104 protein-coding genes, 2 tRNA genes, 1 pseudogene and 2 riboswitches (1 of these 109 cut by a window edge) are annotated in these 114,871 nt (G+C 58.5%); of the genes and pseudogenes, 49 read left to right on the top strand and 58 right to left on the bottom strand.

Annotated features, from left to right (window positions below; genetic code table 11):
• Positions 1-1,913, top strand: the 3' portion of a protein-coding gene (locus tag I9185_RS16955) for a hypothetical protein (protein ID WP_210093648.1). It extends 223 nt beyond the left edge of the window; 1,913 of the gene's 2,136 nt are visible here — the last part of the coding sequence; its start codon lies beyond the left edge, outside the window; the stop codon is at positions 1,911-1,913.
• Positions 1,914-2,508: 595 nt separating this feature from the next.
• Here I9185_RS16955 and betB read toward each other — a convergent pair.
• A complete protein-coding gene (gene betB, locus I9185_RS16950; RefSeq protein ID WP_210093647.1) occupies positions 2,509-3,963 on the bottom strand; it encodes a betaine-aldehyde dehydrogenase in 1,455 nt (484 codons plus the stop codon).
• Between the two features lie 187 nt (positions 3,964-4,150).
• On the opposite strand from betB, the gene I9185_RS16945 reads away from it, so the two are divergent.
• A complete protein-coding gene (locus tag I9185_RS16945; protein ID WP_152459432.1) occupies positions 4,151-4,480 on the top strand; it encodes a hypothetical protein in 330 nt (109 codons plus the stop codon).
• A 7-nt stretch (positions 4,481-4,487) separates the two neighbouring features.
• On the opposite strand, the gene I9185_RS16940 is transcribed toward I9185_RS16945, so the two are convergent.
• Positions 4,488-4,997 (bottom strand): potassium channel family protein, encoded by a 510-nt coding sequence (locus I9185_RS16940; protein ID WP_171637370.1) that lies wholly within the window; start codon positions 4,995-4,997, stop codon positions 4,488-4,490.
• Between the two features lie 65 nt (positions 4,998-5,062).
• Complete coding sequence (locus tag I9185_RS16935; RefSeq protein ID WP_171637372.1) at positions 5,063-5,968, bottom strand: rhodanese-related sulfurtransferase; 906 nt, start codon at positions 5,966-5,968, stop codon at positions 5,063-5,065.
• A 96-nt stretch (positions 5,969-6,064) separates the two neighbouring features.
• Between I9185_RS16935 and pncA the strand changes: the two genes are divergently transcribed.
• On the top strand, positions 6,065-6,658 hold the full coding sequence (pncA, locus tag I9185_RS16930) for a bifunctional nicotinamidase/pyrazinamidase (RefSeq protein WP_210093646.1): 594 nt from the start codon (positions 6,065-6,067) through the stop codon (positions 6,656-6,658).
• Here the strand turns inward: pncA and I9185_RS16925 are convergent.
• The gene (locus I9185_RS16925; protein ID WP_171637376.1) at positions 6,655-7,185 is read right to left on the bottom strand and encodes a hypothetical protein; all 531 of its coding nucleotides are present in this window, start codon (positions 7,183-7,185) and stop codon (positions 6,655-6,657) included. The genes pncA and I9185_RS16925 overlap by 4 nt on opposite strands.
• A gap of 164 nt (positions 7,186-7,349) precedes the next feature.
• Here I9185_RS16925 and pncB point away from each other — a divergent pair, with 164 nt between their 5' ends.
• Together pncB and I9185_RS16915 are read left to right on the top strand one after the other, a co-directional pair.
• Positions 7,350-8,642, top strand: coding sequence for a nicotinate phosphoribosyltransferase (gene pncB / locus I9185_RS16920; protein WP_209835191.1), 1,293 nt, complete (start codon positions 7,350-7,352; stop codon positions 8,640-8,642).
• 87 nt (positions 8,643-8,729) lie between these two features.
• A complete protein-coding gene (locus tag I9185_RS16915) occupies positions 8,730-9,890 on the top strand; it encodes a hypothetical protein (RefSeq protein ID WP_209835190.1) in 1,161 nt (386 codons plus the stop codon).
• A 16-nt stretch (positions 9,891-9,906) separates the two neighbouring features.
• On the opposite strand, the gene I9185_RS16910 is transcribed toward I9185_RS16915, so the two are convergent.
• The 6 genes from I9185_RS16910 to I9185_RS16885 all read right to left on the bottom strand — a co-directional run bounded on the left by I9185_RS16910 (position 9,907) and on the right by I9185_RS16885 (position 17,407).
• Positions 9,907-11,358 (bottom strand): aldehyde dehydrogenase family protein, encoded by a 1,452-nt coding sequence (locus I9185_RS16910; RefSeq protein WP_210093645.1) that lies wholly within the window; start codon positions 11,356-11,358, stop codon positions 9,907-9,909.
• Positions 11,359-11,391: 33 nt separating this feature from the next.
• Positions 11,392-12,990: a dipeptide ABC transporter ATP-binding protein gene (locus I9185_RS16905; RefSeq protein WP_210093644.1), complete on the bottom strand. Its 1,599-nt coding sequence runs from the start codon at positions 12,988-12,990 to the stop codon at positions 11,392-11,394.
• Entirely contained in the window at positions 12,987-13,802 is an 816-nt protein-coding gene (locus tag I9185_RS16900) for an ABC transporter permease (RefSeq protein ID WP_171206687.1), read from the bottom strand. The genes I9185_RS16905 and I9185_RS16900 overlap by 4 nt, the downstream gene beginning before the upstream one ends.
• Entirely contained in the window at positions 13,799-14,746 is a 948-nt protein-coding gene (locus tag I9185_RS16895) for an ABC transporter permease (protein ID WP_210093643.1), read from the bottom strand. The genes I9185_RS16900 and I9185_RS16895 overlap by 4 nt, the downstream gene beginning before the upstream one ends.
• A gap of 40 nt (positions 14,747-14,786) precedes the next feature.
• On the bottom strand, positions 14,787-15,758 hold the full coding sequence (locus I9185_RS16890; RefSeq protein WP_245223616.1) for a hypothetical protein: 972 nt from the start codon (positions 15,756-15,758) through the stop codon (positions 14,787-14,789).
• 161 nt (positions 15,759-15,919) lie between these two features.
• Positions 15,920-17,407: an ABC transporter substrate-binding protein gene (locus I9185_RS16885; protein ID WP_210093642.1), complete on the bottom strand. Its 1,488-nt coding sequence runs from the start codon at positions 17,405-17,407 to the stop codon at positions 15,920-15,922.
• A gap of 169 nt (positions 17,408-17,576) precedes the next feature.
• On the opposite strand from I9185_RS16885, the gene panB reads away from it, so the two are divergent.
• The 3 genes from panB (at position 17,577) to glpK (ending at position 20,812) form a co-directional block, all read left to right on the top strand.
• Positions 17,577-18,416, top strand: a complete 840-nt coding sequence (panB, locus tag I9185_RS16880; protein WP_171637391.1) for a 3-methyl-2-oxobutanoate hydroxymethyltransferase — start codon at positions 17,577-17,579, stop codon at positions 18,414-18,416.
• Entirely contained in the window at positions 18,413-19,264 is an 852-nt protein-coding gene (panC, locus tag I9185_RS16875; protein WP_210093641.1) for a pantoate--beta-alanine ligase, read from the top strand. Before panB ends, panC begins: the two co-directional genes overlap by 4 nt.
• A gap of 69 nt (positions 19,265-19,333) precedes the next feature.
• Complete coding sequence (gene glpK, locus I9185_RS16870) at positions 19,334-20,812, top strand: glycerol kinase GlpK (RefSeq protein ID WP_171637396.1); 1,479 nt, start codon at positions 19,334-19,336, stop codon at positions 20,810-20,812.
• On the opposite strand, the gene smpB is transcribed toward glpK, so the two are convergent.
• From smpB to I9185_RS16820, 10 genes are all read right to left on the bottom strand, one after another.
• Entirely contained in the window at positions 20,809-21,285 is a 477-nt protein-coding gene (gene smpB / locus I9185_RS16865) for an SsrA-binding protein SmpB (RefSeq protein WP_171637398.1), read from the bottom strand. The two genes, glpK and smpB, sit on opposite strands and share 4 nt — an antisense overlap.
• A 58-nt stretch (positions 21,286-21,343) precedes the next feature.
• Positions 21,344-21,886, bottom strand: coding sequence for an isopentenyl-diphosphate Delta-isomerase (gene idi, locus I9185_RS16860; RefSeq protein ID WP_171724719.1), 543 nt, complete (start codon positions 21,884-21,886; stop codon positions 21,344-21,346).
• Positions 21,887-22,087: 201 nt separating this feature from the next.
• On the bottom strand, positions 22,088-22,501 hold the full coding sequence (locus I9185_RS16855) for a cytochrome C (protein ID WP_171637401.1): 414 nt from the start codon (positions 22,499-22,501) through the stop codon (positions 22,088-22,090).
• 113 nt (positions 22,502-22,614) lie between these two features.
• Positions 22,615-23,631: a P1 family peptidase gene (locus I9185_RS16850; protein WP_171724720.1), complete on the bottom strand. Its 1,017-nt coding sequence runs from the start codon at positions 23,629-23,631 to the stop codon at positions 22,615-22,617.
• An 82-nt stretch (positions 23,632-23,713) separates the two neighbouring features.
• Positions 23,714-24,460 carry an SDR family oxidoreductase gene (locus I9185_RS16845; protein WP_171637403.1) on the bottom strand — a complete coding sequence of 249 codons (747 nt, stop codon included), beginning with the start codon at positions 24,458-24,460 and terminating at the stop codon, positions 23,714-23,716.
• A 60-nt stretch (positions 24,461-24,520) separates the two neighbouring features.
• Positions 24,521-24,940 (bottom strand): alternative ribosome rescue aminoacyl-tRNA hydrolase ArfB, encoded by a 420-nt coding sequence (arfB, locus tag I9185_RS16840; RefSeq protein ID WP_171229972.1) that lies wholly within the window; start codon positions 24,938-24,940, stop codon positions 24,521-24,523.
• A 263-nt stretch (positions 24,941-25,203) separates the two neighbouring features.
• The gene (locus I9185_RS16835; protein ID WP_210093640.1) at positions 25,204-25,851 is read right to left on the bottom strand and encodes a queuosine precursor transporter; all 648 of its coding nucleotides are present in this window, start codon (positions 25,849-25,851) and stop codon (positions 25,204-25,206) included.
• A gap of 91 nt (positions 25,852-25,942) precedes the next feature.
• Positions 25,943-26,764: an esterase-like activity of phytase family protein gene (locus I9185_RS16830; RefSeq protein ID WP_348539749.1), complete on the bottom strand. Its 822-nt coding sequence runs from the start codon at positions 26,762-26,764 to the stop codon at positions 25,943-25,945.
• 35 nt (positions 26,765-26,799) lie between these two features.
• A complete protein-coding gene (mepA, locus tag I9185_RS16825; protein WP_171637407.1) occupies positions 26,800-27,663 on the bottom strand; it encodes a penicillin-insensitive murein endopeptidase in 864 nt (287 codons plus the stop codon).
• The gene (locus I9185_RS16820) at positions 27,660-29,027 is read right to left on the bottom strand and encodes an MFS transporter (RefSeq protein ID WP_210093638.1); all 1,368 of its coding nucleotides are present in this window, start codon (positions 29,025-29,027) and stop codon (positions 27,660-27,662) included. Before I9185_RS16820 ends, mepA begins: the two co-directional genes overlap by 4 nt.
• Before the next feature lie 128 nt (positions 29,028-29,155).
• On the opposite strand from I9185_RS16820, the gene I9185_RS16815 reads away from it, so the two are divergent.
• The 3 genes from I9185_RS16815 (at position 29,156) to yaaA (ending at position 32,363) form a co-directional block, all read left to right on the top strand.
• Complete coding sequence (locus tag I9185_RS16815; protein ID WP_005980077.1) at positions 29,156-29,443, top strand: YggT family protein; 288 nt, start codon at positions 29,156-29,158, stop codon at positions 29,441-29,443.
• A 76-nt stretch (positions 29,444-29,519) separates the two neighbouring features.
• Positions 29,520-31,559, top strand: coding sequence for a DNA helicase RecQ (gene recQ / locus I9185_RS16810; RefSeq protein ID WP_210093637.1), 2,040 nt, complete (start codon positions 29,520-29,522; stop codon positions 31,557-31,559).
• A 33-nt stretch (positions 31,560-31,592) separates the two neighbouring features.
• Entirely contained in the window at positions 31,593-32,363 is a 771-nt protein-coding gene (gene yaaA, locus I9185_RS16805) for a peroxide stress protein YaaA (protein ID WP_209835175.1), read from the top strand.
• Positions 32,364-32,453: 90 nt separating this feature from the next.
• Here the strand turns inward: yaaA and I9185_RS16800 are convergent, their stop codons facing one another.
• Complete coding sequence (locus I9185_RS16800; RefSeq protein WP_210093636.1) at positions 32,454-34,712, bottom strand: response regulator; 2,259 nt, start codon at positions 34,710-34,712, stop codon at positions 32,454-32,456.
• A gap of 116 nt (positions 34,713-34,828) precedes the next feature.
• Between I9185_RS16800 and I9185_RS16795 the strand changes: the two genes are divergently transcribed.
• Positions 34,829-40,255 (top strand): alpha-2-macroglobulin family protein, encoded by a 5,427-nt coding sequence (locus I9185_RS16795; protein ID WP_210093635.1) that lies wholly within the window; start codon positions 34,829-34,831, stop codon positions 40,253-40,255.
• 36 nt (positions 40,256-40,291) lie between these two features.
• Positions 40,292-42,328: a penicillin-binding protein 1C gene (gene pbpC, locus I9185_RS16790; RefSeq protein WP_210093634.1), complete on the top strand. Its 2,037-nt coding sequence runs from the start codon at positions 40,292-40,294 to the stop codon at positions 42,326-42,328.
• Here pbpC and I9185_RS16785 read toward each other — a convergent pair.
• The 4 genes from I9185_RS16785 to I9185_RS16770 are packed head-to-tail and all read right to left on the bottom strand — an operon-like array spanning position 42,325 to position 49,002.
• On the bottom strand, positions 42,325-44,367 hold the full coding sequence (locus I9185_RS16785) for a hypothetical protein (RefSeq protein ID WP_210093633.1): 2,043 nt from the start codon (positions 44,365-44,367) through the stop codon (positions 42,325-42,327). The genes pbpC and I9185_RS16785 overlap by 4 nt on opposite strands.
• Entirely contained in the window at positions 44,364-47,126 is a 2,763-nt protein-coding gene (locus tag I9185_RS16780; protein WP_210093695.1) for a DUF4159 domain-containing protein, read from the bottom strand. Before I9185_RS16780 ends, I9185_RS16785 begins: the two co-directional genes overlap by 4 nt.
• The gene (locus I9185_RS16775; protein WP_210093632.1) at positions 47,123-47,998 is read right to left on the bottom strand and encodes a DUF58 domain-containing protein; all 876 of its coding nucleotides are present in this window, start codon (positions 47,996-47,998) and stop codon (positions 47,123-47,125) included. Before I9185_RS16775 ends, I9185_RS16780 begins: the two co-directional genes overlap by 4 nt.
• Positions 47,995-49,002 (bottom strand): MoxR family ATPase, encoded by a 1,008-nt coding sequence (locus I9185_RS16770; protein ID WP_210093631.1) that lies wholly within the window; start codon positions 49,000-49,002, stop codon positions 47,995-47,997. Before I9185_RS16770 ends, I9185_RS16775 begins: the two co-directional genes overlap by 4 nt.
• A gap of 64 nt (positions 49,003-49,066) precedes the next feature.
• Here I9185_RS16770 and I9185_RS16765 point away from each other — a divergent pair, with 64 nt between their 5' ends.
• Positions 49,067-49,642, top strand: coding sequence for a DUF1285 domain-containing protein (locus I9185_RS16765; protein ID WP_209835170.1), 576 nt, complete (start codon positions 49,067-49,069; stop codon positions 49,640-49,642).
• On the opposite strand, the gene I9185_RS16760 is transcribed toward I9185_RS16765, so the two are convergent.
• On the bottom strand, positions 49,625-50,593 hold the full coding sequence (locus I9185_RS16760; protein ID WP_210093630.1) for a DMT family transporter: 969 nt from the start codon (positions 50,591-50,593) through the stop codon (positions 49,625-49,627). The two genes, I9185_RS16765 and I9185_RS16760, sit on opposite strands and share 18 nt — an antisense overlap.
• Before the next feature lie 158 nt (positions 50,594-50,751).
• Between I9185_RS16760 and I9185_RS16755 the strand changes: the two genes are divergently transcribed.
• Both I9185_RS16755 and I9185_RS16750 read left to right on the top strand, forming a co-directional pair.
• Positions 50,752-51,507 (top strand): TIM barrel protein, encoded by a 756-nt coding sequence (locus tag I9185_RS16755; RefSeq protein WP_210093629.1) that lies wholly within the window; start codon positions 50,752-50,754, stop codon positions 51,505-51,507.
• 74 nt (positions 51,508-51,581) lie between these two features.
• Positions 51,582-51,812, top strand: coding sequence for a DUF2798 domain-containing protein (locus tag I9185_RS16750; RefSeq protein WP_171117031.1), 231 nt, complete (start codon positions 51,582-51,584; stop codon positions 51,810-51,812).
• Positions 51,813-51,832: 20 nt separating this feature from the next.
• Here I9185_RS16750 and polA read toward each other — a convergent pair whose 3' ends face one another.
• The 3 genes from polA to I9185_RS16735 form a co-directional block, all read right to left on the bottom strand.
• Positions 51,833-54,631: a DNA polymerase I gene (polA, locus tag I9185_RS16745; RefSeq protein WP_210093628.1), complete on the bottom strand. Its 2,799-nt coding sequence runs from the start codon at positions 54,629-54,631 to the stop codon at positions 51,833-51,835.
• Positions 54,632-54,701: 70 nt separating this feature from the next.
• Positions 54,702-55,172 carry a hypothetical protein gene (locus I9185_RS16740; protein ID WP_210093627.1) on the bottom strand — a complete coding sequence of 157 codons (471 nt, stop codon included), beginning with the start codon at positions 55,170-55,172 and terminating at the stop codon, positions 54,702-54,704.
• 82 nt (positions 55,173-55,254) lie between these two features.
• Entirely contained in the window at positions 55,255-55,431 is a 177-nt protein-coding gene (locus I9185_RS16735; protein WP_170346779.1) for a zinc-finger domain-containing protein, read from the bottom strand.
• 87 nt (positions 55,432-55,518) lie between these two features.
• Here I9185_RS16735 and I9185_RS16730 point away from each other — a divergent pair, with 87 nt between their 5' ends.
• Positions 55,519-56,511, top strand: a complete 993-nt coding sequence (locus I9185_RS16730; RefSeq protein WP_210093694.1) for an ABC transporter ATP-binding protein — start codon at positions 55,519-55,521, stop codon at positions 56,509-56,511.
• Here the strand turns inward: I9185_RS16730 and I9185_RS16725 are convergent.
• Positions 56,508-56,972: a DUF1203 domain-containing protein gene (locus I9185_RS16725; protein ID WP_210093626.1), complete on the bottom strand. Its 465-nt coding sequence runs from the start codon at positions 56,970-56,972 to the stop codon at positions 56,508-56,510. The genes I9185_RS16730 and I9185_RS16725 overlap by 4 nt on opposite strands.
• A gap of 110 nt (positions 56,973-57,082) precedes the next feature.
• Between I9185_RS16725 and I9185_RS16720 the strand changes: the two genes are divergently transcribed.
• The 3 genes from I9185_RS16720 (at position 57,083) to I9185_RS16710 (ending at position 61,537) form a co-directional block, all read left to right on the top strand.
• Positions 57,083-60,001 (top strand): error-prone DNA polymerase, encoded by a 2,919-nt coding sequence (locus I9185_RS16720; protein WP_210093625.1) that lies wholly within the window; start codon positions 57,083-57,085, stop codon positions 59,999-60,001.
• A gap of 48 nt (positions 60,002-60,049) precedes the next feature.
• Positions 60,050-60,463 (top strand): group III truncated hemoglobin, encoded by a 414-nt coding sequence (locus I9185_RS16715; RefSeq protein WP_209835165.1) that lies wholly within the window; start codon positions 60,050-60,052, stop codon positions 60,461-60,463.
• A 135-nt stretch (positions 60,464-60,598) separates the two neighbouring features.
• Entirely contained in the window at positions 60,599-61,537 is a 939-nt protein-coding gene (locus tag I9185_RS16710; RefSeq protein WP_210093624.1) for a DMT family transporter, read from the top strand.
• Here the strand turns inward: I9185_RS16710 and I9185_RS16705 are convergent.
• Positions 61,532-62,110 (bottom strand): hypothetical protein, encoded by a 579-nt coding sequence (locus I9185_RS16705; RefSeq protein ID WP_210093623.1) that lies wholly within the window; start codon positions 62,108-62,110, stop codon positions 61,532-61,534. The two genes, I9185_RS16710 and I9185_RS16705, sit on opposite strands and share 6 nt — an antisense overlap.
• The gene (locus I9185_RS16700) at positions 62,110-63,222 is read right to left on the bottom strand and encodes an S-(hydroxymethyl)glutathione dehydrogenase/class III alcohol dehydrogenase (RefSeq protein WP_210093622.1); all 1,113 of its coding nucleotides are present in this window, start codon (positions 63,220-63,222) and stop codon (positions 62,110-62,112) included. The genes I9185_RS16705 and I9185_RS16700 overlap by 1 nt, the downstream gene beginning before the upstream one ends.
• Before the next feature lie 130 nt (positions 63,223-63,352).
• On the opposite strand from I9185_RS16700, the gene I9185_RS16695 reads away from it, so the two are divergent.
• Positions 63,353-63,640, top strand: a complete 288-nt coding sequence (locus I9185_RS16695; protein WP_171637451.1) for an I78 family peptidase inhibitor — start codon at positions 63,353-63,355, stop codon at positions 63,638-63,640.
• 62 nt (positions 63,641-63,702) lie between these two features.
• Positions 63,703-65,355 carry a DUF6504 family protein gene (locus I9185_RS16690; protein WP_210093621.1) on the top strand — a complete coding sequence of 551 codons (1,653 nt, stop codon included), beginning with the start codon at positions 63,703-63,705 and terminating at the stop codon, positions 65,353-65,355.
• A gap of 3 nt (positions 65,356-65,358) precedes the next feature.
• Here I9185_RS16690 and I9185_RS16685 read toward each other — a convergent pair whose 3' ends face one another.
• Positions 65,359-66,084 carry an SDR family NAD(P)-dependent oxidoreductase gene (locus I9185_RS16685; protein WP_210093620.1) on the bottom strand — a complete coding sequence of 242 codons (726 nt, stop codon included), beginning with the start codon at positions 66,082-66,084 and terminating at the stop codon, positions 65,359-65,361.
• Positions 66,085-66,277: 193 nt separating this feature from the next.
• Between I9185_RS16685 and I9185_RS16680 the strand changes: the two genes are divergently transcribed.
• From I9185_RS16680 to I9185_RS16660, 5 genes are read left to right on the top strand one after another with little or no spacing between them, the layout of a single operon-like run.
• Positions 66,278-67,609, top strand: a complete 1,332-nt coding sequence (locus I9185_RS16680; protein ID WP_210093619.1) for an FAD-dependent oxidoreductase — start codon at positions 66,278-66,280, stop codon at positions 67,607-67,609.
• A complete protein-coding gene (locus I9185_RS16675) occupies positions 67,563-68,108 on the top strand; it encodes a hypothetical protein (RefSeq protein ID WP_210093618.1) in 546 nt (181 codons plus the stop codon). The genes I9185_RS16680 and I9185_RS16675 overlap by 47 nt, the downstream gene beginning before the upstream one ends.
• The gene (locus I9185_RS16670) at positions 68,108-69,331 is read left to right on the top strand and encodes an MFS transporter (protein ID WP_210093617.1); all 1,224 of its coding nucleotides are present in this window, start codon (positions 68,108-68,110) and stop codon (positions 69,329-69,331) included. The genes I9185_RS16675 and I9185_RS16670 overlap by 1 nt, the downstream gene beginning before the upstream one ends.
• Positions 69,328-69,945 (top strand): DUF3833 domain-containing protein, encoded by a 618-nt coding sequence (locus tag I9185_RS16665; protein ID WP_171724744.1) that lies wholly within the window; start codon positions 69,328-69,330, stop codon positions 69,943-69,945. Before I9185_RS16670 ends, I9185_RS16665 begins: the two co-directional genes overlap by 4 nt.
• A complete protein-coding gene (locus tag I9185_RS16660) occupies positions 69,942-70,484 on the top strand; it encodes a DUF3833 family protein (RefSeq protein WP_171724745.1) in 543 nt (180 codons plus the stop codon). Before I9185_RS16665 ends, I9185_RS16660 begins: the two co-directional genes overlap by 4 nt.
• Before the next feature lie 29 nt (positions 70,485-70,513).
• On the opposite strand, the gene I9185_RS16655 is transcribed toward I9185_RS16660, so the two are convergent.
• Both I9185_RS16655 and I9185_RS16650 read right to left on the bottom strand, forming a co-directional pair.
• Positions 70,514-70,738, bottom strand: a complete 225-nt coding sequence (locus tag I9185_RS16655; protein WP_152459486.1) for a hypothetical protein — start codon at positions 70,736-70,738, stop codon at positions 70,514-70,516.
• Positions 70,739-71,039: 301 nt separating this feature from the next.
• Positions 71,040-71,192, bottom strand: a pseudogene (locus tag I9185_RS16650) (IS5/IS1182 family transposase); the annotation flags it as partial.
• A 73-nt stretch (positions 71,193-71,265) separates the two neighbouring features.
• Positions 71,266-71,470: riboswitch (cobalamin riboswitch) on the top strand.
• A gap of 81 nt (positions 71,471-71,551) precedes the next feature.
• Between I9185_RS16650 and I9185_RS16645 the strand changes: the two are divergent.
• Both I9185_RS16645 and I9185_RS16640 read left to right on the top strand, forming a co-directional pair.
• Positions 71,552-72,805, top strand: a complete 1,254-nt coding sequence (locus tag I9185_RS16645; RefSeq protein WP_210093616.1) for an aromatic ring-hydroxylating dioxygenase subunit alpha — start codon at positions 71,552-71,554, stop codon at positions 72,803-72,805.
• Between the two features lie 5 nt (positions 72,806-72,810).
• The gene (locus I9185_RS16640) at positions 72,811-73,893 is read left to right on the top strand and encodes a hybrid-cluster NAD(P)-dependent oxidoreductase (RefSeq protein WP_210093615.1); all 1,083 of its coding nucleotides are present in this window, start codon (positions 72,811-72,813) and stop codon (positions 73,891-73,893) included.
• 16 nt (positions 73,894-73,909) lie between these two features.
• Here the strand turns inward: I9185_RS16640 and I9185_RS16635 are convergent, their stop codons facing one another.
• Positions 73,910-74,185 carry a hypothetical protein gene (locus tag I9185_RS16635; RefSeq protein WP_209835156.1) on the bottom strand — a complete coding sequence of 92 codons (276 nt, stop codon included), beginning with the start codon at positions 74,183-74,185 and terminating at the stop codon, positions 73,910-73,912.
• 309 nt (positions 74,186-74,494) lie between these two features.
• Between I9185_RS16635 and I9185_RS16630 the strand changes: the two genes are divergently transcribed.
• The 7 genes from I9185_RS16630 to I9185_RS16600 all read left to right on the top strand — a co-directional run bounded on the left by I9185_RS16630 (position 74,495) and on the right by I9185_RS16600 (position 80,177).
• Positions 74,495-75,679: a site-specific integrase gene (locus I9185_RS16630; RefSeq protein ID WP_210093614.1), complete on the top strand. Its 1,185-nt coding sequence runs from the start codon at positions 74,495-74,497 to the stop codon at positions 75,677-75,679.
• Between the two features lie 108 nt (positions 75,680-75,787).
• The gene (locus tag I9185_RS16625; protein ID WP_210093613.1) at positions 75,788-76,456 is read left to right on the top strand and encodes a hypothetical protein; all 669 of its coding nucleotides are present in this window, start codon (positions 75,788-75,790) and stop codon (positions 76,454-76,456) included.
• A gap of 103 nt (positions 76,457-76,559) precedes the next feature.
• Positions 76,560-76,784, top strand: a complete 225-nt coding sequence (locus I9185_RS16620; protein WP_171638472.1) for a helix-turn-helix domain-containing protein — start codon at positions 76,560-76,562, stop codon at positions 76,782-76,784.
• A gap of 132 nt (positions 76,785-76,916) precedes the next feature.
• The gene (locus I9185_RS16615; protein WP_170326242.1) at positions 76,917-77,141 is read left to right on the top strand and encodes a hypothetical protein; all 225 of its coding nucleotides are present in this window, start codon (positions 76,917-76,919) and stop codon (positions 77,139-77,141) included.
• Positions 77,142-77,322: 181 nt separating this feature from the next.
• A complete protein-coding gene (locus tag I9185_RS16610; protein ID WP_210093612.1) occupies positions 77,323-78,474 on the top strand; it encodes a hypothetical protein in 1,152 nt (383 codons plus the stop codon).
• Between the two features lie 255 nt (positions 78,475-78,729).
• Positions 78,730-79,281 carry a lysozyme inhibitor LprI family protein gene (locus tag I9185_RS16605; RefSeq protein WP_210093611.1) on the top strand — a complete coding sequence of 184 codons (552 nt, stop codon included), beginning with the start codon at positions 78,730-78,732 and terminating at the stop codon, positions 79,279-79,281.
• Positions 79,282-79,583: 302 nt separating this feature from the next.
• Complete coding sequence (locus tag I9185_RS16600) at positions 79,584-80,177, top strand: hypothetical protein (protein ID WP_210093610.1); 594 nt, start codon at positions 79,584-79,586, stop codon at positions 80,175-80,177.
• A gap of 52 nt (positions 80,178-80,229) precedes the next feature.
• On the opposite strand, the gene I9185_RS16595 is transcribed toward I9185_RS16600, so the two are convergent.
• Positions 80,230-81,402: an ATP-binding protein gene (locus I9185_RS16595; RefSeq protein ID WP_210093609.1), complete on the bottom strand. Its 1,173-nt coding sequence runs from the start codon at positions 81,400-81,402 to the stop codon at positions 80,230-80,232.
• A gap of 410 nt (positions 81,403-81,812) precedes the next feature.
• Positions 81,813-81,888, bottom strand: a tRNA-Lys gene (locus tag I9185_RS16590).
• A gap of 210 nt (positions 81,889-82,098) precedes the next feature.
• Between I9185_RS16590 and dapF the strand changes: the two genes are divergently transcribed.
• The gene (gene dapF, locus I9185_RS16585; protein WP_210093608.1) at positions 82,099-82,941 is read left to right on the top strand and encodes a diaminopimelate epimerase; all 843 of its coding nucleotides are present in this window, start codon (positions 82,099-82,101) and stop codon (positions 82,939-82,941) included.
• Positions 82,938-84,194 carry a tRNA (N(6)-L-threonylcarbamoyladenosine(37)-C(2))-methylthiotransferase MtaB gene (gene mtaB / locus I9185_RS16580; protein WP_209835146.1) on the top strand — a complete coding sequence of 419 codons (1,257 nt, stop codon included), beginning with the start codon at positions 82,938-82,940 and terminating at the stop codon, positions 84,192-84,194. Before dapF ends, mtaB begins: the two co-directional genes overlap by 4 nt.
• 22 nt (positions 84,195-84,216) lie before the next feature.
• Here mtaB and I9185_RS16575 read toward each other — a convergent pair whose 3' ends face one another.
• From I9185_RS16575 to petA, 4 genes are all read right to left on the bottom strand, one after another.
• Positions 84,217-84,633 carry a nuclear transport factor 2 family protein gene (locus tag I9185_RS16575; protein ID WP_171724761.1) on the bottom strand — a complete coding sequence of 139 codons (417 nt, stop codon included), beginning with the start codon at positions 84,631-84,633 and terminating at the stop codon, positions 84,217-84,219.
• A gap of 150 nt (positions 84,634-84,783) precedes the next feature.
• Positions 84,784-85,569 (bottom strand): cytochrome c1, encoded by a 786-nt coding sequence (locus tag I9185_RS16570; RefSeq protein ID WP_171724762.1) that lies wholly within the window; start codon positions 85,567-85,569, stop codon positions 84,784-84,786.
• A gap of 17 nt (positions 85,570-85,586) precedes the next feature.
• Positions 85,587-86,918, bottom strand: coding sequence for a cytochrome b (petB, locus tag I9185_RS16565; RefSeq protein ID WP_171638457.1), 1,332 nt, complete (start codon positions 86,916-86,918; stop codon positions 85,587-85,589).
• A gap of 15 nt (positions 86,919-86,933) precedes the next feature.
• Positions 86,934-87,518, bottom strand: a complete 585-nt coding sequence (gene petA, locus I9185_RS16560; protein WP_152459513.1) for a ubiquinol-cytochrome c reductase iron-sulfur subunit — start codon at positions 87,516-87,518, stop codon at positions 86,934-86,936.
• Positions 87,519-87,979: 461 nt separating this feature from the next.
• Between petA and I9185_RS16555 the strand changes: the two genes are divergently transcribed.
• The gene (locus I9185_RS16555) at positions 87,980-88,426 is read left to right on the top strand and encodes a cytochrome C (protein WP_210093607.1); all 447 of its coding nucleotides are present in this window, start codon (positions 87,980-87,982) and stop codon (positions 88,424-88,426) included.
• A 19-nt stretch (positions 88,427-88,445) separates the two neighbouring features.
• On the opposite strand, the gene I9185_RS16550 is transcribed toward I9185_RS16555, so the two are convergent.
• Entirely contained in the window at positions 88,446-89,057 is a 612-nt protein-coding gene (locus I9185_RS16550; RefSeq protein WP_210093606.1) for an FMN-binding negative transcriptional regulator, read from the bottom strand.
• Between the two features lie 54 nt (positions 89,058-89,111).
• Positions 89,112-89,311, top strand: a riboswitch (FMN riboswitch).
• Between the two features lie 119 nt (positions 89,312-89,430).
• Here I9185_RS16550 and I9185_RS16545 point away from each other — a divergent pair.
• From I9185_RS16545 to cobO, 5 genes are all read left to right on the top strand, one after another.
• Entirely contained in the window at positions 89,431-89,871 is a 441-nt protein-coding gene (locus I9185_RS16545) for a 6,7-dimethyl-8-ribityllumazine synthase (protein WP_210093605.1), read from the top strand.
• A 118-nt stretch (positions 89,872-89,989) separates the two neighbouring features.
• Complete coding sequence (aroC, locus tag I9185_RS16540; protein ID WP_209835144.1) at positions 89,990-91,090, top strand: chorismate synthase; 1,101 nt, start codon at positions 89,990-89,992, stop codon at positions 91,088-91,090.
• Entirely contained in the window at positions 91,074-91,736 is a 663-nt protein-coding gene (locus I9185_RS16535; protein WP_210093604.1) for an HD domain-containing protein, read from the top strand. The genes aroC and I9185_RS16535 overlap by 17 nt, the downstream gene beginning before the upstream one ends.
• 45 nt (positions 91,737-91,781) lie before the next feature.
• Positions 91,782-92,717: a DMT family transporter gene (locus I9185_RS16530; RefSeq protein ID WP_210093603.1), complete on the top strand. Its 936-nt coding sequence runs from the start codon at positions 91,782-91,784 to the stop codon at positions 92,715-92,717.
• Positions 92,718-92,773: 56 nt separating this feature from the next.
• Complete coding sequence (cobO, locus tag I9185_RS16525; RefSeq protein WP_171638445.1) at positions 92,774-93,373, top strand: cob(I)yrinic acid a,c-diamide adenosyltransferase; 600 nt, start codon at positions 92,774-92,776, stop codon at positions 93,371-93,373.
• Positions 93,374-93,447: 74 nt separating this feature from the next.
• Here cobO and arsB read toward each other — a convergent pair whose 3' ends face one another.
• Genes arsB through I9185_RS16505 form a run of 4 tightly spaced genes read right to left on the bottom strand, consistent with a single transcriptional unit; the run spans position 93,448 to position 97,548 of the window.
• Positions 93,448-94,467 (bottom strand): ACR3 family arsenite efflux transporter, encoded by a 1,020-nt coding sequence (gene arsB, locus I9185_RS16520; protein WP_210093602.1) that lies wholly within the window; start codon positions 94,465-94,467, stop codon positions 93,448-93,450.
• Positions 94,464-95,729: an organoarsenical effux MFS transporter ArsJ gene (gene arsJ, locus I9185_RS16515; RefSeq protein ID WP_210093601.1), complete on the bottom strand. Its 1,266-nt coding sequence runs from the start codon at positions 95,727-95,729 to the stop codon at positions 94,464-94,466. Before arsJ ends, arsB begins: the two co-directional genes overlap by 4 nt.
• A complete protein-coding gene (locus I9185_RS16510; protein ID WP_171726000.1) occupies positions 95,726-96,724 on the bottom strand; it encodes an ArsJ-associated glyceraldehyde-3-phosphate dehydrogenase in 999 nt (332 codons plus the stop codon). Before I9185_RS16510 ends, arsJ begins: the two co-directional genes overlap by 4 nt.
• A complete protein-coding gene (locus I9185_RS16505; protein ID WP_210093600.1) occupies positions 96,721-97,548 on the bottom strand; it encodes a helix-turn-helix domain-containing protein in 828 nt (275 codons plus the stop codon). Before I9185_RS16505 ends, I9185_RS16510 begins: the two co-directional genes overlap by 4 nt.
• 235 nt (positions 97,549-97,783) lie before the next feature.
• Here I9185_RS16505 and I9185_RS16500 point away from each other — a divergent pair.
• Positions 97,784-97,859 (top strand) — tRNA-Thr (locus I9185_RS16500).
• Positions 97,860-97,921: 62 nt separating this feature from the next.
• Here I9185_RS16500 and dxs read toward each other — a convergent pair.
• From dxs to I9185_RS16470, 6 genes are all read right to left on the bottom strand, one after another.
• A complete protein-coding gene (dxs, locus tag I9185_RS16495; protein WP_210093599.1) occupies positions 97,922-99,850 on the bottom strand; it encodes a 1-deoxy-D-xylulose-5-phosphate synthase in 1,929 nt (642 codons plus the stop codon).
• Between the two features lie 16 nt (positions 99,851-99,866).
• Positions 99,867-100,733 (bottom strand): polyprenyl synthetase family protein, encoded by an 867-nt coding sequence (locus tag I9185_RS16490; protein WP_210093598.1) that lies wholly within the window; start codon positions 100,731-100,733, stop codon positions 99,867-99,869.
• Complete coding sequence (locus tag I9185_RS16485; RefSeq protein WP_152459693.1) at positions 100,734-100,976, bottom strand: exodeoxyribonuclease VII small subunit; 243 nt, start codon at positions 100,974-100,976, stop codon at positions 100,734-100,736. It abuts the gene before it with no gap.
• Positions 100,973-101,899 (bottom strand): histone deacetylase family protein, encoded by a 927-nt coding sequence (locus I9185_RS16480; protein ID WP_210093597.1) that lies wholly within the window; start codon positions 101,897-101,899, stop codon positions 100,973-100,975. Before I9185_RS16480 ends, I9185_RS16485 begins: the two co-directional genes overlap by 4 nt.
• 68 nt (positions 101,900-101,967) lie before the next feature.
• Entirely contained in the window at positions 101,968-102,669 is a 702-nt protein-coding gene (locus I9185_RS16475) for a response regulator (protein ID WP_210093596.1), read from the bottom strand.
• Positions 102,666-103,178, bottom strand: a complete 513-nt coding sequence (locus tag I9185_RS16470) for a MarR family winged helix-turn-helix transcriptional regulator (protein WP_152459690.1) — start codon at positions 103,176-103,178, stop codon at positions 102,666-102,668. The genes I9185_RS16475 and I9185_RS16470 overlap by 4 nt, the downstream gene beginning before the upstream one ends.
• 161 nt (positions 103,179-103,339) lie before the next feature.
• Between I9185_RS16470 and I9185_RS16465 the strand changes: the two genes are divergently transcribed.
• The 3 genes from I9185_RS16465 (at position 103,340) to I9185_RS16455 (ending at position 105,741) form a co-directional block, all read left to right on the top strand.
• Complete coding sequence (locus tag I9185_RS16465) at positions 103,340-104,206, top strand: branched-chain amino acid aminotransferase (protein WP_210093595.1); 867 nt, start codon at positions 103,340-103,342, stop codon at positions 104,204-104,206.
• 107 nt (positions 104,207-104,313) lie between these two features.
• A complete protein-coding gene (locus I9185_RS16460) occupies positions 104,314-105,264 on the top strand; it encodes an AraC family transcriptional regulator (protein WP_171724774.1) in 951 nt (316 codons plus the stop codon).
• Between the two features lie 111 nt (positions 105,265-105,375).
• Positions 105,376-105,741: a hypothetical protein gene (locus I9185_RS16455; protein WP_152459687.1), complete on the top strand. Its 366-nt coding sequence runs from the start codon at positions 105,376-105,378 to the stop codon at positions 105,739-105,741.
• Between the two features lie 257 nt (positions 105,742-105,998).
• Here the strand turns inward: I9185_RS16455 and I9185_RS16450 are convergent, their stop codons facing one another.
• From I9185_RS16450 to I9185_RS16430, 5 genes are all read right to left on the bottom strand, one after another.
• Positions 105,999-107,300 carry an adenylate/guanylate cyclase domain-containing protein gene (locus I9185_RS16450; protein ID WP_171638420.1) on the bottom strand — a complete coding sequence of 434 codons (1,302 nt, stop codon included), beginning with the start codon at positions 107,298-107,300 and terminating at the stop codon, positions 105,999-106,001.
• 178 nt (positions 107,301-107,478) lie between these two features.
• Positions 107,479-108,669 (bottom strand): acyl-CoA dehydratase activase-related protein, encoded by a 1,191-nt coding sequence (locus tag I9185_RS16445; protein ID WP_171638418.1) that lies wholly within the window; start codon positions 108,667-108,669, stop codon positions 107,479-107,481.
• Positions 108,620-110,755, bottom strand: a complete 2,136-nt coding sequence (locus I9185_RS20620) for a BadF/BadG/BcrA/BcrD ATPase family protein (protein WP_210093594.1) — start codon at positions 110,753-110,755, stop codon at positions 108,620-108,622. The genes I9185_RS16445 and I9185_RS20620 overlap by 50 nt, the downstream gene beginning before the upstream one ends.
• Complete coding sequence (locus tag I9185_RS16435; RefSeq protein WP_210093593.1) at positions 110,752-112,263, bottom strand: hypothetical protein; 1,512 nt, start codon at positions 112,261-112,263, stop codon at positions 110,752-110,754. Before I9185_RS16435 ends, I9185_RS20620 begins: the two co-directional genes overlap by 4 nt.
• A gap of 152 nt (positions 112,264-112,415) precedes the next feature.
• Positions 112,416-114,083, bottom strand: coding sequence for a hypothetical protein (locus I9185_RS16430; protein ID WP_210093592.1), 1,668 nt, complete (start codon positions 114,081-114,083; stop codon positions 112,416-112,418).
• Positions 114,084-114,394: 311 nt separating this feature from the next.
• On the opposite strand from I9185_RS16430, the gene I9185_RS16425 reads away from it, so the two are divergent.
• Positions 114,395-114,688, top strand: coding sequence for a hypothetical protein (locus I9185_RS16425; RefSeq protein WP_171724779.1), 294 nt, complete (start codon positions 114,395-114,397; stop codon positions 114,686-114,688).
• Positions 114,689-114,871: the final 183 nt, after the last annotated feature.

Raw genomic sequence — 114,871 nt, 5'->3', positions numbered from 1 at the left:
TGACCACGAACCGACTGGCCTCATTGTCGCAGGAAAACCCCGGCAGCGCGTTGGAGCTGGAGTTCGGGTGCGACTGCGTGGCGTCGGCGTTTCTGTACAGAAACTCGATGATCGTATTGGACATCGCACCAGGGGAATTGTTGCCGCCGCTTCTTGAGAATGTACCGCCACCCTTGATCGGAAAAACGGCCAAAGGCAAACCGCCCTCGGTGGAGACAGGGTTGCACCTGCCGCTTCTCACCATGACTGAGCAGTGGATAAAAGACCAGCTGTCCACTCGTCTTCTGCAAGGGACCGATCGCAAGCTGCTGGACTTGGAGCTTGCTCCTGTCGGGCCACGCAACACCGCTCCGTCCGGTACACGCGTTGTGCCGCCCCAATTGAGTTCGAACCTACGTCTGACCACGGTTCTGGACGATTTGCAGAATGTTTTGAACGCAGAACTGCAACCAATTGACCAAAGACCGGCCTGCATCTCGACTGCTGAGCTGAATTTTGCGTCCTGGTCAGGGAACACGCCTTTTCCGGATCAGGTGTCAGCTCTCCGCTCTGGGCTGTACAAAGAGTTTGACAAACTTGACGGCGAAAAGGTCATGACCCTGGCCAGACTCTACGCCTCTTTCAGTTTCGGAGCCGAAGCGTTGAGTGTCTTGAGGCTGTTGGAGACGCCGCCAGCGGGCTTCGAACCCGTTGCGGCAATTGCGCGGGTTGTAGATAACCGGCCGCCGCTGCCCAGGAATCCATTCAACGACCTGCAACGATGTGACAGCGATGCCGCGCTTTGGGCTGTGTTGTCCGAAGGGGAACTGGCACCTGACGCAAACGTGGAAGCAATCGAACACGCGTATTCAAGACTGCCGGATCATCTTCGCCGCCAGCTGGGGCCGCGGTTATCAGGAATACTGGTGAGAGCACAACACCTGGAGGCTGCCCGCAGAATCCTTCGCTCGGTTGACCGGATTGAACCGGAAACGACATCCAGTGTCGCTCAGGCCAAAGCCAGCGTTGCCAAGGCGGAAGGAAACAGTGACCGTGAAGAAGAGTTGTTGACCGAGGTTATAACCTCTACCGACGCCGCCGCTGAATCTCCGCTGGCTTTGGCGCGCCTGGTGGAAAAACGTTGGTCTGAACGCAAAGCTGTTTCTTCTCAGGAGCTTGATCTGGCGGCATCTTATGCGGTCGAGCTCAGGCGATCGGAGCTGGGCCCGATGATGAACCGCACCTATGCGATCGCTCTGAGCCTGAGCCAGGAATTCGACCGTGCATTTGACGTGATCAAAGCGCAGCCACCCGGACCCGGTAGTGACGGCGCGATCAATCGGCATCTGCAATTGCTTGCTGAAAGATCGGATGACGCAACCTTTCTAAGCCAGACGATGGAGGTAATGCAGCCGGACATGCCGGTGGTGCTGACAACCGATACTGCAATTGCATTGGCAAGCCGCCTTGCTGATCTGGGCTTTGCTGAGCATACATTTGCGCTGGCGAACAGACCGGAAGATCAGTCGCGGCGCTCGGATCGGGCTCGGTTGCGGGCTCGGGCCGCTTTGCTGTCGGGGCGCCCTCATCAAGCCCTGTTAGAGCTGGCTGATGACAATTCCGAAGAGGCGATAGCCTTGCGCGCGCAGGCGAAGGTTTCAACAGAAGAATTTGCAGCTGCCGCCGATATGCTCCGAGATCTCGAACAAATCGAAGCGGCAAACCGGTATTTCTGGCTGGCCGGAGTATCGGATGAAAGGTTGGAACCTGCGGGCGGGAAATACGCGGCATTGAACCAAACGACCCAAGCTTTGTCTGACCTGCCGGAACGGTTGGCGGAAAAACCGCTGGCGGATGCGGAAAACCTGTTGAAGGACAGCCAGTCGGCCCGCCAGCGGATCGATGAGATGTTGAACGCAGTTGGGGTAAAATGACGTATATCGCGACTGTTCCGGCCGCACCCGGCAAAGTGAACGCTGGTCCCTAAACCGGTATACCCTGCGATGCGTTTCAACCGGTGGCAGCGTTGGGAGCCCGGCGCCGTTGCTTCAAAGCGGGTCCAATCAGAACGCCCGATCAGGCGGGGATGCAAACATGGCTCCAACTTCTTTCAAGGATGTTGTGTTCCAGACATGACACAGAAGAACAGGCCGCCGAATTTCAGGCCACGTTCCTCAACCAAAAAGGTCACGACGGCTGACCGCCCGTAAAGCAACCGGTGCCGTGGCATTTGCGGCATAAGCGTGAAAACGAGACGCCACATCAGAAATACGGCGGTAAAAGTTCTGCGCCTTCAATGAGTTCCGTGGTCAGAGAAATCGCGGACGTGTCTCCTCATCAAACCTGGCCAACCGGCTTGGGGTGGCAACGTCTTTGGACACAAATTCTGCAAGCCCGCCTTTTCCGACACGCTGACAGGCATCGGTATTGCCAGTACAGTATTGCCCGCCACTGGCTGGCGTTTCCTCAGCTCCCGGTGCCGGGCACCGGGAGCTGAGGCGTCAAAAACAGCGGACAACCGTCCTTGATTCAGTACGGAGCCTCAACATCATTCATCGAGACATAGACGGTTTTCATTTCCGAGAAGTGATTGATCGCCAGTTTCGAGTTCTCGCGCCCGACGCCGGACATCTTCGATCCACCAAACGGCGCTTCGACCGGGGCAAGGTTGTAGGTGTTGATATAGCAAGTGCCAGCTTCGAATCCGGCCACAATTCGATGCGCCCGGGTCAGATCATTGGTGAAGACACCTGCGGCCAGACCGAACTCAGTGTCATTGGCGCGGGCCATCACCTCTTCTTCAGTCTCGAAATCCAGCACCGACATGACGGGGCCAAAGATTTCCTCGCGCGCGATGGTCATGTTGTCCGTGACGTCAGCAAAAACCGTGGGCTGCACAAAATAGCCGTCTCTTTCGATCCGTTCACCGCCATAAACCAACCTTGCGCCTTCGGCTTTGCCCTTTTCGATATAGCCCAGGGCGATGTTCATCTGGTTCTCGCTGACCATCGGGCCAAAGCTGACGTCCTCGTCCATTGGATCGCCGATTTTCGCGTGATCCAGACGTTCTGACAGACGTTTCAGGAAGGCCTCTTTGATACCTTTCTGAACGAAGACGCGGGTGCCATTGGAACAAACCTGGCCCGAAGAGTAGAAGTTGCCCAGGATCGCACCTGAAACAGCGTTTTCGATGTCGGCATCGTCAAAGACGATCATCGGGGATTTGCCGCCAAGTTCCATGGTCACATGCTTCATGCCGTCCGCCGCAGCAGCATAGACTTTGCGGCCTGTCGGCACAGAACCTGTCAAAGAGACCTTTGCCACGCGCGGATCGGTGACCAGCGAAGCACCGACATCGCCGTAACCCTGGATCACGTTGTAGACACCTTTGGGCGCGCCGGCCTCGACAAGAATTTCGGCCACTTTCAATGCCGAAAGGGGCGTGGTTTCCGAAGGTTTGAATACCATCGTGTTGCCGCAGGCCAGTGCAGGTGCACCTTTCCAGCAGGCGATCTGCGTGGGGTAATTCCAGGCGCCGATCCCGACGCAAACGCCCAGCGCCTCGCGGATGGTATAGACAAAATCCCCCCCGCCCAGCGGAATATGCTCGCCAGTCAGAGAGGCGGCCAATCCACCAAAATACTCCAGCGCATCGGCCCCCGAGGTGGCATCGGCCACTGTGGTTTCCTGAATCGGCTTGCCGGTATCATGGGTTTCCAGAACGGACAGGTCGTAATTGCGTTCGCGCATAATATCAGAGGCGCGGCGCAGGATGCGGCCACGTTCCGTCCCGGACAGGGCCGCCCATGCTGCCTGAGCGTTTTTTGCGCTGTTTAGAGCCTGTTCCACGATCGCCGGCGTCGCCGAATGCAAACGTGCAATCACTTCGCCTGTAGCGGGATAGATCACTTCGATGGCTGCGCCGTTTGTATCTTCGATATATTCGCCATCAATGAAATGGCTGGCCCGGGGCTGAAACTTCATACCGTGTCCTTTTCTTTCGCACCCGTCAGGACGGGACAAATGGTCAGTCGAAAATCGGCCTATCGGTTATTGATTGACCAGTCAATAAAATCATCGAAGGGGTGGCTTCACGCCTGCCAAACCCCGCAAACCTTGAAATTTTTGGTTAATGTTCTATTTATGTTCTACATAGTCAGAGGACAAACCGATGACCCAGCAAACACGCCCCACAGCCCTGAACGGGCCGAACAACGACTATCACTTGCTTCCGGTCACCGATCGGCAGATGCGGTATGCGCGAGCGATTGCCGAGAAGTCAGCCCTTGAGATTCCGGTTGAGGCACAGCGTGACCGGCGGCTTTTATCTGACTGGATTTCAGCCCACAAACCACGCGGGACCTCGCAGTTCGACAATTACCCGACGGGAAAACAAGTCGCGTTTGCCGAGCGGATTTCACGCAGCAAGCGTCGCCCGATCCCATCCGAGTGTTTCCGCGACAAGAAAATGATGTCGCGCTGGATCGATCACAACAAGTAGCCCCGAATTAGGGTCTATCCGGATTGTGGTTGCGGGCATAAAGCGAAACTGCTGCGGCAACAAACATACCCAGTAGGATATAGCCTGTTACGGCCTCGGACACGGCGAGCCCACGGCACATACCGGTCGGGGACATGTCGCCATATCCGACTGTGGTAAAGGTAACATAGGAAAAATACAGGATATCCCCCGGACCCTGCGCACCAATGACACAGTGGTCGTTATACCCAAAGGCCCCGTAAACTGCGGCGAACAGGAATGGAACAACCTGTATGAACGAAACACCCATCAGAAACAAAAGCCTGCGGGGCGATTTCACCTGTGTCATGTAATACCAGGACTGTGACACCAGCCAGATCAACAACCCGATCGAGGCGACTGTGCCAATCGTATCGCCTGCAGCCGCCTCGCTCAGGCGGGACAGGCCATACCAGGCCAGGAAGCTAGCAAGAACCAGCCCCAGTGCCGCAATCAGGGTCGATTTCCATTCGTCCAATGTCGTGGGTTTGCGGTGCATGAACGCCCCTTCAATCCGGTCTTCGGGCAATCATCCGACCTAAAGGCATCGCCCGCAACCCGAATTCATTCCTGCCGCAGATGCGCCTCACCCCGTTCCCGCGCCAGCAGGATCTGCTTTTGCCGCTCGCGAAAGCGCATTTTGTCAGCATCGGACGTCTCATCGATGCATTGATGGCATGAAACGCCGTGCTCGTATTCCGGGCGCTTCATATCCTCGGGCAGGATAGGACGCCGGCAGCCATGACAAAGCTTGTGCGGCCCTTCAACAAGCCCGTGGCCAACCGAAACGCGATTGTCGAACACAAAGCATTCACCCTGCCAGGAACTGTCTTCGGCTGGGATTTCCTCCAGATACCGCAGGATACCGCCTTTGAGGTGATAGACATCTTCGACCCCCTGCCCCAACAAGTAGTTGGTGGATTTCTCGCAACGGATGCCGCCCGTGCAGAACATGGCGACCCGCTTGTTGTGAAAGCGGTCCTTGTTCTGTTCCCACCATTCCGGGAAATCGCGGAAACTGGCTGTTTCAGGGTCTATAGCGCCTTCAAACGTCCCGATTGCCACTTCGTAGTCGTTTCGCGTGTCGATCAGCACCACATCGTCAGAACGGATCAGGTCATTCCACTCCTGCGGGTCGACATAGTTGCCGACACGGGCGCGAGGGTCCACGTCGGGCTGGCCCATGGTCACGATCTCTTTCTTCAGCCGCACCTTCATCTTGCCGAAAGGCGGGTGGTCCGAGGTCGCTTCTTTCCACTCCATATCAGCGCAACCGGGCAAGGATCGGACATGTGACAGCACAGCGTCGATTCCGGCCCGCGGACCAGCGATCGTGCCGTTGATCCCTTCCTGGGCAAGCAGCAGCGTACCTGTGACAGACTGCGCGCGGCACAGGTCCAGCAAGGGGTCGCGCAACGCGGCCGGGTCCGCGAAACGTGTAAAGTGATAGAGGGCAGCGATTGTGTACATACGCGCGATCTACCTTTGCAGACCCAGAGTCGCAAGGGATTGCATTGACGCCCCGCGCGCCGCCGCCTACCGATAGAGCGGTAAAAGGAGGCCGCCATGACCCATGCCTTGCTCGTGATCGATGTCCAGAACGACTTCTGCCCAGGCGGGGCACTGGCCGTGGCAGAAGGGGACGAGATCGTCGCACCGATAAACGCCATGATGGATGAATTCGATGCCGTGATCCTGACTCAGGACTGGCATCCGACGGGACATTCTTCGTTTGCCAGTTCCCACGATGGCAAAAACCCGTTCGTCCTGGTCGACATGCCCTATGGCCCACAGGTTCTGTGGCCCGACCACTGCGTGCAGGGCACGCGCGGCGCCGGTTTTCATCCCGACTTGCGCACGGATGGCGACCTGATCCTTCGCAAAGGATTCCGCAGTACCATCGACAGCTATTCCGCATTCTTCGAGAATGACCACCAGACACCGACAGGCCTGAAAGGCTATTTGGATACACGCGGTATCGACCGTTTGACCCTTGTGGGATTGGCCACCGATTACTGCGTGCGTTATTCCGCGGTAGATGCCGCCAGGTTGGGTTTCGATGTCACGGTCCGCATGGGCGCGTGCCGCGCGATTGATATGGACGGTTCGCTGGCAGCCGCCGAGCAGGCGATGCGAGATGCCGGAGTCGTATTGACCTAAGGTGTGGCCCCTGCGGCGGCCAGAAGCTTGATCATCACGAACAGAACAACCGCCAGACCCAGCGCAAACCCAATGCGCCCTGGTATCGTGCGACGTTCCGGGTTGGTCCGGTCTGAAGGAGGTGACGGAACGCGCATCGGCCGGCTGCGCACGATCCCAGCCATGGGTTGCGCGGTTCGCACATAATGCAGGAAATCCCAAAGGTTGAAATCGCCGCAATATTCACCCTGAATTCCACGCGTCCTGATGTTGTCAAACAGCGACCGCAGAATTCGCACCCGATCCGCATGATCCTCGGCCGGAAATACACCCGGCACGATGCCACTGTTGCGCGACTCGAGGCTGAACCCGGCATCCATGAAAATCTTGCGGATTTTCGGCGATGTTCCACGCAACGCGTCCGCGGCTCTGATATCGCGGAACACCGCACATACCTGGCGTTCCGTATCAGAGGCAGACCCCAGCTTTTCGGGGTCCAGATCTTCCAGCGCTACGTTAACAATATCAAAATCGTACTCGATACCCATTTACAAACTCAGTTTCGACTTTCCATCCCCTCTTCTCACTAACCGGTAAAAACAATGCACAATATGCCGGTATTGTGACGTCAAACTGGCATTGTCACCAAATCAGTGACTCTTGCCATTTCCAGAGTCGATTGATCTAACTACGGAAATCGCAGGAGTTCCCCATGGTCGACATCGCGACCCGCGTCTACAATCACAAATGGAAGATTGACCCAATTGTACGGTCTTTGATCGATACTGATTTCTACAAACTGCTGATGTGCCAGTCAGTGTTTCGAAACAAGCCCCAAACAGATGTCGTATTTTCGTTGATCAACCGGTCGAATCACGTTCCCCTGGCGCGTTTGATCGATGAAGGCGAGCTGCGGGAACAGCTGGATCACATCCGCTCTCTCAGCCTCAGCCGTGGGGAAAGCACCTGGCTGCGCGGCAATATGTTCTACGGAAAACGGCAGATGTTCCGCTCGGACTTCATGGAGTGGTTCGAGAATTTGCGCCTGCCGCCCTATCATCTTGAACGCAAAGGCGACCAATATGAACTGACCTTTGAAGGCAAGTGGCACGAGGTCATGCTGTGGGAAATTCCCGCGCTGGCGGTGTTGATGGAGCTGCGCTCGCGCGCGGTGCTGAACGATATGCGCCGGTTCGAATTGCAGGTGCTTTACGCCCGCGCGATGACCCGGGTTTGGGAAAAGATCGAAAAGTTGAGCTCGATAAACGGGCTTGGGATCGCGGATTTCGGCACCAGACGGCGGCATTCCTTCCTGTGGCAGGATTGGTGCGTGCAGGCGATGATCGAAGGGCTGGGCGCATCCTTTACCGGCACTTCGAACTGCCTGATCGCCATGCGACGCGAGGTCGAGGCCATCGGCACCAATGCGCATGAACTGCCCATGGTCTATTCCGCGCTGGCCGATACGGATGAAGCGTTGGCGCAGGCGCCTTATGACGTGCTCAGCGACTGGCATGACGAGCATGACGGCAACCTGCGCATCATCCTTCCCGACACCTATGGCACCAAGGGGTTTCTGGACAATGCTCCTGACTGGCTGGCGGGATGGACCGGCATTCGCATCGACAGCGGAGACCCGGCAGCGGCGGCCGAGATCGCAATTGACTGGTGGAATGCACGCGGCGAAGACCCGACAGGGAAACGGATCATTTTCTCTGACGGTCTGGATGTCGAGAAAATTCAGGAATTGCACGCCCAGTTCGCGGGCCGCGCCAATATTTCCTTCGGCTGGGGAACTTTGCTGACCAACGATTTTCGTGGGCTTGTTCCCAATGACGCGCTGGCGCCGTTCTCATTGGTCTGCAAAGCGGTATCCGCCAATGGCCGCCCGACGGTGAAACTGTCGGACAACCCGGAAAAGGCGATGGGTCCGAAAGACCAAATCGAACGCTACAAGCGGGTGTTTGGGGTCGGAGAGCAAAAGGCGATCGAGGTGATCGTCTGAACCACGGCGGCGCATTCATCATTTATCGGCAACTCACCTGATGCTATTTTGGAAGGCATTCCCATTGAGCATTAAGGTTGAGATACAATGATTTTTGAACCAAGGAACTTCAACGAAACCGGCGGATCCCGGGATGAGCTTTCACTTTTTTCCTACGCCGCATACCTGATATCCCGCGCGCAGTTTCTGCAAGCCGAAGGCAATGACAGCGACTTTTTACTGTTGGGCCGCGATTGGGAAGAAACCGACGATGCCGTTCTGTCCAAACAGCTTGTCATGCTCGGATTCCGGCCAATTGACGACCGCCAAATATCCGCCCACGAATACATGCGTTTCTTTGATGGCCCCGGCGACCTGAGGCCCTTCGACCTGTTTTCTTTGCCGGAGCCTGAGGGGTATTACCAACGTTTGTTCGAGGCGATCATAGCAGCAGAAGAACAGCCGAACGTCGAATACATCGACGCTGCTTTGAAGCTTGGACTTGCGGCCCCTGATTCAATTGTCGCTCTTGCCGCACTGAGTTCGTGCCTCAAACTGTATTCGCCAGAATCCTTTCCGCCACGTCTTTGGCTTGGTGTGTTTTCGGCACGTTGGACGCAATTGGATCCGCTCTCGCAAGATTTGCTTACTGTGTTGTCGTCCGCTCTGATTTCAGACCCGCCCGCTTCACAGGTTCCACCGGCGCCCGCACAACAATTAGCCGGTGTCCCGGGGTTGCTTCTTGTTCATGGCACTCACTTCGAAGTCAATCCTGACCCCACATGGTACTATCCCCATGTCGGAGATTTGCACAATTACATCAAGCCGCATCGCAACGACATCTATTCAGGGCAGAACTACTATGAATGGGAGGGCCGGTGGTCCGACCGCGGCCGACATATTGCTGCCAAACACTTGAAAAACTGGATAGACCTTGAGGCTTATCACGGCTGCGATGTGGTTGCCCACAGCCACGGCTGCAATGTCGTCATGAAAGCCGCCGAGATGGGGGCGCATTTCAACAAGGTCGTTTTCTTGAGCTGCCCGGTACACTGGCACAAGTACAACCTGAATTCTGGCCGGATCAATGTGCCGTATTCAGTTCGGGTCTGGTTTGACTTCGTGATCCTGGCAGACGGCGGCAGACAAAAGTTCCCCGCCAGTGCCAACGTTTCCGACGAGGTGGTCGGAGGTTGGTTCAGTGGGCATTCTGCCACGCGGACATCACAGATTTGGGGCAATCATACATTGGAAGCAAAGCTGATCTGAATTGCCTGGGTAAAAGCTATCCGTGAAACGCGGCAACTGTCTTTAACTGTGAAAAGCCGTACAAAGCTTCGAACCCTTTTTCGCGGCCATGGCCGGATTTTCCCACACCGCCAAACGGCAGTTCAACACCACCGCCTGCACCGTAGTTGTTGATGAAAACCTGACCGGAGTGCAGCGCTTTCGCCAACCGCATCTGCCGCGCGCCATCCCGCGTCCAGACGCTGGCGACCAGGCCGTAATCCGTACTATTCGCTATATGCAGAGCCTGTTCTTCGGTGTCGAACGGGATCAGAACCTGAACCGGGCCGAAAATTTCGTCCTGTGCCAAGTGATGATCTGGCGGCACGTCCGCGAACAAAGTGGGCCGGACATAGGCTCCGGCCTCTGGCGCGTCTTCGACAATCTGTCCCTGCGCAGCGATCGTCAGGTCCGTGGCGGTTTTCAGAAAGCCCCTGACAATCTGTCTCTGCCGGTCCGAGATCAACGGCCCAACCCGCAGATCCTGCATCGCCGGGCCGACGGTCAGTTCTTCATAGGCCTGGGACATGCGCGATCTGACCTGTTCATACACGCCACGCTGCACCAGGATCCGGGACGAGGCCGAACAGGTCTGGCCCGCATTTTGGATCCCCGCATTCACCAGAAACGGCAGCGCCGCATCCAGATCGGCATCGTCAAAAACCAATTGCGGGGATTTCCCGCCCAGTTCCAGCGTCACGGGCACCACGTTGCGTCCCGCCGCCTGCTGCACAAGGGCCCCTGTGGCAACAGAACCAGTGAACGAGATGTGGTTTACACCCGAATGTCCGGACAGCGCCGCACCCGCCTCGGCCCCCAGACCGGGCACTACATTCAAAGCACCGGCCGGCAGCCCGGCCTGTTGCGCAAGATGGGCAAAGGCCAACGCGGTCAAACAGGCCTCTTCCGCAGGTTTCAGAACACAGGCGTTGCCCATGGCCAACGCCGCCCCGACCGAACGTCCGATAATCTGCATCGGATAGTTCCAGGGCACGATATGGCCCGTCACCCCATGCGGTTCGCGCAGGGTATAGACGGTGTAGCCATCGAGATAGGGAATGGTCTCACCCATCACCTTGTCGGCCGCGCCGCCGTAGAACTCGCAATAGCGCGCCAGGGCGACTGCGTCTGCCCGGGCCTGCGTCAGCGGTTTGCCGACATCCTTCGCCTCAAGCCGCGCCAGATCGTCCACCCGTTCCAGCACCAGCTGGCCCAGCCGGGTCAGGATGCGGCCGCGTTCCAACGCCGTCTTTCGCCCCCAATCACCATTCAACGCAGACCGGGCGGCTTGTACCGCCGCGTCGATATCCGCCTCGGACCCTCGGGCGATCCGGCAGATCTCGGTCCCGTCCGAAGGGTTGATCAAGGGCAGGCTGTCGCCCGCGGCCGCCCGGATCCAGCGCCCGCCGATCAGGCACAAGGTGGGATCAAACCAAATCTTCTGGGTCATTTTGGGCCTCCAATCAGGCTCTAACAAGGAACTCTACGCCGTCAGCGGCCTTATCTCGGGCAACCGGGGCGCGGCGGCAATCAGGGTTTGCGTATAGGGATGTTGCGGGTTTTCGAACACCTGCTTGGTCTGACCCTGTTCGACGATCCGCCCGGACTGCATCACAAGCACACGGTCGGTGATCGTGCGGACAACGCTCAGGTCATGGCTGATGAACAGATAGGTCAGGTCATAGGCGTCGCACAGTTCAGCGAGCAGATCGAGGATCTGAGCACGGACCGAAACGTCAAGCGCCGAAACCGCCTCGTCGAACAGGATCAGATCGGGCCGGATGATCAGGGCGCGTGCAATGGCGATCCGTTGTCGTTGCCCGCCCGAGAATTCGTGGATGTATTTGCCCGCATCATCAGGGCCGAGGCCCACTGCCGTCAGAATTTCCGAAATCCGGTCCTGGCGTTCTGAATCCTTTGGTGGCGTTTCCAACAGGTGAAAGGGTTCAGTAATCAGGCGCGCGACACGGTGGCGGGGATTGAAGCTGCCATATGGGTCCTGAAACACGACCTGCATCCTCCGACGCACGGCAAGGTTGGGCCTGTGGCCGGTGAAAACCGGCTGACCATCCAACCGGATTTGACCGGATTGAACCTCCTCCAATCCCAAAATTGCCCGTGTCAGGGTCGATTTTCCACATCCGGATTCCCCGACCAGCCCCAACCGCTCGCCTCGGTTGAGGCAGAAGCTGACACCATCCACTGCCAGGTGATGCCGCGGCGCGTCCAACAGGCCCTTTCGGGGCAATCGGTAGTCCCGAACAACCTGGGTTACCTCCAGCAACGTTTGCGGTTGCGCGGGTTCCGGCAAAGTGACCTGATGGCCAGACGCCTCGAACAGCATTCGGGTATAAGGGTGTTGCATGTGACTCAGCAGGTGCTGTGTGGCCCCGCTTTCAACCACTTCTCCGTGGCGCATGACGATGATCTGGTCGGCCATATCAGAGACAACGGCCAGATCATGGGTGATCATCAGCAGCCCCATGTCGTATTCGCGCACCAGCCCCTTGAGAAGGTCGAGAATCTGCGCCTGTGTCGTGACGTCCAGCGCTGTCGTCGGCTCGTCCGCGATCAACAGCCTGGGGCGCAGAGCGATGGCCATGGCAATGACCACGCGTTGCCGTTGCCCGCCGGACAGTTCGTGCGGATAGCGGGAAAGGGGGAACCGATCAGGTGGCAGGCCAACGCGGGTCAGCACCTCTTTGGCGCGGATCCGGGCCTGAGCAGGAGGCATCGCCTTGTGGATCAGGATCGTCTCCATCACCTGATCGCCGACGGTTCTTACCGGATTGAGCGCTGTCATCGGTTCCTGAAATACCATCCCCACGGACGCGCCGCGCAAGGCGCACAAATCGGGCTCTGACCGTGTCAACAGATCCTGACCGTCCAGCCAGATCGCACCTTCCGTGCTGGCCCCATGCGGCAGCAGTTGCATCACCGCCAATGCGGTCATCGATTTGCCCGAGCCGCTTTCACCCGTCAGCGCCACGATCTGGCCGGGGTCGATCGACAAGTTGACCTGTTTCAGGATTGGCATCCCGTGGATCGTCAGCGACAGGTTTTCAATCTGCAACAAACTCATGCCCGCGCCACCCTGATCCGGGGATCCAGCCAGTCCCGCATTCCGTCGCCCAACAGGTTCAGACCCAGCACCGTGACGATGATCGACAGACCCGGAATCAGAGCCAAATGCGGGGCAAAACTGACCATCGTCTGTGCGTCTGCCAGCATCCGGCCCCAGCTGGGCGTCGGAGGTTGAGCGCCCAGACCGACATATGACAGGCCCGCTTCGGCCAGAATGCCAAGGCTGAACTGGATGGTCCCCTGCACGATCAGCAGATTGGCCACGTTGGGCAGAATATGCTCAGCTGATATCCGCGCGGCCCCTTTGCCCGACACACGGGCGGCGAGGATGAACTCTCTCTCCCAAAGCGACAAAGCAGCCCCGCGGGTGATACGGGCAAAGACGGGGATGTTGAAAATACCGATCGCAACAATGGCGTTGATCGCTCCGGCGCCATAGACGGCCGTGATCAGGATGGCGATCACCAGCGAAGGGAAAGCGAAGACCAGATCGTTGCCACGCATGATGACCTCATCCAGCCATGAGCCTTTGCGCGCGGCCGCTGCCAGGCCAAGAGGAACGCCGATTGCCATGCCGATGCCGACGGCCACCAACGCCACCGCAATCGACGTACGCGCACCGACCATGATCATCGAGAACATGTCGCGGCCGAAATGATCGGTTCCAAACCAATGCTGCCCGTTTGGTGGCTGCAATTTATTGGGAATGTCCAGCGCGGCATGGTCGTAAGGGGTCCAGATGAACGAGACCAACGCGGCCAGAACCACCAGCGACGACAACAAGGCCCCAAGGATCAGGTTCCGGTTCATGTCCTGCTCCTCAGTCGTGGGTCCACGGCCGCATAAGCAAGATCGACAAGGAAATTGACCGTTATCACAGCAAAGACCAGCAGCATCACGACCGATTCCACGACGATGAGGTCTCGGGCAGAAATGGCCTGAAACACCAGCCGCCCGAGGCCCGGCAGATAGAACACCTGTTCGATGATGATCGACCCCGCCAGCAGAAAGGAAAACTGCAAGCCGATGATGGTCAGAACCGGAATCAGCGCATTTCGCACCCCATGCCGCCAAAGGGCCTGACGACGGGACAGGCCCTTGGCCCGAGCCGTGCGCATGAAATCCTCACCCAGAATGTCCAGCAAGGCCGACCGCATGACCCGCGCCAGAATCGCCGCCTGTGGCAAGGCAAGAGCCACGGCAGGCAGGGTCAGGGAATGCAGGCCGCCCCACAAACCGTCGTTCCAACCGACAAACCCGCCTGCATTGAACCAGCGCAGATTGATGGCGAAGATCAGCACAAGCATCATCGCGAACCAGAAGTTCGGGACTGCGATGCCAAGCTGCGTCGCCCCCATCACTGCAAGGTCCCCCGGTTTGCCCCGACGCGCAGCGGCATAGATTCCGGCGGGAAAGGCGATCAATGTGGACAGCGTCAGCGCGTAAAGCGCCAGGGGTAACGACACCCACAGCCGGTCAGCGATCATCTGCGACACTGGTGTGCGATAGGTGTATGACGTGCCGAAATCGCCCACCAGCATGCCGCCAACCCAGTGGAAATAGCGCTGTATCTTTGACCCATCCAGGCCCAGCTCGGCCCGCAGCGCCGCCAGCGTGTCCTCCTGCGCATTGACGCCCAGCATGAACGATGCCGGATCACCTGGGGCAACCTCGATCACGGCGAAGATGACCACCGAGGCGACGGCCAGGCTGACAAGCAAGGAAATCAGTCGTTTGAGGACGTAGCGGAGCATTGGCACCACGTTAGAGTCACATCAGGCACGGGTCCAGCGTCTAAGGCACCAGAAGGAAAGCGGAAACCGCATAGGCAACGATCGCGGCATAGCCCAGTGGATAGATCCACTTGATCGCATAATTGTCCAGGGTGCGCGCCGCCCCCTCCTTGCCGGACACTTTCAATCGTCGCAGCGCGACGTTGAACACGATCAGCGCCCCGGTCACCAGGAACATGCACTGAAGGACAAAATCCAGAAAAGTCAGATAACCCAGCTTGGGCAGATCTGCGGATATTGCCCAGTTGAACGCGACAAAGACCAGCAAGTTGCCGCCCGCAATCTCGATCCTCCGGCGGTATTCATCCAGAAAAAACAGCGCCCAGCCGACCGAGATCAAGACAAGCATCGGCAGGAAAACCCGAATGACGTAATAGGTCAGATGTCGATTGCCCTCAAAAACAAGCGCGACCTGATCGCTTTCTTTCCCGGATAGACCCAAGACCCTGGATGTTTCCAACCGTGCATTGTTCAGAATCCATTCTTCTTCGCCCAGCTGATCTCCGAGGCCCGAGAATTCGTTCAACGGATGGTAAGTGACGTATTCAGAGGGAAAGACCGAAACCACCTCGAAATGAAACTCCTGCGTGTCGAACGGGTATTTTCGGAAATCGAAATGAGGCGCCTGGAGTGTAAGAGACGATTTTTCGACATACAGCACTCGACCGTCGTAACGCAGGGATGCGGCGGATTCGTGGATCCACTTGTTGGACTGCTGATTGTGAATGACAAAAGCCGGCAGAACGGACCCGATACTTGCCGCATGATTGGCAAGGTCGGGTGGGTTGAAGACCCTGATATCCCTCCCCAGTTCCTCGGGATCAAATGCCAGCGCGGGATCGGTCCATTCCACCCGCAAGACCACAACCGCGCCATAGTTTTCGGCCTTTTGATCAACACCGGTGATCTGGTCGATGCGAATTCCGATCCCAACATTCAACGGATTCTCGGGCGTTCCGGGCAGGGCATCCATCCGACCCCCCAACACATTCTGCGCCGTGGCCGCGACAGAGGAACCGAGCACCAGAAAAAAACTTAAAACCAAGACGGGAATGGCACGGAGCAAGAACATACGTGAGAACACCCTGACACAATGGAAGGCCCGGGCCGCCCGGCGCGGCCCGGGCTGTAACATCACTCGGACCAGCTGATCTGAGTCAGATCGATTGCGGCGGTGGGCGCGTTCTCCCAAAGGCCCTGAACGCCGACTTTCGCAACGCCCAGTTTGGCCAACTGGAACAGGTAGCCATTGACATAGTCGCTTGCGATCAGGCGCTGCGCCTCACCCAGCAAACGGGTGCGTTCTTCGGGGTCGGTGGTGGTGTTCAGAGTGTCCATCAGCGCCTGAAAATCCGTGCTGTCATACTGAAAGTAATAATCAGGCCGCGCATAAATGCCGATATCCATAGGCTCGGTATGGCTGACGATGGTCAGACCGAATTCCTTGCCCTTGAACACGGATTCCAGCCATTGGGCCCATTCCACATTGATGATCTCGGCGGTGATGCCGACCTCGGCCAGCTGCGCCGCTATGATTTCGCCCCCACGACGGGCATAAGACGGCGGCGGCAAATGCAATGTGGTCTCAAACCCATTTTCGAATCCGGCCTCTGCCAGCAACTCTCTGGCTTTTTCGGGGTCGTAAGCGGATTGCGCGGTCAGATCGACGTAGGCCGGATTGTGCGGCGCAAAGTGGGTTCCGATCGGCGTGCCATAGCCAAACATTGCGCCGTCGATGATCGCCTGCCGGTCAATCGCATGGGCCAATGCCTGACGAACAAGGATATCATCAAACGGAGGCTGCTTGTTGTTGGTGGACAGGATCGTCTCACCTTCGGTCGACCCCACCAGGACCTGAAAGCGCGGATCGGCCTCGAACTGGGGCAGGTTTTCCGGCGCCGGGAAGTTGTCAAACACGTCGACATCCTCGGCCATCATGGCGGCAAAAGCGGCGGTCGGGTCCGAGATGAACTTGAACGTCGCAGTCTCTAATGTGGGCTGTTCGCCCCAGTAATCGGGGTTTCGGTTCAGCGTGATACTGTCGCCCTGCACCCAGTTTCCAAAGGTATAGGCACCGGTACCAACCGGGTTGGTCTTGATGTTGCCTATGCTTTCCGGCGCGACGATGACCGCATCCCCCCAGGCCAGGTTGAACAGGAAATTTCCGTTCGGTTCTGACAGGGTGACTTTCACCGTCAGCGGGTCGACGACCTCGACGGTTTCGATACCGGCAAACAGGGCCTTCTGCGCGTTGGCGCTGTCTTCCGCGGTTGCGCGGTCAAGGCTGAATTTGACATCCTCGGCGTCCATGGTGGTGCCATCATGGAAGGTCACCCCGTCATGCAGGTTAAAGGTATAGACCGTCCCGTCTTCGGAAATCTCCCAGCTTTCCGCCAATCCGGGCACGACCGAGCCGTCGCCCATGAAACGTGTCAGGCCTTCGAAGATATTGGTGTAAACCACCGAGTCGATGGCTTGCGCCGCGGCGCTTGTCGGGTCCAGATGCGGAGGCTCAAGCTGCATCGCAATGGTGATGTCCGACTTGGCCAAAGCCTGCGTGGCAAGCAGGCTGGCCCCCACGGCCAGGGTCGAAGCAAAGGTCCGGAACAGGAATTTTGTCATGTGAACTCTCCCTACTGAAACGGGTTGTGCCCTTGTTTTCAGGGCCATTTTACTGACAGTCTTCCTGTAAACCTCAGGTCAATCAAGGGAATGTTCGCGCAACCGGGGTTTCTTCGGCCCCTCCCGATCTGCTATGCCGCACTGCAACATAATACTGCAGGAGCGATCCATGAGCGCCACCGCCCGCAAGAAAGCCCCGAACGCCGAGGACATTCGCGCCCGAAAAGGCGGCGAACCTCTGGTCTCTTTGACTGCCTATACCACGCCAATGGCGCGCCTGATGGACGCCCATTGCGATTTCGTGCTGGTCGGTGACAGCGTCGGCATGGTGCTGCACGGGCTGGAATCCACGCTGGGGGTCACGATGGAGATGATGATCCTGCATGGTCAGGCCGTATCACGCGGCCTAAAAAGTGCGATGATGGTCATCGACATGCCTTTCGGAAGCTATGAGGAAGGCCCGGCACAAGCCTTTCGTAACGCCGCACGCCTGATGGCGCACACAAATGCAGGCGCGGTCAAACTGGAAGGCGGGGTGGAAATGGCTGAAACCATCCGCTTTCTGGTGAAACGAGGCATCCCGGTGATGGCTCATATCGGACTGACGCCGCAGTCGATCAACACGCTGGGCGGCTACAAGGTGCAGGGCCGTGACGATCAGGCTGAAGCCGTCATGGCAGACGCCCGCGCCGTAAACGAGGCTGGTGCGTTCTCGGTCGTTCTGGAGAAAGTGCCCCAAGGTCTGGCGAACCAGATCACCGAAGAGATTGCGATCCCGACCATCGGCATCGGTGCATCTGCGGGGTGTGACGGGCAGATTCTGGTCGTGGACGACATGGTTGGCTTTTTCACCGCCTTCAAACCCAAATTCGTCAAACGCTATGCCGAGCTGGGCCCGTTGGCGGAAGCAGCCATCGCAGAATACGCCGCCGAAGTGCGCGCGCGGACCTTCCCGGCGGACGAACATGTCTTTGCCGATCAGGCTCCGGCCAAAGGACAAAAGACATGACCGCACCGATTTTGCGCTCTCTGGCCGAGCTGCGTGCCAACACCACCACATGGCGCCGAAACGGTGAGGGGATCGGCGTGGTTCCGACCATGGGTGCGCTGCACGAGGGGCATTTGTCACTGGCGCAGGCTGCGAAACAGGGCTGCGACCGGGTGATCGTGACGATTTTTGTGAATCCCAAGCAGTTCAACAATCCCGAAGACTTGGCAAATTACCCCCGCACCGAACATGAAGACGCCCAAAAGCTGGCCCCGTATGGTGTGGATGCGATCTATGTACCGGACCCGCAGGAAATCTATCCGGAAGGTTTTTCGACGACGGTATCGGTTGCCGGTCTGACCGACGTGATGGAAGGCCCCTTCCGCCCCGGACATTTCGAAGGCGTGGCCACGGTGGTCGCCAAGCTGTTCCTGCAAACACAGGCGGATCGAGCCTATTTCGGGGAAAAAGACTATCAACAGCTGCTGGTTGTCCGCCGGATGGCGCGCGATCTGAACATCGCGATCGAGGTGATCGGCTGCCCGACTGTCCGAGAACCTTCGGGCCTGGCGATGTCGTCGCGCAACCTTCTTCTTTCCCCCCAAGGGTTGAAGATCGCAGAGCAAATGAACGGCGTCATGCGTCAGGTGGCGGACGATCTGGCCAAGGGAGCAGACTTTGCCATGCTGGCGCAGGAGGCCAAGGAAACCCTGCTGAAGGTCGGGTTCACCGAAGTCGAGTATATCGACCTGCGCTGTGCCGAGACGCTGGAAAGCCTGTCCAGCGCAAGTCAACCCGCCCGCCTGTTCGTCACGGCCTGGGCCGACGGCGTCCGCCTGATCGACAATATTCCTGTCAATCCGGCCTGATTTCTGCACTGGCCCCTTCGCCATTGTTTGCGCTAAAGTCCGGCAAAACGATACCGGGGGAGAGCGGAAATGACCCATATTCTGGCAATCGATCAAGGCACCACATCCTCGCGCGCCATTCTGTTTGACGCGCAGATGCGGCCTGTTGGCACCGCCCAGCAGGAGTTTCCTCAGCACTTTCCGCAGGAAGGCTGGGTTGAACACGACCCCGAGGATATCTGGTCAAGCGTTCTGCACGTGTGCCGCGAGGTGATGGAGACCACCGGTGTTTCAGCGGATCAGATTGCCGGTATCGGCATCACCAACCAGCGCGAAACGACGGTTGTCTGGGACAAACAGACCGGCAAGGCCATCCACAATGCCATCGTCTGGCAGGACCGACGCACTGCCGATATCTGCGCGCGCTACAAACAGGCCGGGTGCGAGGATGACGTCACAGCTCAGACCGGTCTGTTGCTGGATCCTTATTTCTCGGGCACCAAGGTCAAATGGCTGCTGGATACCGTTTCGGGCGCCCGCGAGCGCGCAGAAGCCGGAGACCTGCTGTTCGGCACGATCGACAGCTTCCTGATCTGGCGGCTGACCGAAGGCCGTGTTCATGCAACCGATGCCACCAACGCCGCCCGTACCCTTTTGTTTGACATCCACAAAGGCACATGGAGCGCCGAGATTTGCGACCTGCTGGATGTGCCCCTGAACCTTTTGCCCGAAGTGAAGGATTGCGCCGCGGATTTCGGAACCACCACTTTGTTCGGCGGCGGCATTCCCATTCTGGGCGTTGCAGGCGACCAGCAAGCCGCCACCATCGGGCAGGCCTGTTTCCAGCCCGGTATGATGAAATCAACCTATGGCACGGGTTGCTTTGCGCTGCTGAACACCGGCGCGCAGCCGGTTCAGTCGAATAACCGCCTGCTGACGACGATCGCGTATCAACTGGACGGCCGGCGAACTTATGCGCTGGAGGGTTCGATCTTTATCGCGGGGGCCGCAGTGCAATGGCTGCGCGACGCGTTGCAGATCATCGACGCGGCGCCACAAAGCGGCGAACTGGCGGCTCAGGCCGATCCGAACCAGCATGTGGTGCTTGTGCCCGCCTTCACCGGCCTCGGCGCGCCTTATTGGAAACCAGACTGTCGCGGGGCGCTGTTTGGGCTGACGCGCAATTCCGGACGGGCCGAGATCGCCCGCGCCACGCTGGAAAGCATCGCCTTCCAGACCCGCGACCTGTGGCATGCCATGCAAGGCGACTGGGGCGCCGATGCCGATGTCATCCTGCGCGTCGATGGCGGGATGGCCGCGTCCGACTGGACCATGCAAGGCCTGTCGAACTGTCTCGGCGCACCTGTGGACCGCCCCGTCATGCAAGAGACGACCGCCCTTGGCGCCGCATGGCTGGCAGGCATGAAAGCCGGAATTTATCCCGATCAGGCCGGGTTTGCGGAAACATGGGCGCTGGATCGCCGGTTCGAGCCAACGCAGGAACAATCCGAACGCGATGCGGCCTATGACCGTTGGCAACTTGCGGTACAGGCTGCGATGGCGTTCTAGCTGTGGTCTTTCAACAAACGCTGTTTCTGCCGTGACCAATCGCGTTTGGCTTGGGTTTCGCGCTTGTCATGGGTTTTCTTACCCTTGGCGATGCCGATCTTGATCTTGGCCAACCCCTTGTGGTTGAAATACAAAACCAACGGCACCAGCGTCATGCCCTTGCGCTGGGTTGCATTCCACAAATCGGACATCTGTTTGCGGGACACCAGCAGCTTGCGACGGCGGCGTTCTTCGTGCTTGAACACCTTGGCCTGCTCGTATGGCGCGATATAGCTGTTGACCAGCCACAGCTCGCCGTCATCGACGGCGGCATAGCTTTCTGCGATGTTGGAGCCACCCGCGCGCAGGGATTTGACCTCGGATCCTTGCAGAACGATACCGCATTCGATGTCGTCCTCGATCGCATAATCGAAGCGGGCGCGCCGGTTTTCGGCGATCACTTTGTAATTCGGGTCTGTCTTCTGCTTGGCCATGACGGGTTGATTTAGGCGGCTTGCGCCGCCCTTGCAAGGCACGGATTTCCAGCCGGGGTCATGATTTGGCAGAAATGATCAGATCCGGGCCAAAAATCGTGTCCGCGTGGCTGTGGAGATATATCTTCAACCAGGGTGTAAACCGGTCCGGGTGGCGTTTCACTTCGGCCAACAGATCATGATAGTCGATCCAACGGATATCCATGACTTCATCCGGGTTGGGCGCGATTTTCAGCGGGCCGCGGACATGGGCCAGAAAGACGTCGACAACCTCGTTTTCCACCATGCTGTTGCCCACATCGGCGTGATATTCCAGCCGGTGTCGGTATTCGGGATACAGGCCTGTGATCCCAAGCTCCTCATGCAGGCGGCGCACGGCACAGGTGGACGAGCTTTCGTCCCAATCGGGATGCGTACAGCAGGTGTTCGCCCAAAGGCCGGGCGTGTGGTACTTGCCCAAAGCGCGACGCTGCAACAGGATCTCGGTCCCCCGTACGACAAAAACCGACACAGCCTTGTGCTTGAGCCCCTTTTCGTGAACTTCAAGCTTGTCTACAGGGGTCAACTCACCATCGACCCAAGCTGGGATCATGATACCCATCTGTCCTCTCCTGCTGCCAATCCGCCTGACGAGCCCTGATGTTGATTATAGCTGTTGCCGGACCGGCTTGGCTTTGCGGCGTTGCTTGGCAAACCGCCGTCTGACTTCAAAGTGCGGCTGTTCCACATTGTTATCAATCGCACCAAAGGCCGCAGGGGCTGCGGCCTTTGGTCCTTGTGCAGTGGTGCACAGTATCAGGTGTTATTCACCCGACACGCTTGCGATATAGGCATAGACGTCTTCACCGCCCTTTTTCAGCTTGAAGGTCATTTTCGATTTGGCGGATGTGTCATCCAGATAGGTTTTCAAAAATGCCTTGGGGTCCTGAGCATACTCGACAAAAGTAGTTTCGTCCCAGACCAGACCCTTCTCACCGGCGGCAACGATGCTGTCTCCGTATTTGAAACCCTCAACGGTACCGGCGGTGCGGCCCGCGATTCCATAGAGGTTGGGACCGGTCTTGCCACCTTTGACGATCACTTCGCCTGCCGGGTCGGCGATCATGTGGCAGGACTTGCATTTGTTGAAGGTTTTCTTGCCCGCCTCAGCGTCGCCTTCAGCATAAGCAGGAAGGGCCAGAAGGCCCACGATTGCGGTAGCGAGGATACGATTCATAGCTTTTGCTCCGATAGAAATTGGCTGCGCCGAATGGACCGTCGGCGCAAAAAAGAGTCAACGCGCAGATTGCCGCGCGCGCTTACTGTGCCACTGCGACAAATAGGATGTCCTTAACTTTTGTCATGTACATCGGACCAGCAAGGCAACAGATCGCCCACGGACGGAGTCGCCAGATACACGGCGCGCGCAATAGCTCGCGCGAGGCACAGCGAGGCCGCATGCCCGATGACACCTGGTTCGGTGTCGGTGGCGACACCCCGCGCGCCCGTGCTGACCCCGAATACCAGATCACCATCCCCCGGCGTGTGGGCGGGTACAATAGCACGGGCAATACCGTCATGGGCGGCAACGGCCAGTCTCTGACACTGCGGTTTGGTCAGGTCCGCATCTGTCGCAACGATGGCAATCGTGGTATTGGCCTTGTCCGGCCTCGCGGACTGCATCACCTGCGCTTTGCGACTGACCGTTGGTTGGCCCAGTCCGGCATTGGAATCAGGCCCTAATCCACCGAATTCGCCGTCCATTTCAAATGGGGCGGCCCAGAAATGCCTGTCACCCGGCGTGGTGACACTGCCCAGCGGATTGACTGCAACCAATGCGCCAACGGTAACACCGCTGTCCAGAACAACCGAGGCCGAACCCAACCCGCCTTTGTGCATCGCGGTCAAAGCCCCGGTTCCTGCACCTGCTGTTCCGAGTTCGAACCGGTCCGACGCGGACTCGAACGCCGCACGGCCCAATGCGCGATAGGGATTCTCGTGCCACGCCTTGTCGCCGCCATTCAGCAGATCGAACAGGATCGCCCCGGGCACGATCGGAACCACGGCGGAACCCACCTTAAACCCGCGGCCCAGGGCATGCAGCGCGTCCATGACGCCCGAACAGGCATCCAGCCCGAAGGCCGACCCGCCCGAAAGCACGATCGCATCCACCTGTTCAACGGTCTTGTCGGCGGCCAGCAAATCTGTCTCGCGCGTGCCGGGTGCGCCACCCATCACGTGCACCGAGGCTCGGAGTGGTTGCGCGCCGGTCAGGACGGTGACGCCTGATTTCAAAGGTGCGTTCTGTGCGTTGCCGACCTTCAGGCCGGGGACATCCGTGATCAGGTTTCTGGGTCCGGGGATCATGCAAACCTCGGTGGTCGAGCTGGAAAGCGCGCTGGCGCGCGCTGCCTCCGGCGGGGATATTTTTGGCCAGATGAAGAGCGGATCAGATGCATCGGCCTCCGTCCACCTCGAGCGCGGCGCCGGTGATCATGCTGGCCTCGTCCGAACACAGGAAACAGGCGGCATTGGCCATATCTTCGGGGGTTGAAAAGCGGCCCAACGGGATGGTCGACAGGAATTTGGCACGGATTTCGGGCGTATCCTCGCCCATGAAGGATTTCAATAGCGGCGTTTCCCCGGCAACCGGGCAGATCGCATTCACCCGCACGCCGGACGGGGCGAGCTCGACCGCCATCGTTTTAGTTGCGGTGATCATCCAGCCCTTGGAGGCGTTGTACCAGTTCAGGTTTGGGCGCGGCGACAGGCCTGCGGTTGAAGCAACGTTCAGTACTGAACCCGCCCCGCGCGCCTTCATAGGTGGAACCAATGCACGCGCGGTCAGATAGACGGATTTCATGTTCACGTTGAAAACACGGTCGAAATCCGCTTCGCTGACCTCCTCCAGCGGCGTCGGCAGGTGGGTCACACCGGCATTGTTCACAAGGATGTCCAGATGGCCGAAGGTTGAGAAAGCCGCATCCGCCATCTTTTGAACCGAGGCGCCCTTGCCTACATCGACCTGCTGAGCAATCGCCTCGGACCCAAGCTGGGTTGCGAATTCATGCGCGGCATCGCCATTGATGTCAGCGATCATAACACGCGCACCTTCGGCGAGGAACTTCCTTACGATCCCCGCACCAAACCCGGATGCACCGCCAGTGACGATTGCGGTTTTCCCCTCCAGCCTCATGGCGTTACTCTCCTGCACCTTTTGCAGGCCAGACTATCAATGCCCGGACGAGATGCCAGATCAATCTTCGGACACCTTGCCGCGCAGCGCCTTGACGTCGCCCCGCGCCTTTTTCGCCGCAAGCCTGCGTTTGACCGAACCATAGGTGGGTTTCGTCGCGATGCGCCGCTTAGGTTTGACCAGCGCCTTGCCGATCAGCTCGGCCAGCCTTGTTCGCGCAATTTCCCTGTTGCGGGCTTGGGAACGTGTTTCTTCGCATTGAATGATGATCGCACCATCCTTGGTCCAGCGGCGCCCGGCCAGTCGTTTCAGCCGCGCCTTGACCGGATCGGGCAGCGAGGGTGAGCGCGCGGCTTCGAAGCGCAGTTCAACGGCGGTCGAGACCTTGTTCACGTTCTGCCCGCCAGGCCCGGAGGAACGCATGAAGCTCTCGGTCATTTCCCAGTCTTGCAGTGTGATATCGTCAGAGATGCGCAACATGGGCAAGACCATAGCTGGAGCGGGTAAAAACAGAAAGGGCCGCCCCGATGGGACGGCCCTTCGAAAGTTCAGGAGGTCGGGTCGGTTAGATCAATCGACCAGCCGGAGCGTACGCTCGGCCAAGGGCTGCCCTAGCAGGCGGTCCTCCCGGTTGTTCCGACACCTCTCTCCAATCTCTTTCTCGACACTGGATCACCTCCTTTTCTATCTGTTGCGTTTGAAAAGAAGCGTGACACAAGATGCGCCATTCTCAAAGCACTTTTTTACGCAGGCCGTGCAGCGGTCAGTCGCGCAACGATCACCTTGAACGGAATCAGCGCGATCAGAGCCAGCGACAGTTTCACCAACCAGTCGGCAAAGGCCAGCGTCACCCACAGCGGCGCCTCGGGGCCTGACAGCATGAAGGGCACGGGCTCCCACGCCCAATTGATGGCCGCATCTGCATCGGCACCAAAGAAGGTGACCGAGGCCGAGAAGGCGATAGTAAAGAAGATCGCGGTATCCAGCGCTGAACCTACCAGGGTCGAGACCAGCGGCGCACGCCACCATTGACCGCCGCGCATGGCGTTGAACACTGTGACGTCGGTCAGTTGCGCGATCAGGAACGCGGTGCCCGAAGCGACGGCGATGCGCAGCGGCACGGCGGCATAGATAAACCCGTCGCCCTGAAGCATGATCTGGCTGCCGATCAGCGAGCAGATCACCCCGGTGACGAAGCCCGCGAAAACAACCTTGCGGGCCGGGCCCACACCGTAGACGCGGTTCATAATATCAGTGACCAGAAAGGCCAGCGGATAGGTGAAGGCACCCCAGGTCAACAGGCCGTCAAAGATCAGGAACTGGACCAGGATGTTCGAGGCCACGACGATGGCGGCCATGGCAAGAATGCCGGGAATATAGTTGCGTTGCATTTTGTGATGCCCGTTTTGACAAGGTAGCGGCGACTTGGCCAAGGGACCGTCCCAAGGCAGGCTGTGCGTTTAGACCTTCATCTGCCGTGTGTCAATCGGGCAGCAGATACTCGACCAACTCGGTCCGTTGCAGTGCCAGAAAGTTGTCATCCGAGATCATCGTGGCCCGCAAACGTCCCTGATCATCCCGCCAGATCGACAAGCCTTCGAGGTTGTCATGCGCGCCGGTTCCGGTTTCGAACAGGGTTTCCTCGGCGTTTGGCACGTCGCCTGTCAGATCCCATCGCCGCAGGCGCGAGCGAAATCCGATTGCCGTGAGGTTTCGCTCCAACACGTAGAACCGCCCATCAGGACCGAAATCAGCGGCAACCGGTTTGAACCAACCACGCTGGGGCAGAACAAATGGGGTCGACCAGGTTTGGCCATTCCAGCGATAGACGGGAATATCTCCGTCCGGGGTGCGGTTCGTTTCCGGCAGCGTATACAGCCGTCCGCGCCTGTCGATGGCCAGACCTTCAAAGGACCCGTTGTCGGCGAGATGCTGAAATACCTGCGGGCGTGGCAATACACGCGCCTTCGTGCCCGCTGCGGGGTAATGGGCGACGCGGTGCACCCCTTCGAATGAGATATAGAACCCACCGTCAGGAGCCGCCGCAATCCCTTCGGAATCGCCAACGCCGCCGGACATGAGATGCCCATTGCTGGACAGAACCGGCCATTGCCCCAGAATGCGAATGCCGGTGATCTCGCCATCAAGACGTTCAATGCGCGCAATCACCAACCGTGCCCGGTCGCTCAGCGCCATCATTTGCTGCCCATTGTCCGAAATGTGCAGCGCCGAGAATCCACCGAACCAATCCGCCTTGTCACGCCATGCAAAACTGCTTTGATGTGTGGCGGTTTTTACATCCACTCCAGGGGCCGCCGTGGCCAGAAACAGTGCCGCACCTACTTGGATTGCAAGACTGAGGCGCATTGCTTCGGCAAATCGGCCAGCACATATTCCCGGCGTTTCTTGGGCGGCGGCGCGTTTGGATCGGGCGGCGGCGGGTTCAGAATGTTACGCACCCATTGTTGCGCCTCGGCACAGCCATCGCCCTTGGGTGGTGCATCCTGGTTGACGCATCCCTTTGATCCTCTTGGGCATTTCAGGCGCACATGGAAGTGGTAGTGATGCCCCCACCAGGGCCTGATCTTGCGCAGGTAGGCCCGGTTGCCTTTTTCATCGTTGCACATCTGAACCTTAGCCCCGGGGAACACGAAGATACGTGCCACGCGCTTGTCCTTGGCGGCTTCGCGCAGCACCGCGTGGTGCTGTTTGGTCCAGTTGCTGTTGACATAGGCACCGTTCGAGCGGCGCAGCGATATGGACGAAATATTCTCGCGCGCCTTGCGCGACAGGCGCATGTTGTCACCCGGAAGCATCCAGATATCGATATCCAGCCCCAGCTGGTGCGAGCGGTGGCCCGAAGTCATTGGCCCACCCCGCGGCTGGCTGATATCCCCAATATAGAGACCGTTCCAACCCGGCTGTTTCGCCGCAAACCGGCTGAGGTCCTGCACGTAATCGATCGCTTCGGGATGCCCCCAGTTGCGATTGCGCGACAGTCGCATGGCCTGCCACGTGGGCCCGGTCTCGGGCAATTGAACCGATCCGGCCGCACATCCGCGCGAATAACTGCCGAAAGCAGCCGATTTTTGTTGCGAGCTTACCTTCTGTGCCCCGAACAACTGCTTTGCCAAGGGCTGCGCCGATGCCGTATTCGCCAGCGCGGTTATTACCAGTAGTGCCAAAAAACGTAGTAAAATCATCTGCTCTGATCCCCTTCAGGTCTGACCCAGCGCATCAGGAATAGACCCAGAATAAACAACAGAATGATTGGTGACACCCCCAGACGCGCACTGCCGGTTGCGGTTGTTGCAATCCCGATCAACAACGGGGCCGCAAAAGCGGTCGCGCGCCCCGACAGACCATAAAGACCAAAGCTTTCGACCGGGGTTTCGGGGTCGGTGTGGCGCACCATCATCGAACGGCTGGCCGATTGCAGAATGCCTCCCATGCCACCGATCAGCACACCACAGCCAAAGAAGACCATGTCTGGCAGGTTGGATCCGTCAGGCAGGCCGATGCCGTAGATCTGCGTCCGGTCCATCGACACCACTGTGACGCAGACAAAAATCAATACCCAGATCGCCACCAATATCACTGGTTTCGGGCCGTATTTCTTGTCTGCCTTCCCCCCGATCCACGCAAAAACGGCCGAAGCGAGAACGCTGACGATCCCGAATACTCCGATCTTGATCAGATCCCATTCCAACACCAGCCGCGCGTAGACACCACCAAAACTGTACAGCCCGTTCAGTGCGTCGCGATAGAACATGGACGAACCGAGATAACTGGCCAGACTGGCGCGATAGCGCAAGTTAGACACTGATTTCGACAACAGGCGCAGCGCCTCACCCACGCTTCCCTTCCTGTCCGTCGCCGCATCGTCGCGGACCCACAGGAAGTATGGCACCATGAACAGAATGAACCAGATTGCCGTAAATGGGCCGACAAAACGCGTGCCTTCCCGGGTGGCGGCATCCAGACCAAAGGCGGGCGTCATCCCGATCAGGGTTTTGCCGTTTGGCTGTTCCACAAACAGCGCCAGCATGATCGCCAGCGAAATCAGCCCTCCAAAATAGCCAAAGGCAAAGCCCGAGCCCGAGATCTCGCCCACTTCGCTGTCATCGCCCAGATCGGGTAGCTGCGAGTTGATGAAGATCAGCGCATATTCCGCACCTACGAAGCCGAAACCAAAAGCCGACAGCATCAGCCACATGTTCGAGCCATCGGGCATCGTATACCAAAGCGCCGCGGACCCGACCGCATACATGACCGAAAAGGCAAATATCCACGGGATGCGCCGCCCCGAGACATCCGCCATCGCCCCCAGAAGCGGCGCACCAAAAGCGATGATCAGCCCGGTGATCGTCAGACAGTTCGCCCAAACAGTCTGCGCGCGCGCCGCAGCCGCCTGCGCACCCAGCCCTTCAGTGGTGAAATACCCGGCGGCGACGCCCGCGAAGTAAGGGCCAAAGACAAAGGTGACCAGAAGGGTGTGAAAGGGCTGGCTGGCCCAGTCAAAGAACCACCAGCCCCAAATGCGCCTGCGCTTGGAAATCTCTGCCATCTCTGCCCCTGTTTATCGTTGCGATTATATGACTGGGCTTTCATTCAAATCGCAAGCGTTGAGTGCCAGACACTTGCTCTTTGTCGCCATGGTGCTTAGGTCTCGGCCAACAAGAATACGGAGAACCCATGCTGTCGCTGATCCAAATCCTGCTGCTGATCCTGGACATTGTCTGGTTCATCATCCTGGCCCATGTGATCATGAGCTGGCTGATCAACTTTCAGGTGCTGAACTTGCACCAACAGCTGGTCGCGCAAATCTGGTACGGGCTGAACCGCCTGTTAGAGCCTATTTATGGCCCGATCCGGCGCATCCTGCCCAATATGGGCGGTCTGGACCTGACGCCGCTGGTGGTGCTGATCGGGGTCTATGCGCTGCGGATCATCCTGATCAACAACGCGGTCTATTTCTACTGACCTCTTGTTCCCCGATTCCGACTGTGTGATTGTCCTTTCAAGAGCAGTCAAATCTTGAAACAGGGCACCCCCGCACATGTTCGACGCCGCGCCTCTGCTGCGAGATGTCTTTGGATTCGATGAATTCCGCCCTGGGCAGGAAGAGATCGTCGATGCCGTAACCGCCGGCCAGAACGTGCTGGCGATCATGCCCACGGGCGGCGGCAAATCCCTGTGTTATCAACTGCCTGCCCTGCTGCGCGACGGGGTCACGGTGGTGATCTCGCCGCTGATCGCCCTGATGCGCGATCAGGTGCGGGGGCTGCAAGAAGCCGGGGTCGAGGCCGGCGCGCTGACCTCGGGCAACACGCCCGAGGAAACCGATGCCGTGTGGGAAGCGCTTGAGGCCGGGCGGCTGAAACTGCTTTACATGGCGCCCGAACGGCTGGCGGCAGGCTCGGCACTGGGCATGTTGCGGCGGATCAATGTCAGCCTGATCGCGGTGGACGAGGCCCATTGCGTCAGCCAGTGGGGCCATGATTTCCGGCCTGATTATTTACGGATCGGAGAGTTGCGGCACGCCCTGAACGTGCCTCTGGCCGCCTTCACCGCGACCGCCGACGCCGAAACACAGGACGAGATCGTCGAGAAACTGTTCGACGGCACGCCTCCGCGCAAGTTCCTGCGCGGCTTCGACCGCCCGAACATCCACTTGGCCTTTGCCGCCAAGGACAGCCCGCGCAAGCAGATCCTGGATTTCGCCGATGCGCGCCGGGGCCAGTCGGGCATCGTCTATTGCGGCACCCGCAACAAGACCGAAGTGCTGGCGCAGGCGCTGCGCGAACAGGGCCACAGCGCCTGCCACTATCACGGCGGGATGGAGGCCGAGGACCGCCGCATCGTCGAAACCCGCTTCGCGCGCGAGGACGGGCTGATCGTGGTGGCCACCGTGGCTTTTGGCATGGGCATCGACAAGCCCGACATTCGTTGGGTCGCCCATGCGGACCTGCCGAAATCCATCGAGGCCTATTACCAGGAGATCGGCCGCGCCGGGCGCGACGGCGGGCCGGCCGAGACCCTGACTCTGTTCGGCCCCGACGATATACGTTTGCGGCGGTCCCAGATTGACGAGGGGCTGGCGCCACCCGAACGCCGCATGGCGGATCATGCGCGGTTGAACGCGCTGCTGGGGTTGGCCGAGGCACTGGAATGCCGCCGCCAGACCCTGCTGGGCTATTTCGGGGAACAGGCCGCACCCTGTGGCAAATGCGACCTGTGCGATACACCGCCCGAAGTATTTGATGGAACAACACCCGTCCGAATGGCCTTGTCCGCGATTCTTCGCACCGAGGAATGGTTTGGCAGCGGTCATCTGATCGACATCCTTCTGGGAAACGAGACCGACAAGATCCGCGCCCGTCGTCATGATGGTCTGTCCACCTGGGGCATCGGCAAGGACTGGTCGCGCGCGCAATGGCAGGCAATATTCCGCCAGATGATGGGGCACGATCTGGTGCGCCCCGACCCCGAACGCCACGGGGCCTTGCGGATGACCGAGGCCGCCAAACCTATTCTCAAGGGCGAGGCAAAGATCAACCTGCGCAAGGACGCCCTACGCAAGGCAACCCGTCGCCCCGCCGTGAAAGCCATGGTGTCCGATGAAGATGCGCCCTTGCTGTCGGCTCTCAAGGCCAAGAGACGCGCATTGGCAGAATCCGCCCGGGTCCCGGCCTATGTTATTTTTCCGGATCGCACCCTGATCGAAATGGCGGAAAAGCGCCCCATGACGCTGGACGAGATGGCCCGGATCGGCGGCGTCGGCGCCAAGAAGCTGGAACGGTATGGCGACACCTTCCTTGAAGTGATAGCGGGCGAGGCCCAGGCGTTGCACCCGGCGCGGCGCAAGCTGGCCGGTCGCGATCAGGGCGACATCTATGACCGTTTGCTGGAAGTACAGTCCCAATTGTCCCGCGGTCCCGAGGGGATAGACAAGCCTCTGACCTGCTCGGCCTCGCAACTGGCAAAGGTGGCACAGATGCGCCCGGATGACCTGCGCGGGCTTGAACAGGTGCTGGGCGACCGGCGTCACGAAAGGTTCGGCACCGCCTTTCTGGACGTGCTGCGTGAGGCGGGCTAGATACGCCGGGACAGGTAAGGAAAGAGGGCAGGTATGCTGGTAGTGATTTCCCCGGCCAAGCGGCTGGACTGGACAGAGCGGGATGTTGAAGTCACACAGCCCGATTTTCAGGATGATGCGATCAGACTGTCCAAAACCGCGCGCAATCTGACCCTTGGCGATCTGAAAAAGCTTATGGGTCTGAGCGATGATCTGGCGCGCCTGAACCGCGATCGCTATCGTGCTTTTTCCGAAATGCCAGACGCCGATGCAACGCGCCCGGCCGCGCTGGCCTTTGCTGGGGACACCTATCAGGGTCTGGAAGCAGCTTCGCTCGATCCTGATGAACTGGCATGGGCACAGGATCATCTGCGCATCCTCTCAGGTCTCTATGGTGTCTTGCGGCCACTGGATGCGATACAGCCCTACAGGCTGGAGATGGGCAGCAAGCTGAAAACACGGCGCGGCAAGACCCTGTATGAGTATTGGCGCGACCAGCTGAGCAAAGCTCTGAACACACAAGGCAACATGATCGGCAGCGACGTTCTGATCAACTGCGCCAGTCAGGAGTATTTCGGCGCCGTGGACCCGAACGCTCTGAAATTGCGCGTCATCTCGCCGGTGTTCATGGAAGACAAGAACGGCACTCCGAAGATCGTGAGTTTCTTTGCCAAAAAGGCGCGTGGTGCAATGGCGCGATATGTCATTCAGCACCGCCTGACCGACCCCGATGCCCTGCTGGATTTCGATGCGGGCGGTTACGCGTATCGTGCTGACCTATCGGAAAAGGATAAACCTGTCTTTGTTCGACCTTATTCGTCCTGAGACCCTGACAACCTGATCGATATTTCCTTCCACGGTTCTGGGCCGTGGATCCGAGCGAGGGGCCAGCCCCTCGCGCTCCCCGGGATATTTTCAGCCAGATGAAGTGGGATCCTGTTCGCGGTCACACATGGGTGCATGTTTCTGGGCGAGGTGATTGTCCATGACTTCGCTTACGCCATCCGGTTGGTGTTGCAGGATCATTTGATGAATATGATTTTTGCGCAGCGGTTTCGTCATGTAGTGATCCAACCCTGCGGACAGGATGCCCTGATCGTCACCGGCCATTGCATGAGCAGTTAAGGCGACAATCGGGACATGACGCCCTGTTTCGACCTCGAGCCTGCGGATTTCAGCAGTGGCCTGTTTGCCGTCCATTTTTGGCATCGATATGTCCATGAAGATCAAGTCCGGGTCAAATTCCTGAAACATCTCGACGGCTTCTATTCCATTGGACGCAAATCGCAGATCTATATGCAGGTCTTTGACCATCTTTTTCAGGATCAGCTGGTTGGTAAGATTGTCCTCGGCCGCAAGTACCTTCATGCGCCTTGCTTCCAAGGCCTTGGTTTCTTGGCGGACAGAGACGGGTTTTCGCTGCGTCGAACGACGTTCTGGCGGCGGGGTGTCCTTGAGAGCCACGAGCCTGGAATACAACTCGGCCCTGGGGATCGGCCTCTGCAACACACCGTCGATCAGTTCGCGGGCTGGGTGCGTGTGGATCAGAGATGGATTTGCAGACATCACGATGACCGAGGCGTCGCCCCACCCACGGTCTTTGAGGGTGACGGCAAGATCCAAGCCATCCATATCCGGCAGATCATGATCGCACAGGACAAGTTCAATCGCGTCATGCATTTCTGCCAGCGCCTCGGCCCCTGATGCGCAAATCGTCACTTCGGCCCCCAAACGGCCAAGTTGTTTCGCCAAAATAGCTCGGTTTACGGCCAGATCCTCGACCACCATGACGTGATTCACACAATCCGCCAGTTTCGGAGGTTCGGGCTGCGGGCCTTCTGCCGTGGGCAGCGACACCCTGAACCCGAAACAGGATCCCCGACCCGGTTCGCTTTCGACCCAGACTGAACCGCCCATCATGGTGATCAGGCGCCTGGTGATCGCAAGACCCAACCCGGTACCCTCAAATTGACGATTGCGTTCATCTTCGACCTGATTGAACTCACCAAAAATGTGGTTGATCTTTTCTGCATCGATACCGATGCCGGTATCTTCGATGGCAACATGGATGTCGCATGTCTGAGCCTGGGCATGCGGAACGCCTGTCACACGGACCAGGACATGACCTTCCGTGGTGAATTTGACTGCGTTGCCGACCAGATTGGTCAGAACCTGCCGTATTCGGCCCGGATCGCCCACGAAAAGGGTGGGCAGGAACAGGTCGTAATCCACGAGCAACGTGAGCCCCTTGTCGCGCACGCTTGGCTGCAACAGCATTGCGACTTCAAGAATGCAGCGCTCCAGATCGAAGGGTTCAGGGTGCAGAACCAGCTTGTCCGCCTCGATCTTGGAGTAATCAAGCACGTCGTTGATGATAACCAACAATGCCTCACCCGAATTGCGGATCGTGTTGACATAGAGCCGCTGTTCTTCGTCCAGCGGAGATTCATCAAGCAGTTCGGCCATACCCACGATACCATTCATCGGCGTGCGGATTTCGTGGCTCATATTGGCGAGAAAGGCTGATTTGGCCCTGTTGGCCGCTTCCGCCCGTTCGCGGGCAACCTTCAGTTCTGTTTCGTGCCGGACCGACGCGGTGATGTTGAGCGCCAGGCTGACCACGTCACCACCGCTGCCACGCTGATCAATCAGGCGAATGTAGTGACCGTTCCACAGCTGCATGACGATCGGAGTTGGATTGGCCCGATTCCAGCGTGCCTGCATTCTGGCCTGCCATTCCTCGGCAGTTTCGTCACCGGTATCGACAATTCCTTCGGTGGTCAGCAATTGCAGAATGCGCTGGTAGGAAATCCCTGGCGCCACCTCATCCAGCCCTTCAAACACGCTGAGATATGCAGCGTTTGCGCTGATGAGCCTGCTGTCGCCGTCAAAGAATGCAAACCCGTCCTGAATGGTCTGGATCGAATGCCAAAGGCGGCGTTCGGCAATCTCGATCTTGGCATGAGCGACAGAGAGATCGGATTTGACCTTTTCGTTTTCCCCACGAACAGTTTCGACTTCGGCCTGAGTTTCACCAATGCGCCTGGTCAGCGCCATGGCGTGTTGGCCCAGTTTGCGATTGGCGGCCGAAAGCTCGGCCTGTTTCAAGGCAAGCATTCGTTCGGCTGCCAGACGCGCACGCCGTTCCTGTGCCAGTTTGTTTGCAAGACTCATTTTGATCGGTTCCAGGACGTTCGGATTTCAGCATCGCGACAGAGAATGAAAAACTGTTTAAGCCGTTGCGCTACAGGCGCGCGCCATGCAAGGTTGAGCCCAAAGAGGAGAGCACGATGCACCGCTTTGTTTTTATTTCAATAACTTACATAATTGGCCTTCTGATCCTTCCCGCCGCCGTTCTGGCGCAGAGTGCGGTGCCTGAGTTCCGCTATGTCACCTCTCGGGACACGGATTTTTACGGGTCGGATCTGGATCCGTTGTTCGACACCGATCTGAAGTCCTGTGTTCAGGCCTGCTCGGCCAACGCGCAATGTACGGCGTTCACCTATAACACCCGTTCCGATGCCTGCTTTCCCAAAAGTGGCGTGAACAGACAAGAGGCGTATCAAGGCGCATTGTCCGCGCAAAAGGTGCCAAGCAGCGAACAGACTCTAATCTTGGGAAAAACGCGCGCGCAAGCACTGAGCGTCCTGAGTTCTGACGATCTGGATCACGCAAGAAAACAAGCCCGCGATCTGGGATTCCTGCACTCGGCAGGGGGGTATGATCTGCGGGCCGTTCTGGATGCGGCGCGCGACGCAGGCAGTGTCGCACAAACGATGCAGTGGACCGGTGTCGCCGTATCGCTCAGCGACCGCGCGGATCTTTGGGTGGAATATGCGCACCTGCTGCTGGCCATGAACCCTTCGGGTTGGACCGAGCGGCGCGACCTGCGCAACCGCGCGCTGAATGCGGCGATCAATGGCTATCTGCGCGCCGAAACCCCCGGCACCCAGATCGCTGCTCTGATGACCCTTGCGGAAGCCCTGGAAGAGGTTGAGCGCGGGCGCGACATGATTCCCGTTCTTCGGTTGGCCGAGCAGGTGCAGCCGCGCGAAGACGTGCTGACCGCATTGGACAAAGCCATCAGCAAATACGGTTTCCGCGTGGTCGACAGCTCGGTCGAAAGCGATGCGGCAGCCCCCAGGATCTGTATCGAATTCTCGGAATCACTGGTCAAGGCCGGGGTCGACTATGATCCCTTCGTTCAACGTGACGCCGATGGGCTGGTCGTGCAGGCCGAGGACAGCCAGCTTTGCATCGATGGGGTCGCGCATGGCCAGCGTTATCGCCTGACATTGCGCGAAGGCTTGCCTGCCGCCTCGGGCGAAGCACTGAATCGCAGCATCGAACTGACCCATTATGTACGCGACCGGACGCCTTCGGTTCGGTTTCCCGGACGCAGCTATGTCCTTCCGAAATCTGCCAACGCGGCCTTGCCCGTCGAAACGGTCAATGTCACCGAACTGGACCTGACCCTGCGGCGGGTCAGTGACCGGAACCTGTTGCGGGCCGTGCAACAGGACTTTTTCGGCCGCCCGCTCAGCGAATGGCAGGAGGAAGAATTCTCGGACCAGATTGCCCAGGACATCTGGACGGGTACTGCCGAGGTTTCAAACCAGTTGAACCAGACCATGACGGCACGTCTTCCCATGGCCGAAGCGATCTCGGATCAACCTGCCGGTATCTATGCATTGACCGCCCGCGTTCCGGGGACCGATCCCTATGACGATCCCGGCGCAACGCAATGGTTTGTGCTTTCTGATCTGGGGATCAGCACCGCTCTGGGCACTGACGGGCTGCACGTGACCGTGCGCGGGCTAAGCGACGCGGCACCGCGCGAAGGTGTCGAAGTTTCGCTGATCTCAGGGGCGAACGCCGTCATCTCATCGGCACAGACCGATGAAACCGGCTATGCAAGGTTCGATCCGGGCCTGACACGCGGCACAGGGGCCAGTGCGCCTGCTCTGGTGACGGCGGCAATCGATGAGAGGGATTTCAGCTTTCTCTCGCTGACCGATCCTGCCTTTGACCTGTCGGATCGCGGCGTTGAAGGGCGCGCACCGGCGGGGCCGGTCGATGTCTTTCTGACCACCGACCGAGGTGCCTATAGGGCCGGCGAAGTAATCCATGTCACCGCCCTGTCCCGCGATGGCAAAGCGCAGGCCATCGAGGGCCTGCCTCTGACGGCGATCCTGTATCGCCCGGACGGGGTGGAATACCGCCGGTCTGTCTCGGATGGCGGTGTTGCCGGGGGCCATGTCTTTGCCCTGCCCGTGGCCGCAGACGTACCGCGCGGCGCATGGAAGATTGAAATCAAATCCGATCCAAAAGGCGATGCGCTGGCGCGTCAGACCGTTCTTGTCGAGGATTTCCTTCCCGAACGGATCGATTTCGAACTGACCCTGTCCGACGCACCCCTGCGCCCCGGCGACAGTCCACCGCTCGCGATCGACGCGCGCTATCTGTTTGGAGCGCCGGGGTCGGACCTGAGCATTGACGGGCAGGTCATCGCCCGCCCGGCGAACACGGTCCCGGGCTACGACGGATATCGCTTTGGCCGCTATGATGCAGAAACCTCGATCAAGAGCACATATTTCGGAGACACGCGCACAGACGCAACCGGGCACGCGACCGTGGCGGTCAAAGTCCCCGTGTTAGAAACTGAAGGAAAGCCAATCGAAGCTGAAATCATCGCCCGGCTGGCCGATGGCTCTGGCCGCCCGGTCGAGCGTCGCCTGACCGCGCCCGTCCTGCCGCCGCACCCTGTTATTGGTGTCAAACCTCTGTTCGACGAAGTCATCCCGGAAGGCACCGAGGCAGCGTTCGAGATCGTTGGCCTGTCTCCTGAGTTGACGCCCGTTCCGATGCGTCTCCGCTGGACGCTGAACAAGATAGAAACGCGCTATCAATGGTACCAGCTTCACGGCGACTGGAACTGGGAACCGACAACGCGCCGCAGCCGTGTCGCCACCGGCGAGGTGGACGTCCTCTCTGACCCTCTGACGCTGACGCAACCGGTGGAATGGGGGCGCTATGAACTGGTGGTGCAGCGAGTTGACGGAACATATTCCGAAACCGCCGTCGATTTCTATGCGGGCTGGTATCAGGCCGCCGATGCATCGACCACGCCGGACCGGCTTGAAATGTCGTTGGATCGCGACAGCTATCGCATCGGGGATACGGCGCAGTTGCGGATCGTGCCCCGCATGGCCGGTGTCGCTCAGATCGAAGTCCTTTCGAACCGTCTGATCCACCGCCAGATCGTGGAGGTGCCCGAAGGGGAAACTCTGATCCCGATTGAAGTGACCCAGGATTGGGGCGCCGGGGCTTATGTCACCGCAACCGTGATCCGCCCAATGGATGTTGCAGCCGGTCAGAACCCGGCGCGGGCGATGGGCGTTGCCCATGCCAGCATCGATCCAGTGGACCGCAGACTTTCCGTAACTGTCGACGTGCCCGAGGTCACCGCACCGCGTCAGACGCAAAAAGCCCGTATCAGGGTCGAAAATACCGTGGACGATGAGCCGGTCTGGCTGACGCTGGCCGCCGTCGACGTGGGCATTCTGAACCTCACCGGGTTCAAAAGCCCGGACCCGCAAGGATACTATTTCGGGCAGCGCCGTCTGGGTGTTGATCTGCGGGATGTCTACGGGCGACTGATCGACGGCATGAACGGAGCCATGGGCACAGTGCGCTCGGGCGGCGACAATGACAGCGGGATGCGTCGCCAGTCTCCGCCACCGACACAAGACCTGATGGCCGTGTTCAGTGGCCCGGTCGAGATCGGCGCGGATGGAGAGGTTGAGATCGACATTCCCCTTCCCGCCTTCAACGGAACCGTCCGGCTGATGGCCGTCGCGTGGTCGCGCAAAGCCGTCGGTCAGGCCGAAGCTGAAATGATCGTCCGCGACCCGGTGGTCGCTACCGCCAGCCTTCCGCGCTTCCTTGCCCCGGGCGATCAAAGCCGGATGCGTCTTGAGATCGTCCATGCGGATGGCACACCCGGAGAAATGGCACTTGGCCTGACCGCCTCCAAGGGTTTGGAACTGGGCGCGGCACCGGCCAGCTTTTTGCTGGAGGACGGTGGCAAGGCGGTTTTCGAGATCCCGATCACGGCCAGCGCCATCGGCGATCCTGAAATCAGCGTATCGATCACCACACCTGATGGGCGCGACCTGTCGCAAACCCTGCGCATGCCGGTGCGGGCCAATGACCCGGTGATTGCACAGACGCGGCGTTTTGCCTTGGGCGCAGGCGATAGCTTCCTGTTTTCGCAGGATGTGTTTGACGGGTTCCAGCCGGGTTCGGCCAAGGCCATCCTGTCCGCCGGAGCATTGGCCAAATTCGACACGCCCGGTCTGCTGGATCAGCTGCACCATTACCCCTATGGCTGCACCGAACAGATCACCAGCAAAGCGCTGCCGTTGCTGTATCTGTCATCCGTTGCGCAAGCCACGGGGCTGGGGGATGGCCCGGTTGTGGATCAACGCATCGCCGATTCGATCCGCAGCATCCTGACCCGTCAGGCCGCAAACGGCGCCTTTGGCCTGTGGCGCGCAGACAGCGGGGAATTCTGGCTGGACGCCTATGTGACCGACTTCCTGTCCCGTGCCCGCATTCAGGGGCATCTCGTGCCGGACCGGGCGTTCGCTCAGGCGATGGACAATCTTCGGAACAGGGTCAATTACGCGCCTGATTTCGACGAAGGCGGTCAGGACATCGCCTATGCCCTGATGGTTCTTGCGCGGGAAGGCGCGGCCTCGATGGGCGATCTGCGTTACTACGCGGATGTCAAAGGGGATGCCTTCGACACCCCTCTGGCGGCGGCGCAACTGGGCGCAGCTCTGGCCTCTTACGGCGACCAGACCCGAGCGGATGCGATGTTCAACCGTGCCGCGCGGATGCTGGATCGGCAACAGAACCACCAACTGAACGTCTGGCGCGCTGACTACGGCACCCACCTTCGAGATGCAGCGGGCTTGTTAAGCCTTGCCGTGGACGCGGGCAGCGAGGCGATTGACCGCGATGCTTTGATCCAACGGGTGAGCACCGGCCGCGCGCCGCTGTCCACTCAGGAGGCCACGTGGTCATTGCTGGCGGCGCACGCGCTTGTGTCTGACCCAACGGGATCGGGCTTGATGGTCAACGGGGCGCCGGTTTCCGGTCCGTTTGTGAAAGTTCTGCAATCCGGACAGGCGGATGAGATCCACGTCACGGCCGCCGACGGTCAGGCGACGGATATCACTTTGACGGTCACAGGCATCCCGGAGGTTCCGCCCGAGGCAGGCGGCACCGGCTATGCAATCGAACGGCGGTATTATTCGATGGATGGCGATCTGATCGATTCAGACAGCTTTGCCGTGGGTGATCGGTTCGTCACTGTGCTGCAAGTTACACCGTTCGAAAACGGCGGTGCGCGGCTGATGGTGAACGATCCACTGGCCGCCGGGATCGAGATTGACAACCCAAGCCTGCTGCGCTCGGGCGATGTCCGATCGCTGGACTGGCTGGATCTGTCCGACGCCACCCATACCGAGTTCCGCTCGGACCGGTTCCTGGCCGCCGTTGATTTGTCCGGTCGTGAAACCGTGACGCTGGCCTACGTGGCGCGCGCCGTGACACCTGGCGTGTTCCATCATCCGGCGGCCTCGGTCGAAGACATGTACCGCCCGCAGAACCGGGCGCGGACATCTACCGGACGGGTCGCGATCCAGTGACCGGACTTGCGCCATACCCTTGTTTGGGTGGTCGTCATGCCTAAGCGGTCGCGGCTCTTGTTTGCGCTGGCCGGAGCACTCTACCTGACGGCGCTGGCACGGGATGGTGTTGACCGCTGGGTCGATGCCACAACCCTGCCTTCCGTTATGGCTGAAACTTCGGTCGAGATGCGGGACCGGAATGGCGACCTTCTGCGGGCGTTTCCAGTTGAGGATGGCATCTGGAGGCTGCAGCCCGGCGCAGTTGATCCGGATTTCATCGCTATGCTGATCCGGTACGAGGATAAACGGTTCTGGACCCACGCCGGAGTGGACCTCATCGCGATGCTGCGGGCTGCCGGGCAAAGCCTGTGGAACGGGCGTAACGTGTCGGGCGGGTCCACTCTGACCATGCAGGTGGCGCGGTTGATCGAAGATGGCCCAACCGGGCGCTGGAGCGGGAAATTTCGCCAGATCAGAGTCGCATTGGCGTTGGAGCGACGTCTGAGCAAACAGCAAATCCTGAACCTTTATCTGACCCATGCCCCCTATGGTGGCAATCTGGAAGGGCTCCGCGCCGGCGCCCGCGCGTGGTTTGGAAAGGACGCCACCCGGCTGACGCCCGCGCAAAGCGCCCTGTTGGTTGCGTTGCCGCAATCCCCCGAGGCCCGGCGCCCGGATCGCAAGCCCGAGGCTGCCCGGCAGGCCCGCGACCGGGTTCTGAACAGGCTGGTGCGCCACACCGTCCTGACCGATGCCGAAGCGCGCGCGGCCATGACCGAGCCTCTTCCGGATCGGATGAATCCGTTTCCGCGTCTTGCACCTCATCTGACTGACCGCGTGAGGCGGCAAGCACCCGCAACACAGGCCTTCGATCTGACTCTGGATGCCGGATTGCAGGCCCGGCTGGAAACCTTGGTGGCCCGGGCCGCCAACCGCGTCGGACCACGCGTTTCCGGGGCTCTGATCGTGGCCGACCATCGCAGCGGCGAGGTTCTGGCATCGGTCGGATCTGCCGGGTACCAAGATGCCCGTCAGGGGTTCGTGGATATGACCCGGGCCGTACGGTCGCCCGGATCGACCCTGAAACCTCTGGTCTACGGGCTGGCCTTCGATCAGGGGCTGGCCCATCCCGAGACCCTGATCAGCGACAGCCCCGTGATGTTTGGCCGATACGCACCGCGCAATTTCGACGGCGCCTTCCGTGGCGATGTCCGGGTGCGGGACGCCCTACAGCTGTCGCTGAACATCCCCGTCGTGCGCCTGACGAATGAGCTGGGCCCCGCTCGGTTGATGACAGCATTGAGGTTGGCCGGATCAGAGCCACGTCTGAATGGCGCAACACCCGGATTGGCGATTTCTTTGGGGGGCGTGGGGTTGAGCCTGCACGATCTGGTGCAGGTTTACGCCACTCTGGCAGCTGGCGGCACAGGCCCGATCTTGCATCATGACGTTCTGGCAGACGCCCAGCGCACCCGGCGCGTTCTGTCGGAAACCTCGGCCTGGCAGGTTTCGGACATTCTGGCCGGGCTTGCGCCACCGGCAGGCGGTGCAACAGGGTCGCTGGCCTACAAGACCGGCACGTCTTATGGCCACCGCGATGCCTGGGCCATCGGCTTTGACGGGCAGCACGTCATAGGGGTCTGGCTGGGCCGCGCCGATGGAACGCCTGTTCCCGGCGCATTCGGGGGCGACCTTGCCGCACCCCTGTTGGCCGAGGCTTTCAACCTGTTGAAACCCGATCTAACGCCCCTGCGCCCACCGCCACCTTCGACCTTGCTTGTCGGCGCGGCCCAATTGCCTCAGCCGTTGCAGCGATTTCGCCCCCGCACGACAGCTTTCAAGGATGATCCCTCGGCACCGGACCTGCTGTTCCCGCCCGATAACGCCGTATTAGAGACGTCAGGAGCACCTCTGACGGTCAAACTGCGTGGCGGCGTCGGGCCGTTTTCCGTACTGGCAGATGGCGTGCCGGTGCTGACCGGGCAGCGGCGACGAGAGTTCGAAATCCCAAATCCGGGGACCGGCTTCACCTCACTTGTCGTGGTGGATGCGCAAGGTCAATCCGACAGGGCGTCAATCAGGATCGATTAGCGCCTTCCCTCGCGCAGCCAACCGCCCAACAGGAAACCTCCTGCCAACAGCAAAACCAGCCAAGGTGGCAGCAGACCCGCCTGGGTAACATCCCGTGTCTCGTAGGCATCGCGCGGGGTCAGACCGATCCAGCCCCGACCAGCCGCCGGGCGCCCGGCGCGCACGTTGCGGATCGACGGCAATCCATCTTCCACCCGGATCACGCCGCCCCGCATGCCGGTCAGAACCGGTTCAAGAACATCCCCCGTTGCGATGGTGCGTTCAAACTCCTTCGGCGCGGCGGGACCAAGCCCGATCACGGCCATGTGGTCACCTTCCTGCAAACGGTAAAGACCAATCTCGGGCCCATAGTATTGCGCTTCGAACCGCCCCGGAGAGACCTCCTGCAAGGTGATTTCCAGCGTTTCGCCGTTCGGGCGCGTCACAGTCACCGGACCCACATCATCCCCAAGCGTCTGTCGAATGATGCGCATGGACTGGCCGTTGGCTTCGGCCCACAGCGCCTCTTCCTCGAGTTCGGGTTCCTTCATCATCCAATGGGCCAGCCTGCGCAAAAGTTCCAGTTGCGGACCGCCACCTTCAAAGCCACGGCTCCACAGCCAGGCATGGTCAGATGCCAGCATCGCAACACGCCCTTCGCCCACTCGGTCCAGAACCAGCAGGGGGCGTTCGTCAATGCCCGTCATCAGAACCTCGCCCGAGCGATGGTTCACATCGATCTGGCGCAACCAGGCCCCCCAATCCTCGGAATCGCCAAGATTTGTTGTCACCGGATGGCGCTGACCCAACGCGCTAACCTTTGGAACAAAGCGTTCCTCGAAGACACGCGCGGACGGTTGCGCCGGAAGGATCGGCGCCAGCGGCGACCGGAAAATGCTGTCAGCTCCGGCGAAATCGGGACCGGCCGCAATCAGAACGGCGCCGCCGTCATTGATATAACTGGTGACGTTGTCCAGATAGATCGCAGGCAGGATGCCGCGCCGCTTGTAGCGGTCGAATATGATCAGATCGAAATCGTTGATCTTTTCCAGAAACAACTCGCGTGTCGGGAAGGCGATCAAAGACAATTCGTCCACCGGCACGCCGTCCTGTTTCTCGGGCGGGCGCAGGATGGTGAAATGCACCAGATCGACCGAGCTGTCGGATTTCAAAAGATTGCGCCATGTGCGCCCGCCCGGATGCGGCTCGCCCGAGACCAGCAGAACGCGCAGGCGATCCCGAACGCCGTTCATCTGGATCAGCGCGGTGTTGTTGCGGTCGGTCAACTCGCCTTCGGCCAGGGGCACGGAAAACTGGATCACGTTGCGCCCGCCATGAGGCAAGGTGACAGGCAGTTCGACATCCCGACCGATTGGAATACTCAGCTGCTGAGGCTCACCACCGTCCACGGAAATCTCCAACGGCGCTGTCGCGGCACCCGCGGGGGCTGCTCCGCTGTCTTCAACGCGCAGGGTCAAAGTCACCGATTCACCGATGATGGCAAAAGCAGGCGCATTTCGGACGATAAGCCGGCGATCCCAGTCGTCCGCACGCCCGGTTTGCAGCAGATGCATCGGCGCCGGCAATTCCGGGGCCTGATCGGCATCGTGCACGATCCCGTCCGATATCACCAGAATGCCTGCGATGCGCGCACGCGGTTCTTCGGCCAGGGCCTCATTCAGGGCGGCCATGACCTGCGTGCCCTCATCCCCGTCACCGTCGCCGACCCGAATGCGGCGCAGTTCCGTATTGTCCCGCGCCTCGATCTCGGCGGCCAGATCTTCGGCGGCCTGCGCAGTCTGTTCGGCCCGGTCCGAAAGTGTCTGGCTGGCGCTTTCATCCTCGATCATCAAAACGATATCCGTCAGCGGCGCGCGGTCCTCGACTTGATAGACCGGACCGGACAGTGCCGCGATGACAACCAGGGCCGCCAATCCCCGCAAGGCCCAGCCCGACAAACCGCGCCACAAGGCCAGAGCTACTCCGACAGCGGCAATCGCCCCCACAGCAGCCAAAAGCGGCCACGGGATCAGAGGGTCGAATATGACGGTTCCGGTCATTGTCCCAACCTGTCCAAAAGAGCGGGCACGTGGACCTGATCGGATTTGTAATTCCCGGTCAGCACGTGCATCACCAGATTGACGCCAAAACGATTGGCCAGTTCGCGTTGCCGTTCCCCGGCATACCCACGACCGACAGGCAAAAGGGCCTGGCCGTTGCGATCCACGGCCCAGGCCCCGGCCCAGTCATTGCCGCCGATAACCACCGGTGTCACGTTGTCATTGAGGTTTCGGAATGGCATCCCTTCGATCTGTTCTGCATCCCCGGGCGCGGCTTCGACCCAGACTTCTGCGCCGGAATAGCGGCCCGGGAAATCCTGGAGCAAATAGAATGTTCTGGTCAGGACATGATCGCGGGGTATCGGCTCTAATGCAGGGATATTCAACGGTCCGGCCAGTTGCTGCAACTTGCGGCCATTCGGACTGGATGCGCCGAAACCGGCAATATCCGCATCGCGCGTGTCAAACAGGATCATCCCACCCGAACGCAAATAGGCGTTCAGTTTGATATACGCCTCGGCCGAAGGTTGCGGCTGGTTCGGCGTAATGGGCCAGTAGAGAAGCGGAAAGAATGCCAATTCGTCTCGTTCCAGATCAACGCCGATTGGGTCCGCCGGTTCGACAGAAGTGCGAAAAAACAGGGTTTGCGCCAAGCCCCGCAATCCGGCCTCGGCAATATCGTCCACCTGCGTCTCACCGGTCAGCACATGCGCCAGCACAAGCTCGTGCGTTGCAGCGAGGGCAAATTCGGTATCTTCGGGCGTCTGCGCCTGCACGTCCGGCACCAGCAGAAAAGCGGCCAGCGCGGCAGCCGCCGTTCGCGCCAGGCCCAGCCTGCCCGACAAGGCCAGCGAGGCAATCACGTCAACCGTCAGCAAGATCAGCGCGAGGCTGAGCAACAGGCCACCAAGCGGGGTTTCCGTGCTGACCTCCTGCCCTTTGATCGGCACATTGGCGGGCCAGGTCACCGGGCGCAGCTCGGTTTCTTCCGAAACCACGTTCAATGCCAGCTTCTGCTTTCCGCTTTCATAGAGACCCGGACGCAAATCTGGCCCGATCCGGCCCGAGATCAGCTGAACGCCATCCACACCGGCCAGGGTTCCGGCATCTGACAAGGCGCCAAACCCGTCCATGATCTGAACCGGCTCCCACGTGGTGCCTTGCAGTTGCGATTCTTGCCGCGACTTGGCTGCCGAAGCCACGGCCAAACGATCCAGCATCTCGACGAACAAACCCGACAACGGCAGGCTGGACCATTCGGCATCCGCAGTGACGTGAAACAGCACCACCTGCCCAAGCCCCAAAGCCTTGCGTGTTACCAACGGAGTCCCGTCAGACAGCGAAGCAATCACGCGATCCGCCAAGTTAGGGTCTGGTTGCGCCATGACTTGGGTCGAAACAACCACGTCCTTTGGGATATCCAGGCCAAAAAACGGAGAGCTCTCGGGGAATGGAGCCAGCGTCTTGGCTTCGCCCCAGCTCATCGCACCGCCGACGGATCGCCCACCGCTGCGCAGCCGCGCCGGCAACAGGGTGTCTTCGGTGTCCCTGCCCAGATCGCTGGCCGCCATGCGCGGACCGGCAAAACGCAGCAGAAGCCCGCCCTGTTCGACCCATTCGATCAAAGCGGCCTCTTCTGGCTCCGACATCTGCGCCACGTCCGACAGGACGATCACATCCGGGTTGGCGGGCAGAACCTCAAGCAGGCCGCCATCGACAAAATCCGCGGTCGGGACCAGGACCTGCGTCAGGTAATGGAGGGGTGACAACAGCTCCAGCCCTTCACGGTTGCGGGTTCCGGCAATCAGCGCAACCTCGCGCCGGCGCAGACTGTCATCGGTCAAAGTCACGGCCCCGGCGGACCTTTGGCCCTGAATTTCAAACCGCGTGATACGGGCGCGCAATTCCGACGGCAGCGCCAGATCGGCCTGCGCCGAGGTTTCACCGGCCTCCAGGGTCAGCTCAACGGAATGCAGCACCCGGGCCGTGCCCGCCGGATCACGGCCTTGCGCCAATACCGTCACGCGGTCTTCCGGTCCGGGGCCCGCGCGCTGAACGGTCAATTGGATCAGCCCGTCCTGATAGGCCGCAGGCCGGATCGCCACGGGCCGGGAGGCCGCCTGATAGACCGTCACATCTCCGCGCGCCTGAAGGCTGGACACCAGTTCAGCGTGGTCTGCATAATCCAGCCTGTCACTGAACCAATGGGTATCAAATCCGCCGTCAACGGCGTTCAACGCGGCAATGATCTGAGCAATCTGATCCGCATTCGGCTGCCAGGGGTTCGGGGTCAGCCCCGGCAAACGCCCACGCCACGCTTCCGCAGCCTGAAATACCGGTGTTTCCGGCTCTGTCAGGCGCAAAATCGCAACCGTTCGGCCCGCGCGCCCGGCCTCCGACAGTTGCGTGTCGATTTGGTCAAGTGTCGCCGGCCAGCGCGCGGCTCCGGCCCAACTGGCGTCCAGCACCAGCAGCAGCGGCCCGGTTCCGGTTTCATCCCGTGACGGGTTCAGAACCGGCCCTGCCAGCCCGATGATGATCGCAGCCGCCGCCAGCATCCGCAGCAGCAACAGCCACCATGGGGTGCGGTCAGATACGCTTTCGTCGTCCTTAAGGCCCAACAGCAGCGTGACCGCCGGGAACAAGCGGCGGATCGGTGCGGGCGGAACCGCGCGCAGGATCAGCCACAGGATCGGCAGAGTCAGAATACCCAGCAACACCCATGGCGCGGTAAAGCCGATGCCCGCCAGAACCGTCATCGCGTGCCCCCATCCAAGGCCCGATAAAGCCATAACAGAGCCGCTTGTGCGCTGTCACCCGTGTGGTGCAGGCCCAGTTGCCAGCCCGTCGCTCGGCACAGTTGCCTCAACGCGTCCTTGCGGTGCCCCAGGCGTTCCAGATAACGGTCCCGCAGCTCGGCGGCCTTGAGCGTTTCGTGTCGGACGGACCCTCCGACGCTTTCGAAAATGGTGCGCCCGCGATAGGGAAACGACTCTTCACCCGGATCCAGCACTTGCAGAACCACGCCGCGCACGCCACGGTCGGCGGCTTTGGTCAGGGCAAGTTCAACCTCATCCATGGGGCCCAGAAAATCCGAGATGAACACGGCGCGAGCATGAGGGATCATGGCGCGGTGTTCGGGTGGGGCGTAATCCGCTTGATCATCCTCGGACCAGGCCTGCGCCAGCCGAATGATCTGCGCATTGCCGCGCCGGGGCGGCAAGGTGGTGCCGGTCAGACCTACGCGTTCACCGCCGCGCACCAGAAGGATGGATGTCGCCAGCCCCAACAGCCGCGCGCGATCCGCTTTGGTCGGCAGGGTCTTGTCGGACGCAAACCGCATCGAAGCCCCCTGATCGACCCACAGCATCACGGATTGCGCGATCTGCCATTCCCGTTCACGTACGAACTGCTGATCCCCCCGCGCCGAGCGGCGGTGATCGATCATGCGACGGCTGTCGCCGACCTGTGCCGGGCGGTATTGCCAGAAATCATCCCCCATCCCGGACCGCCGTCGACCGTGGTCGCCCAGAAGAACGGTTCCGGCCAAGTGCTCAGCCCGCGCCAAGAGGGGCGGTAGCCGCGATGCCTCGGCTTCGGATCTTTCGCGAAGGGTCAGCTCGGCATTCACGCCGCGGCCTCGGTCCGGATCAGGCCGACAGCGGTCGAATCAATCAGCTCTGCAAGGCTGTCACCACGCGCCCTTGCCGCAAAGTTGAGCGCCATCCGGTGGCTGAGCACCGGGCGCGCCATATCCAGAACATCCTCGGCATTGGGTGCCAGGCGCCCCTGCAACATGGCCCGCGCGCGCACCGTCATCATCAGCGCCTGCGCGGCACGGGGGCCCGGACCCCAGGCCACGGTTTCGGCAACCCGTTCGGACACACCGGGTTCTTCGGGGCGGAACGCCCGCACCAGATCAAGGATCAGTTCAACGACGGATTCTCCGACCGGCATCCGGCGCAACAAGACCTGCGCGGCCAGCAACTCTTCCTTGCTGAAAATCTGATGCGCCTCTTCCTCTTCAACCCCGGTCGTAGCCAGCAGAATATCCCGCTCTGTCTGGCGGTTGGGGTATTCGACGTCAATCTGCACCAGGAACCGGTCAAGCTGAGCTTCGGGCAGCGGATAAGTGCCTTCCTGTTCGATCGGGTTTTGCGTTGCCAGCACGTGGAACGGCGTACCCAATGAACGATCTTCACCTGCCACGGTAACGGTGCGTTCCTGCATCGCCTGCAACAGCGCCGATTGTGTCCGCGGGCTTGCCCGGTTGATTTCATCCGCCATCAACAGTTGACAGAAGATCGGGCCGGGAATGAAACGGAAATGGCGGCTGCCATCGTCGGCAGTGTCCAGAACCTCGGACCCAAGAATATCGGCGGGCATCAGGTCGGGCGTGAACTGAATGCGGCTGCCATGCAGGCCCATCACCGTCGACAGAGTCTCGACCAGGCGTGTCTTGCCCAAACCCGGCAGACCGATCAACAAGGCATGGCCGCCGCACAGCAGCGCGGTCAGCGTCAGGTCCACGACCCTCTCCTGCCCGATGAAGCGGCGGGTGATCGAGGCCTTGGCCTCTTGCAGCTTGTTTTCCAGCGCTTCGATCTCGGCTACGAGGTCGGCAGGTTCGGTCATGACTTTCCCTTCCGTGGACTATTATGATTGAAGTGTATCGCGCTGAGAGGAAATGGCAAAAGCAATGAGCGGACAAAAACCTGTGAAACCGTCGCCAGATGGTCTGGCGGCATCGGTCAAGGCGGCCAAAACCAACGGTTTACCGCCCGTTCACCTCTGGAATCCTCCGTTTTGCGGCGATCTGGACATCAAGATCGCAAAAGATGGCACATGGAGTTATTTAGGCTCACCCATCAACCGTTTCGAGCTTGTGAAGCTTTTTTCCTCAATTCTTAAGAAGGAAGACGGCAAATACTTCCTCGTCACCCCGGTCGAGAAGGTGGGAATCACTGTAGAAGACGCGCCGTTTGTCGCAGTGGATTTCGTCCGGGACGGGGATGGAAAGGACCAGTCCTTGACCTTCACAACCCATGTTGGCGACCGGGCCTTGGCCGGAGCTGATCATCCGATCCGAATTGTAATCGACCCTGAAACAGATGAACCCTCACCCTACATATTGATCCGCGACAACCTTGAAGCTCGGATAGACCGCAAAAGCTTTTACCGCCTCGTCGAGATCGGAACGCACCATGACGGCTGGTTCGGTGTTTGGTCAGGCGGGCAGTTCTTTGGCCTGATCCCTTCAGCCGACCTGAGCTGACCGCGGCGCGCGATCCTGTGCCAGCACGACAGCCATTGCAACAATGCCCGCACCAAATGCCCGGGTCCAGTTCCACTCGTCCCCCAGCATCAGCATGATCAGCATCACGTAGAACGGGGCAACATTGATGTGAAAAGAGGCCAGCGCCACGCCCAGCTTGCCGACGGAGGTGATGAATAATACCTGGCTGAGACCCATGGAGATAAGCGCATAGATCATCAGCATGCCCGCCTGCTGCGTGTCGAACGCAGTTGCAGGCATCACGTCCAGACCAAACTGCGCCGATCCGAAAACCAGCAGCGATGCCATGGCCAGCCCTCCGACGAAGGTGATCGTGGTGCGCCCGGTCTGGCTCAGTTCGGCGAAATCACGGGCGGTTGCCATGCTGGCCCAGCAGAACAGCACCGTTGATCCAACCGCACAGGCCGCGCCTAGACCCAACTGGGCCGGGGCCAAGGCGCTGGTGGCGATCAATCCGCCGACAACCGACACAAGAACGCCCAGCGCAAAATTCCACTTCAGCCGGCGTGTGCCAGCAGCCAATTCAAGCAATGTGGCCACCAAAGGTGCGCAGGAGACGATGATTGCCACCGTCACCGGGTCGGTCAGCTTTTGCGCCAAGATCAACAGGAACATTCCCAACCCGATTCCAAGGCCGCCGACGGTCATTGCATGACCCCAGCGGGCTGAAACAACCCGACGCGGCCCGTCCAGAATCACCCAGACCGGCACCATCACCAACACGGCCAGCGCCAGTCGCGCGGCCAACAGGGCGACGGGCGGCCATGTTTGCAACAGCACCTCGGCCGCCGGAAACCCGGCCGCCCATGTCAGCATCGAAGCCACGGCCAACCCGTTGCCCGACAAGGCAGAATGCTGTCCCGCCGGCGCAGAAAGGCTGTTCCCGCGGACGGGGTCTGGGCTCATCGCCATCGTTTTCAAACCTTCCATTGGCACGGCGTCAGAAAATTGATTCGCCGCAATGCAGGAAGCGTTTCCGATTTCATCGGGTCGATCTGGTCGAATTTCGACAAACTGTCGTTTTCTGTCACTTTCACAGAAATCAACGCGCGGATAAGGTCGGGCCACCTGAAATCCATGGGCCGCCTATGCCAAAATTCGCCGCGAATATCTCATTGCTCTTTGCCGAACTTCCGTATCTGGATCGGTTTCAGGCAGCGGCAGATGCCGGGTTCAAGGCGGTCGAGATCCTGTTTCCGTACGAACTGGCTGCAAAAGAAACCCGGCGTGCCTTGCTGGCCAACGGGCTCGAACTGGTTCTGATCAACGCGCCTCCGCCGAATTATACCGGTGGCGCACCGGGTTATGCCGCCATCCCCGGCGGTGCGTCCCGGTTTCAGTCTGATATCCGCCGCGTTCTGCGCTACGCTCAGGTGCTGCGGCCGGGTTTCATTCATATCATGTCAGGATACGCCGCCGGGACGGATGCGTTGGACTGCTTCGTGCAAAACTTACAGTGGGCCGCCGATTTCGCACCGCAGCAGACATTTACGATCGAACCCCTCAATCCAATGTCCCAACCCGGCTATTTCTTGAACGACTATAATCTGGCGACCGAGGTACTGGGCCGCGTGGATCGCCCGAATGTCGGTCTGCAATATGACAGTTTTCACGCACATATGATCCACGGCGACGCGCTGGCCGTCTGGGAGCGTTTTCACCCCAGCGTTGTCCACGCCCAGATCGGGGCCGCCCCCGAACGTTCTGAACCGGGGCGCGGGCCCACGGATTTCACGCAGCTTTTCGCGGCAATGGATGATGCTGGTTACACCGGTTGGGTCAGTGCCGAATACGCGCCTTCTACCGCTCGAACGGATGCGACCTTGGCTTGGATGCGACATTAACGCCGTTCTTCGGGCTGGAATTAGCAGCCCGAAAGGCGCACATATCGGGCAAGCCGTTTTCAAGGATGACCGATATGATCCCTGCCCGCTTTGCCCATGCCATCTTTGGACTGATCATGTCAGGGCTGATGTCGTGCATTGTCACCGGGATCGCTACGGTCAAGGCAGTGGGGTTCCATCCTGAAACGCTGGGCGACTGGATGGCGTCCTGGGCCTTTTGCTGGCCCATCGCGTTCACGGTGATCCTGGTCCTGGGACCTTCGGTGAAACGTATGGTCGAAGGGTGGGTCAGGCCACAAGGCTGACTTGGGGGGCTGACCCGGCGCTAGTGCGCCTCGGCCCAGTTCGCACCCTGGCCGGCATCAACGCTCAGCTTCACATCCAATTTCACCGCCGGGTCCGAGGCACCCTCCATCACCTCGCGCGCCACATCGATCAGCGGATCCACAGAATCCTCGGCGACTTCGAACAACAATTCGTCATGGACCTGCAAAAGCATCCTGGCGGGCAGCTCGTTGATCGCACCCGGCATCCGCACCATCGCGCGCCGGATCACATCCGCCGCCGTGCCCTGAATCGGCGCGTTGATCGCCGCCCGGCGCGAGAATCCTGCATGCGGCCCCTTGGCGTTGATCTCGGGCGTGTGGATCTTGCGCCCGAACAGGGTTTGGACATAGCCGTGCTCTTTGGCAAATGCCACCGTGTCATCCATATACTGGCGAATGCCCGGAAAGCGTTCGAAATAGCGGTCGATGAAACCCTGTGCCTCGACCCGCGGTATGCGTAGATTGCGCGCCAGGCCGAAGCCCGAGATGCCATAGATCACACCAAAGTTGATTGCCTTGGCCTGACGGCGGATGTCCGGCGTCATCTCGTCCAGCGGCACGTCGAACATTTCCGACGCGGTCATGGCGTGGATGTCCAGCCCATCGGAAAAGGCCTGTTTCAGGGTCGGAATGTCGGCGATATGCGCCAGGATGCGCAGCTCGATCTGGCTGTAGTCGAGGCTGACCAGAACATTTCCGGGCTCGGCGACAAAGGCCTCGCGGATGCGGCGGCCCTCCTCGGTGCGCACGGGGATATTCTGCAAATTGGGGTCAGTCGAGGCCAGACGCCCCGTATTCGCCCCGGTGATGGCATAAGACGTGTGCACCCGGCCCGTGTCGGGGTTGATATGGGTCTGAAGCGCGTCGGTATAGGTCGATTTCAGCTTGGACAGCTGGCGCCAATCCAGCACACGGCGCGGCAGTTCATGCTCGGTCGCCAGATCTTCCAAGATATCGGCCCCGGTCGAGTACTTGCCGGTCTTCCCCTTCTTGCCGCCTTCCAGGCCCATCTTGTCGAACAGGATCTCGCCCAACTGCGCGGGTGAGCCGACATTGAAATTCTCACCCGCCAGCTCGTGAATTTCAGCCTCTAAACCGGCCATTTTCTGGGCAAAGGCGTTCGACATACGGCTCAGCACGTCGCGGTCGACCTTGATGCCATGCATCTCCATCTCGGCCAGAACCGGCACAAGTGGTCGTTCGAGTGTCTCGTAGACAGTCGTCACCTGCACCCAGTGCAGCTGCGGTTTGAACAATTGCCACAGGCGCAGCGTTATATCCGCATCCTCGGCGGCATAGGCGGTGGCCTCGTCGATCGGCACCTTGTCGAAGGTGATCGCAGATTTGCCTGACCCCAGCAGCGGCTTTATCGGGATCGGCGTGTGGCTGAGATACCGTTCCGAGAGTGTATCCATGCCGTGTCCATGCTCACCGCCATGCATGGCATAGGACATCAACATCGTATCATCGATGGGGGCCACATCGATACCTTGACGCCGGAAAATCTTGGCATCGTATTTCATGTTCTGCCCGATTTTGATGATCGAGGGGTCCTCAAGCACCGGCTTCAGCAGCGTCAGCGCCTCATCCAGGGGCATTTGCCCTTCAGCCAGCGCGTCCGACCCGAACAAATCATCCGCCGCACCATCGCGGTGGGTCAGCGGGATGTAACAGGCTTCGCCGGCCTCGACACACAGCGAAATACCGACCAGATCGGCGATCATTTCATTCAGACCGGTGGTTTCAGTATCAACAGCGATCCAGCCTCGTTCATGGGCCTGATCGATCCACTTTTGCAAAGCCGCTGCATCACGGACACATTCATACTTTGCCGCGTCAAACGGGATCGTCTCGGCCTCAACTTCTTTGGCCGCAGGCGCCGGAGCGTCGGCGATGGCCGGTGCTTCGGCCCCCAGCTTGTCGGCGATCCGTTTGGTCAGTGTGCGGAATTCCATATCCGCCAGAAAACCCAGCAGGGTCTCGGCATCGGGCTCTTTCACTTCAAGGTCATCCAGCGTGAAATCCAGCGGTGTGTTCTCGTCCAGCTGCACCAGTTTCTTCGACAGTTCGATCTGATCGCGCTTTTCGATCAGGGTCTGCCGGCGCTTGGGCTGTTTGATTTCCTCGGCCCGGTCCAGCAGTGTTTCCAGATCACCGTATTCATTGATCAACAGCGCGGCCGTCTTGACCCCGATTCCCGGAGCGCCCGGCACGTTGTCAACGGAATCCCCGGCCAGCGCCTGAACATCCACAACGCGCTCAGGAGCAACTCCAAACTTCTCGATCACACCGTCCCGGTCGATGCGCTTGTTCTTCATCGCATCCAGCATCTCGACGCCATCACCGACCAACTGCATCAGATCCTTGTCGGAACTTACGATGGTCACGCGGCCCCCAGCCTCGCGCGCCTGCACGGTCAGGGTGGCGATGATGTCGTCGGCCTCATAGCCTTCGAGTTCCTTGCAGGCGATATTGAACGCCTTTGTCGCCTCACGGGTCAGCGGAATTTGCGGGCGCAGGTCCTCGGGCATCGCTTCGCGGTTGGCCTTGTACAGGTCGTACAGATCATTCCGGAATGTGTGCGACCCCTTGTCGAAAATCACCGCCACATGGGTTGGCGCATCCGGCCCGGTGTTTCCTTCGACATATTTCTGAAGCATGTTACAGAACCCGGACACCGCCCCAATCGGCAGACCATCCGACTTGCGGGTTAGCGGAGGCAGCGCGTGATAGGCCCTGAAAATAAAGGCCGATCCGTCGATCAGATGCAGGTGACATCCTTTTCCGAAATTGCTCATGCGCGCGCTCCCTGTCGGTCAGGGATGGTTCTGCCACAGGGTCGCGCGGGTGACCAGCCAAGAACGCAGCCTAACCGCCAAACAATCCCGAGAAGACGTCAGAGAAACTGTTCAGCAAAGCCATGATCACCAACACCCCCAGCAAGGCAAAAAATGCAAAGGCAAAGAACTGGAACAGGATTGCCCCCGTACCTATAACAATTCCGGCGATGGCAGGGCGCCGCTTTTCGTGACGCAGGATGCCAACGGCCGAGATGACGATCGCAAGCCCGCCAAGCATGGCGACTCCGATCCGCAGGAAATCATCCAGATCGCGGGCGCGGGCAACGGGCTCGGGTTGTTCCATCCCGGCGGCGGCCCTCAGGGTCGACTTGCCGATCTCGGCCGCCAGTTCGCCCAGCGACACACCCGCAGTCTGCTGAGGTGCAAAGGGCCCCGCCCAGAATACGAACAACGCAGCAAACAACGCCAAAGACGCGATGCAGAACCCAGCCCAGCCGAAAACCGGGTTCACTGTGTCGGTGGCCGAAATTCCGGTCATCACGTATCCCTGCTTTGGTTGCGCCAAAGCACTAACATGAAAACCGAGGCAAGATTTGGGCAAAACCCGGTTGGTCAGGCAATCAGCCCTGTTCGGTGCCCTTCAGCACATATTTGCAGTCGCAATACGGGCATTCGACCCAGCCTGTATCCTCGGGGATTTGCAGCCAGACGCGCGGATGGCCCAATGCGCCTTCGCCGCCGTCACAGGCGACACGGGCGGTTTCGACGATCTTGGTTTCCGGCGCTTCGATGGTCACGGCTGGCGATCCTTCTTCGGTTGTCGGCCTCGCGGGCATGTATTAGGTGCGTTTATGAGCGATGAGCAATCCGGGGGCAAGAGCCACATGAGCGATGCGGCAATCAGGATCGAAGGTCTGCGCAAGACCTATCGTGGCGGCAAGGGTCAGCCTGAGAAACACGCGCTGAAAGGCATTGATTTGACTGTTCCCAGGGACTCGGTTTTCGGGCTGCTGGGCCCGAACGGCGCCGGGAAATCGACCCTGATCAATATTCTGGCCGGGTTGGTGGTGAAGTCCTCGGGCCGTGTGTCGATCTGGGGTTTCGATCAGGATCAGAATCCGCGGCAATCCCGCGCCGCGATTGGTGTGATGCCGCAGGAGCTGAACCTTGACCCGTTTTTCACCCCGCGGGGCGCCTTGGAAGTACAGGCAGGCCTGTACGGCGTTCCGAAATCCGAACGTCGCAGCGATGAAACCCTTGAACTGGTCGGCCTCAGCGACAAGGCCGAGGCCTATGCCCGCACGCTGTCGGGCGGGATGCGGCGGCGGCTGCTGCTGGCCAAGGCGCTGGTGCACCACCCGAAAATCCTGGTGCTGGACGAACCCACGGCAGGCGTGGATATCGAACTGCGCCAGATGCTGTGGGCCAATGTGCGCAAGCTGAACCAGCAGGGCATGACCATCATCCTGACCACCCACTATCTGGAAGAAGCGCAGGAGATGTGCGACGAAATCGCCATCATCAACCACGGTGAAAAGATCGCTCAGGACAGTACCGCCAACCTGCTGGGCCGCATGGACAGCCGGACCATGGTCATTGTGCCGGACACCCCGGTGGTCGACCTGCCGGTGACCGAAGGCGTCGAGGCCAGCTTACGTGAAGACGGCAGCCTAATACTGCAATATCGCAGCGCCCGGACCAGCGCCGAGCAGGTTCTGGAATCCGTCCGGGCGGCGGGCATCCGCATCCGCGACGTGCGCACCGAAGAGGCCGATCTCGAGGATGTGTTCCTGGCCCTGACCTCCTCGCGCACCGACGATGCTCCGGCCGACGATCAGGACCAGCCGCGCCGGGGCCTGCACCGGGTCAAGCTCTAAACCCGGTCGATCCGTGCTTGGTAGCAGTTGTTCCGCGCCGATCTGACGTGAATATAGGCCACGTCCAGGCGGGCAAAAATATCGCTGACTTTTGCGCCGATCTGATCTTTGGGCGTGATTGCCCCGGTGCCATAGACGATCCGGTCATCTGGTCCATACCCCTTGATCAGATAGTCGGGTGCAGTGGTCAAGATCTCGGGCAGGGCGTCGTCTTCATAGCGCTCGCAAGGCGTTGCGCACAGAAAGATCGGCCCTGTTTCAGCGTATGGATGTGGCTCTAAAAAGGGGCGATGCGCCAATATCAGCATCTCTGCGCCTTCGGGAATGTTCTTCAGGCAGTGGCGACAGGGATTGCCAGCCCCCGACGAAACGGCGCGCTCGGGCGCGGCGCCATATGCATCAGGCTGACCTGCCTGAAGGGCGCGGACTTCGTCAGTGGGCAGAGCGGTGATCTTGAACATATCGGGTCTCCTTTTTCTGCAACCATGCGCGCCTGGCCTGGTCCAGGCGACCCGTTTCCTGCGCAAAGGACTCGAAAAAGAACAAAACGTGAATATAATGTGGAATCGCCATGTATGCCGAGCTGTCGATCACGTCGAACTTCACCTTCCTCACCGGGGCTTCGCACCCCGAGGAGTACATGGAGCGCGCCGTCACCCTGGGCCTGCCCGCCATCGCCATCGCCGATGACAACTCGGTGGCCGGCATCGTCCGCGCCCATACCCAGGCGCGCGAGATCGCCCGCAAGGTGCGCGAGCGCCGCGCGTGGGACGAGCAGAACACGCCCATCGGCCCGCCCTGCCCCGATCACATCCCGAAACCACCCTCGTTCCCGGTGCATGCGGTGCCGCGCCTGATCCCGGCGGCGCGGCTGATTTTTACCGATGCCCCGCCCGTCACCGTCCTGCCCATCAACCGGCAGGGCTGGGCCAGCCTGTGCCGCCTCCTGTCCACCGGACGGCTGCGCGCGGCCAAGGGCGAGTGCATCCTGCACCTGTCCGACCTGCTGGAATTTTCCGACGGTCTGCACCTGCTGCTCTGGCCACAGGCGGGCCGTCCGAGCGGCGGCGCGAGCGGGTGGCGGACACAGGCGCAACAGCTGACGCGCCGCTTTGCCGAGCGCATGCATCTGCTGATGCATCCCCGCTATGACGGGGCGGATGCGGCATTTTTCCATTTGTTAGAGACTGAATCATATCATCTGGGCCTGCCCACAATCGCCAGCGCCGCACCGATGATGCATCACGGGTCGCGCCGCAAGCTGGGTGATGTGCTGACCGCGATCCGCCTGCGCCGCAAGGTGGACGATCTGGGCCGCCACGCGCTGGCCAATGGCGAACAGCGCCTGCGCTCGGAACCCGAGATGCTGCGCATCTTCAAGGGCTTTGAGGACGCCGTGGCCCGCGCTTATGCGCTCAGCCAGGAACTCACATTCTCGCTGGACGAGCTGCGCTATGAATATCCCAGCGAGGGCAGCGACAAGGAAACCCCGACCCAGCGCCTGCATCGGCTGGCGCATGAAGGGTTGAAATGGCGCTATCCCGCCGGGGCGTCCGAGAAAGCCCAAAAGATGCTGGCGCATGAACTGACGCTGATCGGCAAGCTGAAATACGAACCCTATTTCCTGACCGTCCGAGACATCGTGCATTTTGCCCGCGGCCGCGGGATCCTGTGCCAGGGGCGCGGCTCGGCGGCCAATTCGGTGGTCTGTTTCTGTCTCGGCATCACCGAGGTCAGCCCCGAAATGGGCACCATGGTGTTCGAGCGCTTCGTCTCCGAGGCGCGGGACGAGCCGCCCGACATCGACGTGGATTTCGAACATGAACGCCGCGAAGAGGTGATCCAGCACATCTATGAACGCTATGGCCGCCATCGCGCGGGGCTGTGCGCCACCGTGATCCACTATCGCGGCAAGCGCGCCATCCGAGAGGTGGGCCGCGCCATGGGCCTGACCGAGGACACGATTTCCGCCCTGTCCTCGCAGCTGTGGGGGTTCTTCTCGGCCTCGGGGCTCGAGGCGGAACGGATGCGCGAAATCGGCCTCGACCCCCAAGACCGCCGCCTGAAACAGACTCTAATGTTGGTTCATGAGATCGACGGCTTTCCCCGCCACCTCTCGCAGCACGTGGGAGGATTCATCATCACCGAGGGTCGGCTGGATGAGCTTGTCCCCATCGAAAACGCCACGATGGAGGGCCGCACGGTCATCTGCTGGGACAAGGACGATATCGACAGTCTTGGCATCCTCAAGGTCGATGTCCTCAGCCTTGGCATGCTGACCTGCATCCGCAAGGCCTTCGACCTGATCGGCCAGCATCACCAGACCAGCTACACCCTTGCCACCCTGCCGCCCGAGGATCCGGTGGTCTATGACATGCTGTGCAAGGCAGACTCGGTGGGCGTGTTCCAGGTGGAATCACGCGCGCAGATGAACTTCCTTCCCCGGATGCGGCCGCGCAATTTCTATGATCTGGTGATCGAGGTCGCCATCATCCGCCCCGGCCCCATCCAGGGCGATATGGTTCACCCCTATATCCGCCGCCGGAACGGAGAGGAGGAGGTCAGCTTTCCCTCGGACGCACTGGGCGAGGTCTTGGGCAAGACGCTGGGCGTTCCGCTGTTTCAGGAACAGGCGATGCAGATCGCCATTGTGGGTGCGGGGTTCACCCCGGAACAGGCCGACCGGCTGCGACGGTCGCTGGCGACCTTCAAGAAGCATGGCAGTGTCAGCGAATTCCGCACCCTGTTCCTGCGCGGGATGCAGCGCAACGGCTATGACGCCGAATTTGCCGAACGCTGTTTCTCGCAGATCGAGGGGTTCGGCTCCTACGGCTTCCCCGAAAGCCACGCGGCCAGCTTTGCGCTGCTGGTCTATGCCAGCGCCTGGATCAAGTGCCACCACCCGGGGATTTTCGCCTGCGCGCTTCTGAATTCGCAGCCGATGGGCTTCTACGCCCCCGCCCAAATCGTGCGCGATGCGCGCGAGCATGGCGTGCAGGTGCGCCCGGTCTGCATCAATGCCAGCTTCTGGGACAACGTAATGGAGCCTGACGGTCAGGGCGGGCTGGCCCTGCGGCTGGGCTTTCGCCAGATCAAGGGGCTGAGCGAGGAAGACGCCAGCTGGCTGACCGCCGCGCGCGGCAACGGCTACCATCAGGTCGATGATGTCTGGCGTCGTGCGGGGCTGGGCCCGTCGGTGATCGAACGGCTGGCCGAGGCCGATGCCTTTGCCGCCTGCAGCCTGACCCGGCGCGAGGCGCTGTGGCAGGCCAAGGCAATTGCCACAGCCAAGCCTCTGCCCCTGTTTGCGCAGGATCTGGAAGGCGAGGCGCTGGACGAGCCCGCCGCCCATCTGCCCCGGATGTCGTTGGGCGAACAGGTGGTCGAGGATTACGTCGCCACCCGCCTGAGCCTGCGGGCGCATCCCGTGGCCCTGCTGCGGCACCTGCTGACGCCGGGGCAGCGCGACAATACCACCTCTGTCACATAACGCCGGAACCGCCTATCTGCCAAAAAACAGAGGTGAAAACAGGCCACCATGACCAGACCAACCCTTCCGCCGCGCTTTCCCGCGACGCCCGAGCAGATCAACGCACAGGTTCGCGCCTTTTACGCCCGTGTGCGGCAGGACGCGGTACTTGGCCCGGTATTCGCCAACCATGTCACCGACTGGCCCGCGCATGAGGAAAAGATCGCATCCTTCTGGCGCAACGCCATCCTGTTCGAGCGCAGCTATGACGGCAACCCGCAGCGGGTGCATATCGAACGACCGGACGTGAAGCCCGAGATGTTCGCCCATTGGCTGGACCTGTTCGAAGAGGTCGCCACCCAGACCCTGCCCCCGGAAACCGCCACCCCATGGATCGCACTGGCGCGCCGCATCGGTGTTGGGATGAAAGCCGGGGTGCAATCGGCCCGCCAGCCCAAGAACGCGCCACCGATCCTGCGTTGAGCCCACGTCATGGCTGCCTTGCGATGTTAGCGGTAAATTAGGGGCTATGCGGGTCGAGGAAATAGGGTTAGTCAGAGACAAGACAGCCCCTTTTGCGCTGCCCCTTCACATCGACACATCACCCGAGGCCGACCCATGAGCACTCAGAACACCACCCTCCGGGGTCTTGGCTATGCATTCGCGGGCTTTGCGGTCTTCGCCACCCATGACGCGCTGATCAAGGTGCTGGGCGGGACCTACTCGGTGATGCAGATCATCTTTTTTGCCACGCTGTTTTCCTTTGTCCCGATGGCCGTGACGATCTTGACGGACCGGACCACGGGCAACTTCCTGCCGCATCACCCCTGGTTGGTGTTGCTGCGCTCGGGTCTGATGGTCACGGCCATGTCCTGCGCGTTCTATGCCTTTTCGGTCCTGCCGCTGGCCGAGGTCTATTCGCTGCTGTTTTCCTTCCCGCTGATCGTCACGGTCCTGTCGATCCCGATTCTGGGCGAGGTTGTCCGCGCCCAGCGCTGGGCCGCCGTTGGCGTCGGCCTGATCGGCGTTCTGATCGTGCTGCGCCCCGGTTCAACGGATATCACTTTGGGCCACCTCGCCGCCCTGACGGCTGCGTTTTGCAGCGCCTTTGCATCCGTTCTGGTGCGCAAAATCGGGAATGAGGAGCGCTCGGCCGTGCTGATCCTCTACCCCATGCTACTAGCTATTGTGGTCATGAGCTTGCTGCAACCCGCCGTCTACCAGCCGCCCTCGCTGCTGCATCTGGCGATGATGGCGCTGGTCGGCGTGTTCTCGGTCATCGCGCAACACCTGATCATCCTGGCCTACCGCGCCGCGCCCGCCGGCGTCGTCGCGCCCAGCCAATACAGCCAGATCATCTGGGCGACGCTGTTTGGCATGATCTTCTTCGGTGAACGCCCGGACGGCTGGGTCGCGGTCGGGGCCAGTGTCATCATCGCGTCTGGTGTATTCGTGGTCTGGCGCGAGAGCCGGTCGAATACCACATCTGTGAATACTCCGGTTTTGCGGGTGCGCTCACCGCGCTCGGATACGGGGGCGTCGCGGCCGGGTTCATGAGGAAATGGTGAATACGTCTCCGCCACTTAAAATCCAAATTTTGGAGAATTGGCGCCCGAGTTGTCTACAGCCGGCAAGAGCGGATGTCTTCCATTCCAAGTCTTCAAAGTCGTCCCAATCCGTGTTCGCGTAAATCAGTAATTCGTCTACGCCAGAACTACATTTCTTTGATTTTGAAAGGATCGTCTTTTCAACTAGGGCACGGAACTTTGACATTCTGCCCGGGTCCATCAAGTCTATCTCTCGAAGGATGGGCCGAACGGATCCAAAACTTCTTTTTTCACGCGCCGTCCATTCCGCTTGCTCATTAGGATCGCTCGCCTCGACGACCTCGACGCCTGTCTTATGACCATCGCAATTCAGGACAAAATCTGGATTTTCACTTTCCTGTATTGTCACAGGAAAATCGAGCAGGCCATTTTGGCATTGATGCAGTAACAAGAGTCGAAGACAGAATCTTTCGAGTTCTTTTTGACGACCCCGCCTTTCCAACCGCGGGGGAGCAGAAGCCCCCCACGTTTTTAGCACTAGAAGCATTTCGTCGCTGTCTCGAGCGACGAATGCATTCTGCATCAGTAAATCACCACCGACCGGATGCTTTCGCCCTTGTGCATCAGGTCAAAGCCGGTGTTGATGTCGTCCAGACCCATGGTGTGGGTGATCATCGGGTCTATCTCGATCTTGCCTTCCATGTACCAGTCGACGATCTTGGGCACGTCCGTGCGCCCACGTGCGCCGCCAAAGGCGGTGCCGCGCCATGACCGGCCAGTGACCAGCTGGAACGGACGGGTCGAGATCTCGGCCCCCGCGGGTGCGACGCCGATGATGATCGATTCGCCCCAGCCCTTGTGCGCCGATTCCAGCGCCGCGCGCATCACGCCGACATTGCCTGTTGCATCAAAGGTGTAATCCGCGCCGCCCTTGGTCAGGTTGACCAGATAGGGCACCAGATCGCCCTCGACCTCGGACGGGTTGACGAAATCGGTCATGCCGAACTTGGTGGCCATCTCGACCTTGGCGGGGTTCAGGTCGACACCGACGATCTGATCGGCCCCGGCCAGACGCAGACCCTGAATCACGTTCAGACCGATACCGCCCAGACCGAAGACGATGGCACGACTGCCGATTTCCACCTTGGCGGTGTTGATCACCGCGCCAATGCCGGTGGTCACACCACAACCGATGTAGCAGATCTTGTCGAAAGGCGCGTCTTCACGCACTTTGGCCAGCGCAATCTCGGGCAGAACCGTGTGGTTCGAGAAGGTCGAGCAGCCCATGTAATGCAGGATCGGATCCCCATCCAAGGTCGAGAAACGAGAGGTGCCATCGGGCATCAGACCCTTGCCCTGGGTTTCCCGGATCGCCTGACACAGGTTGGTCTTGGGATGCAGACAGTATTCGCACTCACGGCATTCGGGGGTGTAAAGCGGGATCACGTGATCGCCCGGCTTCAGGCTGGTCACGCCTGGGCCGACCTCGACCACGACGCCTGCGCCTTCATGGCCCAGAATGGCCGGGAACAGGCCTTCGGGGTCGGCACCCGACAGGGTGAATTCATCCGTATGACAGATACCGGTGGCCTTGATTTCAACCAGAACCTCGCCCGCCTTTGGGCCTTCAAGGTTCACATCCATCACTTCCAAAGGTTTGCCTGCCTGAATGGCGACGGCGGCACGGGTACGCATGGTACTTATCTCCCTGTCACTTTTGCCCCGACCCTGCGTCAAATACAGGGTGGTTTCAACTGTGCTTTCTTGGCAGGTTGGCTAATTATTTGATATTGCAGAAACGACATTGCCAGAATGAGGAACGCCAATGCACCGTTTTTTACCGATCTTTATCTTTCTGGCGGCCTGCGCAGACACAAGCGTCCCGCAGGATGTCGCCGCCACCTCAGAAGACGCACCTGTTGATCTGGCATTTTGCAAGGGCGAGCCCTTTGCCGAATCCGTTGGTCAGCCCGTTTCAACGATTCAGGCTGGTCTTCCCGAACGGTCTCGTGTTTTGGGCCCGGACGACATCGCGACACAGGATTACCGTATCGACAGGCTGAACGTCTATGTGAACGACGCCGGTGTTATTCAGCGTCTGACCTGCGGGTAAGCGTGGACTCGGCAGGTGATTCTGAATTAAGAACAAAATAAGAACATCAATGATGCCTGCCGATGCCCAAACGCCGAATTCTTTCGCTCTGGTTTCCCCGTCTGGGGGCCGAACGGCTGGTCCGCGCCGCGCGGGGCCTGCATGCCGGGCCTTTGGCCGTTGTGGCCGAACAGTCGAACATGCAGATCGTCACGTCATTGAATGCCGAGGCGCAGGCCGCCGGATTGCGCGTGGGTCAGCCGGTCCGCGATGCCCATGCCATGTGCGCCAGCCTGATCACCCGCCCTCGCAACGCCCCGGCCGAGGCTGCGTTTCTGACCGCGCTGCGCCGCTGGGCGGGCAAGTTCAGCCCGTGGGTGGCCGAAGAGGCCCCCGATGGCCTGATCGTTGACCTGTCGGGCTGTGCCCATCTGTTCGGCGGTGAAGAGGCCTTGCTGAGCGTGCTTGAGACCGACTGCGCCGACATGGGCCTGAGCGTGCAGATGGGCATCGCCGACACGCTGGGCGCAGCCTGGGCGTTGGCGCGCTATGCCGGGCAAGAGGCCACGTCCGATCGCAACGGTGATGCTATTGCCCAAGAGGCCCGCGCCACCCGCGCCCGGGCAAGCAAGCGGCGGCACTGGACCAGGGGCGGGGCCGCGCCACAGGTGATGGCGCTGGGCGGTGGCGCGCGGATTGCCGCGCCGGGGCAGGCCTATGGCGCGCTCAGCCCCTTGCCCATCGCGGCGCTGCGGCTGGACGATCAGACCGTGGCGCAACTGAACCGCCTGGGCCTGCGCCGGATCGGTGATCTGCTGGGCCAGCCGCGTGCCAGTTTGGCACGGCGGTTCGGCCGCGGGCTGGTGTTGCGTCTGGATCAGGCCATGGGCAGCGCGCCCGAGCCGGTCTCGCCCGCCCGTCCGCCCAATCACTTTGCGGTGCGGATGACTCTGCCCAACCCGATTGGCCTGGTCGAAGACGTGATGGCCGCTGTCGATCGGATTCTGCCAACGCTCTGCACCAAACTGGAAGAGAAGGGGCGCGGGGTCCGCACGCTGCGCCTGGAAGCCCACCGTGCGGATCAGGCCGCTGAAATTATCGAGATCGGCCTGGCCCGTCCGACCTATGATAAAAACCGCATTCGCCCTTTGTTAGAGATGAAAGTTGACAAGATCGACGCAGGCTATGGCATCGACTTGCTGCGGCTTGAAACGATCCAGACAGAACCCATCCACGCCCGCACCATCGCCGGTCATGCCGAAGCGCGCCGCGTGGCCCGCAACCGGCTTGAGGGCAATACAGCCGTGGATGACCTGATTGGGAAACTGGGCGCGCGGGTAGGGCTGGACGCGATCACCCGGCGGCATCCTGCGGCCTCTCATATCCCCGAGAAAACGGCGCAAACGCTGGCGGCGGCCTGGTCGGAACCCGCGCGCGACTGGCCTGCCCCGCCGCGCTCCCGCCCCTTGCAGATGTGGCAGCCCGAACCCGTGATGGCCCCGGAAACCCCGAATGTGCCCCGCACCTTTCGCTGGCGTGGACGAGACTGGCAACTGGCACAGGCCACCGGCCCGGAACGCATCGCGCCGGAATGGTGGCTGGATGATCCCAACTGGCGCAGCGGGGTACGCGATTACTGGGTGGTGGTGACAGAACAAGGGGAGCGCCTGTGGTTGTTCTATGGGCACGGGGGCGCGATGTCCGCAGGCTGGTTCTGTCAGGGGCAGTTTTGTTAGAGTCTATTTCCCACGATAAACCAGCAGATCCGGCAGACAGTCGATCAGACGAATGAACCAGGAAAACGGTGCCGGAAAATCCGTACGGAAACGGCGACGCGCCATCGCCTTGACCACGCGATCCGCCGCATCCTCGGGCGACATCAGCATCGGCATCTTGAAACCGTTCTTTTCGGTCAGTCGGGTCTTGATAAAGCCCGGATTGACGACACGCACCGTCACGCCAGTATCCGCCAGATCGTGTCGCATCGTCTCGGCCAGAGAAATCAGTGCGGCCTTGCTGGCTCCGTACCCGATGGCGGCAGGCAGCCCATGATACCCGGCCAGTGACCCGATCAGAGTAACCTCTCCCTGGCCTGCCCGGACAAAACCCGGAACGGTTTCACCCAGAACCCGCAGCGCACCCAGATAGTTCACATCGCTCATCCTGAGCGACGCCTCGGTGTCCCATTCGACCGAACGCATGGGGTCATAAGCCCCGGCATTGTAAACCAGCCCATCGACATGCCCCGCCTCGGCAACAGCCGAACGAACAGAGTCTAAATCGGTCACATCGCACCGGATCGCGCGCGCATCCGGCAGTTCAGAACACAGTTCGGACAACCTCTCAAGATTGCGCGCAGACAGGATCAGGGAAGCACCCTGTTGGCCAAGCGCATGCGCCAAAGCGCGACCCAGCCCTTCGCTAGCGCCGATGATCCAAATGGTTTTGCCGTCAAAGCTGCTCATGTGTGGGCCGATTCAGTTGTGTTTCACGATAATACGGCCTTGCGCCTGCTTCGGATCAAAACGGTGGCGCAGGTCACGGAAGCTCAAACCAGACGCCACAAGGTAGTGCATCTGTTAAAAACTTCTAATCGGATTGATCCACTTGTGCCTACCCTGCGTATCTTCTTGTAAACTGTCACATAAAGAGGCTGGAATGTTCGACGAACCCCGGGGTGTACGGAAGAAAATCGCGATTGTAGGTGCAGGCATTTCGGGTCTTTCCGCCGCTTACTATCTTTCAAAAAACAACGACGTGACAGTCTATGAGGCCGAGCCTCGGCTTGGTGGCCATGCCCGCACGGTGATGGCCGGAAAGAACGGGGATCAACCGGTCGATACGGGCTTTATCGTCTTCAACTATGCGACATATCCCTACCTGACCCGGCTGTTTGATGAGCTCGGCGTGCCCGTGATCGAAAGCGAGATGAGCTTTGGCGCGACAATCGACAATGGCCGCATTGAATACGGGCTGAACAATCTGCGCACACTGACCGCTCAAAAGCGCAATCTGGCGCGTCCGGCTTACTATAAGATGATCGCTGATATTCTGCGGTTTGGCAAAGAAGCCCCCGGAGCCGCCAAGGACGATGACACCACGATTGGCGAATTGGTGGACCAGCTGCGGCTGGGTCACTGGTTCCGGCACAATTATCTGATGCCGATGTGCGGTGCCATCTGGTCCACGCCGGTCGAGTTCGTGGATCAGTTCCCCGCACGCTCTTTGGTACAGTTTTTCCGCAATCACGCTTTGCTGGCAAGTGGTCGCGCAAACCAGCATCAATGGTACACGGTCAAAGGCGGCAGCATAGAGTATGTCCGCCGGATCGACGCAGCCCTTCGTGCGCGGGGGGCAGAAATACGTCTGGCCAGCCCCGTTCAGAATATATCCCGTGACGAGATGGGCATCACCATCCACAGCCAGGGCGCCGTGGATCAGTTCGATGAAATCATCCTGGCCACCCATTCGGACCAGTCGCTTGCCATTTTAGGTGATGGCGCGACCCCCGCGGAAGCCGCTGCATTGGGCGCAATCCGCTACCAGCCCAATATGGCCATATTGCATTGTGACCCAGGTCAGATGCCAAAGCGGCGCGCCTGCTGGTCAAGCTGGACCTATCGTTCGCAAGCCGGAGACGTGGGGGTAACCTACTGGATGAACCGGCTTCAGAACATTCCGGACAGTGACCCGCTGTTTGTAACGCTGAACGCTTCATCAGAAATTCCCGCGGAAAAGATCTATGACAAAGTCGAATTTGCCCATCCGGTCTTCGACAAGGCCGCGCTGAAGGCGCAAGGGCAAATCCGCGAGATGCAGGGACAGAACCGAACCTGGTTTGCCGGTGCTTACAACCGGCACGGATTTCACGAAGACGGGATAGCCAGCGCGATGCATGTCGTTGCTCAAATAAATGGTGCCCCGCAAACCATCGGAGCTGATAATGGCATTCTTGGGAAGGACCCGGCCCTATCTGTTGCCGCAGAATAAGGCGATATGGCGCACAGCGTTTCTTGCACTTTCCTTGCTGATCCCCAATGGGCTGATCGCATCGCCGGTCACGGAAGAACTGAACGGTGCCCAACTGCGCGGAACCGCGACGTTCCGGTATCTGGGTTTGCCGATCTATGACGCCAAACTCTATACGCCCAAAGGTGCGCCGTTCAGTTGGAGCGAAGATATCGCCCTGCAACTGACTTATCGCAAGAACATCAAGAAGAAAGCGCTGGTCAATTCGACGCTTGACGAGATGGACCGCATTGGCCGTTCAGCACCGGTTCGCGACCAACTGAACCGGTGTTTCAAAGCCGTGGCAAAAGGGGACAGCTATCTGGCGGTTTCTGATGGTCCCGACAAGGTCAGTTTCTGGTTGAACGGGCAAAAGACGTGCACCATGGCGCATCCGGGCATCAAGCGCAGTTTCATGTCTGTATTCCTGGGAGACAACACGCGGTCCGCGTCCTTCACGCGCAGGCTACAGGGGCGGTGATGCTCTATCCCCGGGTCAGTCTCTATGCGCTGATGCTCGCTGCGGCGGGTATCCCGCTTTATATCCACTTGCCGCGCTTTGCAGCCGTGAACCTGGGTATTGGCCTTGGGGTCATTGGTACGATGCTGCTGGTGATCCGTTTGGTGGATCTGGTGCAGGATCCGCTGATCGGTTGGGCAATCGACCGATGGCCCGGCGGCCAGCTTGCATTTGCCGCGATGGCGGCTTTGGGGCTGGCGATCGGGTTTCCCCTGCTTTTCAATCTGCCGCAGGGTGCCAGCGTGCCGGAACTGGTCGCGATCCTGATCTTGCTGTTCTCGGCATACAGCCTGGGAACCATCCTTCTGTATGGTCGCAGCGCAACTCTGGCGAAGCGAACCGATCCGAAAGAGCTGATGACACTGGCCGCCTATCGTGAAGGCGGGCAGTTGACCGGAGTGGTCATCGCAGCCAGCGCTCCGGCCCTGTTGGTTGCTTTCGGGGCACACTCCCAAGGCTACCCCGCATTCGGCGCGTTCCTGGGGCTTCTGTCCGTTGTGACCCTGACACTGACGATCCCGATCTGGCGACGCAGACCGATCACCGGATCAGGCCTGTCCTTTGCGGGTCTGGGTCAGGCCGGTGGCTTGCGCCTTCTTGCTCTGGCTTTGGTCAACAGCCTCCCGGTTGCCATAACCTCCACCCTGTTTCTGTTTTTTGTGGAAGACCGGCTGCAACTGCCGGGCAAGGCGGGTCCTTTGTTGATCCTGTTCTTCCTGAGCGCAGGCGCGAGCGTCCCGCTCTGGGCAAAGCTCAGCAACAGAATTGGCCCGAAACAGACTCTGATCATCGCCATGCCGCTCTCGATTGCCGGCTTTATCGGCGCTGCCACACTGAGTGCAGGAAATCTTGCGGGTTTTGCAATGATCTGTCTCGCCTCGGGCGCGGCGCTGGGCGCGGATATGGTCGTATTGCCGGCCATGTTCTCGATCGTCCTTACCCGAGCCGGGCTGAACGCATCAGCCGCGTTTGGCATCTGGTCCTTCGCTGGCAAACTGGGCCTCGCCCTGGCTGCCTTTTTCACTCTGCCACTGCTGGAACGCAGCGGTTTCACCCCCGGTCAAACCAATTCAGCACAGGCTCTGGATACACTCAATCTTGCCTATGCGGTGCTGCCCTGCATCCTGAAAGTCGGAGCGTTCGGGATGGTGTTGACCCTGCCCACCGAGGTCACAAGCAAATGAACGCTTTCAGCATTATCCTTCTGGTCCTTCTGACCGCCGTCTTCATCCGTGCAAGGCTGCTGAGCTTTCGCGCGCAATCGCCGTCCGATTACAGTGGCACCGGGCCAAATTTTTCGCTGAAAAAACACCTGAACGGAGAGATCTTGTCCGAAGGCCTGATCTATGGCCCCAACGGCAAAATGTCGAACAGCTTTGTCGCGCGCATGTCCGGCGAATGGCAAGGCAACTCGGGCACGCTGACCGAGTACTTCACCTATTCCAACGGAAAACAGATGACCCGCAAATGGTACCTGACGCTGGGAACTGGCAACACATTCACGGCAATGGCGGATGATATCGTGGGCGAAGGTCGGGGCATCATCTCGGGGTCCACGGTAAAACTGACCTATCGTATCATTCTGCCAGATGACGCTGGTGGACACACACTGGATGTCACCGATTGGATGTACCTGACAGAAACCGGCGTCATCATGAATCGGTCCGAGATGCGCAAGTTTGGCGTCAAGGTCGCGGAACTGATCGCCACAATGCGTCCAAGCCCCAGATCGAAACCGATGCATCCAAGTGGGTCAAACGGGTATGACGCGACTTTGGAAGGGAAGCCGTTGCAATGATCACCTTTCGCTCTTTCATCGCCTGCATTGCCATCGCAAGCCTTGCACTTCTGGCGGCCTGCTCCAGCAAACCGAAGGTTCCAAAAACGTTTCTGTCGGACCGGCAGTTGAACCTGGAAGAGTTTTTTGAGGGTAAAACAGTGGCCTACGGCCAGTTTCAGGATGTTCTGGGAAATATCCCCCGCAGATTCACGGTTGATATCGACGGAACATGGGACGGCGAAACCCTGACCCTGGTCGAAGACTTCGTCTACGACGATGGCGCGACGGAACAACGCATCTGGACATTGACCAAAACCGGAGAGGATACGTGGACCGGTACGGCGCCTGGCGTGCTGGGCACCGCCAGCGGGATTGAACGCGGGGATACGTTCAACTGGAAATACAAGATCGACCTGCCGATCAAGGACGGGACCATGCGTGTCAAATTCGACGACTGGATGTGGCTGCTGGATGACGACCGCCTGCTGAACCGCGCGTATGTCTCACGCTATGGCGTCCGTCTGGGTGAAGTCATCCTGTTCTTCGAGAAGAAATAGGGCCGTCAGGCCCGGTTTCATCACAAAAGTCAGTAGAAAATAAACTCGTCCACCAATGCTGTCGTCGATCCCTTGACCTCACCGGCCGTGTTTGCCCTTGGCCCGTCCGAGGCTGCGCCCTCGGCGCGTTCGCCGCCCTCGACCTTCAAGCGCGCGCGTTCTATCTGCCCCCAGAGGAAAAACAGACCATCCCGTTTTCCCATGAGGCGCGAAGGAACTGTTGTCCGCAAAACACCTGTTTTCGGTTTTGGCATCTGCTCTCTTACTGCCTCCGGTGTTTTCCACCATTTTCGGAAAACGTAATGGTTTTTCCCGAAAAAGACAATTTTTTATGGACAAAACGAGGTTTTCTACCGTCCGTTGACAGGATGGACTGACAACTCTCGCATGACGGATATTCGCCTTCTTCACCTGCCTCATGGCAAGCCAGCACTATCCCAAACGGATCAACTTCACCCAAAAAGGTTTGCTGCAAACCTCCTTCACTTGGCCTGACTCTCTCTTTTCCAGCCATGCTCAGGCGACGTGCAGCGTTTCGTTTCTGAGCAGAGCAGCCGGGCCTTCGCTGTCACGGCTGGGGGACAATTTGACGGCGCGGATGTCAGACGTGGCCGCATCCATCGCAAAGCCCACTGGCCCCTGCAGAACGCCGTGCTGGCGGGCTTGCCATGCCCCTGTGCCAAGGACCGTGATCCCGGCGCCGTCCACTCAGCCGGAAAATTTCCATGTCTGTTTTGAAACCGGAAATGTCGCAAGCATTTCAGCGCCCAAGCAGGTAGAAAGTAGGCTGCCATCGTGAGGTGCCGCTGTTTGATTCTCAGACCGCGGAGAATTGGGAAGCCGGTGGAATTCCGGCGCTGCCCCCGCAACGGTAAGGAAGGTCAGGTTCGACAATCAACCACTGGGACGAGGATCCCGGGAAGGTGTCGCAACCGGGTGCAAGCCCCTTTCAAGTCCGGAAACCAGCCTTGCAGATATGTCAAACCGCGGGTGGCGGTGGGGGCACGGGTTTCGGACGTGGTCCTCGCGCGCCTCCGGACGGTTCCTCCCTGTCATCTGCCCAAGCAATGCCGCGGGGCGCGGCAGGAGAGCCAGAAGTGAACAATGTCCAAAACCTGTTGGCGCGTCGAATCCCGGGCTATGCTCTGGAACGGGCCTTTTACACCGACCCCGAGATCTTTCAGACCGACCTGGAAACCGTCCACTATCGCGAATGGCTATTTGCCATTCCGGCCTGTGAACTGGTGAAAGCCGGCGACTATGTAACGTACAACGTGGGTGCCTATCGCGTGATCATCGTGCGCGGCGCCGACAACCAGATCCGGGCGTTTCACAACACCTGCCGCCATCGCGGCTCGATCATATGCAAGGCAGCAAAAGGCAACGCGCCGAAGCTGGTTTGCCCGTATCACCAATGGACCTACGAGCTTGACGGCTCTTTGCTGTGGGCCCGCGACATGGGGCCGGAGTTTGATCCCAGACAGCATGGTTTGAAGACGGTTCATTGCCGCGAGCTTGCCGGGTTGGTCTATATCTGTCTGGCGGATGTCGCCCCGGATTTTGACACGTTTGCCAATATCGCGCGCCCGTATCTTGAGCCGCATGATCTTGCGAATGCCAAGGTCGCATTCGAAAGCTCGATCGTCGAGAACGGCAACTGGAAACTGGTCTGGGAAAACAATCGCGAGTGCTATCACTGCGGCGGCAACCACCCTGCGCTGTGCCGGACCTTCCCTGATGATCCGGGCGTGACGGGGATCGAAGGCGGTGAAACCCCAGCCTATATGCAAGCCCATTTCGACAGGTGCCAGTCAGCGGGTATGCCATCGCAGTTCTATCTGCACGAGGACGGCCAATTCCGTCTGGCGCGGATGCCGCTGAAAGAAGGCGCCGAGAGCTATACGATGGACGGGAAATCCGCCGTGCGCCGCTGGTTGGGCCGGTCGCCCTTTGCGGATGCGGGATCGCTTTTGAAGTTCCACTATCCGACCACGTGGAACCACTTTCTTGCCGATCACTCGATTGTTTTCCGTGTTACGCCGATCAGCCCGACAGAGACCGAGGTCACGACCAAATGGCTGGTCAACAAGGATGCGGTTGAAGGCGTTGACTACGACGTGAAACGCCTGACCGAAGTCTGGGTCGCCACGAATGACGAAGACCGTCAGGTGGTCGAGGACAACCAGCAGGGCATCAACAGCCCGGCCTATGTGCCCGGCCCGTATTCAGCCATTCAGGAATCCGGCGTACTGCAATTCGTGGATTGGTATTGCAGCACAGTGTCGGCCCGCCTGACCCCTGACTACATGGCGGCGGAGTAAGTCTGATGAAAGATCTGAACACGCTTTCATCAGCCGTCTGGCAGGATGGAGAGATGCTGGAATGTGTTTCGGTCGTGCCCGAGATGCCGAACACCGCCAGCTTTTCGTTCCGAGCCCCCTCGGGGGCGCAGTTCGCCTATCACCCCGGTCAGTTCCTGACGCTCGAGATTCCGGCGCCCGGCCAGCCCGGGGGAGTCGTGTATCGCACCTACACGATCTCATCGTCGCCATCGCGGCCGCGGTCGATCACCATCACCGCCAAAGCGCAACCCGACAGTATCGGCACGCGCTGGATGCTGGACAATCTTCAACCCGGCATGCGGCTCAAGGTCATTGGGCCTGCGGGCCTGTTCACCAACGCACTGAGCGATGCGCGCAAGTTCCTGTTTATCTCGGCTGGCTCAGGCATCACACCGATGATGTCAATGACCACCTGCATGTGGGACGAAGGCCGCGATCTGGACGTTGTCTTCATCAACTGCGCCAAGCGGCCATCCGAGATCATCTTCCGCCAGCGCTTGGAACAGATGGCCAGCCGCACGGATGGTTTGGACCTGAAGTTCGTGGTGGAAGAGCCGGACCGCTACCGCCCATGGACGGGATATCAGGGGCAGTTCAACCAATTGATGCTGGGCCTGATGGCGCCGGATTACCTTGAGCGCGAAGTCTATTGCTGCGGTCCCGAGCCCTTCATGCAAGCGGTGCGCGACGCGCTGGCCGGTCTTGGTTTTGATATGAACAACTACCATCAGGAAAGCTTCGGCGCGCCGGTGGAAACCGAGGCGGATCAGCCCAAGTTGGATGACGTTGTTCTGGACGACGACAGCAGCGCCGAAATCCTGTTCGCGACCTCGGGCGTGACGGCCAAGGTTGCCGAGACCGACACGGTGCTTGCCGCCGCCCGCTCGGTTGGCCTGAACATTCCGTCAGGCTGTACCTTCGGCGTGTGCGGTACCTGCAAGGTCAAGAAAACCGCTGGCGAGGTCCACATGGTCCACAACGGAGGGATCTCGGAAGACGACATCGACGCGGGGTACATTCTGGCCTGCTGCTCGAACCCGATCGGCAAGGTCGAAGTCGAGGTTTAGGCGCTTCGCATCCCGATCAAAGCCGCAGCGTGGCTGACACCCGCTGCGGCTTTCGGCGCGTTTTTTCTGCCCGTTGCAGAATCCGGGCCAGATTGGGTCGCCGGATGTCCGGCACTTTCAGAACTTTGTCATCTTCACGCAGAACCAGCTGCCCGTCTGCTCTGGGTTTCGACATGTGCGAGGCGTGGACCTCTTCCATCGCATCCCGCTTGATACCATGCTGGCCGAATTCGAGATTTGTTCCGCCGAGGTCGTGTTGGATGGCACAAAGCGTGTCCGGCACCTCGATCAAGCCCGTGGCTTCGACCGTCGTTCACAGCTGGGCCAAACACAAGCAGTTCGCTGTAAGCCAAGATCATAGTCCATGAAAAAAAGTGGTGAGCCGTGCAGGATTCGAACCTGCGACCCACTGATTAAAAGAACGGCCAGAGCCATTTCGCTGTATTTCTCCGGATTTCGCCACATTGACAAAAATGAAGCGAAAACAATTATTTACGTTGACCTTCGCTGCGCCTCGAATTCATGAATTACTCCAGAATTCGCCGCCATTTGCTTCCGTATAGCTTCCGGAAGCAGGCCGGAAGCAAGGAGTGTTCTGGATATGTTCAAATTGACCAAACGCGCGGTTGAGGGGCTTGCCGTAGAGACCAAGGAATACCTTGTCTGGGACCGGGACATGCGCGGCTTTGGGCTGCGGGTCTATCCCTCCGGCAAGAAGGCCTATCTAGTTCAGTACCGAGCCGGTCGCCGGACGCGACGGATCACAATCGGCCAGCATGGTGTTCTGACGGCTGAGGAAGCACGGACACACGCCAAGCAGCTTCTGGGCGACGTTGCGCGCGGATCAGACCCATCTGCCGAGAAGAAAGCCAAGCGGCGCGCACCGACCGTTGCCGGGCTGTGTGACCGGTTCCTTGAGGAATATGTCGATCAGCATTGTAAACCGACAACAGCCCGCGATTATCACAGCGTCATTCGCCGATTCATCAGACCCAAACTTGGGCCTATCCCAATTGCCGAAGTAACCCGTGCCGACGTGGTGGCTTTTCATCACGGTTTGCGCGAGACACCGTATCAAGCCAACCGGGCAGCAGCGATGTTGTCGAAGCTGTTTAATCTGGCCGAGGATTGGGGATTGCGTCAACCCGGATCGAACCCCGCCCGTCGGATCAAGAAATTCCGCGAAGAAGAAAAGAAACGCTATCTGTCAGACGCGGAACAGATACGGCTTGGCGAAGTGCTGGCCGAGGCGCTGGAAGACGGCACAGAGACCGTTTACGTGGTGTCGGCCCTGCTACTGCTGATTTACACCGGATGCCGCCTCAGCGAGATTCTGACCCTGCGCTGGGACTATGTAACGTCACACCATCTGGAATTGCCGGACAGCAAGACCGGACGCCGCCGCATTCCCCTGCCAAGGGAAGCCTATGACATCCTGATGGAGTTGCCCCGGCAACCGGGGAACCCCTATGTAATATTAGGGGAGTCAGATGATGGCCCATTGAACAACCTGCAAAAGCCGTGGCGGCGTATACGTAAGACGGCAGGGTTGGAGGATGTCCGCATTCACGACCTGCGACATACATATGCCTCGGTCGCCATGAAAGACGGGATCGATCCGTTCACTCTGAAAGAGATTATGGGACACAAGAATCTGACAACGACACTACGTTACGCGCACCTTGCCGATGATGCTGTTCAGCGCGCGGCTGGGTCTGTCGCGTCAAGATTGGCACGCGCTGTTCGAAAGGACGTAAGAACCGCGCCCCTTCGGGTTGTGCAGTAATGTTACCTTACATAGGGGCATCGGCAAGGATTTGAACGCTCTATGTATAGGTTACGTTACATAGGGCACCACAACGCGACCAGAAGATATCATACAGGCTTGGAACACATGCTGGACAATCACGACAAGAAGCTTGAACTGGACCTTGAGCATATGTGGAACCAGATGCAACTACCGTTGCCCGTCGCTAAGGGCTTTGCCACGGATATTGAATATATTGCTCGACACTATCGCCCCAAAGACCGGCGATTAAAGCCGCTTCCTGCGAAAGAGCGCAAGGCGATTTACAGCAAGCTCAACAAGACCATCGGCTCTCTGCTGGATCAGCTTTCAAACCTGCCTCCTTCTATTCAATGGGAAATTGAAGAAGTTGGAATGGCGAATGAGCCGGAAGACTATTTTGAGAACGCGATTGGTGCTGACCACGAAGGGCTGGACTACGGAGAGTATTTGATTGACGTCCTGAAAGGGAATCTCCCCGAGATAGCGTTCCTGATCCAAGAAGGTCTGGACCATCACAAGCGCCCACGCGCCCGCCCTAAACAGAATGAAAGCTTGGAAGATACAATCCAACAGCTTGCGAAAGTGTTCCAGCACTACACCGGACGCAATCCAATGAAGACCTATCGCTATGACGAACTGGACGAAGAACAACCTTACAAGAGCGACTTCTTTAGTTTCATGTATGCGTTTTTCTGGATCGATCAGAATCACAAATTCCCGACGTCGCACACTCTCGGAAACGCGACATTGCGCGTGTTTGGCCTTAAAAAATAGGGGATGTCATAAATGGACAAATTTTGAGCCATATATGACATTAGATTGAGACGGACCTACGCTGCATATTGGCTGCAATGAAACGATATGCAGCGAGGCAACCATGCAAGCACAGATTGACCCTGACTACTTCGACCGGCTCATCGACGAGAAAGAAGCCGCCAACTATCTCTGTTATTCCGTACGCGCGTTGCAAAATTGGCGTGTTCGAGGTGGTGGGCCTATGTTTGTAAAGGTCTCTGGTCGGTCTGTCCGTTACACGCGCAGTGACTTGAAAAAATGGATCGCTGAAAAGCGCGTCGCCAATACCAGCGCCGCACCTTCCTAACATTTGAGTTTTGCCCGTTCAGAGTTGGCAGCGCTGAGCGGGATTTTGGGGCCGGATGGCTCTTGGGGCGCGGGGTGTCGCCACCCCGCGCCCTTTCTGTACCTGCCAAATGATTCAAACAAGGAGTTCACCATGACACAGCAACCCGCTTTCAAATTCAAAATCGGGCTGATCACCGCAACGATCTGGGACAACGACGGGTTTTTCTCCGTCGATATTTCACGGTCCTACAAGAACGGGGAAGGTGACTGGCGCACCACCAGCGCGTTTTCTCACAATGACCTTCTGAACGTCGCCAAATGCGCAGAACGTGCAGAGAATTGGATTTCACGCAAGCAGGCAGCAGCCAGCCAATGATATCCGCCGGGCGTCTAGCCCGGCCCCAAAACAATAGCTGCCCCGCCGGAGGCACTATCGAAGGGCGCTTTTGCGCCCGCCCCTTTTCCCAACCTCAACCAAATCGCGCGGCATTCGCCGAAAGAGGGGGGTGATTGTAGCACCCCCCTCTGGAAATACCGGAACCCAAGGAGATTTCAAAATGCACGTAGTACATCGTGGATTCGACACTATCGCTCTTTCGATTCAGGCGAATATTTCTCAGGAGTTGTTCGACCTGCTGAACACCGAACGCGAAAGAGCCGAAGAAGAACGGCACCCCGTTCCTTTCAGTTACGGCGGAGCAGACTTTGACTTGTTGCCCCATGGTGGCAACGGGTATCGCTTTATCCTCAAAGGGGGGCCTTTGGATGTGCATTGGTCCTTCAAGAAACCAAATACACGCGACCCTTGGGGCATTCGGATTTCGGTTGGTTCAACTCTTCTAGCGACACAAGGACTCGGATACGCGCGTTCCTACATCGATAAGACCCTAACTAGGCTTGGAATCCGCTTTGAGTCGCATCAGGTCAGTATCAGTCGTGCCGATTTCTGCGTCGATATTCTCGCGCCGGAATTCGAACTTGTTCCTGAAAACTTCGTCATTCACAGCCACACCAACCGCGCTGACTATCTTACCGCTCAAGATGACATGCGCAGCAACGGTAAATCTGGTCAGTTCACATCTGTCACGGTTGGCAAAATGCCGGGACGGCAGGTCATCATCTATGACAAGCGTCGCGAAGTGATTGATAAGAAAAAGCCGATCTGGTGGGATGTCTGGAACACCAACCTAGAGCGGGAAGGTTTACCCCCATTAGACCCTTCTGATGCGTCTCAGAGCCGTGTTTGGCGGATTGAGGTGCGTGCGGGGAAGGACTTGCTCAAAGATCGTTGGCAGATCAGGACGTGGCCTCAGTTCGATGCCATGTTCGGCGATGTCATCGCAGAGGCATTAAAAAAGATACGTTACTGTGAACCTGATCCTGATGACAGCAATCGCGCCCGGTGGTCCAATCATGAAATTTGGGACTTGGTTGCTGGATCGTCGGAAGATGACTTGCAGGAAATGCGCAGCCACATCGATGCGACCAGCATTAAGCACGTACACCGAAACGAGCAGATACGTCTGATAATGACACAGATTGCGGGCCTTGGGATCACGCTGGCCGCACTGGAGGATACTCAGGAAAGTGAGTTGAGTGATTTCATGGAAAGTGTAGGGGGCAGGCTCGCAGAGAATGTACAGGCTGATCCTGAGCGCGCCGCAAACAAGCTGCATGAAGCGAAGAACAGATATAGATTCATTGCGTAAACCACTGACAAGTAACCGCCTCTTTTGTGACGTATCCATTTGGCCAGTTTGAGCCCCTAACAGGACCTTCGCCTCCACGTTTTACTTTTCTTACGCAGAGAGCCGTGATTCGGACGGAGCGGGTACGCGCCTCGCATCGATCAACCACAAGAAGTGCTTGACGGCAGAGTCTCGTCCGACCATTTTCCCATCAAACAGCAACCCGCGTGGGGAATGCTGGGTCAATCTCAAGCAAAAAATTGTAAGGAAATACATATGCTTATACGGATACTGGCTATTGGGTTTACGATTATGGGAACCAGTGCGCATGCCTATGACTCGGAGGCAGCCGCCGCCGAATACAACAAATCCTATCTTAAGGTTGAGGAGTGTTTTGAAAGCGATTCAATTAATCGCGAAGCATGTGTCATATCGGGCATTCAAGAGTGCGTGAAAGACTTGGAAGAAGTTCTCGAAAGCAAAGGTCTCTACATACCCGGAGGAGCCGCAGTGTCCCCTCACGAGTATTGTAACTACATCGGTTTGGAACGAGCGGACGAACATCTGAACGCTGTTTATCAACGCATAATGAAACAAGGACCGCTGGGATCTCAGGACGAAGAGGGGATAGACGAGGAAGGGGTAGCCAATCTGCGCGCTGCTCAGCGCCTCTGGCTTCAGTTCGCGAATGAAATGTGTTCCGAAGACAATATAGTCGGTTGGCATAAGGGGGGTTCGGGCTGGGGCGCGGTATTGGCTGAATGCACCACGCGCCTTTCAATCCAACAGGCTGATAACTTGGACCGCTACTTTACCATTGGTTACTAAGGTTGGCGGTCCATGAGTGGGTTTAATTAGATCCCGAACACTGAGGCTTATACCTCAGGCATGTAGCGAAGAACTAGCCGCCGAATGCGCCTGCAGCATTGGCGGCAGCTTCGAGCCCAAAGCTGCCCTTGTCGTGCTAGCAAGTTACTGCGGTCGCAGCCTCCAGATTGAAGCCATTTCTGTTTAGTCATTGGTGGTGCAATCCGAGTGCACTGTTGGCGGCCAACCGAGTAGACCCTTTCTCATTGCTAGCACCTGCGTCATTGCGGTAAGAAGCTCAAATAACTATTGAGTTCAACACTATGACTTGGCTAGAATTTTTTTCGTCGATTGCATCATCCTTGGCATGGCCGACAGTGGCCATTGTCGCTTTGGTGTTGTTCAAAGAGCAGCTTGTGGAGGCAATTCCTCGCCTACAACGGATCAAATACAAGGAACTGGAAGCTGAATTTGACCGTGGCTTGGAAAAAATTGAACACGAAATTAAGGGCAGCGATCTTGGCGACATTCAAGATGAAGAGGTTGCCCAAGATTTCGAACAAAACCTACTGCAGATATCGGAGATTTCGCCAAACGCCGCAATTGTCGAGGCGTTTCGTCAAATTGAACAATCATCTAAAGCACTCATCAAGGCACGCGGTACTCGCGTAGACTACAAAGTTGCTGCACCATACCGACTTATTGAGAAGTTGCTTGACTCCTCCGGAGTGCTCAACAAGCGGGAAATCAAGATTTTCCGAGATTTAAGACTTCTTCGAAACAAGATCACCCACGGTGAAACTTACTTCGCCACGCCTGAACAAGCAAAGGAGTACATCGCTCTAGCTTCAGCACTGATAGGCAAGATTGACGCATTGTCGCAAGAATATGCCAACAACAATCTGCAAGAAGGCTGACATGTACCGGCTTACGCGCAAATGGCGACCATTATAAACACCGTCTTGCGCACTAATTGGCTATCCACTTACCGGCTTCGTCATAATAGAAGCATCTTTCATATCCATAAGCATTCCAGAGAAAATCCATCTGCTCGGCTACAACGGGTTCATAGTTGTCGGAATTTTCATATTCTGAGATCAAAGATGGAGGTAAAGACAAAGTATCACGTTCGTACTCATGCGTCATCTCGAACGCTCTTGAAGGATCGACCGCTAACCCAACCCCAGCCATACTAGAAAACGAAATTTTTATCAGAAAGGGTGGCGAGGCATCAATTTTCCTCATGCCCTCCATATATGAGTTCAAAGAATTTGTGAGGTGAGTGGGTAGTGCCATAGAAGGTATCAGACGCTTTGAATTACGGCTCGAGATTGAATCAAAACTTACTGCTTCAACAGAACCGTTTCGAAATATCTGTGTATAGCCAGTGCAAACACTTCCCCCGCTATCAACTCTAAACCCCTCAAGATTGAACCGCCCAGATGATCCATATGTACCAATCGGTCTGAAACATGATGAATGCTCTTTCAAAGTAGCCATATCAATTCGGCGGTCTGCACCAAAATCTGACAAAGGAATTAAATGCATAACCATAGCGCTATCTGTAGCAGGATTAGGAATCATGCCATCGTTTGCTTGAATCCTTAGGAAACGTTCATTGGAAAATGATTTTGCCCGCTCTTCTATTGTCCGTTGCTCACCAAACTGCATCCGCAGTTCTTCAAGTGACAACTCATAAGTGCCAGCAGCATTCCTTGAAAAGAAACGGTTCCAATTTTTGAAAATTACACGGTGAGGAGGATTGTAACTTCGAGGTATTTGGATTGCTATTACGTGCCCATCATCGACTTCGATGCTCTTCATGAGAAAACCTACGATTTTCGGTTCAATAGCAGTGCGGATAATGCCATCAAGGCGAAGTAGCTCTGCATCTATGTCTACACCTTTGACCGGGGATACGCTTGCCGCTGCGCCATCTTCTTCCCTAACACCAATGATCATGTGGCCGCCCAAGCAATTAGAAAAGGCGCTTACGTCCTTTAAGAACTCCCTCTTATCGGCGTCTGTGCCTCCGTATGTATCTCTCTTGAATTCTAAGTAGATGGATTCGGTAGCTCCTGCTTCGATGAGAGTCTGAATTGTTGTTGCGTCTATATCGTCAAAGTTCTTTCCGATGAGCATAGAGGTTCCGGTTTTTGGCTACTTCGAAATTGAATAGGCGTTTTAAATCATGCGGTTGATCTTTTCGCCAGTGTATATTCGTCAACATGCCGACTCGTTGTCCAACCGAGAGGCTATTGGACTTGGCCTGAGTTGGTTGTGATGCACTGTTTTAATGGGCGCAACGGACCACAGAAGGTTGCCGATGCAGCGAAGGTCCGCTTGGTGGCCCGACCTGCTCAAGTCCCGCTTGAGTTTGTCCGGGGCGTTGCACACCCGTGTCCAAAAGCTTCCGCCGCGCGATACCGTTGTGATCCAATAGGCACACTTCAATCTTTGTCACAGTGCTTCCGTATTGCTTCCGGCAAGCCGCACGTCACGTAGCGCATTCTGAACGACTCCGTGTAAATAATTGTTTTCAGTGAAAAAAGTGGTGAGCCGTGCAGGATTCGAACCTGCGACCCACTGATTAAAAGTCAGTTGCTCTACCAACTGAGCTAACGGCCCACTCTTTTGTTGGATCTGTTGATCCGTGGCGCTCTTTACGGCAATTCCCCGACCGGGTTCAAGCCCTTATTTTGCGCCTCGTTTCGCCGTAACAACGCGTGTTTCCGGCAACCCGATAGGCGGCCTAATTAGGCAGGTGGCGCTGGAGGGTCAACCCCTTTTTTGAGGAATCTTCGCGACAGGGTGGATTCATGTTCGGACCGACGTTATATGCCCGCCATGCAACAGAGACTCGACACCGGACTGCCCTTCATAAAGATGCACGGGCTGGGCAATGACTTTGTCATTGTTGACGCACGCGCACAGGATGCCCCGATCACGCCGACGCTGGTCCGGGGAATCGGGCATCGGCAATTTGGGGTGGGATTCGATCAGTTGGCCGTTATCGAAAAGGGTGAAGCCGACGCGCATCTGGTGTTCTACAATTCCGATGGATCAACCTCTGCCGCCTGCGGCAACGCCACCCGCTGTATTGCACGGTTGCTTATGGATGAGACGGGTCGCTCTGCCCTCAAGCTCACCACGGAACGGGGAACCCTTCATGCGCGGGATGCCGGCGATGGGCTCACCTCGGTCAACATGGGGCACCCGCAGCTGGACTGGCGCGAAGTTCCTCTGGCAGAAGAGATGGACACGCTGGAATTGCCGATCGAAGGCACCCCGACGGCAACGGGAATGGGCAACCCGCATTGCACGTTCTTCGTTGACAACGCCGAAGCGATCCCGTTGGCAGAATTCGGCGCGCGTTACGAATACCACCAGCTTTATCCCGAACGCACTAATGTCCAGGTGGCCCAGGTCATTGGTCCGGATCACATCCGTATGCGCGTATGGGAGCGCGGAGTAGGCATCACTCTGGCATCTGGGTCTTCGTCCTGTGCAACGGCCGTGGCCGCCGCGCGACGGGGGCTGACCGGGCGCAAAGTGCGGATTGATTTGGATGGTGGCACGCTTTGGGTCGACTGGCGCGACGATGGTGTCTGGATGACCGGCCCGACATGTCACGTTTTCTCTGGCACTCTGACGCCTGAATTTCTGAGGTCTCTGGGATGAACCCGCCCAAGTTCACCACGTTGGGCTGCCGCCTGAATGCCTATGAAACTGAGGCGATGAAAGAACTGTCGCAACAGGCCGGTCTGACAGACGCTGTGGTGGTGAACACATGCGCCGTGACGGCTGAGGCCGTGCGCAAGGCCCGGCAGGAAATCCGCAAGCTACGGCGCGAGAATCCGAATGCCCGCCTGATCGTCACAGGCTGTGCCGCCCAGACCGAGCCCGAAACCTTTGCGCAGATGGACGAGGTCGATGCGGTCATCGGCAACACCGAAAAGATGCAGCCCGAGACCTGGCAAGGCATGGCGACTGATTTCATCGGTCAGACCGAGGCGGTGCAGGTGGATGACATCATGTCGGTCACCGAAACGGCCGGCCATCTGATCGACGGATTCGGCACCCGCTCGCGCGCCTATGTGCAGGTCCAGAACGGTTGTGACCACCGCTGTACCTTCTGCATCATTCCCTATGGCCGGGGCAACTCGCGCAGCGTGCCGGCCGGTGTGGTGGTGGATCAGATCAAGCGGCTTGTCGACAAGGGCTATAACGAGGTCGTGCTGACCGGGGTCGATCTGACATCCTGGGGCGCCGACCTGCCCGCAAGCCCCAAACTGGGCGATCTTGTCATGCGCATCCTCAAGCTGGTGCCCGACCTGCCGCGCCTGCGCATCAGCTCGATCGATTCGATCGAGGTGGACGAGAATCTGATGCAGGCCATCGCAACCGAGCCGCGCCTGATGCCGCATCTGCACCTGTCGCTTCAGCACGGCGACGATCTGATTCTAAAGCGCATGAAACGCCGCCATCTGCGCGACGACGCCATCCGCTTTACCGAAGAGGCACGCAAGCTGCGCCCCGACATGACCTTTGGTGCGGATATCATCGCAGGCTTCCCGACCGAGTCCGAAGCGCATTTCGAAAACTCGCTGAAGCTGATCAGCGACTGCGACCTGACTTGGCTGCATGTCTTCCCCTATTCCAAGCGTGAAGGCACACCGGCAGCTCGCATACCGCAGCAGGTGAATGGAACGGTCATCAAGGATCGCGCCGCCCGCTTGCGCGCAGCAGGCGACGCTCAGGTCACAAAGCACTTGTCACAACAAATCGGCAAAACCCATCACATCCTGATGGAAAGCCCGCACATGGGCCGAACCGAGCAATTCACCGAAGTGTCCTTTTCGGCCCCCCGGACCGAGGGCGAGATCGTGACGGCGGCAGTCACCGGTCATACTCAAACCCAGCTGATCGCGTGATGGCGTCGGCTGCCGGCGGCATTCATTGCCCGGTCACGGCAGCGAGGGCGGCCGTGTCGTAGAATTCCTGATATTCGCAGACCCGGTCGCCGCAGAACTTGCAAATGACAACGACCGGCGTTTCGACCTTCTGGCCGCTGGCTTTGTGTGTCCAGGCCGTGACGCCCACCCCGACGACCCGGTCGTCCTGGGCTATGGTGTCCTTCAACGTCCAGTGGACCATTTCGAAGGCATCCGTCAATTCCTTCAGATATTGGTGCATCTGACCCTGCCCCTTGCGGGCGCAACTGAAGTCCAGCCCGTTTTTCCCTTCGCCAAGGGACCGGATGCAGATATCGTCGGTCGTGTAGTCGTCCCACATTTTCAGGTTCGAACCCTTGGATTCGTTCCATCTGGAAAAGGCCTCGCGCAGTTTCGCGGCATTCGACAAAGCGTTCATGACAATTCACTCCAAAATGACTTCTACAATGAAACCAGCGTCGTGTTGCACGGGGTTCGCGTCAAGGAACAAGTTGTCGAGCGGTTTCAAAGAAAAAGCCCCGCGCGACGCACGGGGCCTTTTTAATTTTCTTAAACCTACCCTGACGGATCAGACCGATTTCTTGCCCTTATGCGGAGCCCACAGGCGCTTGTTGACCAGATAGAGAAGTACCGACAGAACGGTGAGGAAAATCACGCCAACAAAGCCGGCGTTCTTGCGCTCCATCATCTTCGGCTCGGCCGCCCACATCAGGAACGCCGCGACGTCCTCTGACATGTGTTCGACAGAGTTCGAGTGCCCGTCAGCAAACTCGACCTGTTCATCCGCCAGCGGCGGTGCCATCGAAATCCAGCCGCCGGGGAAGGCCTTGTTTTCGTAGAGGACAGTGCCTGCCTCTTCCTTCTCTTCACCAGTATAGCCGTCCAGCAGTGAGGCGATGTACTCGGCTCCGCCCATGCCTTTGACCAGCTGATTGATGCCCAGACCGTAAGGTCCGTGGAAGCCCGCGCGGGCCTTGGCCATCAGGCTCAGGTCCGGTGCGCCGACACCGTTGTTGGCCGGGAAGTGGTCAGTCGGAATCGCCGGGCGGAAATCGTCCAGCTCGGGGTCGAACACTTCGAAGTTGCCCGCTGCATAAGCGATAACTTCTTCTTCCGAATAGCCCAGCGCTTCCAGATCGCGCAGAGGCACATATTGCAGACCGTGGCAGGCTGCGCAGACCTCGGTATAGATCTGCAGGCCGCGCTGCAGCTGATGCTGGTCCCAGGTACCGAAGGGACCTTCGAACGAGAAGTCGAAGTCTTCGATATGCTGCTCACCCCCACCTGCTGCAATGGATGCAACAGGGGTCAGGGCCAAGGCAAACGCGGCGCCGATTGCAAGTTTCTTGAACATGTTTCCGGTCCCTCTTCTTACTCGGCCGGCGTGGCTTTGGCGTCAGCCTTGCCATAATGCGCGTTGAAGTCTTCTTCGATGGTCTCGGGCTGTGCCAGAGGCTTCTCGATCACTCCGAGGATCGGCAGGATCACGAAGAAATAGGCGAACCAGTAGGCGGACGCGATCAGCGAGAAGGTCGCATAGGGCTCTTCCGCGGGCATCGCACCCAGCCACATCAGGGCAAAGAAGTCGATGACCAGCAGGTAGAACCACCATTTGAACATCGGACGGTACTTGCCCGAACGCACGTTCGAGGTGTCCAGCCAGGGCGCCAGCGCCATGGCCAGGATCGCACCGAACATCGCCAGAACACCGAAGAACTTGGCATCAATGATACCGCCGGTGATGAAGCTGGCGAATTGAACGACCCAGACCTCACCGGTGAACGCGCGCAGGATCGCGTAGAACGGCAGGAAGTACCATTCGGGAACGATGTGTGCAGGTGTCACCAGAGGGTTGGCTTCGATGTAGTTGTCCGGGTGGCCCAGATAGTTCGGCATAAAGCCCACGACGGCCCAGAACACGACCAGGATCACGGCTAGGGCGAAGAGATCCTTGATCACGAAGTACGGCCAGAACGGCAGCGTGTCTTTCTCGGCCTCAGCTTTCGAGCCCCGGCGCACTTCAACACCTGTCGGGTTGTTGTTGCCGGTGGTGTGGAAGGCCCAGATATGCACCACAACCAATGCCGCAATGATAAACGGCAGCAGATAGTGCAACGAGAAGAAGCGGTTCAGCGTGGCGTTGTCCACGGCGGGCCCACCCAGCAGCCAGGTCTGCAGCGCGTCACCAACAAACGGGATCGCACCAAACAGGCCGGTGATCACAGTCGCACCCCAGAAGGACATCTGACCCCAGGGCAGAACATAGCCCATAAAGGCGGTGCCCATCATCATCAGATAGATCAGCATACCGATGATCCACGTGATCTCACGCGGGGCTTTGTACGAGCCGTAGAACAGGCCGCGGAACATGTGGATGTAAACCGCCACAAAGAACAGCGACGCGCCATTCATGTGCAGATAGCGGATAAAGTGACCGCCATTCACGTTGCGCATGATGTGCTCGATGCTGGCAAAGGCCAGATCGACATGCGGGGTATAGTGCATCACCAAAACGATACCGGTGATGATTTGCAACGCCAGGCAGAACGCCAGAACGATGCCCCAGATCCACCACCAGTTCAGGTTCTTGGGGGTCGGGATCATAAGGGTATCGTACAGCAGGCCGACAATCGGCAGGCGGCTGTTCAGCCACTTCTCGCCGTTTGTCTTCGGCTCGTAATGATCGTGGGGAATTCCGGACATAAGTTTGGGTCTCCCTTAGCCGAGTTTGATTGTGCTGTTGTCCACCCATTCTGCGGGCGGGACAGGCAGGTTCTCAGGCGCGGGGCCTTTACGGATACGACCGGCGAGGTCGTAGTGCGAGCCGTGGCACGGGCAGAACCAGCCACCGAAGTCGCCGGCATCCCCCAGAGGCACACAGCCGAGGTGCGTACAAACGCCCATCTGAACGATCCAAGCACCCGGCGCTTCGCCTTCCGGTGACGGCATGACACGGTTTGCGTCAGTCGCAGGTGCATCTGCGCTCAGGTTGAAGTTGCGTGCCAGCGGATCTGGCAGCGCATCAACACCTTCGGCGTCCTGTTCCTGGGCTTCCTGAATCTCGGCACCGGTGCGGTGACGGACAAAAACGGGTTTTCCCAGCCATTTTACCGTCAGTTGCGTGCCCGGCTCGACGCCGCTCACATCCACACGGATCGAGGACAGCGCCTGAACGTCTGCCGACGGGTTCATTTGGTTGATCAGTGGCCATACGGCTGCACCCGTTGCAACGACACCTGCGCCGCCAGCGACGTAGTACAGGAAATCTCTGCGGGTGCCTTCGTGGTCTTCTGCGTGGGACACGAGGTTATCTCCGATTATCTGGCGCCCGCGGACGGGCAAATAGCTCGCGCACCGCACGAATGCGGTGTCTTAACCGCGCTTACTATCGGGGAGAATAGTGTTCGTCCAGCGTTCATAAACGCGCAATACGCCGCATGTGTCCCTTCATGCACGTGACGAGGGGCTTTTTTTGGTGATTCTCGTCCGCAACTTTGCCTGCGACTTCGAATCAACGGGGGTTGATTCGAACTTCGAACTCAGTTTTGCAGGCGAAATCCAGCCCGATTCTGACCACCAGCCGGCCAATCATTTGAGAGCGTATTCTTGACAATCAGCATCGCGAAGCAGCGATTGTCTGCTGGGTAAATCATATTTGCCAAATAGATGATTTAAATCGAAAATTGAGCGCAATTACACAGTTGCACTTTTTGCGTGAATACCGGACAGCGCAAAAACGCGCGAACTCCTGCAAGGAGACCCCAATGTCAAAAATCACCCTGGCCACTGCGATACTCACATTGGCCCTGTCCTCGCAAACACTTGCGGCAGGTGATCCAACGAAAGGCGAGGCGATGTACAACCGCTGTTCATCGTGTCATGCGATCATCAAGGACGGCGAAGTACTGGTCAAAGGCGGAATCACCGGCCCGAATCTCTATGGTGTCGTCGGACGTGTCGCCGGGTCCGAAAATGACTATCGCTACGGCAGCGAGCGCCTGCCGGTCGGTATGTTCACCGATGACATGATCCGTGCCGGCGAAGAAGGTCTGATCTGGACCGAAGAAAACATTGCCGCCTATTCCAAAGACCCCATCGGTTTCATCAAAGAGTATCTGGATGACGAAACCGCCCGCCCGAACATGAGCGTCAAGCTCAGGAAAGGCGCGGAAGATATCGCCGCCTATCTGGCAACTTTCAGTTCCGAGTAATCCTGTTTCCCGGTGCTGGTTACGCCTTGTGCATCAAGGCGGCCAGCTGACCGGTTTCACTGCCAAATCCGCCGGGCACTTTGTCGGCAGCAGCGATTCTTGCATCCTCCGGCTTGTTCTGGCCCAGTTTCCAGGTGCCCTGGATATCCTCTACCTGCATCCGGCATGGTACGATCATCCGCATCATTCTGGCCAACGCGTCATCAGACATTTTCCCGGTGACCCATGGCGCTTTGGGCAGCAGTCGATCTTCAAAGAATGCCGTTTGTCGATCCAGCAAATCACGCAGCTCGTCCTGCGGGCGCAGTTCAAGCCGTCCGGTCAGGTGCACGGCAACATAGTTCCAAGTCGGAACCTGATCGGCGACACCGTACCAGTCGGGCGAGACATAGCCATCAGGCCCCTGCACCGCGATCCTGACCTCTTTCGGCCCGTGCAGCATACGGGCAATCGGGTTTGATCGCACCAGATGAAGATCGACCACCGCACCGTCCTCAGACAGCAGAAAGGGCACGTGACTGATCAATGGCGCGCCGTCGCCGGAAATCGCCAGAACGCCAAAAGCCCGGTCGCGGGCGAATTCAATATGACGCGCACGATCCTCGGCGCGGAAGGCTGGATTTGGGTGCATGGGCGACCTCCTGCCAAATCTCTTGCAGATGGGGTTGGTTCTTGGCAAGGTCTGCCTCGTTCTCAGGGCGGGGTGGAATTCCCCACCGGCGGTATGCGGGCCATGACCCGTAAGCCCGCGAGCGGCTCTGCCGTGTCCACGATCCGAAAGGCAGGAGCCGGTATTCGGACAAAGTGTGGAACCACGAAAGAGTGTCAGCAGATCTGGTGAGAGGCCAGAGCCGACGGTCAAAGTCCGGATGGAAGAGAACGTGCAAGTCGTGCCGGTGAACCGGCGCGCCTGCTCGTGATCGCCTTGGGTGACGTGTCATGCCGGGCTGGCAGCAAAGGTTTTCGCGACCGCCAGCAGGCCACCGAACTGAAAGGAGATCACGATGACACACACCCGCTATGCTTTTGTCAAAGCCAACTGGCATTCCGACATCGTCGACCGCGCGCTGGACGGGTTTCTTGAACTGATCCCGGCCGATCAGGTCGATGTTTTCGACGTTCCCGGCGCGTTCGAGATGCCGCTGCTGGCCCGCGATCTGGCCCAAACCGGCCGCTACGCGGCTGTCGCCTGCGCCGCATTTGTCGTGGATGGCGGCATTTACCGGCACGACTTCGTGGCGCAGGCCGTCGTGGACGGGTTGATGCGCGCCGGCATGGATACCGGCGTACCGGTCCTGTCCGTCTCCCTGACGCCGCACCAGTATCAGGAAACCGATCATCACAACGCCATCTACCGCGCGCATTTTGTTGAGAAAGGCCGCGAAGCCGCACAAGCTGCGCTGAAAATCACAGCGACCCGAACGGCGCTGACGCAGGCCGCCTGATCTTCATCTTCTCAAAACTACTCATTCGCGCCACCGCAAGGTGGCGCGCACCAATTCGCAAATCCCCTTGAGGCTCACGGCGCTCCCCGCTAATCACGATCCCAAAGGAGCCCGCCCCATGTCGATGAACAGTTTTGGCCATCTATTCCGTGTCACCACCTGGGGTGAAAGTCATGGACCCGCCTTGGGTGCCACTGTTGACGGCTGTCCGCCGGGTGTCGCGATCGACGAGACCATGATCCAGCACTGGCTGGACAAGCGCAAACCGGGGCAGAACAAGTTCACCACCCAGCGGCGCGAACCCGATCAGGTGAAAATCCTGTCTGGTGTGTTCGAAGGGCAGACCACCGGAACGCCTGTGCAACTGATGATCGAGAACACCGATCAGCGCTCGAAAGACTATGGCGATATCATGGAAAAGTTCCGCCCGGGGCACGCCGATATCACCTATTGGCAGAAGTACGGGATCCGGGATTATCGCGGCGGCGGGCGGAGTTCTGCACGCGAAACAGCATCACGTGTTGCTGCGGGTGGATTGGCGCGTGAGGCGATCAAACAGATTGCGCCCAACGTGCAGATCACCGGATACATGACCCAGATCGGGCCGCATAAGATCGAGCGCGACAATTTCGACTGGTCCCAGATCGAGCAGAACCCGTTCTGGACACCGGATGCGCAAGCCGCCGAGAAGTGGGCCACCTATCTGGACGATCTGCGCAAGTCCGGCAACTCGGTTGGCGCAATTGTCGAAGTTGTGGCGCGCGGCGTGCCCGCAGGGCTTGGCGCGCCGGTTTATGCCAAGTTAGACACTGATCTAGCCGCTGCGATGATGTCGATCAACGCGGTGAAAGGCGTCGAAATCGGCGAAGGCATGGCCGCGGCTGAACTGACGGGCGAGGCCAACGCGGATGAGATTTTCATGGGCCAGAATGGCCCACAATACAGCTCGAACCATGCGGGCGGGATTCTGGGCGGCATCTCAACCGGACAGGACATCGTCGTGCGCTTTGCGGTCAAGCCGACCTCGTCTATTCTGACCACACGCAAAACCATCACCAAATCAGGCGAAGAGACCGAGATCATCACCAAGGGCCGTCACGACCCTTGTGTTGGTATTCGCGCGGTCCCGGTAGGAGAGGCGATGATGGCCTGCGTGATCCTCGACCACCTGCTCTTGCATCGCGGCCAGATCGGAGAGAACCGTGGACGGATCGGCTGATCTGCGCTCCCGCCTGCGGGCTGTGGTCGCACATCGCATGGAAACGGATCCGGCCCATGATCTGGCCCATCTGGATCGTGTTTGGACCAACGCCCGGGCCATCGCAGATGATCAAACCGATATGTCCGTGCTGCTGGCCGCAAGTTACCTGCACGATCTTGTGAATCTGCCCAAGGACGATCCCGCCCGGCATCTTGCCTCGCGCAGATCCGCAGCTGAATCAGAGCCTATTCTTAAGGAAATCGGGTTTGAGGCCGATCAGGTCCGTGCGATCCAGCACGCGATCGAAGCCCATAGTTTTTCGGCCGATATCCCCCCTGAAACGATCGAGGCACGCATTCTGCGCGATGCGGACCGCCTTGACGCCCTAGGCGCCATCGGTATCGCCCGCAACTTTTCCGTTTCCGGAGCCTTGGCGCGTACTCTTTACGATCCGGCGGACCCTTTTGCCCAAGCCCGGCCACTGGATGACCTTCATTTCTCGCTCGACCACTGGAAGGTGAAACTTCTGCGCCTGCCAGGTGACATGTTGACCGAAACCGGAAGGCGGATTGCAGAACAACGCACCGCTCGCATGATCCGCTTTCTTGAAGAATTCGCCGAAGAGATCGGCTGTTCCTTGCCGCAATCCTGGGTGAATTGCTGAATCCACCCGTTGATCTTTGCCCGTCAAAGACGCAGGTTCGCGCCGATGACAAAACCCTTAACTTCGCATCGACCTCTGCTTGCCGTAACGCTGAAGCTGTGCGCCTTGTTCCTGTTCACGTCGATGTCCGCGCTGGTCAAAGCACTTTCAGATGAATTCCCGCCGGGCCAATTGGTGTTTTTCCGATCCCTGTTCGCAATCCCCGTGATCATTCTTTGGCTCATCGCGCGGGGGGAGTTGTCGAAAGGCTTTGTGGTCAAGAAACCCATGGGCCATTTCTGGCGCGGTGTTCTGGGGACAAGCGCCATGGGTCTTACCTTTACCGGCCTCAGCCTGTTGCCCCTGCCGGAAGTTACTGCCATCGGCTATGCGACACCGATCTTCACCCTGATTCTGGCCGCCGTCATGCTGGGCGAACGGATTCGGCTTATCCGTATCGGCGCTGTGGCTTTGGGTCTGCTGGGCGTCCTGATCATGATATGGCCACGTATTGGCACCACCAAGATGGAACTCGCCGCCACCATCGGCGCGTTATGCGTGTTGGGCGCAACCCTCGCCCGTGCCTTCGTTCAGATCCATATCCGGCAATTGGTCAAGGTCGATCACCCTGCGGCCATCGTGTTCTATTTCTCGATGACCGCGACGCTCCTGTCCGCTCTGACAGCATTCTGGGGATGGACGATGCCCACATGGAATCAGGCTCTGATCATAGTCATGATGGGCCTGATCGGCGGCGTCGCGCAGATTTTGGTCACATCTTCCTATCGGTTTGGCCAGGCCTCGATGCTGGCGCCTTATGACTATGCAACCATGCTTTTTGCGATCGTGATCGGCTATGTCTGGTTCGACGAACTGCCAACGCTTGCAATCCTGATCGGGGCCGCGCTGGTGATTGCAGGCAATGTTGTCGTCATCTGGCGCGAACACCAGTTGGGGCTGGAGCGCGGCAAGGCCCGGTCGGTTACAGACCCCAAAGCGTGACTTTACCTTTTGCAATCTTTCCCTAGGTTGGGCCGAACAGTCAAAGAGGTTCCCAAATGAGCGACGCGCAGGATCACAAGGAAAAGATGCAGAAGGTGCAGGCCCAGCACCGCAAGAAAGTGTCCGAGGCCGTGGATCCAGGCCGCGGTCTGGTCCTGATCAATACCGGCAAGGGCAAGGGCAAGTCCTCGGCCGCGTTCGGCGTGGTCATTCGTGCCTTGGGCTGGGGCCAGAAGGTTGCTGTGGTGCAGTTCATCAAGGGCAAGTGGAAAACCGGCGAGCGCCGTTTCTTCGAAGAGCGCGATCTGGTGACATGGCATACGATGGGCGAAGGTTTTACCTGGGACACACAGGACCGGGAACGCGATATTGCGGCTGCCAACGCCGCCTTTGACAAGGCCCGCGCCCTGATGTCCAGCGGCGAATACGATCTGGTTGTGCTGGACGAGATCAACATCGCCCTGCGTTACGAATACCTGTCGGTCGAACAGGTCATCGAAGGTTTGAACACGCGTTCGGAAAAGACCAGCGTATTCCTGACTGGTCGCGACGCGCCGAACGCGCTGCGTGACTATGCTGATCTGGTCACGGAAATGACCGAGGAGAAACACCCGTTCCAAGCGGGCATCAAAGCACAGCGCGGCGTGGATTTCTGAAGCAACGTTGCTGCAAGGCTGGCGGTGCATAGCCGCCAGTTCCGATTATCGCCCTGCTGCGTTGACCGATTCTGTCATGTCGCAGGTTCCGGGAAACGCTGGCATGTTCGGTTGGCGAAAGCCACAAGCGACATCATCACCGGTACTTCGACCAGGACCCCCACGACCGTCGCCAGTGCCGCGCCGGAATGAAGACCGAACAAGCTGATTGCGACGGCAACGGCCAGTTCAAAAAAGTTCGATGTCCCGATCATGGCACAGGGCGCTGCGATCCGGTGGGGAACCTTCAGCGCATAAGCGGCGCCATAGGCAATGGCAAAAATCCCATAGCTTTGGATCAGAATGGGAACGGCGATCAGAACGATGACCGTAGGTTTCGCCAGAATGGTCTGACCTTGCAGGCCGAACAAGATGACCACGGTTGCAATCAATCCCATGACGGACCACAGTTTCACCCGCGAAGAAAAGGCTTCTATCGCTTGTTTAGAGCCTAATCTGCGGCGGGTGATCAACCCGGCGGCAAGCGGCAGCACCACATAAAGGACCGTGGCCAAGACCAAAGTCTGCCACGGCACTTCGATGTCGGTGACATCCAGCAAAAAGGCCACGATCGGCGCAAATGCCACGACCATGATCAGATCATTGACCGAGACCTGAACCAGCGTGTAAGTCGCGTCGCCTCTGGTAAGCTGCGACCACACAAACACCATGGCGGTGCAAGGGGCGGCCCCCAGCAGGATCAGACCGGCAGTGTATTGCGCGGCATCTTCGGGCGCGATCCAGGGTGCGAAGACATAGTCGAAAAACAGGACGGCCAGCAGTGCCATGGTGAAAGGCTTTATCAGCCAGTTCACTACCAGCGTCACAATCAGACCACGTGGCTGGCGGGCGATTCCGGCGACTGCGCCGAAATCGACGTTGACCATCATCGGGTAAACCATTGCCCAGATCAGCACCGCCACCACCAGATTGACGCTGGCGATTTCGGCGCTTGCCACCAGGTGCACCAGCCCCGGCGCGGCCAGCCCGATCAGGACGCCACCGATCATCGCAAGTGCAACCCAGATCGTGAGATACCGTTCAAAAATGCTCATGACAGCGCCTCAGTCGTTTGATCCGTAAGTTTGCCAGAGGTCAGCGCGGCAAGCCCGACCATCACGGCCGCCGTGCCCAGCACCATGGGCAGCCCTCCGACCTGATAGGTCAGGCCAGACAAGACGGTGCCGGCCAACCGCCCCGTCGCATTTGCCATGTAGTAAAAGCCGACATCCATCGTCACACGCTCGGACCGGGTGAAGGCAAGAATCAGATAGGAATGCAGCGATGAATTGACCGCGAAGATCGCACCAAAGACCAAAAGCCCGACGACCAGTGTCAGGGTCAGCCAGGTCTCGGGCCCATTTGACAGCAAAACTGCCTGTGTCAGAGCCGCAGGAACGCAGAACAGGATCGCCGCCCAGCTGCGTGCGGCACGGATCAGATCACCTTCGGTTCGATCTGACGCACGAAGAATCCTTGGCGCGTTGGCCTGCACGGCGCCATAGAGGATGATCCACACCGCCATGAATGTTCCGATCATGAAGAACGCGGCCCGATTGCCCTCTTCGGTGCCATCTGAAAGAACAGCATAGAAATAGATCGGGATGCCGACCACGAACCAGACGTCCCGCGCGCCGAACAGGAAGACACGCGCCGCGGACAACCAGTTTACATTCGCGGACTTTGAAAAAACCTCAGAGAACTTTGCGCCCTTGCGTCCCTTCGGAAGGCCCGCTGGCATGAACAGCATCACCGCGACCAGGATCACCGCCAGAACGACGGCCATGGCAAGCACTGCCGGAACGAAGCCCAGCGTCGCAAGCATGGCGGCACCCAACAGGAATCCCAGCCCTTTGACCGCGTTTTTCGAACCCGTCAGAACCGCAACCCATCGAAACAACGCGCCTCCTTCGGAGGGTGCCAGCAATTTGACCGCCGATTTTGAAGACATCTTGGCCAGATCCTTGGCTACTCCACTGGCCCCTTGCACGATCATGACAAAAGTGACCGAAGCCGCGACGGTCCAGTTCGGGTTAAGCTGCGTCATGGCGAGCAACGCGACGATCTGCACCCCCAGCCCAGCATAGAGGGTCGAGGTCAGCCCGAACCGTGTTGCGATCCAACCGGCGGACAGGTTGGTGACAATCCCGGCGATTTCATAAAGCACAAAAAGATAGGCAAGCTGCACCGGTGAAAAGCCCAGTGTGTGAAAGTGCAACAGCACCAACATCCTGAGCGCCCCGTCGGTCAGCATGAAGGCCCAATAGGCAGCCGTGACCGCGATATAAGCCGACAGTCCTTCGGGGCGTTGCGTCACAATGATGCCCCGACCATCAGCGCGACATCCACCAGCCGATGCGCATAACCCATCTCGTTGTCGTACCACGCATAGATTTTCACCTGCGTCCCGTTCACAACCATGGTCGAGGGCGCATCGACGATCGAAGAGCGTTCGTCATTGGTGTAATCGGTGGACACCAGCGGGCGCGTCTCATAGCCCAGAATGCCCTTCAGTTCGCCTTCGGCAGCGGCTTTGAAGAAGGCGTTGACCTCTTCAACCGTGGTTTCACGCTCAACCTCGAACACGCAATCGGTCAGCGAAGCGTTCAGCAATGGCACCCGAACCGCATGGCCGTTCAAACGACCTTTGAGTTCCGGATAGATCAGAGTGATGGCCGTGGCCGACCCGGTCGTGGTCGGGATCAAAGAGTTCAGGGCCGAGCGTGCGCGCCTGAGATCCTTGGCAGGCCGATCCACAATTGTCTGCGTGTTGGTTACGTCGTGAATCGTCGTCATCGATCCATGGCGGATGCCCAGGTTTTCGTGAATGACCTTCACGACAGGCGCAAGACAGTTTGTCGTGCACGAGGCCGCCGTCACGATCCTATGCGCCGCGGGGTCGTAGGTTCCGTCATTCACACCCATGACGATATTGGCCGTCGGCCCGTCCTTGACCGGAGCAGAGACAACAACCTTCTTCACCCCAGCGTCAAAATACGGTGCCAGCTTCGCTTCGGTCTTGAACACGCCGGTGCAGTCGATCACCACGTCAACACCGTCCAGCGGCAACGCGCTCAGGTCTTTTGTGCCAACGAACGGCAGGCGGGTACCGTTGACCGTGATGCTGTCTGCATCATGGTCGAATTCCGCGTCCCAGCGCCCATGCACGGTGTCGAACTCCAGCAGATGCGCATGCATCTCGGGATCACCGACGGCATCGTTGATCCAGGCTATCTTTGCGCCTTTTTCAAGCAAGGGCTTCAGGGCCAGTTTTCCCATACGGCCAAGGCCGTTCAGTGCGTAGGTGGTCATTTCGTTTCCTCGGTAGGCGTACGCCCGATTTCATCGACGGCGGATTGCAATGCGATCCGGTCAAGGCTTTCGACCGGCAATGACGAAAAGGCCTGAATCCGGCGCTTCAGTGCACCATAGGCGGTTTGAAAGGCCAGGCTTTTCTCGGCGTCGGTACCTTCGGCCTTAACCGGATCTTCCACGCCCCAATGGCCACTTATCGGTTGACCCTCCCAAGCCGGGCATTCCTCGTTGGCGGCCTGATTGCAGACAGTAAAGACAAAATCCATGACGGGCGCGTCCGGCGCCGAAAACTCGGACAGGTTGTTCGGCCGCAGGCCCGAGATATCGTGCCCCTTGTCGTGCAGAACCTGCACCGCAAAGGGATTGAGTTCTGAACTGGGCCGCGTCCCGGCCGAATAGACGTTGAACCGGTCGCCGCCGATCTGTCGCAGCAAGGATTCGGCAAAAATCGAACGGGCCGAGTTGCCGGAACAAATGAACAGCACATTGACCTTTCGGTTCGTCGCGGTGTCTTTTGGAAAGGGCATGCAGATATCCGGACGGCCACGGCAGCAATCCATGATCAGGAAATCCAGCATCTGCTGCACAGTTTTCATTTCAATCGAATAGAGCAGAGACGTCCCGGATCGTTCCTGTTTCACCAATCCCGACCGCTGCAATGCATTCAGGTAGTTCGACATGGTACTGGGTTTGATATCCAGCTCCGCCGCCAGCTCGCCTGCGGGAACCCTGTCAGGAAACCGTCGCATCAACATGCGAAACACGGTGATGCGCTGCGGGTGGCCAAGGATGGTAAACTGATCGATTATCTTTTCTATCATATTTCATGAAATATTGAAATAAAGAAGATGGGTCAATTTCATTCCGCATCGTCACAAAAAATTCACGGATCAGAGCGCCAATTTGAAAGACTGGCCGCAGGCCTTCGGTTCACAACTCGAGGCCCAGCCATGCTGAGCAACGTCAAAACGGTTACGACCGGGCTTGCAGGCGCCAGACTGACGGTTTAAACGAAACTTCGCATCCGGTCATAATCAGTTCCATATGACCTAAGGTGCCGCTGTAGCTCAGCTGGTAGAGCACGTCATTCGTAATGATGGGGTCGGGGGTTCGAGTCCCTTCAGCGGCACCAGATATATCCAGGTCAAACGGAATTCGGCCCTCGCAACCTCCGCTGCCCTGCCGACTGGCGCGCTAAGCGCGTTTCTCTCCGATCGAGGCAACACCCAGAACGTCCAGAACTTTCGCTTCGATATGCTCGGCATTCATGCCGGCCACCACATACATGTCCGCGGGGCTGGCTTGATCGATGAAAATATCAGGCAAAACCATCGAGCGGTATTTCAACCCCCGATCAAATACACCTTCATCCGCCAAAAGTTGAGCGACATGGCTGCCAAAACCGCCAACGGCCCCTTCTTCTATGGTGATCAACGCCTCGTGGCGGGATACCAGATCCAGGATCAGGTCACGGTCAAGAGGTTTGGCAAAACGAGCATCGGCAATCGTGGGCGTTATGCCTTTGGCTGAAAGGGATTCCGCCGCCTTCTGAACCTCTGCCAGACGTGTACCGAATGAAAGCAAAGCCACCCGCGCACCTTCCCGGATAACGCGGCCCTTGCCGATCTCCAGAACCTCGCCGCGTTCGGGCAAGTCCACCCCGACACCTTCGCCGCGCGGATAGCGGAACGCAATGGGGCCTTCGTCATGCGCGGCGGCGGTCGCCACCATATGCATCAGCTCGGCCTCGTCTGCGGCAGCCATGACGACCATACCGGGCAGGTTGGCCAAATAGGCAATGTCGAACGACCCCGCATGGGTGGCGCCGTCAGCACCGACCAAACCTGCCCGGTCGATTGCAAAACGTACGGGCAGGCGCTGAATCGCCACGTCATGTACCACCTGGTCGTAACCACGCTGCAGAAAGGTCGAATACATTGCGCAAAACGGCTTCATTCCTCCTGCGGCAAGCGCAGCCGAAAACGTCACGCCGTGCTGTTCGGCAATCGCCACATCAAAGCAACGTGACGGATAGCGCTCGGCGAACAGGTTGAGGCCAGTTCCGTCGGGCATCGCAGCAGTAACGGCAACGATCTTGTCGTCACGCGCGGCCTCATCCACCAGCGCCTTGCCGAATACAGACGTATAAGAGGGCGCGTTTGAAGGTGCCTTCTTTTGCTCCCCAGTAACCACATCGAACTTGGCCGTGGCATGGCCTTTGTCGCGGGCCTGTTCGGCGGGGGCATACCCCTTGCCTTTTTTCGTCAATACATGGATCAGAATCGGCCCGGTTGCCCGTGCTTTGACCGTACGCAGAACAGGCAGCAGCTGGTCCATGTCATGGCCATCTATCGGGCCGAGATAGGAAAACCCAAGCTCTTCGAACAGCGTGCCGCCCACCGCCATGCCTTTCAGCATCTCCTTGGCGCGCTTGGCACCCTCCCGGAATGGCTCGGGCAGCAATGAGACAGCGCCTTTTGCAGCAGCTTTCAGATCGTGAAACGGTTCTTCGGAATAGATACGCGATAAATAGCTGGACAACGCACCAACTGGCGGCGCGATGCTCATCTCGTTGTCGTTCAGAATGACGATCAGACGCTTTTTTAGGTGGCCTGCATTGTTCATCGCCTCAAAGGCCATGCCCGCAGACATCGAACCATCGCCGATCACCGCAATTGCGTCGCCCAGCCCTTCGGGCGTGACACCACCCAGATCCCGTGCGACAGCAAAACCCAAAGCAGCGCTGATCGACGTGCTGGAATGCGCAGCGCCAAATGGGTCATAGGGGCTTTCGCTGCGCTTGGTGAAACCGCTGAGGCCATCCTTCATGCGCAATGTGCGGATGCGATCACGTCGTTCGGTCAGGATTTTGTGCGGATAACACTGATGACCGACATCCCAAATGATCTTGTCTCGGGGCGTATCAAACACAGCGTGCAACGCGGTGGTCAGTTCAACGACACCCAAGCCGGCCCCCAAATGCCCGCCGGTCACGGCAACCGCCGAAATTGTTTCGGCCCGCAACTCCTGTGCGACCTGGTGCAGCTGCGCGTCCGAGAACTGCTTGAGATCCGCTGGGCGGTTCACAAGATCCAGCAAGGGCGTATTGGGGCGGTCAGACATGTGTCGCGTTCCTGGCTTAGCTGTCCCGGGCAATAACGAAGCGGGCGGCTTCCTTCAAGGTTTCCGCCCTCGGACCAAACCCGTCCAAAGCGGCGCAGGCCTGATCCACAAGTTCACTTGCGCGGGCTTTGGCAGCAGGCAGACCCAAAAGCGAAACAAAAGTGGCTTTCCCTGCCTCGGTATCCTTTTGCAATCGCTTGCCCGCCTTTTGGGCATCGCCTTCGATATCAAGGATGTCATCTGCGATCTGAAAAGCAAGACCCATTGCCCGGGCATATCGGCGCAACGGGTCAGGATCGGATCGGGCCATAACGGCGCCAACGCAGGCAGACCACTCGATCAGGGCGCCCGTCTTGCCGGCCTGAAGACGCGTGATTTCGTCCAGCGTCAGCGGATTGGCGGCCGTTTCCGCCGCAATGTCCAGCGCCTGTCCCAGCACCATACCTTGTGCGCCGCTGGCTTTGGCCAGGGTCAGGGCAAGGTCTGCGCGAATGTCTGCGGACCCAACCTGCGAACAGGTGCAAAGTTCAAAAGCAAGCGTCTGAAGGGCATCCCCGGCCAGAACAGCCGTGCCCTCATCCCACTCTACGTGAACGGTGGGCCGCCCGCGGCGCAGGTCATCGTCATCCATGCAGGGCAGGTCGTCATGCACCAGGGAATAAGCGTGCAGCGCCTCTATGGCCGTGGCCGGCCAGATCGCCCGGTCTTCTTCAACATCGTGCAGTCGGGCACTTTCCAATGCTAGAAACCCGCGCAGCCGCTTTCCGCCTCGGGTGGCATATGCCATGGCCCGGGTTACATCCACGTCTGCAAACGCGCCCAAAACCAGATCAAAATGGCTTTGAATGCTGGCAGCATCCTGCGCAAGTCTTTCGGGGAACATTCACATACCTTCGACAGGCGTCGTACCGGTCGGCTGACCACTGGCGTCCAGAGTGATCGCTGCGACTTTTTCTTCCGCGCGCTTCAACTCCTCCTCGCACCGCTTTTTCAGCGCTGCGCCGCGTTCGTACAGCGCAATTGATTGATCCAGCGCGACATCGCCACGTTCCAGCTGGCCGACCACGGCTTCAAGCTCTTTCATCGCCTGTTCGAATGTCATCTGGTCTACGGGAGTCTGGGTCATCGGGCTGCCTTTATCAATTCTTCCACATGGGCGCGTGTGGCCTGGGCCAGTGCGTTCAGATCATACCCGCCTTCCAGAGTCGAGACGATACGACCGTCGCAAACCTCGTCGGCAATCCTGCACAGCTCTGCGGTGATCCAGGCGAAGTCATCAGTGGCCCAGTTCAGATTGGCCAGCGGGTCGTCCTGATGGGCGTCGAACCCGGCGGAAATGATGATCAGTTCCGGCCTGAAGGCCCGCAAGCGCGGAAAGGCCTTCGTTTCATAGGCGGCACGCATCTCGACGCCGCCACTGCCGGGCGCCAGAGGGATGTTGAGAACCGTATCATGAACACCCGTTTCCTCGGGCCGGCCCGATCCGGGCCACAAAGGCATCTGCTGGCTGGTTATCACCAATGCCCGCGCTTCATCCCACAACAGGTCCTGGGTTCCATTGCCGTGATGCACGTCAAAGTCGACCACGGCCACACGATTCAAGCCGTGATGGTCCAGCGCATGTTTCGCCGCCAATGCTGCATTTCCAAACAGGCAGAAGCCCATGGCCGTTTCGGTTTCCGCATGGTGCCCCGGCGGGCGAATGGCACAGAACGCGTTCGATGCTTCACCGCCCAAAACCAGATCAACGGCCCGCACCGCCGCACCCGCCGCGCGGTATGCTGCGTCCACCGATCCCGGAGACAGGAACGTATCCCCGTCGATCTGTGCGAATCCGTCCGCAGGGCGCGCGGCCCGAATGTCGCGGATATAGCTCTCGGGGTGAATGCGCAGAAGATCGTCATCCGCAGCCAGCGGAGCCGTCACCCGCTTCAGCTCCAGCGCTTCCAATGCATGCAATATATGCTCCAGCCGCGCCACCCGTTCCGGGTGCCCGTCAGGTGTCACATGGCCCAGACAATCGGCGTGGGTCAAAAGGGCGGTTGTCATTGGGATCCCATCTTCATCTGGCTACAAATATCCTCGCCGAAGGCCAAAAAACGCCGCGCAGCGGCATCTCAATCCGGCGCAAGCATATACCCCGCGCCCCGCACAGTCTGCAAATAGCGTGGCTGCTTGGGGTCCTGTTCGATTTTGCGTCGAAGGCGCGTGATTTGCACATCCACCGCGCGCTCCTGCGCCTGACCCTTGTCGCGGCCCAGATCCTCGACCAGCTTGGCGCGGCTGATGGGCTCTCCGGGCTGGGCCGAGAATATCTTCATCAACTGGCTTTCGGTTGCGGTCAGACGGACCGGGGCTTCGCCCTGCCACATCTCACCGCGTTCAATGTCATAGCGGATGGGCCCGAGGTTCAGGATCTTCGCCGTGGTTTCTTCTGCCGGCGTTTCCGGCATCCGGCGCAGGATCGCATTGATCCGCAACAGCAGCTCTTTCGGCTCGAACGGTTTTGCCAGGTAATCATCCGCCCCGGCCTCGAGGCCCGCGATCCGGTGTTCCGTCTCGCCCTTTGCTGTCAGCAGCAGGATCGGTGTCGTATGCGTTTCCCGCAAAGCGCGGGTCAGACTGACACCATCCTCGCCCGGCATCATCACGTCCATGACGATCATGTCGAAATCCAACCCCGACAATACGCGCCGCGCGTGGGCCGCATCCCGTGCCGCAGTAACCAAAAACCCGTTTCGCATCAAAAACTTCTTGAGCAGATCACGAATGCGCTCGTCGTCGTCAACAATCAGCAGATGGGCATCCATATCGCTCATGTGGTCGTATCCCGAAGTTTCGTATAGGCATGACGCATATCAGCATCCATCATTGCTTCAAGCACTTTGCGAAATCCAGCCACGGCTTCGGGACCGGCATCCTTGTAGGCGGCGCGCATTCTTGCCCGCTGAGCATCCGACAACGTGGTTTCCAGCGACTGCCCCTTTTCTGTCAGAAATAGGTGGCGTTCGCGTTTGTCCACTGTACCCACGCGGCTTTCCACCAAACCATCCTCGATCAAGGTTCGCAAAACCCTGTTCAGAGACTGTTTTGTCACGCCAAGGATGGCCAACAAATTGTTGACCGTCGTGCCCGGCGCGCGGTTGATGAAGTGGATTGCCCGGTGGTGGGCGCGGCCATAGGCCATCTCTGCGAGGATGCGATCGGGATCAGCCGTAAAGCCGCGATAGGCGAAGAACATGGCCTCGATCCCCTGCCTCAATTGCTCATCGGTCAAAAACAAAAGGCTCTCGCCCCCATAACGCGGGGCCGGACGGATGTCGGACATATCATGCCTCATTCGTTACTACCGGGGCCGAGTTTATGTCAGCGTTATTGACATTCCAAGAGTAGAGCGGTATCGAATTGCAGTTTTTGCGCAATATTGTGTCCGCACCGGACCTAAATCGCGCAACAATCGAAAACTCAACCCGGTTCAGGAGGTTTCGCATGGCGGGGTATGATGATCGTGATGGCACCATTTGGATGGATGGCAAGCTGGTGCCCTGGCGTGAGGCCAATGTGCACATTCTGACCCACGCAATGCACTATGCGTCATCGGTATTCGAAGGCGAGCGCGCATACAACGGTAAGATCTTCAAAAGCCGCGAACATTCCCAGCGTCTGATCGCCTCGGCCGAAGCGCTGGACATGCCGATGCCTTATTCGGTTGATGAAATCGAAGCTGCGAAGGAAGAAGCGCTGAAAGCCAGCGGTTTGCAGGACGCATATGTGCGGGCGTTGGTCTGGCGTGGCTCGGGCGAGGATATGGGCGTGGCCTCGGCGCGCAATCCGGTGCGCATGGCCATCGCAGTCTGGCCTTGGGGCGCCTATTACGGCGATGCCAAGTTGCAGGGCGCCAAGCTGGACATCGCCGAATGGAAACGCCCCAGCCCGGAAACCATCCCGGTCCATGCCAAGGCGGCGGGTCTTTACATGATTTGCACCATATCCAAGCACAAGGCCGAGGCCAAAGGATGCTCGGACGCATTGTTCATGGACTGGCGCGGTTATGTCGCCGAGGCCACCGGCGCAAACGTGTTTTTCGTCAAGGATGGCGAGGTGCACACCCCGCTGGCAGACTGCTTCCTGAACGGCATCACCCGCCAGACGGTGATCCAGATGTTGAAAGACAAGGGCATCACCGTGCATGAGCGCCGCATCAAGCCCGAAGAAATGGCTGACTTCGAACAGTGCTGGCTGACCGGCACCGCGGCCGAGGTCACGCCTGTCGGACAGATCGGCGAATATACATTCGAGGTCGGCGACCTGACCCGCCAAATCGCCGAACATTACGAGAAACTGGTTCGCTCGTAAGACATTGCCCCCGCTTTGTCGGGGGCTTTTTGTTGCCAAACGTGCAATTTTTTGTGCAAACCGTTCGGCCATCTGGACGGATTGCACAGATTGCGTATCTTCGGCACATGTTGGACCTTCTCAGCGATATTCTCACCCGCCTTTCCCTGCGCGGCACGTTTTACTTTCGCACGTCATTCACTCCGCCCTTCGGAATTCAGGTGCCGGGGTTCGAAAACGTGGCGCGGTTTCATTTTGTGCAGCGTGGTGAGCTGAAGGTTCATGTCTCGACCACGGGCGAAACGCTGCGGTTGAGGCAGGGGGACCTGATCCTGATCCCCCACGGGGCGCCACACGCATTGCTCTGCGCCGAGGTCAAGCCGTTGGACGCATTGCCTCTGGAGCAGGTGCTGGAGCGCGCGGGCTACTCGGGCGAAGGCGTGCTGGTCTATGGCGGTGCTGACGAGGAACGGGATACACAGCTGATCTGCGGTCATTTCTCTTTTTCCGGCCCGGCCGGCCGAAACGGCACCGGGCATATGCTGATCGACCGCCTGCCGCCCTATATCCTGATCGAGAATTATGGCGAAGAGGCCGGATCGTGGATGGAAGCCACCCTGCGCATGATCGGCTCTGAGGTTTCAGGCGCAAAAATCGGTGGCGACCTGATCGCGCTGAAACTGTCCGAGGCCCTGTTCGCACAGGCGATCCGGGCCTATCTGGAGCGTCAAAGCCCGCAGGATTCCGCATTGGCAGGATTTGCTGATCAGCGCATCTCGCGGGCCTTGACCGCGTTCCACCAGGCCCCGGCCAAGGACTGGAGCGTCGCGTCTTTGGCACGTGTGGCGGGTATGTCGCGCACTGCCTTTGCTCAGCGTTTTGCTGAAAAGATGGACACTACGCCGATGCAGTACCTCACGGATTGGCGGATGCAAATCGCGTGCCACGGCCTGACCGAGGCAAGATGGAACGTTGCAGATGCAGCGGCCGAGGTCGGGTATGCCTCCGAGGCGGCTTTCTCACGCGTGTTCAAGAAACAGGTTGGGCTGTCACCGGCTGCGTACCGGGCGATGCATTGATCCCCCAGGTTTTTTGAACGATCTGCATGGTATTAGAGACGATCAGGAATTCAGCGTTCGGCATGGGCGTCCTACCTTCCCTTTATCATTGATTGAGAAAAGGAAGATCTGATGTCCCTGCGTTTCGTTACCCGCTCTGTCCATGCTTACCTCGACTACCCCGTCGCCATTGCCCTCATGACGTTGCCGTTCCTGTTGGGATTGGGCCAATCCAACCCCCTGGCCCTGTGGCTGTCGGTTGTCACCGGTGTTGCTGCGTTTGTTCTGACGGTACTGACGGATCACCACCTTGGGATTTGGCGGGTCCTTCCCTACAAGTTCCATCTGGCCGTAGACTTGATTGTCGGCATCACATTCCTGTTTGCACCCAGCGTCCTGGGGTTCTCAGGACTGGATGCGGTGTTTTATTGGCTGAACGGCGCGGCCGTGGTGCTTGTCATCTCGCTCAGCGCGCCCGAGCAGGAAGTTGCCGCATAAAACCGCTGACCACGGTTGTCCCAGTTTCACCGTAAAGCGCCAAGGTCCGAGCCGCCGGGGTTTTCATCCGGCGGCTCGTTTTTAAAAAAGCGGCCGGGCTTCAAAGGAATGCTCTCACTGTCACAACAGGCCATCCGGCTGCGGCTCGCAGCTGCCTCCGCGTGATCTGTTGTTTCAACTGACCCAGGTTCGCCCCATTCCAGTCACTGATTGAACCCGCACTGACATTGGCACGTTTCACCGAGAAGATAAGGTTTTCAGCCTTTGATGAGCCGCTCGGACGAGTGTGACGTTGCAGGTTTGTCGTGGACCTTCAGCAGCCAATACGGTTGGATTTCGCCATTTCCCTTGATATTGATAACCTCTCGTCTCTCGCAATCTACATATTCGGCTATCTCGTCTCTTACTTCGGGTGAGATTTGAACGCGCCCGGGTTCTCCGGTGCTTTCCATTCTTGAGGCGATGTTGACTGTATCACCCCAAACGTCAAAAAACGGTTTGTCGCCGCCGATTACACCTGCGATTACCGGGCCTTTGTGAATTCCGACCCGCAGGGACACCTTTGGATGCAGTTTGTCTGTCACCTGCTCGACCGTCGCAATCATATCAATCGCCAACGCCGCCATGCGAACAGAATCCGGTTGTCTCTCTTTGACCGAGGGGTCCAAACCACCTGCAACCATGTAACTGTCACCGATGGTTTTGATTTTCTCCAGCTTGTAGCTCAAAACCAGTTCATCGAATGCTGAGAACACGGAGCCCAGCAATTTGACCGTCGCCCTTGCCCCATTGGCGGCTGCGAATTCAGAAAATCCAGACAAATCAGAAAACAGAATTGTGGCGTCATCAATTCTTTCAGCGATTAACCTGTCCGGGTGCGCTTTGATGCGCCTTGCAATGCGCGAAGGCAAAAGAACATTTATCAGCCGCTCGGAAACAGCAAATTCCCTTTCCAAAGCATCTTCGTATCGATCTATTGCGGCATTTGCAGAATAGGAGGTGAAAAAAAGCGCCGAGACGATTCCCAAAATCAACACAATGAAAATAACATCCTGAGGTTGCCTTACAAATCCGTCCCGATATGACTGCGCAATAATATCCCAAATCGTTTCGCCGGGCGGTATATGCAAAGGAACGACAAGCGATATGTAAATAAACAAAGCTGCGCTGAGGATCGTTATCAAAGTGATCCAGCGCCAATATGCGGCCCCCAGAAAATAAAAAAGCAAGGGCGGGCCAACAAGCAAGACCAGATGATCTTCACCGTTTTTGCCGACACTGATGTCATGGGCCAGAAACAGGAATAACCACACTGTAAAATAAGCGACTTTGACCTCAAGGCCGAAGCGATCCAACGTCATCGTCAAAAGTGCCGCGAAGCCAAGACCAAAGTTTACCCATGCGAGATATCTCCAGTCTGGTCCAAGTTGGAACTGGTAGAAAGCTGTGAAGCCGAACCCAAGCGACGCAATAAAGGCTGCAACGTTAACAACTTGCATTTTTCGTCTTATTTTTCCATCGTCGATCGGATTTTCAGAGTCCACAATGTGTTTCAGCAAAGCATCGCCCCCGCGCCAGCTCTAAGCAAAATATCCCTCAAATCCCTTTCTTAGTCGATAAGCCCCAGGTTGTTTGTTCAGAAGTCAATTTCGCGTCGCGACGCCAACACAGCCTGAACCGCTTTTGGCCTCGCGCCCGCAAACGGGTGCCGTACTGCCCTGAAAATCGGCCGTTGGATCAAGTTGGCAACAACAATTCAGGTGGTGCTGTTTTCAGGGCCTCCAGTTTGCTCTGAATGATATTCGGCGATTTCTGTTCCAGATAGTAAGCAATGGTTTCCACGCGAATTCGGACAGAGCCGGCAGGTTTCGTCTCATCGAGATCCTGAAACACAAAGAAAAGCGTTCCAAGCGCTTCGGTAATTTCCTGGACTGGTGAATAAGTCGGCTGGTCCATTCCGCATTCATAGCTTGAAAACCGGATTGAACAGGTTATCCACGGCATAATAGATCCATAGCGTGCAGCCCAAAGAAGTTCGTTGGTGTTTGCACTGTGAGACGTTTTCCAAATATCCGAAATGTCAAAAGGGCTTTGAATTCGGCCAGCTTTGATCAGATCGCCGTATAACCAATCCAGTATCTCTGCGTCCAATGGCAGGTACTGACCCCAGAGGATCGGATAACCAAAGGCCTGCAACTCACTTTCAATGGCGTGGCCAATTCCGGTGTCCATGTGGTAGGGGCGGCCCAAGGCTAGGATGCAAGGCCGATGTTGCGTGGCGCACTCGGACAGTACCGCCAGACTTTGCCGCCGCAGACTCTGATCAAACTCTTGAAGGGCGTCATAAGCTTTGGCAACCGCAGCGCGCAGTTCAGCCAAGCGCAAGTCGGTGATTACGCCCTTCAGGGCATCGTACAGCTGCCGGGTCGCAATTTGTGGGTCTGCCAAGGATACGGCGGGCGAAAGATAATGTACGCCCACTTCCTTGAACACGTCCTTTTCCCGCCGAAATCCGGCTCGTGTACTTTCGGGGCCGGCAATAACGCGCGGGCAGGCCATGTTTTCCCGGACATGACCCCGCAAAAAGGATGGGACAGTCAGGATTATGGGAACGAACAGGATATCAATAGGGCGCTTTTGCCCGTCCAGCAATTCACCATAATGGCCGGACATGCACTTGACGGGGTAACAGCAATCAACAGCACCACGCCCTTTTCCGAATTTCAGCTGCTGTGCTTCCGATGTGTCCGACGAATAAACGATATTGCGGCGATTGATTCCCAGTTCAACAAACAATGTCGTCCAAAACCTGTGCGTCGACCACTGGTTCAGGACCCGAGGGATGCCGATCCGAAAATCCCGCTTGGGTGGTTTGGACTTAGCGAAAGGCGCCTTCGCGAACGCTTTCTGCAATATTTGGATTGGCATTCGCTTCCTCGTCGATTTGCTTTTTTCGCGCTTTCATCTCGGCTGCGTCTTCAATCAACCCTTTCGAGCAAGAATTGCCGGTAATCACCCGCTCCCACCCTTCCGCCAGAGGGACCTTGCTGTTTGCCCGGCCACGGCCGCCGGGGATCTGAACATCCACAAAGGCCCGGCTACAGTTCATCGCACACCACTTGCAGGTGGTTTTGCTGTTGGTTGTACTGACATATTCCAACTCTTCGATGCGGTCGTGCCCGACGAAGCGGGACGTTTGCCCGGTGTTCACATGTTCGAGCGCCAGAAGGGCGGCGCCCAAAGCGCCAGCCTCGCCAGCATGAGGGTGCACGGTAATTTCCGCGTCAGGAATTTTACCCCTGATGAAATCGATCTGGGCTTTGACGACGGCCAGGTTTCGATGTGTTCCACCTTGCAGGACAAACTTCCTGCCGATGGCCTTGAGGTTCTGAAACTGCCCGGCATAGACCCAAACATTCAGGGGCAGGACCGCAGCAAGGCTTGCCATGATTTCTTCTGCCGCCCACCCTTTGCGTTGCTGGTTCACGATGTCGGACTGAAGGAACACGCCGCACCCCATCATCAGTTTCGGCATCCGCTTGGCGCTGAAGGCTTTTTCGGCGTAATCCTCAAGCCGGACATCATAGCGTTCGGCAACGCCTTGAAGAAACGCCCCATTGCCGGAAGAACATTGGGAATTGAGCCGAAAATCGACGACCGCTTTCTGCCGCAACAGCATGATTTTGACATCGGTCCCACCGACGTCGCATATCGCGTCTGCGTCGGGATGTATGTGCATGGCTGCAGCCGCATGTGCGACCGTCTCAACCACTGGCACGTCCGCCCCCAAAATATCCTTCAGCAGATCTTTCCCGTACCCCGTCAGGCCAAGAGCGCCGATATCCTCGATCCCTGCATCGCGCAACTTGCGGAAAACGGACTTGGCGTCTTCGATCGGGTTTCCCTGACTATGCTGATAAACCGAAGCCTTAATTTCAGCGTCGCAGTCCAACGCCACCGCCTTGACCGTAGTGCTGCCGAAATCGCACCCGACATAATATGTCTCGGCCACAACGGGCTGGGGCATCTGGATCACTGGTTGCGTAAAATCCTCCAGGAACCGGGCGAGTTCACCGTTCCGGGCCAAGGCCTCTTGCCCGGTCTTGGCCTTTTCACCGTGTTGGCCTGTTTCCACCCACCATTTCAGGCCATCCGTGCCGGAATAGGCCCGGGATACATTTTGTTCCCGACGAGATATCTCGACGCAACCAAGGCTTGCATAGTACAAGGCATCGCCGGGAACCAGGATTGCATCGGTGACGTTCTGTCCTGCTTCCAATACGACATTGCGCTCGTCCCAGAGCGCGGCCAAATGGCTTGCCCATGCCTGCTGAAGACCTTGAAAGAACATGTTCGGCCCACCCAGCAAAAGCACTGATGGTGTGGGGGTGTTGCCTTTTGTCAAAGTCGCCAGGTTCTGCCGAACGACTGCGTCAAACAAGCTTGCGATGATTTCGGTCTTGGGAACTCCGGCCTTGACCAGACTGTTTGCGTCCGTCTCTGCAAAGATCCCACATTTGGCGCTGATCCGATGAAGGGTTTGTCCATCGAATGGCAGAGTGGTCAGCTCGTCCGGGGAGATGTTCAGTTTTCGTGCGGACTTTTCGATAAAGGTGCCCGTACCGCCGCTGCACGCTGATTGCATATAGACCTGCTTGGCCTTGCCTGCGGTAGTTGGTGTGAAGAACAACGTCTTCATGTCTTCACCGCCAATTTCAGACACGAAATGCACATCCGGATGCAACGCTTCGACGGCGGCGGCGACGGCGACAACCTCCTGGATTTGCCGCGCGTTCACATGATCTGCCAGTGTCCCTGCCCCGGATCCTGTAAACGTGACGACATCGCGACCGGCGGTCAGGCCGGCCTCCAGCTCCATCTGCGACAGCAGTTCAAGGGTTTTCTCGGCCTGGCGTGTTTTGTGACGACCATAGGCTTTCCAGATGACTTCGCCATCTTCCACCACGACGCCTTTTACAGTTGTCGATCCAATATCTACCCCAGCGAATTTCACAACGTGGTATTTCCCAGCTCAAGCACGACATTGGATGCCGTACCCACGGCGCCGCGATGGGGAACTTTCCAAAATGGCGTGTTGACCTTGGGATGCTCTTTGGCGCGCTTTCTGGCCTCGTCCGCAGTCAACCCGGCGGCGGCAAGAGCAGATTCAAATTCCTCCTGCGCGCGGATCTTGGCGTCTGCCAGCACCATCTGGCACCGCGACAAAGCGTGTACGTCGCTGTCCCCTTTTACCTCGATTGGGGCATAGAGCATGTCCGGATACCGGCCCTGTACGGCCGCCATTGCGCCGATGCTCATTGTGTTGGGAAGGCAGCCATAGGGCGACAGCTCGCAAATCATATGTGCTTTTCGCTGGGTATGCGCCCAGATCGCCTTGGCGATCAGCAAATCACCCTCACCCCCGTTGATCATGTTGTCAAAAAAAGGAGCCGCCAATTTGCCCAGCTTGTCCTGATCGGGCATCGGACGCGGAACACTCCCCAGCATCCGGCGCATCTGATCGTATTTGAACCTGAAAAAGCGCTGCCCAAGTTTCAACAGAACATAATTCTGACGCGCTTTTTCTTTTATCCCGAAACCCAGCTCCAGCTTTTGTCCGCCATACCGCATCAGGTAGTCGAACCATACGACCATCGGCGCCGGCTGAACTTCGGCGCCTTCGCCTTCAAGCCAGTTATGCATATTGTAGTTTTGCACCCCTTCGGCGGTGGCCAGATAGAACTCGCCGGTAATCTTGACCATCGGCTTGACCCTCAAGCGATCAAGCTGGATGTCTTCAAAATGGCCGCGCGCACGCCTCATGGCCTTCAGAAAGCGTCTGGTCGTCGCATGCCACAGGACTGATCCCCATTTCGGCATGTGTTTCGGCCTGCTCAACATGACGTCGTATATCTCGGAAACCGCCTTCTGAGCCGCCCGGTTGGTCGCTCCTTGCTCTAGCTCATAGGGTCGCAGCTGGTATTCCAGATCCTGAATGGCATCCGCAGCCATCATGCCCAAGGCCGTGCTCAGCAGCAGGTGAATGTCAGTCTGCAAACCGGCGTCTTTGCCTTTCGACTGATCGATTTCATGCTGCTGAACCAGGAACATCCTGAACGCCTCGAGCCCCAGGTTCTTCAGCGCAAGCTCATAGCTTTGGTGATATTGACCGAAACGGCAGGCTCCGCAGGCCCCGGCGGTCACATAAACATATTTTTCGGCCACTTCGTCAGCCCCGATGGCCTCGGCTTCGTTTCTGAGGAAACTCGACAAGTTGCCCGTCGTGAAAGCTGTGGGGCAGCACTGTCCGACATCCGCCAGTTCACGTCCCAGGTACAAGTCTTCAACTGTCACATCAGGCAGGCGCTGCGCATTGTAGCCCGCGCTTTTGAACAGGCCTTCCAGCAGTTTTTCGGCGCGCCACGTAACCCCACCAAACAACAGGGTGACATCCTTGCGCTGATCCGCAGTAAAAGGACGAGGTTCGTAAGCCCTATAAGACTCTTCCAAAATACGACTCATAAAAATACCCCCCAACCAACATAACATGTATTTACAATGCACAATATATTATTCAGAGATCGCCTCAGGTATTGGGAGTCCGTGTGAAACAGGACCATCGGAAATTCAGGTTGTCATGGACGCCGGTCAGGCACTCTCAGCCTGGAAATCCATCAAATACCCAGGAATTTTTTTGCATTTCCTTCAAAGAAGTTAGGTGCACAAGGACTGATCTGTGGATCGCTGAAGAACTTGTCAAATTCGATCAGGTATTCACGGGTTCTGCCGACCATCAGGGGCATCGCCCAATCCGTTCCAAAACACACTTTGTCCCGGAAATGGTGCGGTGCGTTCTTGGTTCTCTTGGCCACTAGTACTGATTTCAATCGCTGAAATATCTTTGGCTTGAGCTTTGAATCCAGAATTCCCAAAAAATGACCCAAGCCAAGATAGACATTGTCGAATTCCTCAACCAAGCGAATAGCACGATAGGCAAATGTTTGGTCAAAATTGTTGGTTGCTGCCCATCCCATCCAATCTACTTCTTTTGCGCCACCACCATGAGCCAGGAACAACCAAAGGTCCTGGGCATTGTGGGTCTCCATCGCGTGCTTCCACAACTCTGGATCGGAATAGACGCCGTAACCTTTCTCCACCTCAAACCCCATCGGGCTGCAATGGGCAAACAAACGCAGGTTGTGGCTGGAGAAATGGCGAATGATGTCACCCATCTTGGCCTGTGCCATCGGGTAGGGCGCAGGGTTCTGCGCTTTTTCTTTGTACTTGTCCAGACTTCGCCCAGGGGCGACCGGGGTCTGGTAGCCGCGCATATCGATCGGCCGGATCCCCAAGGGCGGATAGATTTTGTATCCCGTTATCCCTAGTGCAACGCCTGAATCGACAATCTGTTTCCAGTTCCCGCCTCGAAACGGGTCAACTGCCCCAAAATTGATCAATTCATTCGGGTTCTCAGCTGCGAGTGACTGCATCCGGTCCATTTGTTCGGTGAAGTCAAAATACGGCGGTAGGAATCCGGGCATCCAAAATTCCTTGAGCTTGTCGAAGGCACGGCGCATATCCAGCAGGATACCCACGAAAAGGCTGGCTTCCGGGTCGCTCGGCTGACCATCCTTCTTGAAATCCCTCTTGAGCGCTTTGAACCGGTTTCGCTCGGACAAGGTCATGATGACAAAGAATTCAAGAAACTGAAAGATAATGCCGATTTGACCGATTGGAATGCGGACGGCACGAAAGCCGGCATCAGATCCAGGTTTGTACAACTCACCCGGCTGCATGTGTTCAGCTTCATGAAAGAAATCTCTTTCTGCCGCTTTTTGACCAGCGGTCCTGAAGGCCTCGGCCAGAAAACGGTCCAGCAAATCAGGGTCCGTGCCACTGTCTCCAAAGACGGACCTTTCAGAAATTCTGTCGCCGCCCACAAGCTGAACACCTATTGGGAGGTCACCCGCCCTTGAATAGTTGATATCACGGTCAATATCGTTCAGGGCTCGGATCAGCTCCTCTGTGTCCTTCCAATCTTGGTGGCTGGGGTTGGGTGTCGATTGATACTCTCTGATCTTCTCGCGAACTGGATGTGCAATGGCCCGCATAAGCCGGTCCACATCGTGATCGAGCAACGCGTCGATCAAATCGTCCTGGTCAGGTTCTTCCGTCGCGAGTTTGCTGAAGTCACTCATGCGGGTCAAACGAACCGCCAGAAAGGCCAACGCAAGCGAAAACCAATACAGTGAAGTGAACGAGTAGAAGATACTGTGCAACGGTAAATATCGCGCCGTGAACAGGTGGGTGTGCATGTCAATAAAGGTGTTTTTGTCAGTCATATTTTTGGCTCCACGAAATAAAATTCAGCCGGGAATTTTCTGTTTTCGTATGACTTTGCTGTCAGAAACCGGAAATGGCTTTTGGCCTTAATCTGCTGAGTTTAAGGTTTTTCGAAAATTTTTGCAATTTTCAGCCCCGGCAACCCGCTTCACCAAATCCAAGTTGAGCAGGGCATTTTGCGGTCAGTCCATGTGAGGTGTTGGCAGAGTTCTCAACACCTTTACCGCATCCGGCCATCGCCGATTGGTCCGCTATCGCATGGGAGATGTAGAAGCGTTCGAGATCGCGCGTCTTCAGGAGGTGGTTGCAAATGACTGGTAACTGGAAACCCATCGAATTTGCGGGCATTGCTGCACTGGCCCGGATCAATCTGCAAACTCTACTGGCCGAATGGTTGCCAGATGGCCGGATCATCGGGAGCGAATGGGTGGCGCCGAATCCCACCCGCGCAGATCGGTCGCGGGGTTCGTTTCGGATCAATCTCGACAGCGGACTGTGGGCAGACTTCGCGACGGGTGAAAAAGGCGGGGATGCCATCAGCCTTTTTGCCTATCTGAACGAGGTGCAGCAAGGTAGACCACACGTGCGCTGGCTCGGCGCCTAGCCTTTGTTGCACATTCACCACAGGACGACTCCGCTCCTGTTGCTTCCACAGTGCTTCCAGCGGTATCGGCACAAATAGAAACACCGCCTTGGGGCGGCGGGTAAAAAGCTGTAATCAAGTGATTTATTTTGGTTGCGGGAGTAGGATTTGAACCTACGACCTTCAGGTTATGAGCCTGACGAG

Origin of the sequence: Ruegeria sp. HKCCSP346 (assembly GCF_017872595.1) — a bacterium.
GTDB lineage: Bacteria > Pseudomonadota > Alphaproteobacteria > Rhodobacterales > Rhodobacteraceae > Ruegeria.
This window is presented reverse-complemented; position numbering and strand designations above follow the sequence as displayed.

Excerpts from the sequence above, each read along its gene's own strand:
- betB (WP_210093647.1), bottom strand. The coding sequence starts at position 3,963 with ATGAAGTTTCAGCCCCGGGCCAGCCATTTCATTGATGGCGAATATATC.
- I9185_RS16945 (WP_152459432.1), top strand. The coding sequence starts at position 4,151 with ATGACCCAGCAAACACGCCCCACAGCCCTGAACGGGCCGAACAACGAC.
- I9185_RS16940 (WP_171637370.1), bottom strand. The coding sequence starts at position 4,997 with ATGCACCGCAAACCCACGACATTGGACGAATGGAAATCGACCCTGATT.
- I9185_RS16935 (WP_171637372.1), bottom strand. The coding sequence starts at position 5,968 with ATGTACACAATCGCTGCCCTCTATCACTTTACACGTTTCGCGGACCCG.
- pncA (WP_210093646.1), top strand. The coding sequence starts at position 6,065 with ATGACCCATGCCTTGCTCGTGATCGATGTCCAGAACGACTTCTGCCCA.
- I9185_RS16925 (WP_171637376.1), bottom strand. The coding sequence starts at position 7,185 with ATGGGTATCGAGTACGATTTTGATATTGTTAACGTAGCGCTGGAAGAT.
- pncB (WP_209835191.1), top strand. The coding sequence starts at position 7,350 with ATGGTCGACATCGCGACCCGCGTCTACAATCACAAATGGAAGATTGAC.
- I9185_RS16915 (WP_209835190.1), top strand. The coding sequence starts at position 8,730 with ATGATTTTTGAACCAAGGAACTTCAACGAAACCGGCGGATCCCGGGAT.
- I9185_RS16910 (WP_210093645.1), bottom strand. The coding sequence starts at position 11,358 with ATGACCCAGAAGATTTGGTTTGATCCCACCTTGTGCCTGATCGGCGGG.
- I9185_RS16905 (WP_210093644.1), bottom strand. The coding sequence starts at position 12,990 with ATGAGTTTGTTGCAGATTGAAAACCTGTCGCTGACGATCCACGGGATG.
- I9185_RS16900 (WP_171206687.1), bottom strand. The coding sequence starts at position 13,802 with ATGAACCGGAACCTGATCCTTGGGGCCTTGTTGTCGTCGCTGGTGGTT.
- I9185_RS16895 (WP_210093643.1), bottom strand. The coding sequence starts at position 14,746 with ATGCTCCGCTACGTCCTCAAACGACTGATTTCCTTGCTTGTCAGCCTG.
- I9185_RS16890 (WP_245223616.1), bottom strand. The coding sequence starts at position 15,758 with ATGGATGCCCTGCCCGGAACGCCCGAGAATCCGTTGAATGTTGGGATC.
- I9185_RS16885 (WP_210093642.1), bottom strand. The coding sequence starts at position 17,407 with ATGACAAAATTCCTGTTCCGGACCTTTGCTTCGACCCTGGCCGTGGGG.
- panB (WP_171637391.1), top strand. The coding sequence starts at position 17,577 with ATGAGCGCCACCGCCCGCAAGAAAGCCCCGAACGCCGAGGACATTCGC.
- panC (WP_210093641.1), top strand. The coding sequence starts at position 18,413 with ATGACCGCACCGATTTTGCGCTCTCTGGCCGAGCTGCGTGCCAACACC.
- glpK (WP_171637396.1), top strand. The coding sequence starts at position 19,334 with ATGACCCATATTCTGGCAATCGATCAAGGCACCACATCCTCGCGCGCC.
- smpB (WP_171637398.1), bottom strand. The coding sequence starts at position 21,285 with ATGGCCAAGCAGAAGACAGACCCGAATTACAAAGTGATCGCCGAAAAC.
- idi (WP_171724719.1), bottom strand. The coding sequence starts at position 21,886 with ATGGGTATCATGATCCCAGCTTGGGTCGATGGTGAGTTGACCCCTGTA.
- I9185_RS16855 (WP_171637401.1), bottom strand. The coding sequence starts at position 22,501 with ATGAATCGTATCCTCGCTACCGCAATCGTGGGCCTTCTGGCCCTTCCT.
- I9185_RS16850 (WP_171724720.1), bottom strand. The coding sequence starts at position 23,631 with ATGATCCCCGGACCCAGAAACCTGATCACGGATGTCCCCGGCCTGAAG.
- I9185_RS16845 (WP_171637403.1), bottom strand. The coding sequence starts at position 24,460 with ATGAGGCTGGAGGGGAAAACCGCAATCGTCACTGGCGGTGCATCCGGG.
- arfB (WP_171229972.1), bottom strand. The coding sequence starts at position 24,940 with ATGTTGCGCATCTCTGACGATATCACACTGCAAGACTGGGAAATGACC.
- I9185_RS16835 (WP_210093640.1), bottom strand. The coding sequence starts at position 25,851 with ATGCAACGCAACTATATTCCCGGCATTCTTGCCATGGCCGCCATCGTC.
- mepA (WP_171637407.1), bottom strand. The coding sequence starts at position 27,663 with ATGATTTTACTACGTTTTTTGGCACTACTGGTAATAACCGCGCTGGCG.
- I9185_RS16820 (WP_210093638.1), bottom strand. The coding sequence starts at position 29,027 with ATGGCAGAGATTTCCAAGCGCAGGCGCATTTGGGGCTGGTGGTTCTTT.
- I9185_RS16815 (WP_005980077.1), top strand. The coding sequence starts at position 29,156 with ATGCTGTCGCTGATCCAAATCCTGCTGCTGATCCTGGACATTGTCTGG.
- recQ (WP_210093637.1), top strand. The coding sequence starts at position 29,520 with ATGTTCGACGCCGCGCCTCTGCTGCGAGATGTCTTTGGATTCGATGAA.
- yaaA (WP_209835175.1), top strand. The coding sequence starts at position 31,593 with ATGCTGGTAGTGATTTCCCCGGCCAAGCGGCTGGACTGGACAGAGCGG.
- I9185_RS16800 (WP_210093636.1), bottom strand. The coding sequence starts at position 34,712 with ATGAGTCTTGCAAACAAACTGGCACAGGAACGGCGTGCGCGTCTGGCA.
- I9185_RS16795 (WP_210093635.1), top strand. The coding sequence starts at position 34,829 with ATGCACCGCTTTGTTTTTATTTCAATAACTTACATAATTGGCCTTCTG.
- pbpC (WP_210093634.1), top strand. The coding sequence starts at position 40,292 with ATGCCTAAGCGGTCGCGGCTCTTGTTTGCGCTGGCCGGAGCACTCTAC.
- I9185_RS16785 (WP_210093633.1), bottom strand. The coding sequence starts at position 44,367 with ATGACCGGAACCGTCATATTCGACCCTCTGATCCCGTGGCCGCTTTTG.
- I9185_RS16780 (WP_210093695.1), bottom strand. The coding sequence starts at position 47,126 with ATGACGGTTCTGGCGGGCATCGGCTTTACCGCGCCATGGGTGTTGCTG.
- I9185_RS16770 (WP_210093631.1), bottom strand. The coding sequence starts at position 49,002 with ATGACCGAACCTGCCGACCTCGTAGCCGAGATCGAAGCGCTGGAAAAC.
- I9185_RS16765 (WP_209835170.1), top strand. The coding sequence starts at position 49,067 with ATGAGCGGACAAAAACCTGTGAAACCGTCGCCAGATGGTCTGGCGGCA.
- I9185_RS16760 (WP_210093630.1), bottom strand. The coding sequence starts at position 50,593 with ATGGAAGGTTTGAAAACGATGGCGATGAGCCCAGACCCCGTCCGCGGG.
- I9185_RS16755 (WP_210093629.1), top strand. The coding sequence starts at position 50,752 with ATGCCAAAATTCGCCGCGAATATCTCATTGCTCTTTGCCGAACTTCCG.
- I9185_RS16750 (WP_171117031.1), top strand. The coding sequence starts at position 51,582 with ATGATCCCTGCCCGCTTTGCCCATGCCATCTTTGGACTGATCATGTCA.
- polA (WP_210093628.1), bottom strand. The coding sequence starts at position 54,631 with ATGAGCAATTTCGGAAAAGGATGTCACCTGCATCTGATCGACGGATCG.
- I9185_RS16740 (WP_210093627.1), bottom strand. The coding sequence starts at position 55,172 with ATGACCGGAATTTCGGCCACCGACACAGTGAACCCGGTTTTCGGCTGG.
- I9185_RS16730 (WP_210093694.1), top strand. The coding sequence starts at position 55,519 with ATGAGCGATGCGGCAATCAGGATCGAAGGTCTGCGCAAGACCTATCGT.
- I9185_RS16725 (WP_210093626.1), bottom strand. The coding sequence starts at position 56,972 with ATGTTCAAGATCACCGCTCTGCCCACTGACGAAGTCCGCGCCCTTCAG.
- I9185_RS16720 (WP_210093625.1), top strand. The coding sequence starts at position 57,083 with ATGTATGCCGAGCTGTCGATCACGTCGAACTTCACCTTCCTCACCGGG.
- I9185_RS16715 (WP_209835165.1), top strand. The coding sequence starts at position 60,050 with ATGACCAGACCAACCCTTCCGCCGCGCTTTCCCGCGACGCCCGAGCAG.
- I9185_RS16710 (WP_210093624.1), top strand. The coding sequence starts at position 60,599 with ATGAGCACTCAGAACACCACCCTCCGGGGTCTTGGCTATGCATTCGCG.
- I9185_RS16705 (WP_210093623.1), bottom strand. The coding sequence starts at position 62,110 with ATGCAGAATGCATTCGTCGCTCGAGACAGCGACGAAATGCTTCTAGTG.
- I9185_RS16700 (WP_210093622.1), bottom strand. The coding sequence starts at position 63,222 with ATGCGTACCCGTGCCGCCGTCGCCATTCAGGCAGGCAAACCTTTGGAA.
- I9185_RS16695 (WP_171637451.1), top strand. The coding sequence starts at position 63,353 with ATGCACCGTTTTTTACCGATCTTTATCTTTCTGGCGGCCTGCGCAGAC.
- I9185_RS16690 (WP_210093621.1), top strand. The coding sequence starts at position 63,703 with ATGCCCAAACGCCGAATTCTTTCGCTCTGGTTTCCCCGTCTGGGGGCC.
- I9185_RS16685 (WP_210093620.1), bottom strand. The coding sequence starts at position 66,084 with ATGAGCAGCTTTGACGGCAAAACCATTTGGATCATCGGCGCTAGCGAA.
- I9185_RS16680 (WP_210093619.1), top strand. The coding sequence starts at position 66,278 with ATGTTCGACGAACCCCGGGGTGTACGGAAGAAAATCGCGATTGTAGGT.
- I9185_RS16675 (WP_210093618.1), top strand. The coding sequence starts at position 67,563 with ATGGCATTCTTGGGAAGGACCCGGCCCTATCTGTTGCCGCAGAATAAG.
- I9185_RS16670 (WP_210093617.1), top strand. The coding sequence starts at position 68,108 with ATGCTCTATCCCCGGGTCAGTCTCTATGCGCTGATGCTCGCTGCGGCG.
- I9185_RS16665 (WP_171724744.1), top strand. The coding sequence starts at position 69,328 with ATGAACGCTTTCAGCATTATCCTTCTGGTCCTTCTGACCGCCGTCTTC.
- I9185_RS16660 (WP_171724745.1), top strand. The coding sequence starts at position 69,942 with ATGATCACCTTTCGCTCTTTCATCGCCTGCATTGCCATCGCAAGCCTT.
- I9185_RS16655 (WP_152459486.1), bottom strand. The coding sequence starts at position 70,738 with ATGCCAAAACCGAAAACAGGTGTTTTGCGGACAACAGTTCCTTCGCGC.
- I9185_RS16645 (WP_210093616.1), top strand. The coding sequence starts at position 71,552 with ATGCCGCGGGGCGCGGCAGGAGAGCCAGAAGTGAACAATGTCCAAAAC.
- I9185_RS16640 (WP_210093615.1), top strand. The coding sequence starts at position 72,811 with ATGAAAGATCTGAACACGCTTTCATCAGCCGTCTGGCAGGATGGAGAG.
- I9185_RS16630 (WP_210093614.1), top strand. The coding sequence starts at position 74,495 with ATGTTCAAATTGACCAAACGCGCGGTTGAGGGGCTTGCCGTAGAGACC.
- I9185_RS16625 (WP_210093613.1), top strand. The coding sequence starts at position 75,788 with ATGCTGGACAATCACGACAAGAAGCTTGAACTGGACCTTGAGCATATG.
- I9185_RS16620 (WP_171638472.1), top strand. The coding sequence starts at position 76,560 with ATGCAAGCACAGATTGACCCTGACTACTTCGACCGGCTCATCGACGAG.
- I9185_RS16615 (WP_170326242.1), top strand. The coding sequence starts at position 76,917 with ATGACACAGCAACCCGCTTTCAAATTCAAAATCGGGCTGATCACCGCA.
- I9185_RS16610 (WP_210093612.1), top strand. The coding sequence starts at position 77,323 with ATGCACGTAGTACATCGTGGATTCGACACTATCGCTCTTTCGATTCAG.
- I9185_RS16605 (WP_210093611.1), top strand. The coding sequence starts at position 78,730 with ATGCTTATACGGATACTGGCTATTGGGTTTACGATTATGGGAACCAGT.
- I9185_RS16600 (WP_210093610.1), top strand. The coding sequence starts at position 79,584 with ATGACTTGGCTAGAATTTTTTTCGTCGATTGCATCATCCTTGGCATGG.
- I9185_RS16595 (WP_210093609.1), bottom strand. The coding sequence starts at position 81,402 with ATGCTCATCGGAAAGAACTTTGACGATATAGACGCAACAACAATTCAG.
- dapF (WP_210093608.1), top strand. The coding sequence starts at position 82,099 with ATGCCCGCCATGCAACAGAGACTCGACACCGGACTGCCCTTCATAAAG.
- mtaB (WP_209835146.1), top strand. The coding sequence starts at position 82,938 with ATGAACCCGCCCAAGTTCACCACGTTGGGCTGCCGCCTGAATGCCTAT.
- I9185_RS16575 (WP_171724761.1), bottom strand. The coding sequence starts at position 84,633 with ATGAACGCTTTGTCGAATGCCGCGAAACTGCGCGAGGCCTTTTCCAGA.
- I9185_RS16570 (WP_171724762.1), bottom strand. The coding sequence starts at position 85,569 with ATGTTCAAGAAACTTGCAATCGGCGCCGCGTTTGCCTTGGCCCTGACC.
- petB (WP_171638457.1), bottom strand. The coding sequence starts at position 86,918 with ATGTCCGGAATTCCCCACGATCATTACGAGCCGAAGACAAACGGCGAG.
- I9185_RS16555 (WP_210093607.1), top strand. The coding sequence starts at position 87,980 with ATGTCAAAAATCACCCTGGCCACTGCGATACTCACATTGGCCCTGTCC.
- I9185_RS16550 (WP_210093606.1), bottom strand. The coding sequence starts at position 89,057 with ATGCACCCAAATCCAGCCTTCCGCGCCGAGGATCGTGCGCGTCATATT.
- I9185_RS16545 (WP_210093605.1), top strand. The coding sequence starts at position 89,431 with ATGACACACACCCGCTATGCTTTTGTCAAAGCCAACTGGCATTCCGAC.
- aroC (WP_209835144.1), top strand. The coding sequence starts at position 89,990 with ATGTCGATGAACAGTTTTGGCCATCTATTCCGTGTCACCACCTGGGGT.
- I9185_RS16530 (WP_210093603.1), top strand. The coding sequence starts at position 91,782 with ATGACAAAACCCTTAACTTCGCATCGACCTCTGCTTGCCGTAACGCTG.
- cobO (WP_171638445.1), top strand. The coding sequence starts at position 92,774 with ATGAGCGACGCGCAGGATCACAAGGAAAAGATGCAGAAGGTGCAGGCC.
- arsB (WP_210093602.1), bottom strand. The coding sequence starts at position 94,467 with ATGAGCATTTTTGAACGGTATCTCACGATCTGGGTTGCACTTGCGATG.
- I9185_RS16510 (WP_171726000.1), bottom strand. The coding sequence starts at position 96,724 with ATGACCACCTACGCACTGAACGGCCTTGGCCGTATGGGAAAACTGGCC.
- I9185_RS16505 (WP_210093600.1), bottom strand. The coding sequence starts at position 97,548 with ATGATAGAAAAGATAATCGATCAGTTTACCATCCTTGGCCACCCGCAG.
- dxs (WP_210093599.1), bottom strand. The coding sequence starts at position 99,850 with ATGTCTGACCGCCCCAATACGCCCTTGCTGGATCTTGTGAACCGCCCA.
- I9185_RS16490 (WP_210093598.1), bottom strand. The coding sequence starts at position 100,733 with ATGTTCCCCGAAAGACTTGCGCAGGATGCTGCCAGCATTCAAAGCCAT.
- I9185_RS16485 (WP_152459693.1), bottom strand. The coding sequence starts at position 100,976 with ATGACCCAGACTCCCGTAGACCAGATGACATTCGAACAGGCGATGAAA.
- I9185_RS16480 (WP_210093597.1), bottom strand. The coding sequence starts at position 101,899 with ATGACAACCGCCCTTTTGACCCACGCCGATTGTCTGGGCCATGTGACA.
- I9185_RS16475 (WP_210093596.1), bottom strand. The coding sequence starts at position 102,669 with ATGAGCGATATGGATGCCCATCTGCTGATTGTTGACGACGACGAGCGC.
- I9185_RS16470 (WP_152459690.1), bottom strand. The coding sequence starts at position 103,178 with ATGTCCGACATCCGTCCGGCCCCGCGTTATGGGGGCGAGAGCCTTTTG.
- I9185_RS16465 (WP_210093595.1), top strand. The coding sequence starts at position 103,340 with ATGGCGGGGTATGATGATCGTGATGGCACCATTTGGATGGATGGCAAG.
- I9185_RS16460 (WP_171724774.1), top strand. The coding sequence starts at position 104,314 with ATGTTGGACCTTCTCAGCGATATTCTCACCCGCCTTTCCCTGCGCGGC.
- I9185_RS16455 (WP_152459687.1), top strand. The coding sequence starts at position 105,376 with ATGTCCCTGCGTTTCGTTACCCGCTCTGTCCATGCTTACCTCGACTAC.
- I9185_RS16445 (WP_171638418.1), bottom strand. The coding sequence starts at position 108,669 with ATGCCAATCCAAATATTGCAGAAAGCGTTCGCGAAGGCGCCTTTCGCT.
- I9185_RS16435 (WP_210093593.1), bottom strand. The coding sequence starts at position 112,263 with ATGAGTCGTATTTTGGAAGAGTCTTATAGGGCTTACGAACCTCGTCCT.
- I9185_RS16430 (WP_210093592.1), bottom strand. The coding sequence starts at position 114,083 with ATGACTGACAAAAACACCTTTATTGACATGCACACCCACCTGTTCACG.
- I9185_RS16425 (WP_171724779.1), top strand. The coding sequence starts at position 114,395 with ATGACTGGTAACTGGAAACCCATCGAATTTGCGGGCATTGCTGCACTG.